At 59.7% G+C, this 115,343-nt stretch carries 95 protein-coding genes and 20 pseudogenes (2 of these 115 cut by a window edge); 50 read left to right on the top strand and 65 right to left on the bottom strand.

Annotated features, from left to right (window positions below; translation table 11 throughout):
• Positions 1-1,423, bottom strand: partial view of a cytochrome ubiquinol oxidase subunit I gene (locus tag B0B13_RS03250; protein ID WP_076794319.1) — the 5' portion only. 14 nt of this gene lie to the left of the window's left edge; only the first 1,423 of its 1,437 coding nucleotides appear in the window; it begins with the start codon at positions 1,421-1,423; the stop codon falls past the left edge of the window.
• A gap of 107 nt (positions 1,424-1,530) precedes the next feature.
• Positions 1,531-1,956: pseudogene (locus B0B13_RS19025) on the bottom strand (pyridoxal-phosphate dependent enzyme); the annotation flags it as partial.
• A gap of 3 nt (positions 1,957-1,959) precedes the next feature.
• Between B0B13_RS19025 and B0B13_RS03245 the strand changes: the two are divergent.
• Positions 1,960-2,100, top strand: a complete 141-nt coding sequence (locus tag B0B13_RS03245; protein ID WP_083703600.1) for an EAL domain-containing protein — start codon at positions 1,960-1,962, stop codon at positions 2,098-2,100.
• Positions 2,101-2,226: 126 nt separating this feature from the next.
• On the opposite strand, the gene B0B13_RS03240 is transcribed toward B0B13_RS03245, so the two are convergent.
• The gene (locus B0B13_RS03240) at positions 2,227-3,537 is read right to left on the bottom strand and encodes a hypothetical protein (RefSeq protein WP_237574089.1); all 1,311 of its coding nucleotides are present in this window, start codon (positions 3,535-3,537) and stop codon (positions 2,227-2,229) included.
• 381 nt (positions 3,538-3,918) lie between these two features.
• On the opposite strand from B0B13_RS03240, the pseudogene B0B13_RS17660 reads away from it, so the two are divergent.
• From B0B13_RS17660 to B0B13_RS19020, 4 genes and pseudogenes are all read left to right on the top strand, one after another.
• Positions 3,919-4,131: pseudogene (locus tag B0B13_RS17660) on the top strand (hypothetical protein); the annotation flags it as partial.
• Between the two features lie 657 nt (positions 4,132-4,788).
• Positions 4,789-5,082, top strand: a complete 294-nt coding sequence (locus tag B0B13_RS03225; RefSeq protein WP_076794316.1) for a toxin-antitoxin system TumE family protein — start codon at positions 4,789-4,791, stop codon at positions 5,080-5,082.
• Positions 5,079-5,423, top strand: a complete 345-nt coding sequence (locus B0B13_RS03220; RefSeq protein ID WP_076788131.1) for an HVO_A0114 family putative DNA-binding protein — start codon at positions 5,079-5,081, stop codon at positions 5,421-5,423. The genes B0B13_RS03225 and B0B13_RS03220 overlap by 4 nt, the downstream gene beginning before the upstream one ends.
• Positions 5,424-5,620: 197 nt before the next feature.
• Positions 5,621-6,247 carry a hypothetical protein gene (locus B0B13_RS19020; RefSeq protein ID WP_286137220.1) on the top strand — a complete coding sequence of 209 codons (627 nt, stop codon included), beginning with the start codon at positions 5,621-5,623 and terminating at the stop codon, positions 6,245-6,247.
• A 46-nt stretch (positions 6,248-6,293) separates the two neighbouring features.
• On the opposite strand, the gene B0B13_RS18660 is transcribed toward B0B13_RS19020, so the two are convergent.
• From B0B13_RS18660 to B0B13_RS03205, 3 genes are all read right to left on the bottom strand, one after another.
• Positions 6,294-6,434, bottom strand: coding sequence for a hypothetical protein (locus B0B13_RS18660; RefSeq protein WP_212667343.1), 141 nt, complete (start codon positions 6,432-6,434; stop codon positions 6,294-6,296).
• 220 nt (positions 6,435-6,654) lie between these two features.
• The gene (locus tag B0B13_RS03210) at positions 6,655-7,005 is read right to left on the bottom strand and encodes a type II toxin-antitoxin system ChpB family toxin (RefSeq protein ID WP_076794314.1); all 351 of its coding nucleotides are present in this window, start codon (positions 7,003-7,005) and stop codon (positions 6,655-6,657) included.
• Positions 6,999-7,250 carry an AbrB/MazE/SpoVT family DNA-binding domain-containing protein gene (locus B0B13_RS03205; RefSeq protein WP_076794587.1) on the bottom strand — a complete coding sequence of 84 codons (252 nt, stop codon included), beginning with the start codon at positions 7,248-7,250 and terminating at the stop codon, positions 6,999-7,001. The genes B0B13_RS03210 and B0B13_RS03205 overlap by 7 nt, the downstream gene beginning before the upstream one ends.
• A gap of 67 nt (positions 7,251-7,317) precedes the next feature.
• Here B0B13_RS03205 and B0B13_RS18655 point away from each other — a divergent pair, with 67 nt between their 5' ends.
• Positions 7,318-7,539 (top strand): hypothetical protein, encoded by a 222-nt coding sequence (locus tag B0B13_RS18655; RefSeq protein ID WP_139337241.1) that lies wholly within the window; start codon positions 7,318-7,320, stop codon positions 7,537-7,539.
• A 171-nt stretch (positions 7,540-7,710) separates the two neighbouring features.
• On the opposite strand, the gene B0B13_RS03200 is transcribed toward B0B13_RS18655, so the two are convergent.
• From B0B13_RS03200 to B0B13_RS03180, 5 genes and pseudogenes are all read right to left on the bottom strand, one after another.
• A complete protein-coding gene (locus B0B13_RS03200) occupies positions 7,711-8,019 on the bottom strand; it encodes a hypothetical protein (protein ID WP_076794313.1) in 309 nt (102 codons plus the stop codon).
• A 462-nt stretch (positions 8,020-8,481) separates the two neighbouring features.
• Entirely contained in the window at positions 8,482-8,784 is a 303-nt protein-coding gene (locus B0B13_RS03195; RefSeq protein WP_170872344.1) for an addiction module antidote protein, read from the bottom strand.
• 2 nt (positions 8,785-8,786) lie between these two features.
• Entirely contained in the window at positions 8,787-9,086 is a 300-nt protein-coding gene (locus B0B13_RS03190; protein ID WP_076794310.1) for a type II toxin-antitoxin system RelE/ParE family toxin, read from the bottom strand.
• 21 nt (positions 9,087-9,107) lie between these two features.
• A complete protein-coding gene (locus B0B13_RS19940; RefSeq protein WP_170872320.1) occupies positions 9,108-9,362 on the bottom strand; it encodes a hypothetical protein in 255 nt (84 codons plus the stop codon).
• Positions 9,363-9,396: 34 nt separating this feature from the next.
• Positions 9,397-9,803: pseudogene (locus tag B0B13_RS03180) on the bottom strand (integrase core domain-containing protein); the annotation flags it as partial.
• Positions 9,804-9,872: 69 nt separating this feature from the next.
• Between B0B13_RS03180 and B0B13_RS17640 the strand changes: the two are divergent.
• Positions 9,873-10,103 (top strand): transposase family protein, encoded by a 231-nt coding sequence (locus tag B0B13_RS17640; protein WP_139337289.1) that lies wholly within the window; start codon positions 9,873-9,875, stop codon positions 10,101-10,103.
• A 54-nt stretch (positions 10,104-10,157) separates the two neighbouring features.
• A complete protein-coding gene (locus B0B13_RS17635; protein ID WP_139337288.1) occupies positions 10,158-10,631 on the top strand; it encodes a transposase in 474 nt (157 codons plus the stop codon).
• 195 nt (positions 10,632-10,826) lie between these two features.
• Here B0B13_RS17635 and B0B13_RS18650 read toward each other — a convergent pair whose 3' ends face one another.
• The 3 genes from B0B13_RS18650 to B0B13_RS03160 form a co-directional block, all read right to left on the bottom strand.
• Positions 10,827-18,317, bottom strand: a complete 7,491-nt coding sequence (locus B0B13_RS18650; RefSeq protein ID WP_212667342.1) for a DUF6603 domain-containing protein — start codon at positions 18,315-18,317, stop codon at positions 10,827-10,829.
• Positions 18,318-18,331: 14 nt separating this feature from the next.
• Positions 18,332-19,723, bottom strand: a complete 1,392-nt coding sequence (locus B0B13_RS03165; RefSeq protein ID WP_237574059.1) for a phospholipase D family protein — start codon at positions 19,721-19,723, stop codon at positions 18,332-18,334.
• 156 nt (positions 19,724-19,879) lie between these two features.
• Positions 19,880-23,848, bottom strand: a complete 3,969-nt coding sequence (locus B0B13_RS03160) for a fibronectin type III domain-containing protein (protein WP_237574060.1) — start codon at positions 23,846-23,848, stop codon at positions 19,880-19,882.
• A 504-nt stretch (positions 23,849-24,352) separates the two neighbouring features.
• Between B0B13_RS03160 and B0B13_RS19010 the strand changes: the two are divergent.
• Together B0B13_RS19010 and B0B13_RS03145 are read left to right on the top strand one after the other, a co-directional pair.
• A pseudogene (locus B0B13_RS19010) lies at positions 24,353-24,626 on the top strand (transposase); the annotation flags it as partial.
• Between the two features lie 202 nt (positions 24,627-24,828).
• Entirely contained in the window at positions 24,829-25,983 is a 1,155-nt protein-coding gene (locus tag B0B13_RS03145; RefSeq protein WP_076794304.1) for an IS110 family RNA-guided transposase, read from the top strand.
• Between the two features lie 338 nt (positions 25,984-26,321).
• Here the strand turns inward: B0B13_RS03145 and B0B13_RS03140 are convergent.
• Positions 26,322-26,933 (bottom strand): annotated as a pseudogene (locus B0B13_RS03140) (transposase); the annotation flags it as partial.
• A 71-nt stretch (positions 26,934-27,004) separates the two neighbouring features.
• Here B0B13_RS03140 and B0B13_RS18645 point away from each other — a divergent pair.
• Positions 27,005-27,148 (top strand): hypothetical protein, encoded by a 144-nt coding sequence (locus B0B13_RS18645; RefSeq protein ID WP_212667341.1) that lies wholly within the window; start codon positions 27,005-27,007, stop codon positions 27,146-27,148.
• Positions 27,149-27,222: 74 nt separating this feature from the next.
• Here the strand turns inward: B0B13_RS18645 and istB are convergent, their stop codons facing one another.
• The 6 genes and pseudogenes from istB to B0B13_RS03095 all read right to left on the bottom strand — a co-directional run.
• Positions 27,223-27,912 (bottom strand): IS21-like element helper ATPase IstB, encoded by a 690-nt coding sequence (gene istB, locus B0B13_RS03130; RefSeq protein WP_373566413.1) that lies wholly within the window; start codon positions 27,910-27,912, stop codon positions 27,223-27,225.
• A 65-nt stretch (positions 27,913-27,977) separates the two neighbouring features.
• A complete protein-coding gene (istA, locus tag B0B13_RS03125) occupies positions 27,978-29,516 on the bottom strand; it encodes an IS21 family transposase (protein WP_076793714.1) in 1,539 nt (512 codons plus the stop codon).
• A 157-nt stretch (positions 29,517-29,673) separates the two neighbouring features.
• Positions 29,674-31,176: an ISL3 family transposase gene (locus B0B13_RS17620; RefSeq protein WP_286137235.1), complete on the bottom strand. Its 1,503-nt coding sequence runs from the start codon at positions 31,174-31,176 to the stop codon at positions 29,674-29,676.
• A 517-nt stretch (positions 31,177-31,693) separates the two neighbouring features.
• A pseudogene (locus B0B13_RS03105) lies at positions 31,694-32,272 on the bottom strand (IS110 family RNA-guided transposase); the annotation flags it as partial.
• 53 nt (positions 32,273-32,325) lie between these two features.
• The gene (locus B0B13_RS03100; RefSeq protein WP_076793855.1) at positions 32,326-33,363 is read right to left on the bottom strand and encodes an IS481 family transposase; all 1,038 of its coding nucleotides are present in this window, start codon (positions 33,361-33,363) and stop codon (positions 32,326-32,328) included.
• A gap of 112 nt (positions 33,364-33,475) precedes the next feature.
• Positions 33,476-33,751, bottom strand: a pseudogene (locus B0B13_RS03095) (IS110 family transposase); the annotation flags it as partial.
• A gap of 135 nt (positions 33,752-33,886) precedes the next feature.
• Between B0B13_RS03095 and B0B13_RS03090 the strand changes: the two are divergent.
• The 5 genes and pseudogenes from B0B13_RS03090 to B0B13_RS19005 all read left to right on the top strand — a co-directional run.
• Positions 33,887-34,180: pseudogene (locus tag B0B13_RS03090) on the top strand (helix-turn-helix domain-containing protein); the annotation flags it as partial.
• A gap of 150 nt (positions 34,181-34,330) precedes the next feature.
• A complete protein-coding gene (locus B0B13_RS03085) occupies positions 34,331-34,561 on the top strand; it encodes a hypothetical protein (RefSeq protein WP_076788124.1) in 231 nt (76 codons plus the stop codon).
• An 89-nt stretch (positions 34,562-34,650) separates the two neighbouring features.
• On the top strand, positions 34,651-36,051 hold the full coding sequence (locus B0B13_RS03080) for an NAD(P)-dependent oxidoreductase (protein WP_076794299.1): 1,401 nt from the start codon (positions 34,651-34,653) through the stop codon (positions 36,049-36,051).
• Between the two features lie 70 nt (positions 36,052-36,121).
• Positions 36,122-37,399 carry an NAD-dependent dihydropyrimidine dehydrogenase subunit PreA gene (gene preA / locus B0B13_RS03075; protein WP_076788121.1) on the top strand — a complete coding sequence of 426 codons (1,278 nt, stop codon included), beginning with the start codon at positions 36,122-36,124 and terminating at the stop codon, positions 37,397-37,399.
• 78 nt (positions 37,400-37,477) lie between these two features.
• A pseudogene (locus B0B13_RS19005) lies at positions 37,478-37,686 on the top strand (hypothetical protein); the annotation flags it as partial.
• Positions 37,687-37,800: 114 nt separating this feature from the next.
• On the opposite strand, the gene B0B13_RS03070 reads toward B0B13_RS19005, so the two are convergent.
• The 3 genes from B0B13_RS03070 to B0B13_RS03060 all read right to left on the bottom strand — a co-directional run bounded on the left by B0B13_RS03070 (position 37,801) and on the right by B0B13_RS03060 (position 39,876).
• On the bottom strand, positions 37,801-38,130 hold the full coding sequence (locus B0B13_RS03070) for a type II toxin-antitoxin system YafQ family toxin (RefSeq protein ID WP_076788119.1): 330 nt from the start codon (positions 38,128-38,130) through the stop codon (positions 37,801-37,803).
• Positions 38,102-38,380, bottom strand: coding sequence for a type II toxin-antitoxin system RelB/DinJ family antitoxin (locus B0B13_RS03065; protein ID WP_013428592.1), 279 nt, complete (start codon positions 38,378-38,380; stop codon positions 38,102-38,104). The genes B0B13_RS03070 and B0B13_RS03065 overlap by 29 nt, the downstream gene beginning before the upstream one ends.
• 500 nt (positions 38,381-38,880) lie before the next feature.
• Complete coding sequence (locus tag B0B13_RS03060) at positions 38,881-39,876, bottom strand: DNA-binding protein (RefSeq protein WP_076794297.1); 996 nt, start codon at positions 39,874-39,876, stop codon at positions 38,881-38,883.
• Between the two features lie 152 nt (positions 39,877-40,028).
• Here B0B13_RS03060 and B0B13_RS03055 point away from each other — a divergent pair, with 152 nt between their 5' ends.
• Positions 40,029-41,255 (top strand): tyrosine-type recombinase/integrase, encoded by a 1,227-nt coding sequence (locus B0B13_RS03055; RefSeq protein WP_076794295.1) that lies wholly within the window; start codon positions 40,029-40,031, stop codon positions 41,253-41,255.
• Between the two features lie 225 nt (positions 41,256-41,480).
• Here B0B13_RS03055 and B0B13_RS03050 read toward each other — a convergent pair.
• Positions 41,481-42,216 (bottom strand): annotated as a pseudogene (locus tag B0B13_RS03050) (IS5 family transposase).
• A gap of 669 nt (positions 42,217-42,885) precedes the next feature.
• Here B0B13_RS03050 and B0B13_RS03045 point away from each other — a divergent pair.
• From B0B13_RS03045 to B0B13_RS03020, 6 genes are all read left to right on the top strand, one after another.
• On the top strand, positions 42,886-43,368 hold the full coding sequence (locus tag B0B13_RS03045) for a glycoside hydrolase family 108 protein (protein ID WP_076794294.1): 483 nt from the start codon (positions 42,886-42,888) through the stop codon (positions 43,366-43,368).
• A gap of 3 nt (positions 43,369-43,371) precedes the next feature.
• The gene (locus tag B0B13_RS03040) at positions 43,372-44,022 is read left to right on the top strand and encodes a hypothetical protein (protein WP_076794292.1); all 651 of its coding nucleotides are present in this window, start codon (positions 43,372-43,374) and stop codon (positions 44,020-44,022) included.
• Positions 44,023-44,364: 342 nt separating this feature from the next.
• Positions 44,365-45,132 (top strand): S8/S53 family peptidase, encoded by a 768-nt coding sequence (locus B0B13_RS03035; protein WP_076794290.1) that lies wholly within the window; start codon positions 44,365-44,367, stop codon positions 45,130-45,132.
• On the top strand, positions 45,098-45,502 hold the full coding sequence (locus tag B0B13_RS03030) for a S8/S53 family peptidase (protein WP_076794289.1): 405 nt from the start codon (positions 45,098-45,100) through the stop codon (positions 45,500-45,502). The genes B0B13_RS03035 and B0B13_RS03030 overlap by 35 nt, the downstream gene beginning before the upstream one ends.
• Positions 45,503-45,577: 75 nt before the next feature.
• Positions 45,578-45,715 carry a hypothetical protein gene (locus tag B0B13_RS18200; protein WP_170872341.1) on the top strand — a complete coding sequence of 46 codons (138 nt, stop codon included), beginning with the start codon at positions 45,578-45,580 and terminating at the stop codon, positions 45,713-45,715.
• A gap of 159 nt (positions 45,716-45,874) precedes the next feature.
• Entirely contained in the window at positions 45,875-47,359 is a 1,485-nt protein-coding gene (locus B0B13_RS03020; protein ID WP_076794287.1) for an IS5 family transposase, read from the top strand.
• A 60-nt stretch (positions 47,360-47,419) separates the two neighbouring features.
• Here B0B13_RS03020 and tnpC read toward each other — a convergent pair.
• The 7 genes and pseudogenes from tnpC to B0B13_RS02990 form a co-directional block, all read right to left on the bottom strand.
• A pseudogene (gene tnpC / locus B0B13_RS03015) lies at positions 47,420-47,986 on the bottom strand (IS66 family transposase); the annotation flags it as partial.
• Positions 47,979-48,155 (bottom strand): hypothetical protein, encoded by a 177-nt coding sequence (locus tag B0B13_RS18195; RefSeq protein ID WP_170872339.1) that lies wholly within the window; start codon positions 48,153-48,155, stop codon positions 47,979-47,981. The pseudogene tnpC and the gene B0B13_RS18195, both read right to left, overlap by 8 nt.
• 63 nt (positions 48,156-48,218) lie before the next feature.
• Positions 48,219-48,554 (bottom strand): IS66 family insertion sequence element accessory protein TnpB, encoded by a 336-nt coding sequence (gene tnpB / locus B0B13_RS03005; RefSeq protein ID WP_076794283.1) that lies wholly within the window; start codon positions 48,552-48,554, stop codon positions 48,219-48,221.
• Complete coding sequence (locus B0B13_RS03000; protein WP_076794282.1) at positions 48,551-48,937, bottom strand: transposase; 387 nt, start codon at positions 48,935-48,937, stop codon at positions 48,551-48,553. The genes tnpB and B0B13_RS03000 overlap by 4 nt, the downstream gene beginning before the upstream one ends.
• Before the next feature lie 210 nt (positions 48,938-49,147).
• Entirely contained in the window at positions 49,148-49,270 is a 123-nt protein-coding gene (locus tag B0B13_RS19715) for a hypothetical protein (RefSeq protein WP_338910013.1), read from the bottom strand.
• Positions 49,271-49,489: 219 nt separating this feature from the next.
• Positions 49,490-49,741 carry a pilus assembly protein HicB gene (locus B0B13_RS02995; protein ID WP_076794280.1) on the bottom strand — a complete coding sequence of 84 codons (252 nt, stop codon included), beginning with the start codon at positions 49,739-49,741 and terminating at the stop codon, positions 49,490-49,492.
• Positions 49,738-50,148, bottom strand: coding sequence for a putative toxin-antitoxin system toxin component, PIN family (locus tag B0B13_RS02990; protein WP_286137213.1), 411 nt, complete (start codon positions 50,146-50,148; stop codon positions 49,738-49,740). Before B0B13_RS02990 ends, B0B13_RS02995 begins: the two co-directional genes overlap by 4 nt.
• 58 nt (positions 50,149-50,206) lie before the next feature.
• Between B0B13_RS02990 and B0B13_RS18995 the strand changes: the two are divergent.
• Both B0B13_RS18995 and B0B13_RS02980 read left to right on the top strand, forming a co-directional pair.
• Positions 50,207-50,452: pseudogene (locus B0B13_RS18995) on the top strand (tyrosine-type recombinase/integrase); the annotation flags it as partial.
• A 445-nt stretch (positions 50,453-50,897) separates the two neighbouring features.
• Positions 50,898-51,149 carry a FitA-like ribbon-helix-helix domain-containing protein gene (locus B0B13_RS02980; protein ID WP_076794585.1) on the top strand — a complete coding sequence of 84 codons (252 nt, stop codon included), beginning with the start codon at positions 50,898-50,900 and terminating at the stop codon, positions 51,147-51,149.
• Positions 51,150-51,164: 15 nt separating this feature from the next.
• Here the strand turns inward: B0B13_RS02980 and B0B13_RS02975 are convergent.
• A pseudogene (locus tag B0B13_RS02975) lies at positions 51,165-51,900 on the bottom strand (IS5 family transposase).
• A gap of 54 nt (positions 51,901-51,954) precedes the next feature.
• On the opposite strand from B0B13_RS02975, the pseudogene B0B13_RS02970 reads away from it, so the two are divergent.
• From B0B13_RS02970 to B0B13_RS17610, 3 pseudogenes are all read left to right on the top strand, one after another.
• A pseudogene (locus B0B13_RS02970) lies at positions 51,955-52,353 on the top strand (type II toxin-antitoxin system VapC family toxin); the annotation flags it as partial.
• A gap of 444 nt (positions 52,354-52,797) precedes the next feature.
• Positions 52,798-53,632 (top strand): annotated as a pseudogene (locus B0B13_RS02960) (integrase core domain-containing protein).
• A 151-nt stretch (positions 53,633-53,783) separates the two neighbouring features.
• Positions 53,784-54,031 (top strand): annotated as a pseudogene (locus tag B0B13_RS17610) (integrase core domain-containing protein); the annotation flags it as partial.
• Between the two features lie 91 nt (positions 54,032-54,122).
• On the opposite strand, the gene B0B13_RS02950 reads toward B0B13_RS17610, so the two are convergent.
• Positions 54,123-55,088, bottom strand: coding sequence for an alpha/beta fold hydrolase (locus tag B0B13_RS02950; protein ID WP_076794273.1), 966 nt, complete (start codon positions 55,086-55,088; stop codon positions 54,123-54,125).
• Between the two features lie 149 nt (positions 55,089-55,237).
• Between B0B13_RS02950 and B0B13_RS02945 the strand changes: the two genes are divergently transcribed.
• The gene (locus B0B13_RS02945) at positions 55,238-55,774 is read left to right on the top strand and encodes a TetR/AcrR family transcriptional regulator (protein WP_212667340.1); all 537 of its coding nucleotides are present in this window, start codon (positions 55,238-55,240) and stop codon (positions 55,772-55,774) included.
• Between the two features lie 487 nt (positions 55,775-56,261).
• A complete protein-coding gene (locus B0B13_RS02940; protein WP_076794269.1) occupies positions 56,262-57,242 on the top strand; it encodes a site-specific integrase in 981 nt (326 codons plus the stop codon).
• Between the two features lie 602 nt (positions 57,243-57,844).
• Here the strand turns inward: B0B13_RS02940 and B0B13_RS02935 are convergent.
• A complete protein-coding gene (locus tag B0B13_RS02935; protein ID WP_076794268.1) occupies positions 57,845-58,309 on the bottom strand; it encodes a gamma-glutamylcyclotransferase family protein in 465 nt (154 codons plus the stop codon).
• 15 nt (positions 58,310-58,324) lie between these two features.
• The gene (locus B0B13_RS02930; protein ID WP_422393116.1) at positions 58,325-58,819 is read right to left on the bottom strand and encodes an RraA family protein; all 495 of its coding nucleotides are present in this window, start codon (positions 58,817-58,819) and stop codon (positions 58,325-58,327) included.
• 300 nt (positions 58,820-59,119) lie between these two features.
• Here B0B13_RS02930 and B0B13_RS02925 point away from each other — a divergent pair, with 300 nt between their 5' ends.
• On the top strand, positions 59,120-59,998 hold the full coding sequence (locus B0B13_RS02925) for an AraC family transcriptional regulator (RefSeq protein ID WP_076794266.1): 879 nt from the start codon (positions 59,120-59,122) through the stop codon (positions 59,996-59,998).
• 236 nt (positions 59,999-60,234) lie between these two features.
• Here B0B13_RS02925 and B0B13_RS18190 read toward each other — a convergent pair whose 3' ends face one another.
• The 4 genes and pseudogenes from B0B13_RS18190 to B0B13_RS02910 all read right to left on the bottom strand — a co-directional run bounded on the left by B0B13_RS18190 (position 60,235) and on the right by B0B13_RS02910 (position 61,705).
• Positions 60,235-60,408 (bottom strand): hypothetical protein, encoded by a 174-nt coding sequence (locus B0B13_RS18190; protein ID WP_170872338.1) that lies wholly within the window; start codon positions 60,406-60,408, stop codon positions 60,235-60,237.
• Positions 60,356-60,484 (bottom strand): annotated as a pseudogene (locus B0B13_RS18990) (ModE family transcriptional regulator); the annotation flags it as partial. The gene B0B13_RS18190 and the pseudogene B0B13_RS18990, both read right to left, overlap by 53 nt.
• 182 nt (positions 60,485-60,666) lie before the next feature.
• A complete protein-coding gene (locus tag B0B13_RS02915; RefSeq protein ID WP_076794263.1) occupies positions 60,667-61,056 on the bottom strand; it encodes a DUF488 domain-containing protein in 390 nt (129 codons plus the stop codon).
• A 25-nt stretch (positions 61,057-61,081) separates the two neighbouring features.
• On the bottom strand, positions 61,082-61,705 hold the full coding sequence (locus B0B13_RS02910; RefSeq protein WP_083703598.1) for a cupin domain-containing protein: 624 nt from the start codon (positions 61,703-61,705) through the stop codon (positions 61,082-61,084).
• Positions 61,706-61,901: 196 nt separating this feature from the next.
• Between B0B13_RS02910 and B0B13_RS18185 the strand changes: the two genes are divergently transcribed.
• Both B0B13_RS18185 and B0B13_RS02905 read left to right on the top strand, forming a co-directional pair.
• A complete protein-coding gene (locus tag B0B13_RS18185) occupies positions 61,902-62,225 on the top strand; it encodes a hypothetical protein (RefSeq protein ID WP_170872337.1) in 324 nt (107 codons plus the stop codon).
• A 139-nt stretch (positions 62,226-62,364) separates the two neighbouring features.
• A pseudogene (locus B0B13_RS02905) lies at positions 62,365-62,750 on the top strand (chloride channel protein); the annotation flags it as partial.
• A 223-nt stretch (positions 62,751-62,973) separates the two neighbouring features.
• Here the strand turns inward: B0B13_RS02905 and B0B13_RS02900 are convergent.
• Entirely contained in the window at positions 62,974-63,594 is a 621-nt protein-coding gene (locus B0B13_RS02900; RefSeq protein ID WP_076794261.1) for a uracil-DNA glycosylase family protein, read from the bottom strand.
• 182 nt (positions 63,595-63,776) lie between these two features.
• Here B0B13_RS02900 and B0B13_RS18180 point away from each other — a divergent pair, with 182 nt between their 5' ends.
• Positions 63,777-63,926, top strand: coding sequence for a hypothetical protein (locus tag B0B13_RS18180; RefSeq protein ID WP_170872336.1), 150 nt, complete (start codon positions 63,777-63,779; stop codon positions 63,924-63,926).
• A gap of 107 nt (positions 63,927-64,033) precedes the next feature.
• On the opposite strand, the gene B0B13_RS02895 is transcribed toward B0B13_RS18180, so the two are convergent.
• The 3 genes from B0B13_RS02895 to mscL all read right to left on the bottom strand — a co-directional run bounded on the left by B0B13_RS02895 (position 64,034) and on the right by mscL (position 65,541).
• Positions 64,034-64,384, bottom strand: a complete 351-nt coding sequence (locus B0B13_RS02895; RefSeq protein WP_076794260.1) for a hypothetical protein — start codon at positions 64,382-64,384, stop codon at positions 64,034-64,036.
• Positions 64,385-64,704: 320 nt separating this feature from the next.
• Positions 64,705-64,842 carry a hypothetical protein gene (locus B0B13_RS17595; protein WP_237574094.1) on the bottom strand — a complete coding sequence of 46 codons (138 nt, stop codon included), beginning with the start codon at positions 64,840-64,842 and terminating at the stop codon, positions 64,705-64,707.
• A gap of 213 nt (positions 64,843-65,055) precedes the next feature.
• Entirely contained in the window at positions 65,056-65,541 is a 486-nt protein-coding gene (gene mscL, locus B0B13_RS02885; protein ID WP_076794258.1) for a large conductance mechanosensitive channel protein MscL, read from the bottom strand.
• Between the two features lie 848 nt (positions 65,542-66,389).
• On the opposite strand from mscL, the gene B0B13_RS02880 reads away from it, so the two are divergent.
• The 3 genes and pseudogenes from B0B13_RS02880 (at position 66,390) to B0B13_RS02870 (ending at position 71,995) form a co-directional block, all read left to right on the top strand.
• Positions 66,390-67,742, top strand: a complete 1,353-nt coding sequence (locus B0B13_RS02880) for a 2-hydroxycarboxylate transporter family protein (RefSeq protein ID WP_076794257.1) — start codon at positions 66,390-66,392, stop codon at positions 67,740-67,742.
• Positions 67,743-68,500: 758 nt separating this feature from the next.
• Positions 68,501-70,960 (top strand): mechanosensitive ion channel family protein, encoded by a 2,460-nt coding sequence (locus B0B13_RS02875; protein WP_235091533.1) that lies wholly within the window; start codon positions 68,501-68,503, stop codon positions 70,958-70,960.
• Between the two features lie 241 nt (positions 70,961-71,201).
• Positions 71,202-71,995 (top strand): annotated as a pseudogene (locus B0B13_RS02870) (AEC family transporter).
• 19 nt (positions 71,996-72,014) lie between these two features.
• On the opposite strand, the gene rpsU reads toward B0B13_RS02870, so the two are convergent.
• Positions 72,015-72,227 (bottom strand): 30S ribosomal protein S21, encoded by a 213-nt coding sequence (rpsU, locus tag B0B13_RS02865; RefSeq protein WP_076794254.1) that lies wholly within the window; start codon positions 72,225-72,227, stop codon positions 72,015-72,017.
• Between the two features lie 108 nt (positions 72,228-72,335).
• The gene (locus B0B13_RS02860; RefSeq protein WP_076794252.1) at positions 72,336-72,623 is read right to left on the bottom strand and encodes a hypothetical protein; all 288 of its coding nucleotides are present in this window, start codon (positions 72,621-72,623) and stop codon (positions 72,336-72,338) included.
• Positions 72,624-73,689: 1,066 nt separating this feature from the next.
• Between B0B13_RS02860 and B0B13_RS02855 the strand changes: the two genes are divergently transcribed.
• Entirely contained in the window at positions 73,690-87,159 is a 13,470-nt protein-coding gene (locus B0B13_RS02855; protein ID WP_076794250.1) for a non-ribosomal peptide synthetase, read from the top strand.
• Positions 87,160-87,340: 181 nt separating this feature from the next.
• Here B0B13_RS02855 and B0B13_RS17590 read toward each other — a convergent pair whose 3' ends face one another.
• The 9 genes from B0B13_RS17590 to B0B13_RS02800 form a co-directional block, all read right to left on the bottom strand.
• On the bottom strand, positions 87,341-87,595 hold the full coding sequence (locus B0B13_RS17590) for an integrase core domain-containing protein (RefSeq protein ID WP_139337316.1): 255 nt from the start codon (positions 87,593-87,595) through the stop codon (positions 87,341-87,343).
• Between the two features lie 372 nt (positions 87,596-87,967).
• A complete protein-coding gene (locus B0B13_RS02835; protein WP_076794246.1) occupies positions 87,968-88,357 on the bottom strand; it encodes a tautomerase family protein in 390 nt (129 codons plus the stop codon).
• A 2-nt stretch (positions 88,358-88,359) separates the two neighbouring features.
• The gene (gene zapE / locus B0B13_RS02830) at positions 88,360-89,430 is read right to left on the bottom strand and encodes a cell division protein ZapE (protein WP_076794244.1); all 1,071 of its coding nucleotides are present in this window, start codon (positions 89,428-89,430) and stop codon (positions 88,360-88,362) included.
• Positions 89,420-90,067: an FMN-binding negative transcriptional regulator gene (locus B0B13_RS02825; protein WP_076794243.1), complete on the bottom strand. Its 648-nt coding sequence runs from the start codon at positions 90,065-90,067 to the stop codon at positions 89,420-89,422. Before B0B13_RS02825 ends, zapE begins: the two co-directional genes overlap by 11 nt.
• The gene (locus B0B13_RS02820; RefSeq protein ID WP_076794241.1) at positions 90,027-91,466 is read right to left on the bottom strand and encodes a SidA/IucD/PvdA family monooxygenase; all 1,440 of its coding nucleotides are present in this window, start codon (positions 91,464-91,466) and stop codon (positions 90,027-90,029) included. The genes B0B13_RS02825 and B0B13_RS02820 overlap by 41 nt, the downstream gene beginning before the upstream one ends.
• Positions 91,463-92,869: a diaminobutyrate--2-oxoglutarate transaminase family protein gene (locus B0B13_RS02815; RefSeq protein WP_235091530.1), complete on the bottom strand. Its 1,407-nt coding sequence runs from the start codon at positions 92,867-92,869 to the stop codon at positions 91,463-91,465. Before B0B13_RS02815 ends, B0B13_RS02820 begins: the two co-directional genes overlap by 4 nt.
• Entirely contained in the window at positions 92,862-93,938 is a 1,077-nt protein-coding gene (locus B0B13_RS02810) for an aromatic ring-hydroxylating dioxygenase subunit alpha (protein ID WP_076794237.1), read from the bottom strand. Before B0B13_RS02810 ends, B0B13_RS02815 begins: the two co-directional genes overlap by 8 nt.
• An 11-nt stretch (positions 93,939-93,949) precedes the next feature.
• Positions 93,950-95,512 (bottom strand): 4-hydroxyphenylacetate 3-hydroxylase family protein, encoded by a 1,563-nt coding sequence (locus B0B13_RS02805; protein ID WP_076788057.1) that lies wholly within the window; start codon positions 95,510-95,512, stop codon positions 93,950-93,952.
• A 77-nt stretch (positions 95,513-95,589) separates the two neighbouring features.
• Positions 95,590-96,345, bottom strand: a complete 756-nt coding sequence (locus B0B13_RS02800) for a sulfite exporter TauE/SafE family protein (RefSeq protein WP_076794235.1) — start codon at positions 96,343-96,345, stop codon at positions 95,590-95,592.
• Between the two features lie 199 nt (positions 96,346-96,544).
• On the opposite strand from B0B13_RS02800, the gene B0B13_RS02795 reads away from it, so the two are divergent.
• Positions 96,545-97,432: a LysR substrate-binding domain-containing protein gene (locus B0B13_RS02795; protein ID WP_076794579.1), complete on the top strand. Its 888-nt coding sequence runs from the start codon at positions 96,545-96,547 to the stop codon at positions 97,430-97,432.
• A gap of 168 nt (positions 97,433-97,600) precedes the next feature.
• On the top strand, positions 97,601-98,215 hold the full coding sequence (locus B0B13_RS02790; protein ID WP_139337182.1) for an OmpW/AlkL family protein: 615 nt from the start codon (positions 97,601-97,603) through the stop codon (positions 98,213-98,215).
• Between the two features lie 79 nt (positions 98,216-98,294).
• Here the strand turns inward: B0B13_RS02790 and B0B13_RS02785 are convergent, their stop codons facing one another.
• Positions 98,295-99,443, bottom strand: a complete 1,149-nt coding sequence (locus tag B0B13_RS02785; protein ID WP_076794234.1) for a glycosyltransferase family 9 protein — start codon at positions 99,441-99,443, stop codon at positions 98,295-98,297.
• A 212-nt stretch (positions 99,444-99,655) separates the two neighbouring features.
• Positions 99,656-100,285, bottom strand: a complete 630-nt coding sequence (gene ribA / locus B0B13_RS02780) for a GTP cyclohydrolase II (protein ID WP_076794576.1) — start codon at positions 100,283-100,285, stop codon at positions 99,656-99,658.
• Positions 100,286-100,325: 40 nt separating this feature from the next.
• Here ribA and B0B13_RS02775 point away from each other — a divergent pair, with 40 nt between their 5' ends.
• Positions 100,326-100,523 (top strand): hypothetical protein, encoded by a 198-nt coding sequence (locus B0B13_RS02775; RefSeq protein ID WP_076788054.1) that lies wholly within the window; start codon positions 100,326-100,328, stop codon positions 100,521-100,523.
• A gap of 65 nt (positions 100,524-100,588) precedes the next feature.
• On the opposite strand, the gene B0B13_RS02770 is transcribed toward B0B13_RS02775, so the two are convergent.
• Complete coding sequence (locus tag B0B13_RS02770) at positions 100,589-101,677, bottom strand: purine-nucleoside phosphorylase (protein ID WP_076794573.1); 1,089 nt, start codon at positions 101,675-101,677, stop codon at positions 100,589-100,591.
• A gap of 468 nt (positions 101,678-102,145) precedes the next feature.
• On the opposite strand from B0B13_RS02770, the gene B0B13_RS02765 reads away from it, so the two are divergent.
• The 3 genes from B0B13_RS02765 (at position 102,146) to B0B13_RS02755 (ending at position 103,622) form a co-directional block, all read left to right on the top strand.
• On the top strand, positions 102,146-102,631 hold the full coding sequence (locus B0B13_RS02765) for a universal stress protein (RefSeq protein ID WP_076788620.1): 486 nt from the start codon (positions 102,146-102,148) through the stop codon (positions 102,629-102,631).
• Positions 102,632-102,772: 141 nt separating this feature from the next.
• On the top strand, positions 102,773-102,916 hold the full coding sequence (gene cydX / locus B0B13_RS02760; protein WP_076788618.1) for a cytochrome bd-I oxidase subunit CydX: 144 nt from the start codon (positions 102,773-102,775) through the stop codon (positions 102,914-102,916).
• Between the two features lie 67 nt (positions 102,917-102,983).
• Positions 102,984-103,622 carry a P-loop nucleotide/nucleoside kinase family protein gene (locus B0B13_RS02755; protein WP_076794232.1) on the top strand — a complete coding sequence of 213 codons (639 nt, stop codon included), beginning with the start codon at positions 102,984-102,986 and terminating at the stop codon, positions 103,620-103,622.
• Between the two features lie 191 nt (positions 103,623-103,813).
• On the opposite strand, the gene B0B13_RS02750 is transcribed toward B0B13_RS02755, so the two are convergent.
• The gene (locus tag B0B13_RS02750; RefSeq protein WP_076788052.1) at positions 103,814-104,179 is read right to left on the bottom strand and encodes a DUF3022 domain-containing protein; all 366 of its coding nucleotides are present in this window, start codon (positions 104,177-104,179) and stop codon (positions 103,814-103,816) included.
• A 185-nt stretch (positions 104,180-104,364) separates the two neighbouring features.
• Between B0B13_RS02750 and B0B13_RS02745 the strand changes: the two genes are divergently transcribed.
• Positions 104,365-105,012 carry a phosphatase PAP2 family protein gene (locus B0B13_RS02745; RefSeq protein ID WP_076788051.1) on the top strand — a complete coding sequence of 216 codons (648 nt, stop codon included), beginning with the start codon at positions 104,365-104,367 and terminating at the stop codon, positions 105,010-105,012.
• Between the two features lie 246 nt (positions 105,013-105,258).
• On the opposite strand, the gene B0B13_RS02740 is transcribed toward B0B13_RS02745, so the two are convergent.
• Positions 105,259-106,134, bottom strand: coding sequence for a LysR substrate-binding domain-containing protein (locus tag B0B13_RS02740; protein WP_076794231.1), 876 nt, complete (start codon positions 106,132-106,134; stop codon positions 105,259-105,261).
• 110 nt (positions 106,135-106,244) lie between these two features.
• Here B0B13_RS02740 and B0B13_RS02735 point away from each other — a divergent pair, with 110 nt between their 5' ends.
• Positions 106,245-107,342, top strand: a complete 1,098-nt coding sequence (locus B0B13_RS02735; protein ID WP_076794229.1) for a YeiH family protein — start codon at positions 106,245-106,247, stop codon at positions 107,340-107,342.
• A 338-nt stretch (positions 107,343-107,680) separates the two neighbouring features.
• Here B0B13_RS02735 and B0B13_RS02730 read toward each other — a convergent pair whose 3' ends face one another.
• Positions 107,681-109,060, bottom strand: coding sequence for a hypothetical protein (locus B0B13_RS02730; protein WP_076794228.1), 1,380 nt, complete (start codon positions 109,058-109,060; stop codon positions 107,681-107,683).
• A 345-nt stretch (positions 109,061-109,405) separates the two neighbouring features.
• On the opposite strand from B0B13_RS02730, the gene B0B13_RS18980 reads away from it, so the two are divergent.
• On the top strand, positions 109,406-110,305 hold the full coding sequence (locus B0B13_RS18980) for a hypothetical protein (protein ID WP_076794227.1): 900 nt from the start codon (positions 109,406-109,408) through the stop codon (positions 110,303-110,305).
• A 724-nt stretch (positions 110,306-111,029) separates the two neighbouring features.
• On the opposite strand, the gene B0B13_RS02710 is transcribed toward B0B13_RS18980, so the two are convergent.
• Positions 111,030-112,067, bottom strand: coding sequence for an IS481 family transposase (locus B0B13_RS02710; RefSeq protein WP_076793855.1), 1,038 nt, complete (start codon positions 112,065-112,067; stop codon positions 111,030-111,032).
• A gap of 195 nt (positions 112,068-112,262) precedes the next feature.
• Between B0B13_RS02710 and B0B13_RS02705 the strand changes: the two genes are divergently transcribed.
• Both B0B13_RS02705 and B0B13_RS02700 read left to right on the top strand, forming a co-directional pair.
• A complete protein-coding gene (locus B0B13_RS02705; protein ID WP_013435358.1) occupies positions 112,263-112,517 on the top strand; it encodes a type II toxin-antitoxin system Phd/YefM family antitoxin in 255 nt (84 codons plus the stop codon).
• A gap of 7 nt (positions 112,518-112,524) precedes the next feature.
• Complete coding sequence (locus B0B13_RS02700) at positions 112,525-112,929, top strand: type II toxin-antitoxin system VapC family toxin (RefSeq protein WP_076794224.1); 405 nt, start codon at positions 112,525-112,527, stop codon at positions 112,927-112,929.
• A 185-nt stretch (positions 112,930-113,114) separates the two neighbouring features.
• On the opposite strand, the gene B0B13_RS18975 is transcribed toward B0B13_RS02700, so the two are convergent.
• The 3 genes and pseudogenes from B0B13_RS18975 to B0B13_RS18965 all read right to left on the bottom strand — a co-directional run bounded on the left by B0B13_RS18975 (position 113,115) and on the right by B0B13_RS18965 (position 113,666).
• A complete protein-coding gene (locus B0B13_RS18975; RefSeq protein WP_255763176.1) occupies positions 113,115-113,213 on the bottom strand; it encodes a PIN domain-containing protein in 99 nt (32 codons plus the stop codon).
• A 79-nt stretch (positions 113,214-113,292) separates the two neighbouring features.
• Positions 113,293-113,457 (bottom strand): annotated as a pseudogene (locus B0B13_RS18970) (PIN domain-containing protein); the annotation flags it as partial.
• A gap of 74 nt (positions 113,458-113,531) precedes the next feature.
• Positions 113,532-113,666 (bottom strand): hypothetical protein, encoded by a 135-nt coding sequence (locus tag B0B13_RS18965; RefSeq protein ID WP_255785513.1) that lies wholly within the window; start codon positions 113,664-113,666, stop codon positions 113,532-113,534.
• Between the two features lie 853 nt (positions 113,667-114,519).
• On the opposite strand from B0B13_RS18965, the gene B0B13_RS02685 reads away from it, so the two are divergent.
• On the top strand, positions 114,520-115,343 hold the beginning of the coding sequence (locus B0B13_RS02685; RefSeq protein WP_076794221.1) for a hydantoinase/oxoprolinase family protein. It continues 1,261 nt past the right edge of the window; the window shows 824 of its 2,085 coding nt (coding positions 1-824); it begins with the start codon at positions 114,520-114,522; its stop codon lies beyond the right edge, outside the window.

The following is a 115,343-nucleotide window of genomic DNA, read 5'->3' as shown; positions in this document are numbered from 1 at the left end:
CGCCCATCGTGGCCGTTCGACGTTCGTTCTCGTGCGCGGCGGACAGCGGTCGCGCCGGGGTGTGCAGCTGTCCCGGGCCGCCCGTGGGCGGCCCAGTATCGGGTTGCAGCTGGGGGCCCTGACGGATCAGCCGCAGGATATAAGCCAATCCAGCCCCGAAGACGAATAAATATGACACGACGAACAACACCACCGACAGCAGTATTTCCGGCGCCGGATGTGGCGTCACCGCATCGGCGGTTCGCAGCAGGCCATACACGACCCAAGGCTGCCGACCGATTTCTGTGGTCAGCCAGCCTGCGAGTACGGCGGCCAGTCCGGCCGGCCCCATCACCAGCGTGCAGCGCAGGAATGCGCGACAGTAGTATAGGCGTGCGCGGCGGCGCAAGAACAGGCTCCATGCGCCCAGCGCAATCATCAACAGTCCGAGGCCGACCATCGTACGAAAGGTCCAGAACACCACAGTCGAATTCGGCCGCTCGTCTGGGGGAAACGCCTTCAAGCCCTGGAATTGCTTGTTCCAGCTATGTGCCAGGATCAGGCTGCCCAAGTGCGGGATCTCGAGCGCATAACGGGTCTGCTCGCGTTGCATGTCGGGCCAGCCGAAGACGATCAGCGGTACGGCTTCGTTTCCGCGGTTCTCCCAGTGGCCTTCGATGGCAGCAAGCTTGGCTGGTTGATGTTCCAGCGTGTTGAGTCCGTGTGCGTCGCCCACCACGGCCTGGATCGGTGCGACGACCAATATCATGCCCATCGCCATCGATAGCATCTTGCGGATCGCGGCATTGTCGTGGCCGCGCAGCAGGTGCCAAGCGGCCGATGCGGCCACGAACAACGCGGTGGCCAGAAACGCGGCCAGGCTCATGTGCACGAGGCGGTACGGGAACGATGGATTGGCGATGACTTGCAGCCAGTGGACGGGCACGACGTGCCCGTCGATGATCTGATATCCCTGCGGAGTTTGCATCCAGCTGTTTGAGGCCAAGATCCATGTCGTTGAAATTAGCGTCCCGACGGCAACCATGATGGTTGACAGGAAATGCAATCCCGGTCCGACCTTGTTCCACCCGAACAGCATGACGCCGAGGAATCCCGCCTCGAGGAAAAACGCGGTCAGTACCTCGTAGGCGAGCAGCGGGCCGGTTACGCCCCCGGCAAAGCGCGAAAAACCCGCCCAGTTGGTGCCAAACTGATAGGCCATGACGATGCCCGACACCACGCCCATGCCGAAGTTGACGGCAAAGATCTTGATCCAGAATTGATACAGGTCGCGGTAGACGATGTTGCGCGTGCGCAGCCAGCATCCCTCGAGCACGGCCAGATAGCTCGCCAGGCCAATCGTGATGGTGGGAAAGAGAATATGGAAAGAGATCGTAAAAGCGAACTGAAAGCGCGCCAAATCCAGCGCGGACAAGCCTAACATGCGAGTTCCTCCATCGCGGCAACGACGTCCGCGGTTGGACGTCGCGCCATGGCGAAGCAGACCCCGTGCCCGCGCCCCCCGGCGCGCGATGGTTGAGTGCGGCCGCACTATTGCGCCAGCAGTGCGGCGTATCGATCCAGGCCCATGTTGCCCCCGCTGAGCAGCACGCCGATACACTTGCTTGTGAAGCGGCCCGCGACGCAGCGGGCCGCTGCAAAGCCCAGGTAACCCGTCGGCTCGACGACGATCTTCATCCTTGATGCAAAAAACCGGAGGCAACGATCAACTCATCGTCCGATGCGATCTCGATATCGGTGATGTCGCGCTGAATGATCGGGAAGGTCAATTGCCCCAGTTGCTGCGTCTGCGAGCCGTCCGCGAGAGTCTTTGGTGTGTCGATGCGCACGCGTGAGCCGCTGCGCAACGATTATTGTCCGTCGTTGCCCGCTTTCCGCTTGACACCGAACAACTCACAATGCAGCGAGCGCCGTCCTGGACAGCAGTCCGCCGCCTAGCGGCACGAACAGTGCATTTTGATGTCGCATCGCTTCGACCCTCAGGTCGTGGCCGAAGGCGTGGAAAGCCTAGAGCAATTCGCCTGGCTGCTCGACGCGGGTTGCGACCTCGTGCAAGGGTGCCCGGTGCGCATGCTGCCGGCGCTCGTCGAGTTTGAGTAATCGTCAAGGAGAATGTCTCGAGATCGGTGTGCAGTCCGCTTCGAGGTTGGCGCTGCGCTGGCACGTCCATCGTACGATGCCGCTTGAGCCCATGATCGACGTCGTTGTGAGATGGGAGGGCCTGGATCAGGAGTACCAAAGCTGGACGGATACCACTGAAGGGACAATTAATCGGGCACACTTTTGAACCATGGTATGCCGTTCTAATCCAGATAGCACCCAATGCCCGCGAAGCTCGTTCAGTACTTTCCATAAAGTGGCTTCGTCCGTACCCTTCAATAGACTCAGTCCTTGCTGCCAGACCCGCTGTGCCAGCGTGTCGTTCATCAAAGGGACACACCTAATTAGCCCTAATGCTGCTGAAACACGCTGCGCCGCGGGTACGCGCGCCAAATGGCGCTCAAGCAACGCAAGCTCTTGCTCTTGTTGCCTGGTGGACAACCCATCGAGTCCTGCGGGTAAATGGCGCAGTGCGACCGCCCACTGATCATCAGGCAGTGATAGAGCCCAATCGCGCACTTGCGCATACCGCACGGGTTGCTCCGCTTCCGGCAAAAACCAAATGTAACTTCCCAACGCGCCGGCCGACGAGCCTTGATGGGACCGGGGCAGGCGTAATGCGTAGTCTTGCAGGAGCGCATGGAGTTGGGGGACGCGCGGGTCTGACTGTCTGAATTTAAGCAATAAGCGGCACATTGTCGGGATGATCTGCTCCTGCTCGGCCACGCTCAGCGACGGCAGCCGTGCCAGCAGCGCGTAATACCGCTGAGCAAAGTGGGGCGTGTCAGAAGTATGGATCGAGAAATTTGACAACCCGAGCGCCAGTTCTGGCCACACATTGTCTTGTCCTGGCTTACGCTGCTCGACCAGCGCGTAGGCAAAGTCAAAGAGTTCAGTCCATACGCGGTCATAGGCGAAATCCCGGTGCATGAGCAACAGCGCTTTTTGTATCTGCACGCCTTCTTGCGGGATACACTGTGCGGCTGCGAATACACGCTTGAACACGTCGGCGCAGTCTCCTTCAGGCAACGCTCGCAGCCGTTGGCGCAGTGCGTCCAGGGGTTCGGCGTGCTGCGCTGGATTGGCGAGCGTGCCGTCCATTTCATTGAGCAACTGGTTGACCGATTCACGACTCACGGCTTGTTGAGCCCGCTGCCAATAGCGGTGCACCAGGCGTCTGGTCTGCATCGCATGATATGTGCGTCGATTGACGGTGGAAAACGGTATCACGTCTTGAACGGGCACGTAGTCACCAATGCGCGCGATGACCTCGGTTGGCAGGTCCTGGTAAGTGGTGGGCTGCTTGAACCGTGGGTTTGCCCACGCGGCGCGGGGCGGTTGCGGCGACGGTGACGGCGCGGTGGGTGATGGGACAGATGCCAATGTGCAAACGTAGGCAGACGAGTCGTTTAAAGCAGTGTTCAGATCAAATTCCATCGGCAAGCTCAGCGATAAGTCAAGAAGACGCCACGCGCAGCGAAGCTGTGCAGCAGGCTAGCGGGTAGCGGCGCGCAGCGATACGTTGCGAGCGTGAGTTTTATGGCGGGTAAGCTCAAGTCGTGACGCGTGGCTGAGCGGCTCGGCACTAGCCGAGACAATTGGACGAATTGGATGCACACATCCATGACTTTTATTTTCATGATATGCCTCGCTCATAAAATCCGGACAGGTTAGTCTGATTAGGAGTGGTGCACCGTGACGTATGCTGTCAAACGACCTGCCCCCTGGGAAGCGGTCTACCAACAGACGCAGCGCTGGGTGCGAGCGGGCTGTTTTGAAGCGATTGCGCATGACGCCGGCATCCGGCGTACGTACTGTAAGGGCTTCGTGCTGTTGCTCAGGCGCTGGACGGCCGAACGCAGTTTCGCATGGGCGGCTCGCTTTCGACGCCTCGCTCGCAACTATGAACGTTGGCCTCAAACACTCGCCGATTTCCATTTCCTCGCCTGTGCCTGCTTGATGCTGCCCAAAATCGTCGACCTTACTCATGCAGGTTCATACAGGTTCACAACACGCTCTAGCGAAGAGTAGGGAGAGGCGCGCAGCGATACGTTGCGAGTTTAAGTTTCTTGACGATATCATAATTTACATAATCTATATTATCGCATCTTAGGGATGTAGTAGCTTTATCGATGGAATGGTCGCCTCCCGCCTCAGGCCAATCTGGGCTTTCGTGGCGTGGATGGCGGCGTCAAGCCGTCGAGCCGATCATCGGGCATGTCAAACAGGATCATGGAATACGGCGCTGCTGGCTCAAAGGCGTAACCGGTGATGCGATGCATGCCGTGGCAGTTTGCCGCGACACCGCACGAATCGGGCGCCGATCGAGCTGTTGTGGATAGACCGCGCACGCCGAGTTCGCTCAACGAAACGGCCGAGATGAACACCCGGTACGTCGCCAGCGAGCTCGATCACGGTTCGCGAGTCAAGCGTTTTTGCGGCCAATGCAACCCAAATGCAGCTGTCAAGGATTACGCCCATGAATCCCGCACACTGTCATCCAAGCCAGTACGGCTGTCAGCCAGCCAAGCATCGGCCTGCAACGGCGTGAGCGCTACGAGTAGCCCCGCGACGAAGTCGATGCTTGGCGTTACTGTGAGGCATATGAGCAGCAGATGCGCTGCGGCGGGCTATGCCCGACAGTATGACGGTTGACGCCATAATTTATGGTATGGCAAAATACGCCATATGAAAAAGAAGGCGACGCTGTTATTTGAAGATCGAATGGCTTATCCGGACGGAGCCATCCTTGAAATGCGGATCTGGCGATTGCCCGAATGTGATGCGGAAAGACCCCATGGTTTGAAATACAGCCTGTTCTATGGTCAGGGCGGCGTAAGAATCATTGGCTACAATAATGAACGTGGCAAGGGCGACCATCGCCACTATCGTGATCGCGAAGTGCCCTACGTTTTTTCGACGGCAGAACAGATGGTGAGGGACTTTTTAGGGGATGTTGAACGCGAAAGGAGCGGAAAATGAGCAAACTGACAGTCCATGTAAGCGGCGCGCGTGATATGGGACAGCGGTTCGTGAATGCCTTTGAGCGCGCGGCCAGAGGTGAGCATTTTAAGGAAAGTCACGTCACGTTTCTCTCGTGGCAGGAAATGGTGGCGGCGCTGACGCCCAAACGGCTGGAGCTGCTACGCTATTTGCACCGAGAAGGCGCCGATAGCGTCAAAGCTTTGGCCTGCGCTTTATCGCGTGACTACAAGCGCGTGCATGCTGATGTGGCAGCGCTAGAAGTTGCCGGTCTGGTCGTGCGGGAAAACGGCCGCTTGACAGCGCCGTGGGACGCACTTGCCGCTGAGGTGGCCTTGTAGTGGCGAACGTAAATAACGCGCTCAATGAACACGCCGCACTTTCCCCTGAAATAGCGACTCGCATCGAGGCCTGGTCTTAATTGGGTAGTCTGGATAGCGTCAAGCAGAATGGCTGGCTGGTTTACCGACAATCATCTTGGCCGGTCGACCGGGATGATTGTCGGCGCCTATTCATCCGTGTGCTGTGCCGCGAGCCTGTGCCGCCGAGGACGAAGCCCGGCCCCCAGCGACGCTACGACGATCAGGTGCGGGCCGCGCTGATCACGCTATGGGAGGCGGCCGATCGGATCTGCGGCAAACGACTGAAGGTGCTCATTGCAACGCTGACCGATGCGATGGCACGGCATGCTCACCTGACGCTATCAAAGCAAGTTCGCCAACGGCTGAGTCAGATCAGCGCCGCCACCATTGATCGGCTGCTGCATGACGTGCGCGAACAGGCTTTCGCGGGTCAACGCCGACGCGCTGGTGGAGTGGATAACGCCATTCGCCGTGCCGTGCCGATCGGGATAGTATTGCGCCAGTTGTCGCACGAGGGCAAGCGTATCTTCGTCGGTGCGAATCGTAGCGGGTCGCGAACGAGGCAGCGCGACGTCACATTGGGTGAGCTTGCCGCCGCGCCAGCGCAGCTTCAGATGTGCCCGATACTGTTCTCGATGAACGGTAATACAGACTTCCTCGAGCGTAAGCGTTACGTCTTCCTTGCAATTACCCACATCTCAAAACGGATCACGGTGAGTATCAGGCAGGTCGCGCACTGCCGCAGCGTGTACCGCTGTCACCGGCAGTGCGCGAAAGCCCGCCTATTCCATGCGCGCTACTAGCTCGATCAGGGCGTCATTTGCTCAAGCATTGTCCTTGTCCTGTTTCCTACCGTTGGTCACTTACCGCCGTGCCCACCGCCTCCTGCAAATACAGCTCTTCGCCGTACTTTCGGCCGGCTAGGTCATCAGGTGTCGCAAATGGCGGCTCGATCGGACCGACAAAGAACTCGTGTTCCCTGTTTTCCATTACCACTGAGCCGCCTGGCGATGCGCCTTTTCACGCTCGCTATCGTACAACCGCTCGCCTGTCTTATGATGCTCGATCCAGACACGCCAGCCGTTCTTATTGATGACGCAAGCGCTTTGCAGACTGGCTCGCTTGCGGATGGTTCGCCTCGCCGATCAACCGCTTCGTGTTGCCCAGCGCGTACATCAGGTTTCAGACCTTGTTGCTTATCGCGTTTTCCTCACTCGATAATCGTCTGAAGCCGAGCCAGTGCGTCCTCAACCACTTCAACCGGCGCGCGTTCGACCTTACGCGCGCCGCGCGCCTCCAAGTCGAGCATATGCGCCATGTTGACGAGCGCAACACCTTGCGTCTCGGTTCCAGAACCAGAAAGCGGTACGGCGAACCCAGCAAAGCGAGCCAATTCGCCGCCCTGGGTGATTGGGGCAACGAGCGCCACGCCCAAGGCGTTGAACGCCGCCGGAGAGAGAACGAGCGCCGGACGAAAATCGCCTTGCTGCTCTCGCCCGACAGTCGGATTCAGGCTCACGCGCACGATATCGCCCCGCTCGAACTTGACCTGCCTCACCACGCCTCACGCCCCACCGGTTTGATCTCGCCCCATGCCGCCATGTCGCCCGAAAGAGGCGCCTTCGGGTCGCACCGGGCAACAAGGTTGTCCAGCGAATACTTACGGCGGGCCGGGGTCAGCATCACGCCATCCGGGCGCACGTCGGCGTTTAGTGAACTGCCGACCGAGGCGTTGATCTGCTCAAGCAGCACACTCGGCAGACGAACTGCCGCGCTATTGCCCCATTTGTGAATCTTGAGTTCCATTGCCATCTCCTAACGTTTATCCATTGTAGATACACGCCACGTGATTGGCAAGCACCGCATATCTACAATGAAGATACCCGATGGGAGCGTCGGCGAGATTGCGCCCGCCGATTGGTTATCGGCCGTGAGCCCGCTGGAATACCCAGTTCTGATGCGCTCCATGCAAAATTGCCATTGCAGAATCAGGCAAAAAACCGCATCCTTGAAACCCTTCAAAATCGCGTTTCGGGGCCATTCCAACTGGCCTGATTATGCCGATCATCCCCGGCTAGATTACGCCGATCCGTGACATGGCGTTCAGGCGATGGCATCCCGTTATCTTGGCCTTCTGCCGCCCAGTGCCCTCCGGAGCGATGATGATTCGAGGCTTGCCCGAGATCGGCGATAGGCTGACCTATGCTTGCTAACCGGCCTGCGGCCACATGAGCCTTTGTATAAAAAGCGAATGTCGGTGACGGCGTCACGGCGTCTTTTTGAGCGCACGCGTGGGCGGGCGCGGCCGCGGCCGCCTAATCGGGCCCGAGGTCTGGCCTGATGCGGACTGGGTGGGTCTGCGCTGCCGTACGCGCCGCGCTTTTTCAGCGTCGGCGTTCGCGCGCTGCAGCGCGGCTAAGCTGCCTTCCAGCATGCCAATGTGCTGGCGTGCGTCCCCCAATTGCGCCTGCAGCGCTTGCCGCTCAGCGCGGCGCTGCACATCACTTTCGTCGGCGCGTCGCACCGCCGCATCCCGTTCCTTGATCAGGCGCGCGCTGGTGCGGCGCTCATGCATGCTGCCTCAGCCGCCGCCAGCGCGGGCTCCAGTTCCGGCAGGCGCGCCTGTGCAGCGAGCAGCGCCGCGTGCGCGGTGGCCGCGGCTCGCTGCTTGGCAAGGCCTGTGCCTCTCCGAGGTCGCCAGCGGCACCATGGGCAACTTCTGTCGGCACCTGTCCCCGGATGGGCAGGACCAGTGGTGACTTGACATTTTGTGTAAAGGGCAACACGCGCAGGTCGTGCCGGCGTCGCCGGAACTGGTCAGGCCGGGTGCCCACGTAGCGAGCCGGACGCGGGCCGTCGTTGATTTTTTGGTCCAGCCGCGGGGCAATTCATGGCGCACGGCACGACGGCGTCTGACAAGAAAAACGCAGATCCAGCTGCGTAGAAAAACCGCAAAGTATTATGCGCGGGTAGCACGAGATGAGCTGATGAGTTAGCTGAACCTCGGGTTGTAAGCCGGAAACCACAAAAATTTCCGTCAATGCAGCGGCTGTGCCACCAGGCGCACGCCCAAGGCAGCACAAACGCGGCTGATCGTCTCAAAGCGCGGCGCGCTGCCAGGCCGAAGCGCTTTGTACAGGGCTTCGCGTGCGATGCCAGAGTCTTTGGCCACCTGCGCCATCCCCCGAGCACGGGCGATGTCACCAAGGGCTGCGGCCAGCAGCGCTGGATCATTCTCTTCAAGAACACTTGTTAGGTACGACGCGACATCCTCTTCGCTGTTCAGGTACTCGGCCGCATCGAACTCGGGAAGTTGGGAAACTTTGATTCGCTGGGTCATGGTCAATCCTCCAAAGAATTCGCTAACGCAATCGCCCGGTGAATGTCAGCCTGCTGAGTCGACTTGTTGCCACCGCCCAGCATCACGATGAGCGTCTCACCGCGCTGGACATAATACATGCGCCAGCCAGGACCGAATGGCTCGCGCATCTCAAATACACCTTCACCCACTGGCTTCACGTCGCCCAAGTTACCAAGCTGCGCCTTCCGTAGTCGCTTGTTCAAGCGCTGTCTGGTCAGTCCGTCCTTCAGGCTCTTGAGCCAACTGGAGAACTCGTCGAGCAATTTCACCGTGTAGGTCATGACTCGATTGTAATCGTTTGATTACATAAGATCAACGCTGCGAAGCATTGGCGGATTAGTCGGCAAACAACGGTTTGGTGACAGGCTTTGTTTCACCTCGTGAACCGCCCGTGCAGCACCTTCAAAATGTGCGCGCAACACCATCGCTATGCGCCTATTTCGGATAGTTATCCGCCTATGCTGGTTGGCTATATGCGCATATCGCAGAGCAAGGATTTGCAGCGCGGCGCGCTGCTCGCCGCTGGCGTCGATGCCCGTCACCTTTTTGAGGATCATGCTTCCGGCGCGAAGAACGGTTGGACACACTTGGCGTGTGAAGTGTCAAAAGGTAACTTCTCGACTCAGAAAGTCTTGCCATCGGTGCAATGCCTCCGATGGCGCTGTGCGCGCGATACCAATTGTAGTGGTGCTGCCAGCTTGTTAAAGCTTCTCGGCAATGCGTGCAGCTTGGGTAGGCCCGGCATCAGCCCACTCGCGCAAAGCTGACCGGAGGAAGCGTTCAGCCTTGCCGTTGGTCTGTGGGCGATAGACCCGTGTCAATCTGTGCTGGATGCCCAGTTCCTAACAGGCCCGAGCGGATTCACGCGAATAAAACGCCGAACCATTATCAGTGAGCAGCCTGCAGATGCGCACACCCAAGCTGGCGTACCATGCTACGGCATCGCGCAGAAACGGCACGGCGCGAGCCTGCTTCACGTCTGGATACATCGCCGTGAAGCAATCCGAATCACTCGGATAATCGGCGTGAATTTTTCTTTCCTTCAACGCCTATTACCCGCTGCCGACATGCGCATTCTCGGAGGGGAGATGATCGGCCATCGGCTCATCGTTGCCCTGAAACATCAAGGGCTCGTTGCGCACTGCGCGGCGTGTGGGGCGACCAGCTCCCGGATACACGGAGGATACCGACGACGCGTTGAGGATCTACCGTGTAGCGGCCATCGCGTCACCCTGGAAATCCAGGTGCGGCGCTTTCATTGCGATAACACAATGTGTCGCCGGCGAACATTCGCCTAATGCCTTGCGCCATTCACTGCGTATCAGCAGCGCCGCACAGCCCGAGCACAGACGGTGCTGTGGCATGTGGGCTTGGCGCTCAGTGGCGCCGCAGGTGCGCGCCTAGCGCAGCAGCTAGGCATTTCGATCAGCGGCGAAACGATGCTTCGTTTGCTCAAGCGCAACGGTCAAAAATACGTCACGACGACATCCACCCCTACCATAGTTGGTGTCGATGACTGGGCAGTCAAACACGCTCATCGCTATGGCACCCTACTGGTCGACATCGAGCAACGGCGCCCATTGGACCGGTTGCCCGATCGCGACATCGGTGGCGAACTGACTAACAGGAAACCGCGCAATCCGCATCGTGTCGCGCGATTGCGCTGGGAAGGCATCACACGTGGCGCGCCGCAAGCATGCAGCGGTTTGCAGCCAAGCATTGGTCACGACTACGATGCCGTACACGCTGCACGACTCACGCCTTACGGCAACGGCATCGTCGAGGGCCATGTTAATCGGCTCAAGTTTCTCAAGCGCCCAATGTAGGGCCGCGCCGACTTCCAACTGCTTCGTACACGCGTGTTGAATCAGTGCTGACTTGTGACGTGAAACGTCACATAAAGTGGGGAAGAGCCACTTCTAAGTACTGTTGACAAAATCTTAACCGACTGCCTTAACGCAACGGAATCCCCTTCACGATAGCAAAGTCGATGGGGGAGGAAACGGTGGTCCGGCAGTCGGTCAGGCGACAGTGATCGCAACCGTCTCAGGACTTGTTTCTCCTTCCTGGCGTAGAACCAGCGAGTCTTGGTTCAACGTCGTGTTGTCACGGCGAAATGTGAATTCTATGCGTATTTCCCCAGTTGGCAGGCTGCCCGCTCCGGTTGGGACGAGCACAAACCCGGTGCCATCCGCGGCGCGCACGATGCGGACGGCAAGCGGTGTGTAGGATGCGCTCGAACGGAACCGCCGCGCGTGCAGAACGGCACCGGCGTGGTCGACAAGCCGCATATCCACGCCCTCTTTCGGGAAGCCGGGCAGGAATTCTGCCGCCGCAAGGCCCTTCCATCGCGCCTCCTCTCCTGCGCGCGAGGCGTAGCCTTCTGGCTCCATAGAGGCTGTGATCCGCACGCGCCGGCCCGAGACCAAAAATGGCTCGGCCTCGAAAGCATACCACCGCTCGAAGGTGGGTACGGCGTGCAGGATCTCCGGCGGTGCGACCTCGATTCCAGCGGTGAACGCAGCGAACGCGCCCACTGTTCCCTTGCCCAGGCCCGCGTCAGCGATGTCGGCAAGCACGGTCCCGTCGACTGACAGCATGAGGCGATGCCCGATCGCCTCGATGGAAACGCGCCGAGCTGGACCACCAGGGGGCATCGAGCCGGACCAGAGCACAGTATCCGTCCCGGCGGTTCGGACCACGAGCCGTCCGGTCGCAGCGGCCGGGTCGAGGGCGAGCAGCACGTGGTCGCGCGGCGAGACATAGCGCCACACCAACCCGCACTCTCCGACGCCGCCGGCCTTCGGCACCAGGGTCGCGTTTATTTGCAAATCGGACCATGCGCCGGCGGCAAGTACCGCGTAGCTCTCGCCCGTCGCTGGCGGTTGCGCGATGTCGCTGGCGAGTACGCCATAAGCGATGCGCCAGATGCCGCGATCGCCGTTGGGAGAAGAATCGTCGATACGCCACTCGCGAAGCGTCCTTAGGATGCGGTTGATACGCACGCCGCTGAAACGAGCTTGCGGGTTCCGCTGCGCGTAGAAACCAACAGACGTGCCGACGTTGGTTGGGTCCATGACGGACGCAACGAGGACGCCATTGACGTGCACGGTCAGACGACTTCCCACCGCCTCCACGACGACCGCGTACGTGGTCACACCCGGTGGGAGGGTCGATGCATGCAGCACCTGGAAAGCGCCGCCTGAAAAGCGCGCGAGGACACGCCGGCGGCGAGTCCGGTCAATAGAAAATCGGTAGTAGTTTTGCTCGTCAGTGTAACGGAACACGACGCCGGCCGCCCCGTTTCCGGGCATGTCAAGATTCATCGTCAGTTGGATGTCTGCCGCCGTGAGCGGGGGGCCAAGCGCGAGCGTGCCGCGTGACGGCTGCTCAAGTGGATAACCAAGTGGCGTTGAATCCGGCGTCGTAAAGGCGCCAGTCTGCGAGAGCACGCCCAACGTGGCGCTCCATTGCGGAACGCCTGCTCCCGGTGGGACGACAAACGAGAGTTCAGATAGGTCAGCGAAGGTTGGCTGCCACTGCAGAGTGGGCGCGCCGTCCCCGATCTCGTCAGCTTCCAGAAAATTGCCATTCCATAGCGCGGTGCCGGCTGGGAGGTCTCCAGCGTCAGGGCTCGGCACGGTCCGCCGTTCAATGGCAAGGCCAGTTAGGTCGCGGTCCTCGAGAAGGAGCACCGTTGCCCATTCCTGCTGCGGATCCGGTGGGATGCCCATCGCAAAGCCGATCTCCGCTAACTTGGCTCCTTTGGCCGGCACAGGCGACGGAACTGGATCGGCTGAACTCGTTGCTAGCGTGGTTCGCTCCCAATCGATCGGCTCTGCCGTGCGAACGAGAAGGGCCGTAGTCTGTCCGCTTGTGACCAGGCGCGTCGCCTCGAACCGACCGATGGCCTGCCGGGCGGCGGGACCGAGCGCGCCATCGGCGACCGCGTCGAAGGCACGTGCCTCCACTTCCCCCGGTGCAGACCCAGCGGCGGGACTGGCAGGGTCAATGGCCAGGGCGCTGGTGATCGCGATCGGCGCTGCATCAGCAGGCACCGTCGTGATCGTGCGGTCGTCGCCGCTCAGCACATGATGCCTGAAATCAGCGAAAGCGGACGTGGTGAACTGGAATCGGTAGACAATAGGCGCCGTCGTCCGCAGGTCGTCCACTCGGACGTCGGCGAAACGCGCGCCGGCATTGGCGGCAGTGTAAAGAGCGACCGTGCCGCTGGCCCATGCCGTGTTGGCGATATCGAAGGCGAGGTCGCCGTCGATGTGTACTCGCAGGTTCGCTCCCGCTGCTTCGATTAAAATCTGCAGATCGGAGTTCATGGGATACCCGCCCGTCGCTTCGGCGAGAACTCGCGCGGATCTCGGACACACCAGCACGAGTTGGCGGAGGTTGCGCTGGCGGTCGAGCTTCACGAGATAGCCGCGGCAGCCTTTCATCCGAACGCCTAGCCCGATGATCCCGTTGCCAGCAGAGCGCACCAACGCCGCAAGCCGGTAGTCGGTCCAAGCCGATGGCTGGTCGGGAGCGCCGGAAGCTTGGCGGAAGGTGTCCGCGAGCGATAGCAGCGTCCCGCCAGGGAACGGGGCGTTGCGCACGCCCGGTCCACTCGAGACTGCAGCGGTCTCCTCAACGTAGCGGCTAGTGGGCGCGCCACTCTCCCCGATCCTCCAAATCGAAGGCGCTTCGTCCGATCCTACGTCGAGCACGTTCCAGGTGAAAGTGCCGCCTGTTAGCGCAGCTCCGCTGCCGGAGGCGGTCGCACCCAGCGCGTAGCCGTCGAAGGTGTCGTGCGCCAGCAACGGCAACAGCCGCGCTTCGTAGGTTGTCACGGGATCGAGCACAAATCCGGTGGCGCCGACTATCTTGTTGCGGGCGACGGTCCCGAGATTGACCGTCCCCGTCGTGCAGTGAGCGTCGTTGAGCACCTCCAGCCAACGCCTCTCGGAGTCGGTCAGGTCGATCTGGTCGGTCCGCGCCCACCGATTCGGCAGTACCGCCAGTCGGCCGTGAGCGTCACGGACTGGCCGGTCGTTCATATCATAGAGAACGAGCGATAGGTCGCGTCCCGCCAGCGCGTACATGAGATCGACGTAGTTTACCCCGAAGATGACGCCCGCGTCGTAACCACGGTAGACCGGCCGGGGCAGAATTGGCGGTTGTCCCGGCGGCGGAACGGTCGGTGGGATCGTCTGGCGAACATAGCGGGACAGGCCTTCGAGCCCGGTCGCTATACGCGGCGGCGCGGTGGCGCCGCCGGTGCCTGCGTTCGGAATAAGAGCGTTGCCCGACGGCGTTAGCGCGGAAAGTCCAGGCGGCCCCTCCGTACGGAAATACGATACTTGTGTGATCGTGCGGGTTCCGGCAAAGGCGTCTGGCACCTTTGAGCCTGATGGCAATCGAACGCCAAGTTCGGTGACAAGTTTGAGACGGAACGTCGTATGCGGCGGCAGGACGTCGTCATCCGCACTCCACCGCGCAAGCTCTTCGAGGGTGTGCTGACTCATCGCTTTCCACTCCGCCTGTTCACCAGCATCGAGGCCGACGAGGGCGCACACTTCGAGGAGGCAGAAGCCGTTGCCGTTAGCTGAAACGACAAGATGATCGACGCCCCGCCCATCAATCACGGCTGCTCCATCTTTCGCTGGGGTGCTCGACAGCAGACGCTTGCCTGCATCGTAGGCATCGACGTGGACCATGCCACCGCCTTCCCGGCAGATGCGGTGCACTAGCGTCGTTGACGGTTCGCGCGCGCGGACCACGACGCGTGTGACGGAGGCATCAGGCGCGGCAAGGATAACTTCGACAATACGGAGGCGCTGTCCAACCGCTTGCTGGGCTACGACACGGCCCAAGGCGTCGAGTCCGATCACCATCACGCTGTCGTTGGCAGATGAGATTGCGACGCGGATCAGGCCCGCGGTAGCGTCAAAGTCGCAATGAAGCTCGGCGCCACACTCTATTCCACTTGCCTGCGAGCTGTCTGCGAGAGCGACCGACCGGATCTGAGATGAGTCCGCGGGATTGCCGCCGGAGGCAAACGTTATGAACCGCACACCGCCTTCGACGAGCGGGTTCGGGCCCTGTTCCGGCTTACGGTCAAAGAAGTCGACACACGCAGCCGTCCCGCGCGCCGTGTCAATGAAGGTTCGTACGGCCATTTGCTTTACGTCCCGCAGCAGGAGAATCTCTGCCTCACTCTCAGGCGCAAAGCACAGTCCGTTCGCCGCGGAGGCGCGTGCCGCGAGCACATGGGCCGCAACGATAGGCGGCGGGGGCACCATCCAGCTCACAACAAACGCATCGTTGCCAGGGCACGTCCACGGTGGCGTCAACCGGTCGCCGGGAACGTATGCAGAAAAATTGCAGCAGACCCAACGGTCCTCCGGGAGGGCGACGCAGGGATAGTTCGGGAACATTGAGACGAACCAGTCCGGCCAGGACTGGCTGATCGTCCGGCGGGAGAAGCTGAACGGTGTTTTGGTCCAGACTCGCAGCTTAGTCTGCCCTGGCCCAGGGCCGCCGCCCGGTGGGGCCATGGTGGGCATCCAGGTCCCATAGAGCGTTGGCGTCGCGGCCGGAAGCGATGAGTCGGGGACCTTGCCGGACCGCGCGACAGCCTGCCAGGCGGTATCGACCCAGCGATCGAGCCTTATCTCCGTCACTGCAGGCCGGATCAACACGGGTCCCTCGTTGCTGGCGGGATTGCCGATCTGCGTCCAACCGGCGGGTCTGCCGGTCGGGTACTGTGGCTGCGGATTGGCGCCCACCAGGGCGTCATCATGGACGGAGCAGCCGAAGGTGATTTCGGGCCGCGCGTCGAGCGGGACAACTGGAAGAGTGTCCGCGTCGGGTGGCGCGGAGTCGGGTGCCGGCAGCGCGGGTGGTTGATCGGCAAAAAATTCGCGCTGCGGCGAGCCCGCATCGATTGCCGGCAATAGCAAACTTCCTGCTGGCAGCGGCCAAGTCGTGCACACGAGCTCGTGACCAAGCGCGACCTCTTTCACTGTGGCCGGCAGCAGTGGCGGCTTGGCGTCCGGTCCCCACTCGAGCGAAAAGTCGACGTGGAAGTCGGGCAGTGGCCACGGCAGGCTCACGGACACACTGAGGTCGGCGTGGATGAAGAACGGGTCGAACACGCCCGCAGCCAGCGTTGCCGCCGCGTCCAGATGGAAGCCGAACCCGAACACCGATACGCCGTATCCGCCATGCAACGACAGCAAGCCCTGGAAGTAGGCGGGCTTGAACGAGAGATCAGCGTGCCCATCAATCCAAGCAGAGATATCCACACTGAGCGGTCCAAAATGCCAGTGCTTGTCGATGCCGGTCCAGGCGCCCGTCCGTAACCGGTGCCCTTCGATCATAAAGTAGGAGTCAGCGCGGAAGATGCGCCGGAAGACATCAGCACTAATGCGGCGCTCACGAGGTTCGTCTATACCAAGATAAAGGTGCCAGGCTCCGGCGTCATGGAAGTTGAAAAACGCCTCAAGCGAACCGTGAAGATCGATCAACTCGCCGCCGTCGGCAATTAAGTAGCGCGCATCGAGGCCTGCAGTGACGGTACCGACGCGGTTGTCGATGACCAGGAGGGTACGGAAAACGGGCTCGTCGCCAAGGTTCGAGCGTGACTTCAAGACATTGGCTCGTCCTTCGATGAGGATGATGGGCCCCGGAAAGACGATGGCAAGGAGCAGCCGGCCGGCGAACGTGAAGCCGTTGTCGGCTACGGTGCCAAGGGTGATACCAGCGCCGAGGCCGAGGCTACCCTTAGCGTCGGTCCACTTCCCGAGCCGTGCTACGCCAACACCCGGGGGGGTCCGATGGTACCAGCTAGCCTCTGGCGGCACTTCGTACCAGGCCTCGGCTGGAGCGCGGCCGGGCTCCATGTTGAACGCAAAAAGGCCGGCGAGTCCGTAGAGACCCAATCCAGTCGACCATAGAGGGATCCCGACAGGCAGCTCGACGCCGACATAAATGGCGAAAAAGGTGAGATCGGCGGGCTGATCGTAGCCGACCACCAACTCGCCGTCGAGGACGAGATCGAGCGAAGTAAGTCTCAACTCGATGTCACCGTCGAAGCGGTACACGCCCGGCTCCGGCTGGCGCATCGCGACAAAGCCCTTGAATGACAGGCTCCCAGGAACCTCAAACTCGATACCAACACCGTTGAGCGACAGCGACGGATTGAGCGCGCCGCCGGGCGACCACCGGACGCGCATGCCTTCGACCGAGGCGCCCGCCGGCAGTCCTTCGACGAGCTTAATGCCACCATTGAAGCCAATCCATCGTTTGCCGTCGCTCTCAGTTCCAAAGCCGATCTTGACGATCGCCAGCTGGAAGCCATAGAAGCTCAGTACATACTGCTCAGGCAGGGCGAGCCATCCACCTTCGATGCAGACATGACCAGCGTCGTCGATCGTAAGCGCCTGGACGCGAAAGGTCGGCCACTCCAGGCCCGCGACCTCCAGCCGAATCGTGCCACTGAGCGAGACGAAGAACGTGTCGCTCTGGCGCCCGAGCGTGATGCTGTCGAGCGTCATCGCGAGAAGCCCAGGCTTGTTGATCGTGACGGGCCCGCTGCCGTCCACGCTGTGCACCCCGAGCATGAGGTTCCCGGCCAGGTCGAATCCTGCTGTGACTGAGAGCGACTCGTCGAAAAAGGGAAGCGTGATGTCGCCGGTAAGTTCGACTCCGATCAGCGCGTTCTGCTTTAGCTCGACCGAGAAAGTGCTCGGCGTGAAAGGGAAACCGGCCAGCGTGCCGCTCGCTGGCGCCCCAGCTAGCCGAATCCGTCCCGAGACGCCGCCCGAGCCGATGAGGAAGTTTTCAAAGACGATGTTCGCGATCGGCACGGCGGTGGTAATTGCCGACGGCAGGTGCACGGTCAGGTTGCGGAAGACGACCCCGCGCCAGCTGTTGGGTAGCCCCAGCGCCTCGGCCTCCGGCAGGCCCGTGGTGTCCGAGAAGTCCAGCGCAACCGAGCCTTCGATGACAAATCCCGAATCCGCTACCATTGCCGGAGCAAGCGTAAACGCATTGGCGCCGTCGAACGTTACGTTCCAGTCCTGGTCGATGACAATCCCGACGGCAATGGCGATCTCGACAAAGGGCCGGCTGGGGTCATCCACCCATCCGCTGCTGCTCAGCATCACGGGCTTGAGCATCTCGCGCGGAAAACGAAGCCGCGCGCCACCGTCCAGTTTCACCTTCAGCCGGGACGGACGAAACTCCGCCTCGAGCGTGACGCTCGCTGCGCCCGCGCCTCCAAGGATTAGCGTGAAGCCGTTCAGTCCGACAAGGCTGATGACGAGCTCCTCTGCGACCGTCAGCCCGACTGAGAAGCTGCCACCGGGTTCCGGCGAGAATACCGTCTCTTGATAGTCGGTGACCAGTATTTTGGAGAAGAGCGCCGTGATGTCACCGCCGGGATCGAGCCGGTCGATCGGGAAAAGCTCCGTCCGGAATGCCTTGGGCAGCGGCAAGCCTTCGAAAGCAGACATGAGGTGGCTCCGGTTCAGGCAAGCGCCGGCGGGCCGGCGTAAGGGTCGATCAAGTCGCGGATCGCGCGTGAGTGGCCCACAGGCGGCGGCGTGGTCCCGGGTCCTACCGGATAAAGAGCTGATTTGTTGAGTGGGTAGGGTTTGAGGTGACCGGCGTTCGCCGCCGTATCTGCCTTGAACAACGCGAAGGATGCCACTGGATCGTCAAGCGTTCCTGGTGCTCGCCCAGTATGCTCCGCCCAGAGCGTCTTGCGAAACTCGCGCGCAAAGCCCCCGACTGCGTCGACGATGCCGACGTGGACCTCGCCATCGTACGTCATGCTTCTCTGCCCGACGTTCGTCGAGCCAATCAAGACAAGCTCATCGTCGACGATCATGAGTTTAGAATGAACGTAGACGTCGTCGGTGCCATTTTGGAGCGACGCCACGACAATGTCGCCGGGCGAACCCGCCGAACGGATGGAGAGCAGGTAATTTACTCCGAGGTCGCGCTGGTACTTCTGGTAGATGTGCGCCGCATCTTCGGCGTTGCTCGGTGTCAACACCACGATATTAACGCCGCGCCGCATCGCCTCGCCTAGTTGATACACGATGTCGACATCGCGGCCGGGGCTGGCTGGACGCGAGAATCGCGGTGGGTAATCCCACGGCAGGAAATACTGGTCCTCGATATAGAGGTAGGCGGAGGCTGTGCGGATCGCGTTAAGATACGAGGCCCAAATGGTGAACTCGCCGCGCGGCGACCAGCTGTAGCCGGAGAAGGCATTCGTGATGCCGAAGTTCCGCAGCACTTGGACGGAGTGCGTCCCTCCAGCCGGCGCTCCCCCGACAGGCGTTGTGATGAGCGGCTGTGGTGGCAGCAGCGGTTTCATGCCAAGGGTGCGGGAGCTGTCGTTCCATCGCTCGCGGAAGCACAGATCAAGATCCGCGACAGCGGGACCGGTGATCGCAACGCCTGTGTCGTGCGTTGGTGCACCGGCAGGGTCTCGGCCGACGACGAAGGTCGCGTGTGTCGAGTCGTCCCAGCGGGTCTTCGAGATGTCAATTGAGCCAAGCACCGCCGTGCTGCCCCCGGGCATTTTAAACACGGCCACTTTCTGATGATTGCTCCCTGCCGGTGGAAAGCGATTGTCAAGGCACGCCGTCCAGATGCCGTGGTGCAGTCGAAGTCGGTCGATTGCGAGTCCATTGGTGACGACAGATCCAGTATGCGAGGAAAGGAGGGGATAGATGGCTGCGCCGGCCGTATGCGCGCTGCTCATATCCTCAAGCGCCGTTGGCGGGGTCGGATAGCCGAGTGGGTTGACGGCCTCGAACCGCCAGCCCGTATGATAGGCTTCCGTCAGCCCGGCTTTGACCATGTTCAAATGCCAGCGCTTCATGTATGACTTACCGTCGATCAGCAATTCGACGGTATTGCCATCGGTCGAGACGGACAGCTGAGGTCCCGATCCTCCAACCGTATGGCGACTCTGTGGGACGCCAAGTACATTACCAGCGAGGGGGAGAAACCATTTTGTCTTGAGTTGGTCAAGCGAAGCCATTGGTTCTCCGTGCTAGAGTCAAACCGGCGTGATGATGGCCGGATGGAAAACGACATTCGTGTGGCCGACCTCGTTAAGGACCTTAAGGCGAAGATCAACCTGCTCGAAAGTGCGATTCGATAGAAATACGTAGTCCGTTGTCCCGGGCGCAAGCCACGGCGACGCGTTCTGGAACGTTGCCTCAGAAGCGGGGCGAAGCTGGACAAGGAGGCGGGTACCCTGACCCGCGTTTTCCCAGCCCAGGTGGATCGCCGGTAGCCGGGTTGCTCCGGCTGGGATCGGCGCCTCGAACGCAAACCTTTCCCCGGAATCGTCAATCCTTATCCATTCAGCCACAGTGATCGCAGGCGGCTCGGGCGGAAACTCGTCGAATGCTCGGACGCGGATCGCCGTCGACGGCTCGGAAAAATTGCCGCCATGCCCGCGCGGGTCCGGATCTGTCCGATCAATTGCCACGACCCGGTACCAAAGGTCGCAAAGCCCTGGTGCGGGATCATCGGTCCATTCGACAGTAACTGGACGATTCGCTGGATCGGGATCGGCCGCAATCGCCGCTCGGAACATCATTGTCCGCAGGTCCCGCGCATCAAGCTCGCTCGACGCCCGGTAGACTCGATATTCGAACAGATCGGGTTCCCGATTCGATGCCCATTGCAGCGCCACACGACGGTCACCGCCGAGCGCACGCGTGATCGCCGGCGCATGAGGCGGCGTGACGTCGGGCAACCGCACCGGGGTTGCGCACACGCCGAGAACACTTCGGTTCTGCGCACCGTCGACGAAGGAGGCGCGATAGAGTAGACGGTTCGTAGCCCGACCGTCAACTTTGTCGACATAGGCACAGCGCGCGGACGATGGAGCATAGCCGGCGGGATCGTCCGGGCCACGCCGGTCGGGCGCATCGGCAGCAGCCAACGGTTTGATGGTGACTTGGACAAAGGCCCGCTCGCATCCTTGTCGATTCGCGAGGACGCGCAGCGCGTCGTCGCTGAAGGCGCGGTAGAGGGCCATCGCACCCGGCTTCGCCGCCGCTTTCTGCGCCGAAGAGGGCCCGATTGGCAGAAGAGCTCCGATGGCATTAATTAGCTCGGCGACTTGCGCTTTTTTCCCTGGCGTCCAAATCGGCTCTGCTGCGACATCCGGAAATGCAGGGTCGGCAGCGGTAAGCGGCGTGCGCGGCTGTGCCGCCCAGTCGGCCTCGAAAACCGCCTCATCGAGCGCGCGCCAGACATGTGCGGACAAGTTCGGCTGCGGCACCCAGCGGAAAGTGTGGTACGAATAGCCGTGCCAGTCTGCAGGCGTCGCGTAGACCCGGTCGCTGTCGACAATCGGCGACGGGGGGACAGACCGCTGCCGCCAAACCCGGAATACGCGCTGCGGAGGCGCGCACTGACTCTCGTTTCCGGGCCGCTCCGCGAATGGACCCGCGCCCGGCCAACGATCCGCTGTGCTGGACGTGGAATCCGCGGCGGTCGCGCTTACATTGGCATAAGCGATCACCTTGGCAACGTTTGGGGCGAGCGGCACACCGCCCGCCATCGGCCCGTCTCCCGCAGCCGGCAAGAAGATTTCGTAGATGCGGGTTCCATCTCCCTCGTATATGACGTTGTTGCCGTAGGAGCAGACGAAGAAACGGTCCTGCCATGCAGCCGGCTCTTGCCAGCCTGCCGGTGGATCGGAGCCCCCCGACCAGTAGAGACGAAACTCCGACACGTTCGGAGCCCGCTGCTGCTGCTCCGGGCTCCAACGCCATCGAAGGCGCAGCCCGATCGTTGCTGCCCCACCAAGACCGAGCCCAGCGCGCCAGGCATCGTAGGCTGCGTCCTTCACAACGATGGGATCGTCGGGATCGAGCACATACGCCTCAACCCCTAGCGGCACGGGGGGGCGCGTTTTGTCGATAATGCGGACAGCTTGCGGATGGATTTCGGCGTCGACGTTGCTGCCGACGTAATACCAGGGCCGTGGAACCGGCTCCGGCGCCCACTGCCACCAGTTGGCGTATGGGCTCTTCGGGCTAAACCGGCCAAAGAGATCAACCGCGACGAGTTGGTACGCGTACCATCCCTCGTCTAGCCGCAAATCCAGGTATCCTGGCTCTTTCGGCGGCCAGGTAGGCAGTGCCGCCGACAGCGGGCCAGGCGCTCCAGCCGGACGGGCCGAGACGAGCGGCCGATTTTTCGTCAGCCAGTTCCGCGCCTCGGCCGGCACCACAGGCGTGTTCTCCGTGCCGCAGTTGGCGCGGTAGACATGGTACATGACAGGCGCGCGTGGATCGAGCCAGCCAAGCACCGATGGTCCGTGGGGCCAATCAAGACCGGCACTCCCGGCCGCGTTTCGAACGACGCCAGCGTCGTCCCGAACCGGCCCGCCGGGGAGAGCATAGACGACGGTGCCAGCGGGCGAGGCAACAGGGGCCTGCGGCTCAACCTGCAATCCAAAGACGATCCAGGCGTCGATCCCATCATCAAAGCCCGACTGAACGATGTGCGCGAGAACTTTGCGAGGATCGCCGCCAGACACGCCCGCATGGTCCGCAACGACCATATAGTCGAATATCTCGCCAGGCTGCGCCGTCTCATCGGCCCAGGAAAGCCCAAGCATCTCGGCGATCGGTCGATGGAGCGATCCGGCCATGACTATGTCGAGCGGGTGTAAGCTCTTGAGCGCCGCCGTTGTCCGGTCCGGAGGCGCTGGTAGCGGGATGGTGCGCGAGGTGGCCGTCATGGGGCCGGCGCCAGGTCCACCTTGGACCAGCCGGATGCAAGCCTCGTACAGATCTTTGAACGCCGCGCCAGCCCAAATTCCGGGGGCGCCGTAGCGAACGCGGCCGACTGCCGCCGCCTCAGAGGCCGCCTGATCGACCGCGCCGGTCCATGCAGGGTAGTCCGGATGACGTGATGGCAACGACAACGGTTGAGGACAGTGCGGCACCGGTTGCCACCCGGCCGTTGCGGTATCGCTTACCTCGCCCCAGCAGATGTCGAGAACGGCGGCGTCGCCACCGCCGACGCGCACGCCAGTCATCCGGTCGGCAAACAGTTCGACAACGGCGATCGTTCCGGGCGAGCCGGTCACCTCATGAGAAGCGACCGTCATCGCATCGGCGAGATCGGTCCCGGGCAGCTGGTCAAGCCCTTCTACGGAGATTCTTTGGTAACCGGCTTCGACCGGTGTAAAGCAGATCTGAAGCAGACGCAGCAGCCCTTGAGCAGGCCGGATGCGCACTTGCACGATTTCTTCGCCGGCAATACGGATAATCTGCGGCTCATCGTCGGCGGCGGCGATGCTTTGCCGCGCTGAATTTTGCCCCGCACTGTCGAAGCCTTCAACGACGATAACAGTGCCCGCTCCGATTAATTGAATATCGACCGTGCCCGCTCCCCTCGGCAGCAGTACCTCAAGTGGCGCGCCGACGACCAGCATGGGCGGTCTGCCAGGATGCTTTGAAGGCGTGACCACCGCGCGGGCGGCGCCCGCACGCGGCCCGCCTCCACTGATTTTGACGCCGTCAATCATTATCGGTAAACTTACGAGCTCCGGTTGCGCGACAAAATCGATGCAGCGACGCGCGCTGCGCGGCTCACCGAACGCGATTCTGAGTCGGAACTGGCGCATCAACCGGTCCGCCGTGCGGTCAAAGCGAACATACGGACGGCCCCGTAAATCGATTCCCTGGATGCCCGGCGACGGCCAATCGCTGGTAAAAACGAGGGGTACAGGGCTCGTCAGGCGGCCGTCGCCGAAAGAGAGCTCGGTTTGCCCGGGGTTCGGCGGCTGACCTTGCGCCGAAATGCAGGCTTGACGCACTTCCCTGTTTCCTCGCCGGCGGAACAAGAAAAAGCCGTGCCACGGAAACGCGCGCGCGCGCGATGTCGTCCAGCGCAGATGTATTCCATCGGCGAGCGGCGGCTGGTCGGCCAAAGGCGGATTGTCCCCGCGAATACCGAGCCCTACCATCACTAGACTTGACAATTGCAGACCCAAACCCCTTCTCCTGAGAGACCGACAATTACTACATACCCTGTTAATTTTTCAGTCGTGCGCTTGCGCACACGTATTCTCTCCAAAGAAATAAAAAATAAAGAAAATACACATCTAAATTAAATTTCTCGAAGATCCTTTTAACTTACTTTATGAAACCCAGGTTATATGTCAAGAAAAAGATGACGAGTGAATCGCCCCGAGTTTTGAAGAGATTTCTTGAGCCGGCGCGCCTCTGGCACCTCCATGCCACTGAACTTTGCGCGCCACGTGTAGAACGACGCGTTGGCTCGGTTGTGGCAATCTGATGTGCCTTTGGAGAGCGTAGCCGAGAACGGCACCGTACAGCGTCGGTTACCAAAACTGAGTTTTCGAGGCAAGATGTCGTGCCGTAAGCAACTTTGCTTTAGTGGACTCTAGATCGGCTATTAGCAGACTGATGCGAGCGCGAAGGACCGGATCCGAGACGCCCTCAAGGAGTTCGTCAGCCGCAGAGGATTTCGGGGCCGCAGTCTCGATGAGAAACGGGAACATGCCTATTACATCGTCTATGCGGCGCGCCGCAAGGCATCAAAGCAGAACACTGGTTAATGTGGTGGGGCGCAGATGGGAAATCGAGATCAGCTTTAAGGCAACCAAGGGCGAACGCGGTTTGGATCAGTACGAGGTGCGCCGATGGCAGGGCTGGTATCAACATATCACCCTCGCGCTGCTAGCCCATGCCGTTCTGGTTACGCTTGGCGCGTGTAGTAAAAAACTCCCGAAGGGATGGTGCTGCTGAGCGTGCAAGAGATTCGCCGATTGCTATGCCGTCTTTTATGGAGGGGATTGAACTCGATTAACGCTGTTCTGCGATGGTCAATCTGGCGCCGCACCCATCAATGGCGAGCGCAGCAAGCTCATTAGATCCTATGTAGTGCGAGACCAACCAAAGCTTAAGTCGTAAGCTTAAGTGAATCAAGGCGAACGCAACGGAGGCTATCATGCGTACAGATCACTTAGCCGGAGCCGATGCTGAGAACGTAATACTGGCAGCGTCACTCGAACTGGCAGGGGCCCAATGGAAAATTGCGCTGCACGACGGACGCAGACAGAGTCCAGCGGTACACACGGTAAGGGGAGCGCAAGCGGCCCTGCGAGTGCAAGCCCTATTGGAGGTGATTGAGCGGTACAAGCAGAAATGGTCGCTGCCCCAAGATGTGCGTGTGGTGGTCAGTTATGAGGCTGGGCAGGATGGATTTTGGATCTATAGAGCGCTGCGCTCGCGTGGCATGGATTGTTATGTGATCGATGCGGCTAGTATTCCGGTGGAGCGGCACAGGCGTCGCGCTAAGACGGATCGGCTTGATGCGATCAAGCTGGTCACGAATCTGCGAGTATGGCTGCATGGCGAACGTGACCGCATGCGCGTAGTGCGAGTGCCCTCGCTGCAAGATGAAGCTTCGCGTCAGTTGATTCGTGATCGAGGGCAATTGCACAAAGAGGTGCTGCAGTACCGCGAGCGTATGCGTAAGTTGTTGATCACGATGGGTTGCTGGGACGGTTTCAATCATAGGACGTTTGTCAAGCGGCTAGCTAGCGGCAAACTGGTTTGTCACGATGGCACACCGCTGCCCAGCGAGTTGCATGAACGACTGTTACGCGAGACGGCCCGCCTGGCACTTGCCGAAGAACAACTCGCGGCACTTGAGCGCGCACTGCAAGAACGCCTACCGGCACCTGTACGCGAACGGATCACTTATCTTAGGCACCTCAAAGGTGTAGGCCAGCTCGGGGCATCGCGCCTGATGCTTGAGTTGTTCTGGCGCGAGTTTGGTAACCGGCGGCAACTGGGCGCCTGCGTAGGCTTGGTCCCGCAGCCCTACGATAGCGGACAGAGCCGGATTGATCAGGGAATCAGCAAGCAGGGAAATAGGCGAGTGCGAACCCAGCTCATCGAGATGGCCTGGTGCTGGCTGCGCTATCAGCCTAGCAGTGCGCTGGCGCAGTGGTTCAACAAGCGCACGCAGGGCACCGGAGCCAATCGCCGCGCGCGACGCATTGCGATTGTCGCGCTTGCCAGGCGGTTAGTGATTGCATTATGGCGCTACCTTAAAGACGGCGTGATTCCACAAAACGCTCAGTTCAAAGGGGCATGAGTGGGCATGGCTTATAGCTGTCGGATCAACGTCTATTGGAGGGGCTGAACCGAGATATGCCCGTAGGGCGGACGGGTTGCTGAATGTAACCGATCATTAGATGGGGCATATCCACCGGACCAGAATGTCCGGCGTAGCGCGCATACAGGATGAGGCCGGCCAAATCCGGCGGATAGAAGTGGGTGAGAGGTGAATCTCTCACGTGCGCACAATCGGCTCGGCCCCACCCTAACGAGCGTTGATATCGCTTGGCTAAAAGTCGAGGTATCTGCTTATGGACTTTTTCCTTGCACAAAACTCTTGACAACTTTCTGCTCATAGAAGCTCGCCCTTCAAAATTAAAAATTTGGATGAGAAGTCCCGTGCGCGGGAAATGAAACAGGACAGGTAGCGGCGCAGCGCCAAAGCGAGCGCAGCCACCCAAGCACAAAAAAGGCGGGCTGGATGCCCAATCGGGTAATGGCGCGCAGCAGCCAGCGCAGGTTATAGCCTGTCGAGCACAGCACGGCATGTACCGCATCACCGGTGACGCCTTTGAGCCAGCAGCGCCGCATTCCACGATCCTGTTTGACATGCCCGATGATCGGCTCGATGGCTTGACGCCGCTTCAAACGACGCTGTTGTGCCGGGGTCAGCCTGTTGAGTTTTCCGCGATGCATCAACTGTACGGGCGCAACCTGAGCGTCCACACCACGAAAGCCCAGATCGGTCAGCACAGTCTTGACACGTGGGGCACCGGCCAAATCCTGTATTAGGATCGAGGTTTGTTCGAGCTGTTCGGCCAAAATGTGGCCGTCGTAGGGGTTGCCAGCAAACGCTCGCGTACCGACAATGAGCCCTTGTTTGTGCGTGATAGCTAGACTTACCTTGACGCCAAACTCGTACGGTTGGCGGGCCTTGCCTTTGCCGATGCATGCAACTTCCGGCGCATGTAGTGCATATAGTTTGTCGGCTCTTCCACACTTTGTGTGAAGTTTCACGTCACAAGTCAGCACCGATTCAACACGCGAGTACGAAGCAGTTGGAAGCCGGCGCGGCCATACATTTGGCGCTTGAGGAACTTGAGCCGATTGACATGGCCTTCGACGATGCCGTTGCTGTAGTGCGTATTTCAGCGATCATGGACGGTCGAATCAGGCTGATGGTGGACGGCGTTTCAGCGTGATCATGGACAGTTTGGGTGAGCGCGAGTGAAGGCGTTCATGGTATCGCACTCGTCTACGATGATGTTGAAGGCGTTCATGGTTGTTCGTTTTCGGGGCCGCGCAACGATGGGCCCTTGAGTGCAATGCGGTGAGAGCCGTGTACGATGCGATCCAAGATGGCGTCGGCAACGGTAGGATCGTCGAGCCAGGCATGCCATTGGTTGACGGCCATCTGGCTGGTAATCAGGGTAGCGCGGGCGCCGACGCGATCGTCCAGCAACTCGAGCAGATCTGTGCGTTCGGCCGGCCCCATGGGCGCGCCAGCAAAGTCATCCAGCACCAGCAAGTCGTAGCGCGCCAATTGCGCCAACCGACGTACGAAGCTACCCTCGCCGTGAGCAACACGCAGTTCCGTCATCAGTCGCGTGGTTCGGGTATAGAACACCGTGAAGCCGCCGCGCGCGGCCTGCTGCGCCAGGGCGCAAGCCAACCAGGTTTTGCCGGTTCCAGTGGCGCCGGTCATGAGGACGGTGCGGGCATGGCGGATCCAGTCACCGCCTACCAGCGTCGTGATCATGTGCCGGTCCAGGTGACGCGAGTCGCGCCAGAGGATGTCTTCGATGCACGCGTTGCTCACCTTGAGCTTGGCGGCCTTCAGGATGCGAGCCAACCGCTTGCTATCGCGCCAGTCGATCTCGCGCTGCACGAGCACAGAGAAGCGATCGTCGAAGCGCAGTTCGGCTGCGGCGCTGCTGGTGGCCTGATCGCCCAACGCAGCGATCATGCCGTCCAGGCGCAGCGTCTTCAATTGATCCAAAGTGTGAGCTGATATCACGTCGTTCCTCGTGGTTAGTGGTAGTACTCTGGTCCCCGCACGTTCTCGTGCAGGGGCACAGACGTTTGTATCGGCTTGCCCGGCAGCGGTTGCCGGTCCATGCCGTTGTCCAGAATGGATTTGACGGTGCGGTAGGTGGGTGAGTTAATGGCCATGGCGCGTGTACAGGCGGCTTCCAGCCGCTGCGCGCCGAAGCGCCGGCCCAAGTGCTGCAAGCCAAGGCATGCGCGGTAACCTTGTTCGGGGTGGGGACGATTCTCCATCTGCCAATGCACCACGGCGGCACACGACGAGCCGATACTTTTGCCCCAGGCCATGAGCTTGGTCGGAGTCCACTCCCGGTGAGCGCGGTGCGAAGCGGGCATGTGATCGGGATCGGTGGTGAACCCGCCCCTGGCGGCGCTCAACAAGTGGATGGCCACGCGCGTGGCGCCGTCAAACACTTCCACCGCCGTGGCGCCGATGCGCAGCTGCACGGTGGAGCGCACCAGCCGATGTGGAACGCTGTAATAGTGGCCGTCGAGCTCAACGTGGTAGTCCACGTTCACGCGCGCCCGCTTGAAACGCACGATGGCCATGCGGTTGGATGCCAGGGGCTGCAGAGCCGGTTGGTCTAAACGCTCGAAGGCCTCACGCCTGTTGCCAGGCAGCTTCTTGAAGGGACGGCAGTTCAGCTCGTGCAGCAGCTCAGCGATCGCCGTGTTCAGTTCGGCCAAGCTAAAGAAGCGGCGATTGCGCAGGCGCGCCAGGATCCAGCGCTCAACCACGAGTACCGCGTTCTCGACCTTCGGTTTGTCCCTCGGGTGAGCAGGCCGAGCTGGTAGTACAGCCACATGGTAATGGTCGCAGAACTCCTCCACCAGCCGCCCCATGCCGGGCTCGTAGCGGTCGGGCTGAGCGATCAGGGCGCGCGGCTGGTCTGGCACGATCAGCCTGGGCGTGCCGCCGAAGAACTCCAGCGCGGCAATGAGCGAACGGATCCAGTCCGCCGCCGTTTGTCGCTCAGTGGCACAAGCATAGGTGTAGTTCGATGCCCCCAATAGCGCAACGAAGACCTGTGCAGCGCGGATCTGGCCAGTGACCGCGTCGATGATGGGCACGCTCCGGCCAGCGTAGTCGGCAAACAGCTTGTCGCCGGCGATGTGGGTCTGACGCATTGAGCGCTTCAGGCACGCCGCCCACTTGCGGTACTTGACGCAGAAACTTGTGTACTTGTACGCCTGCGCGTTGGCCCGGGCGTATTCCTCCCAGAGTAGTTGCAAGGTGACGCCCGGGCGCTTGAGCTCTTGATGGAGGTAGGCGAAGTCAGGCTCCAAGTGCCGCGCCGAGCGGGGCACCGCCGGCTGGTACAGCCTCGCTTCGAGGCTCGCGTCATCCAGCCCCTGTACTTCGGCCCAATCGATGCCGGCAACGCGTGCCAGCACGACGATCTTGCCCACCGTCGATTTGGGCACGCCCAGGGCTCGGCCAATCTGGCCGTAAGTCAAGCCTGCCTCCAAGTGCAGGCGAAGAACGTTTCGTATCTGGCGCATCGTGATCCTGGGTGTCGGCATGAGCTGATCCGCAAAAAAACGATCAGCGTATGCCTTGGTCAGATCACTCGCGCTCCCCCTTGCTCGTCCACGATCAGCGTGAAACGCCGCCTACGATGCTTTGAAACGGCGTCCACGTTGCCCTGAAACACCGTCTACCTTCGTCTGAAATGACCGTCTACGATGGCCTGAAATACGCACTGTAGGGTGTGAGCAGTGCAGCGTGTATGGCATCGTAGTCGTGGCCGATGCCCGCTGCAAACCGCTGCATTTCTGGTACACCGCTGGCCTGCGCTTGACGCAGCCAGCTTGCCAACGCTTGATGTGCGCGGCGCTTGACTATGTCGGTGAACTCGAGCGACAGCCGCCGGATCGCCACAATCTGTGGATTTCGCTCGCCGAGTCGTTGAACAAAGTGCTCGATGTGCCGCTTGTTGTTGTCGGGGAGCGACGCCGTGCCCCGACCCATTAACCAGCAGCCTACGCGACGAGTGGAAGGTACCGCTCGCAATACAGCAGTACGCAGCTGCTGCGTGATTGCACAGCCTTGTCGCCAAGGCTGAAGGGCTTGGCGTACGATGCCACAACCGCCGTTGAACCCTTGGCCCACGATTTCCCGATACAACCTCGCCGCGTTTTGACAACCTTCACGCCAGCGCTGGGCAAGATACGCTCGATAGGGATCCAACTTGCTGGCGGCTGGCAACCGTTGCGCCCGCTCAGGGAACTCACCGGAGTTGATCCAATGCCGTACCGTACGCCGCTCCAATGCCGTGATGCGCGCAATCGCGCGTATTGCCATCCCACTTTGATGGTGGCGCATGACCGATTCATAGCGTGCGAGCCGTGCTTCGCGCCGCTGTGCTTGTTCCTCCTTGGCGCGCGATGTTGTTGCCACGCCGGGCGCATTCGATTCGATCGCTGGCAATGTGGCAGCAGCGTGCTCGTGATCGAGCGAGCGTGCAACTTCGCGGATAGGCCGCTGGCAGCGGCTCAGCGCGCGCTCAATGGCATCGCCAAGATTCTTCAATAGATGCCATCGGTCGGCCACTTGTATGGCTTGCGGCGCACCACGGGTGATGCCTTCGGCGTAAACCCCAGCGCGATCGCGTGACACGATTCGGATTGCGCGGTTTCCTGTTAGCCAGTTCGCCACCGAGGTCGCATCACGATTGGGCAACAGATCCAATGGGCGCCGTTGCTCGAGATCGACCAGTAGGGTGCCATAGCGATGACCGCGCTTGAATGCCCAGTCATCGACGCCAATAATGGTAGGGGGCGATGTCGTCGCGACGTGCTTCTGGCCGTTGCGTTTAAGCAAACGGAGTATCGTTTCGCCGCTGATCAAGATGCCCAGCCGCTGCGCCAGGCGCGCACCCGCGGCGCCACTGAGCGCCAAGCCCACATGCCACAGCACCGTCTGTGCTCGGGCTGTGCGGCGCTGCTGACGTGCGCCGAATTGCGCCGGGCATTGGGCGAATGTTCGCCGGCGGCACGTTGTATTATCGCAACGAAAGCGCCGCACATGGATTTCCAGTGTGACGCGATAGCCACTACACGGTAGGTCCTCAACGCGTCGTCGGTACTCTGCGTGTATCCGGGAACTTGTCGCTCCACACGCCGTGCAGTGCGCAACGTGCCCTTGATGTTTCAGTGCAATGATGAGCCGATTGCCGATCATCTCCCATCCGAGAATGCGCATGTCGGAAGCGGGCAACAGGCGTTGAAGAAAGGAAAAATCCATGCCGATTATCCGAGTGATGCGATACCGGCTTGATCGTCATTGCCACCCGCAGGTTCACACAAAGTGTGGAAGAGCCGATTTCTTCATCCATATGGTAAAGTTGACATAAGTTAAGTTATCGCATTTTAGGGCTGTAGCGGCTAAGTTGTATCTATGGCCAGCCCGAATTTTGCAACCTCTGGTTCTGACGTCTTTGGCTTGCGCAAATCTATCCGGAATCTGAGATTAAACTTCGTTCCACGATGAAAACCGCACCGGTCGATCCTCAAAATGTCGGCAGCTGCTAAGAGCTGTACAACTTGTCAGGTTCTTCGTCCGGTCGCTGTGCCGTTGGATCATCAAAGTTACAGCAGTCGCAAAACCTGGTTGGGGTAATACGAAAAATCAGCCCGCGAGCTTCAGGCGCGATGCATCGTAAGTGGTGTGTTTCGTCAGCACCGCCCAAGCGATTCACCGCTCGGGCGCCTTGCACGAGCAGGTGGCGTAAATGCTTGTCGCCACGCTTGCTTATTCCACACAGGATACTTCGGCCACCTGTGCTGTGCTGCCGTGGCACCAGCCCGATCGAGGCTGCGAAGTTTCTACCGCCCTCAAACTGTGCGACGTTGCCAACCTCCGAAACTAGCAGACTCGCTGTGATGGCGCCGATCGCTGGAATTGACAGCAGCCGAGCTGCGTTCTCGTCTTCGCGAAGCTGTACCGTCAGTTCTCGCTCGACGTCATCAACCTGCTGATCGAGGTAAAGATAGTGAGAATGAAGTCGGTAGATAAGCTGGATTAACCGCGGCGGCAAATCATGCACCGTAAGCGCATCAGGCAGCCTGCGTAGCGTGGTCCTTGATAGAGGAACAACGATGCCAAACTCGAGCAAAATTGCGTGAATTCGGTTAATAGTGGCCGTACGTTCGACCACGAGGCTCTCGCGGACCCGATGTAGGGCGGCTAGAAGCTGCTGCGCTTGTGTTCGAGGCTCGACGAAGCGCATTGAGGGGCGGCAGGCCGCTTCACAGATCGCCTCGGCGTCGATGTAATTGTATTAGCCGGAACTTGATCTGACAGATAGTCGGGCCGATAGAAAAGAAGCGGTCAATGTGGAATGAGTTTCTCCTTGGCAAGTGCTAGTGAATCGAGGAAGGTGCGCATGGGCGTCTTGCCATAACACCATCGCCCCTGATGCTCACGTTCATTGTTGTACTGATCGAGCCATGCATCAAGATCGGTTTGTAAGGCGTCGATCGATTCGTAGATCTTCTTGCGGAACACCACCCGATAGAACTCGTTGAGCATGGTTTTGTGCAACCGTTCGACGATGCCGTTGGTCTGCGGCGACTTGGCCTTGGTGCGGGTATGGTCGATGTCTTCTACAGCCAAATACAGCTCATATTCGTGATGCTCGGGATTGCCACAGTATTCGGTGCCACGATCCGTGAGCACGCGCAGCAGCGGGATGCCGAAACTGTCGAAGAATGGGACAACACGATCATTGAGTAAGTCAGCCGCCGGCAGCGGTGTCTTGCGATCATAGAGCTTAGCCAATGCCACCTTCGAATAGGTGTCGACAAAGGTTTGTTGATAAACACGACCTACGCCTTTGAGGCTACCGACATAGAATGTATCCTGCGCGCCACAGTAGCCTGGACATTCAGACTCGAACTCGCCGTGGGCCTCTTTTTCCTGTTTGGCGCGCTCCAGCGCGACCAACTGGGCTTCGGTCAGCACCAGCCCGTCCTGAGCGGATTTGGCTTCCAGCGCCTTTAGACGCTTGTTCATGGTCTGCAGATCGTGACGCAGCCAGATGCTGCGAACGCCCTGAGGCGAGACCTTTAACGCATGGCGCTTGAGCACTTCATTGGCGATGCGGATCTGACCATAAGCGGGCAGTTCCAGGGCCAGTTCAACTACGGCCGCCTCGATCTGCGGATCCACGCGGTTTTTGGGCAGCGGGCGGCGGTGGGAGATTTCCTGCAGCGCCGCTTCGCCGCCTTTATCGTACAGTTCCTTGAATCGGTAGAAGCTGTCGCGTGAGTAACCCATCACGCGGCAAGCTTGGCTGACGTTGCCCAGTTGCCGGGCCAGTTCGAGCATGCCGACTTTGGCACGGATGACCTTCTGTTCCTGAGTCATGGCGGACCCCTTGCTGTTCGTGGCGCGCGTTGCCGCGCAGGGCGTAGCCCGTAGCGGCAACGCGCGCCAGCATGAAAAACCAACCACTGTCAGTTTTAGTCTAGTTCACTGCAATGTAATCATTCTTATTGCTCTTCACGAAAGGCCGCACGTATTGCGGCGAAACAAGCCTGGCAGTATGGCCCATTTCGTTAAGCTTACGTGCCAACCAATGCGAGCCAGCACACGCCTCCATGACTACGGTAACCGCCTTGAAATTGCTGAAAAACGACAGTAGCTGTGCCCGCGAAAGCTTCTTACGCAATACCTCGTGCCCCTTCGCATCTTGCGCGTGCAAATGAAAAATATGTTTGCCCAAATCGATGCCGATCAGAGTGACCTCGTTCATGGCGCTCTCCTCTACGTTGGCCCGAACCTCTCATGGTAGAACGATCGCTGAGATCGGGCTGGCCATTTCATTATGTCCGCTTTTCGGTTCATCGTAAGCTAACCGGCGGCTGGGAATCCAGTGCCGGAGGGTTTGATGGCAACGACAAAGCGGATAACCATGACGATGCGCGAGCTAGACCGATTCAGGGTCATTCAGGATGTGGTGGAGGGCAAACTCAAGCCGTGGCGCGCGGCCCAACGACTCGAGTTGACGACCCGACAGATTCGTCGTCTGATCGAACGACTACGCGAACACGGACCGCAAGGTCTCGTGTCGCGGCGGCGGTCGAAACCGAGCAACAACCGGCTGGATGCTGGAACAGCCGAGCGCACGCTCTCGATCCTCCGCGAGCGCTATGCCGATTTTGGGCCGACGCTGGCCAGCGAGATCAACGCAGGAGCACGAAAATCACGACGCCGGAAATCTATCGGGAAAACGGACAGCCTTTCCTGCTGGAAATAAAGTGGGTATGCTGTTACCACTACACCGGCACGACGTCGGGAATGCGGTATCAGGGCGAGTATCTGCACAACGACCATGGGATCGTCACTGAACGGCCGATCGAGACGCGCGCATCGGCTATGCGGACGCGCAGCTGTGCGGCGGGCGGCCGATTCACGCGGCGTTCGATCTGCATATCGAGCAGGGGCCGTCCTGGAGAGCGAGAACAAGACGATCGAGGTCGAGGACGCGAAGCCCGAATGGATCGAGGCCGGCGCCAACGTGCTGCTGCATGCGATGCTCGAGCGCGCGTGCGAGCCGCGATAGCCGTTCCCATCATAGGGTGATCGGTTCGGTTTATGCGAGCCGTACATCGCGGCCGGTAGGATTGTGTTTTTTGCTCAAAGGAACCTTTAATGTCCTTGCAACAAACCGGCGACATTGCAGCAGGCCGCCTGCCTGCGGACCAGCTCGCGGCAAACTTCGCCGATGTCGCGCCACCGCTGGGCGCCTCCGCGGCTGTCGTCGAGGCGAACCGCTGTCATTATTGCTACGACGCGCCGTGCGTGAACGCATGCCCGACGAGCATTGACATCCCGGGGTTCATCCGCAAGATCGGCAACGGCAACCTGACGGGCGCCGCGCGTGACATCCTGTCGGCCAACCCGCTCGGCGGCATGTGCGCGCGCGTCTGCCCGACCGAAATCCTCTGCGAAGGCGCTTGTGTGCGTAACAAGCAGGATGGCAAGCCGGTGGCGATCGGCGCACTGCAACGGCATGCGACCGACCACCAGATGGCGCGCGAGGCGGCGTCAGGCAAACCGCTGTTCACGCGGGACGCCGACACTGGAACGCATGTCGCGGTGGTCGGCTCGGGTCCGGCGGGGTTAGCCTGCGCGCATACGTTGGCCCAGGCTGGGCACCGGGTGACGATCTTCGACATGCATGACAAGCCGGGCGGCTTGAACGAATACGGCATTGCCGCATACAAGACGATCGACGACTTTGCGCAGCGTGAAGTGCGATGGCTGCTGTCGATCGGTGGTATCGAACTGCGCGCCGGGCAGCGGCTCGGCCGCGACATGACCGTCGCGCGGTTGCGCGCGCAATTCGATGCCGTTTTCATTGGCATCGGGCTGGGGGGCGTCAATGCGCTGCATGTTGACGGTGAGACAATTGACGGCGTGCTCGACGCGGTGGACTTTATTGCTCGGCTGCGCCAGAGCGTCACGCTCGACGCGGTACCCGTCGGCCGGCGCGTGGTAGTGATCGGCGGCGGTAACACGGCGATCGACGCCGCCGTGCAGAGCCTTAAGCTGGGCGCGCAGCAGGTCACGATTGTCTACCGGCGCGGCGTCGAGCAGATGAGCGCGACGTGGGCTGAGCGCGAATTCGCGCGCAAACAAGGCGTGGTGCTGCGCGAATGGGCGCGGCCGCTGCGCATCGTCGGCGCGCCGCATCCGCAACCAGGGCGCCGCCCGCAGGTCACCGCAGTGCGATTCGAGGCCACGGCCCTGGACGCGGACGGCAAGCTCATCGGTACCGGCGAGACTTTCAGCATCGATGCGGACGTCGTGCTGAAGGCAATCGGCCAGACGCTCATACCGGACGGATTAGAGGCTCAGTTACTGACTATCGAGGGCGGCCGGATCGCCGTTGACGCCGACGGTGCGACGTCAATGCCCGGTGTCTGGGCCGGCGGTGACTGCACACACCACTCGGGACTGGATCTGACGGTACAAGCGGTCCAGGATGGCAAGCGCGCTGCGCATGCGATCCATCGCCAGTTCACACGCAGCGCGGTCAAGGCGGCATGATCTTACAGCACGGCCTGCCGACCGTATGACATGACAACTCACATCGATATCAGAAACCGGAGCGCCGATCATGGCTGACCTTCGCTGCACGATAGCCGGCATCGTATCGCCGAACCCGTTCTGGCTGGCCTCCGCGCCGCCCACCGACAAGGCCTACAATGTCAACCGCGCGTTCGAGGCCGGCTGGGGGGGCGTGGTCTGGAAAACACTGGGCCTGGACCCGCACGTGGTCAATGTCGGCTCGCGCTACGGGGCCACGACGTACAACGGCCAGCGCATCGCCGGGTTGAACAATATTGAGTTGATCACAGACCGCCCGCTGGAGGTGAACTTGCGCGAGATCGCGCAGATCAAGCGCGACTGGCCGGACCGGGCGCTGATCGTATCGCTGATGGTGCCGTGCAATGAGCAGGCATGGAAATCGATCCTGCCGCAGGTCGAAGATACCGGTGCCGACGCCGTCGAGTTGAACTTTGGCTGTCCGCACGGTATGAGCGAGCGCGGCATGGGCGCCGCGGTCGGCCAGGTGCCTGAGTACGTCGAGATGGTTACCCGCTGGGTCAAGCAGGCGAGCCGGCTCCCCTGCCTGGTCAAGCTCACGCCGAACATCACCGACATCCGGCTGGGTTCCCGGGCCGCCCACGCGGGCGGCGCCGATGGCGTATCACTGATCAACACGATCAATTCGATCATCGCGGTTGACCTGGAGCAGATGGCGCCGATGCCCACTGTCGACGGCAAGGGCACGCACGGCGGCTACTGCGGACCGGCGGTCAAGCCGATTGCATTGAACATGGTGGCCGAGATCGCGAGCGATTCCAGTACGTCGGGGCTGCCGATCTCCGGCATCGGCGGCATCTCGAACTGGCGCGATGCGGCCGAGTTTATCGTGCTGGGCGCCGGCAGCGTGCAGGTCTGCACGGCAGCGATGCACTACGGATTCCGTATCGTCACCGACATGATTGATGGTTTATCGAACTGGATGGATGACAAGGGTTTCGCGACACTGGATGAGGTGCGCGGGCGCGCCGTGCCCAATGTGACCGACTGGAAGTACCTGAACCTGCAATACGACATCAAGGCGCGCATCGATCCGTCCAAATGCATCCAATGCGGGTTGTGCTATATCGCGTGCGAAGACACGTCGCATCAGGCGATCACGGCGAGCCGCGGCGGCCAGCGCCATTTCGAAGTGGTCGACGAGCGCTGCGTCGGGTGCAATTTATGTATGCACGTATGCCCGGTCGATCAATGCATCACGATGGAGCGCGTGGACGCCGGCGGGTATGCGAACTGGATCACGCATCCGAACAATCCCGCGCACGTGGCCGAGCCGCAGCCCGCGTAAGCGCGTCGCGCGCTGCGCCGATCGATTTAGATTCGAGGCGGCACGCTGATTGACGCGAACTAGCGTTGGCGTGCCGACGTGCTGTGCGCATCCAGCGCCGAAGGCGGCAAGATCATGCAGATCGGACCCGACTTGCGCGCGCCGGCCGGTGCGACGGTGATCGGTGCCGGCGGACATCACGTCCGGCACTGCGGCCGGACTCGCGGGGGGCGCACGAGCACGGCGTATCCAGCTTCAAGCACTTCATGGCCTACAAGAGCGCGATCATGGCCGACGACGAGATCTTGGGGTGAGGCTACCCCCAAATCGCTTCGTTTTCGTAAGACGCTGTGCAGCTCGGGCGAGCGCAGTAGCGCCGGCCACCGACACGTCGAGCGCGCGGTGAAGGCCCTCTTGTCCTGCTAAGAAAAAAGTTCGGAATGCGTGCCCGCTCGGACGAAGATCACTAAGCCATGCTTGCCGATATCAGCGAGCTTATAAATAAGCAGAAAATCGCCCCCAATGTGACACTCCCGGTGATTGTCCCACTCTCCCGCAAGCGAGTGATCCAACCACTCAGCAGCAAGCGGGCCATCATTGGCAACAAGCAACGTCATGGCCTCTTTCAACCGGTTCATATCGTACCGGCCCGAGTAAGACAGACGTTGCCAGTCCTTGAGAAATGCTTTGGTGTAATCTGATGCGCGCGGTAGAGTGGCCCGCTTACTTGCGGGTGTTCTTTTCAAGGTCATTCATCAAAGCGTCGGAAGTTGCAAAGCGAACGTGGCGGCTCTCGATGATTTCGCGAGCTTCAGCCATGGCGGCACGGCTGGCCGCATTGGGCGCTTGGATCGCAAAGGGCAGCGCTTTGTCTGCCACGATGCGCGTCAGGAAGACTCGAATGGCATCGGAGACAGTCAGCCCCATCGAGGCTAACGTTTGCGCAGCCTGCGCTTTGACGGTCTCGTCAATACGGATATGAACCATTGTCGTTGTAGCCATTGCGACCTCCTATCATGTGAGATACATTGTATCTCACAAAGCGATGGCCAGCAAGAAACACTGTGTTTTTGATTGGGGTGGCTTCTTAATGCGGAAAATCGTATGCCAAGCGGCCTCACTTCTTGGTGCGCGCGGGTGCTGCGAGCAGTGAGCAGCTTTTCAACCCTTTTACCGACACGCATTCGTCAGGGCGAGAGGTCACGGAGTCGTTTAGTCGGATTGATTGGGATGCACTGGCGCATACTCGCTCCGGTAAGGCTAACCAACAGCAATCTACACTGATTCCGCGTCAAAACCGTGGCAGCCACGATGTGGTGCGCGCCATAACAATGGATGAATACAAGCGGCTGGCCCATTATCTGGGTCCCCTGCCGCCCAGTGCCCTCCGGAGCGGTGATGATTCGAGACTTGCCCGAGATCGGCTATGGGCTGACCTATGCTTGCTAACCGGCCTGCGGCCACATGAGCCTTTGTATAAAAAGCGAATGTCGGTGACGGCGTCACGGCGTCTTTTTGAGCGCACGCGTGGGCGGGCGCGGCCGCGGCCGCCTAATCGGGCCAGAGGTCTGGCCTGATGCGGACTGGGTGGGTCTGCGCTGCCGTACGCGCCGCGCTTTTTCAGCGTCGGCGTTCGCGCGCTGCAGCGCGGCTAAGTTGCCTTCCAGCATGCCAATGTGCTGGCGTGCGTCCCCCAATTGCGCCTGCAGCGCTTGCCGCTCAGCGCGGCGCTGCGCGTCACTTTCGTCGGCGCGTCGCACCGCCGCATCCCGTTCCTTGATTAGACGCGCGCTGATGCGGCGCTCATGCTCGGTCTCCAAGAGCGCGCGCTTTTCCGTCGCTTGCAGCCGCGCTTCGGCGCGCGCCGTGTCGGCCCGCAGCTTATCGAGTTCGCGGGCAAAATCGGCGCGCGCTTGGGCGAGTGCGGCGTCTCGCTCCTGGGCGTCGCGTTGCAAACGCTCGACTTCCGTGTGCAGTGTCTGGCGCGCTGCTTCAGCCGCCGCCAGCGCGGGCTCCAGTTCTTGGAGGCGTGCCTGCGCAGCGAGCAGCGCCGCGTGGTGCGTCGCGAGCGTGCGCTCGGCGTGCGCCGCAGCCTCGCGGGCGGCGGCTACTTCGGCGGCGGCCGCGTCGCGCTCGACACGCACCTCGGTACGTATGTCTTCCAGCGCCGCGTGCGCGGTGGCCGCGGCTCGCTCCCACAGCGTCGCGATGAGCGCGCCGGCGGTGTCGCGCAGCTCGGTGGGCAAATCCGGGTGGTCGAGCTTGACACGACTTTTTTCACGCAGCTCGCGCCAGAACTCGGCGAGGACCTCGGTGGGCGTGCCCATGCTGCCCTTGCGCACCAGCTGGTACAGGCGGTTCGCGGTGGGAGTGATGCCAAAGCGAAAGAACAACAGCGCGCACACTTCGCGATACAACTCGCGTGTATTCGGATGCGCGGCTTTCAAGCGCGCGATCTCGGTGGCCAGCGCCGCGTCAAGGGGCAGGGCATCACTCATCGCAGTTTCCAAAAAGTTTGCTTAAATAATACTACGTAATACGGTAAATATCTAACAACTTTGCCACACTACACGACATTACGCCTATAATGTCGTGTCGCCTAAACAAACGTTGTGTTTCGTTTAACCCTCGCCCTGGGAGCGCCCCACCCGTGTCCGTCACCCCGTTCACTGCCGTAACACCGGTCGAGGCGCTCGTGTTGCCCGAGCATCTGGACGGGCGCGACGGCACTAATCGCGGCGCCCCGGAGACGGCGCAGCTCGCCGCGCGTCACGACCTGGACGCCGTGCGCGCCTGGCTGTCCAATTACGCCGACACCCAAACGACGTTCGAGGCCTACCGTAAGGAGGCCGAGCGGCTCATGCTGTGGGCCGTCGTGCAGCTCGGCAAGCCGCTGTCGTCGCTCACGCACGAGGACCTACAACAATTCAACGCGTTCCTGGCCGACCCGCAGCCCGCGAGCCGCTGGGTGTCGGCCACCGGCGGCAAGTACGCCCGCGGCGATGCGCGCTGGCGGCCCTTTAATGGGCCGCTGTCCGCAGCGAGCCAGCGGCAAGCGCGGGTGATCCTCAACGGCCTGTTCACGTGGCTAGTGGACGCTGGCTACCTGCGCGGCAACCCGATGGCGCTACTGCGCCAGCGCGCCAAGCACTCGGCGCCGCGCATCACGCGCTACTTATCCGTTTCGCTATGGGACGAGGTCAAGCGCTTCGTTGAGCAGCTGCCCCAAGAAACAGCCGCGCAGCGCGCGTACTCCGCGCGCTGCCGCTGGCTGACCACGCTCTTCTATCTGCAAGGCCTGCGCCTTTCCGAGGTCGCCCACGGCACCATGGGCGACTTCTCGCGGCGTCTGGGCCCGGATGGACAGGACCAGTGGTGGCTTGACATCGTGGGTAAAGGGCAACGCGCGCGGCGCGTGCCGGCGTCGCCAGAGTTGATCGTCGAGCTGGCCCGCTACCGGCAGGCGTGTGGCCTGCCCTCGCTACCCCGCCGGGCGGAGGACACGCCGCTGATCGTGCCCTTCCGGGGCCCGCACCGTGGTCTGTCGCGCTCCGCCCTGCATGACGCGATCAAGCGGATCTTTCGCGACGCCGCGTCGTGGCTGCGCGCACGCGGCCCAGCCTTTGCCGATCGGGCTGACGAACTGGTGCGCGCGTCGGCGCATTGGCTGCGGCATACGGCCGGCTCCCATCAGGCCGACGCCGGCCTCGATCTGCGCACGGTGCGCGATAACCTCGGGCATGTGTCGCTGACCACGACGAGTTTGTACTTGCATGAGGAAGAGGACACGCGGCACCGCCAGACGGTACGCGGCCATCGGATGAACTGGGACGACACGGACCCGGTCGAGCCGCCTGCTCAGGCGCCACAGCGCTAATGGCCGGCCCGCTCCGCTTGCGGTGCGAATCTAGTGTGCAGCCGTGCCTCAATGTGTTCACGGTCGCCCCCCACTCTTTAAATGGCAGTAGCCTTGGCATCATGCAGCGCGCCTGCCCTGCGGCCCATTGCCCGGCTCAACCGAGTTACGCGATGACGTGGGCCCCTACGACAGCTGGGCCTGCGCTTGGCGCTTCACACCCTGGTGCCGCTTTGCTAGAGCGTGTTATGCACTTTGCAAGATAGGCGCGGCATGAACGCGCATGAGCATGGCAAAGACGACGAAATGCAAGCCGACGAGCGTCTCAGGCAAACGCTCGTCGTCGCGAGCGAGTCTTCGCAAGCGCTTGAGCCATCCGAAACTGCGCTCGACAATCTGTCGGCGCGGCAGCAGGATAAAGCCCTTCGTTGCCTCTGGCCGTTTGATACCCTGCAATTCGATGCCTTCATCTTGCGTGGCTTGTGCAGGCTCTTCTCCTATATAACCTTGGTCGGCAAAGGCAAGCTTCACGCTCTGCCCGCTCACAAGCTGCCCCGCTTGTGCCAACACCGGAACTTGCGCGCGCGCTTGCTCATTGACTGGCGTGACATGAACCGCCAGCCAATGCCCGAGCGTATTGACGACCATATGCACTTTGCTTGCCCGTTTACGCTTGTCGCCGCCATAACCTGCGCGTGGGCCACGCTCGCAGCTCGACTGCAACGTCCGCCCGTTCAGAACCACCGCACTGGTCTGAGCTTGCCGACCCTGCGCAACAAACAGCACCGAATGCAAATCCTGAGCCATCGCTTCGAAGCAGTCCGCTCGCAGCGAGCATTGAATTTGCTGATACACCGCCTCCCATGAAGGAAAGTTCGTCGGCAGCATGCGCCACGCAGCGCCCGCGTGAGCTAGCCAACGCAGCAGCGAAGCGCCATTCCTCGTCCGTCACGTCGCTCGGATAGAGTCTGCGCTTCTCCATCTTGATTCGATTCTGAGCTTCACTGAAAGTGCATAACACGCTCTAAAAACGGGCAACAGGTGTCGAAGGAAGGAAAAATCCACGCCGGTAGTCCAAGTGATGCGATACGCGCTTGACCACTATTGTCACCTGCAGGTTCACACAAAATGTGGAAGAGCCACTTCTAAGTTGCTGCTGACATGGCACGGTGCCAAATTTTTAACTATAGCAAAGCACGGCTACTCGCTTTAGGAAAAGTCATCGTAATCGGTATAATTTTCATAAAACAATGCGCCGTGAAAATTTTTCATTTTTTCAACATCCTAATTTTTTATGTTGTATTCATTTAGCAATCCACACTAGTACTTGACATCAAAGTAGAGTGGTGTAGATTGAAATCAAGGATTTATTTTTTGAGCGGCTCAACCGATACAGCCAAGCTCCATGTCGGTGCAATGCGGTTACATATCGTTGGTCTATCGATGGGTGTTTGGTATTGCTTCAGTAGTTAATGTTTAACATCGTAGCGTTGATTGGGTTGTGCGTTGCGTAGTGTGATATGCGGGAACAAGTAGGCATGTTTGCAAGGACTGCAAATGGGTCTCAAGAATTGACGGGCGTGCTTTTCGTATTGCGTCATGTGAACCGCTTCGTGTGTCAGATGAATGAACGTTCCTTTGGTGGCCCAGCATGAGCACTTTTGATGATGCTTTTGACCAGCTCATTGGCAATGAAGGTGGTTATTCCAATCACCCTCAGGATCCTGGCGGTGAAACCATGTGGGATATCACCCAGCGGGTGGCGCTCGCGTGGGGCTATACCGGTCCCATGCAGGATTTGCCGCGTGAGACAGCCAAGCACATTGCCAAGACGCTTTACTGGGATCCGCTGCACTGCGATAGTTATGATGCGCGTGTTGCGTTTCAGCTCTTAGATGCCAACTACAACGGTGGCCCTGTTGTCGTTTGGATGCAGCAAGCCAGCGGCACGCTCGCTGACGGCAAACTTGGACCTAAGACGATTGCCGCGGTGCAAGCGGTCGACCCGGAGCTATTTATCCTGCGTTTTGTAGCCGCCCGCCTAGCTTATTTAACCGCGCTGCAAACGTGGCCCAGCTTTGGGCGCGGCTGGACGCGGCGAATCGCCACTAATTTGAGAGTAGCCGGAGCTTAGATCATGTTACCGATTGTTCTCGCTCTTGCGCAGTTTGCGCCGCAAATCGCCCAGTGGATTGGGGGTAGCCGGGCCGAACAGGTGGCGCAGAAAGTGGTCACGATTGCTCAAACGCTCACCGGTACCAGCACGCCCGAGCAGGCGTTGGCTGCAATCCAAGCCAATCCCGAACTGGCCTACCGGTTTCAGGAGTCGATCGTTGAGAGCCAAGTCGAGCTGCAGTGCATCGCCGCTAAATTGGAGAAGGCCCCCATCACCGCCAACATCGAAACGGCGAAAGTGAACGCCGCCGACCGCGCTAATGCTCGGCAGATGACCTTGACTGCAGAAGACCACACCCCGCGTAACCTTGCTTATCTATATACAGGTGCCCTATTTTCGGTGATTGGCGCGCACTTCTGTCTGTTGTTTTTTGATATAAAGGTCCCGGAGATTGCCTTTGGCGTACTCGGCAATATTGAGGGCGTGCTGATTGCGATGGTCTTGAGCGCAAAGGAATTCTTCCTCGGTTCGTCTTCAATGGCGAAAAAGCAGGCTGCCGTGATTACCAGCTTCGCGACCGATCCGGACACTTATGTTACGACTCAAGCGCTCAATCCTATGGTAACGCGCACCGAGGCAACATTGCCGTCGTTAGCCGAAGGCAAACCCTAGAATGTTTTATGTTTATGGTCAAAAAATTCATTTGCAGAAAACCTATAACAATATCAGTTAGGATAGAGCATTGATCTGTCTAAAAGACAAATTATAACAATAGTTGCATTCTCATTCTTGAGGGATTTTTTTAGATTTCCTCGATTTATTTTGTAAGTTCTTTATTGAAGGAGAAACTCATGAGTGTCTGGCATATTTTGACTGATTGGCGTGAACGCCCTCCGTGGCCCAGTGCTCGCGTGTCGGGACGCACCAACTCCAATGCTTCAATCGCCAAGGGCGGAAAAGCCGCTTATCGGGGAATCATTGGGCTCCACCTATTAGAGACCGGGAGAAAGTGACATGCACAGCTATCTCAAACAGCAAAGCCATATGCAAAGCTATCTCAGACAGGAAGGTTATATGCGAAGCTATCTTAAGAAGCGGAAGAAGCCGTACTTTGACGATTTAGCAAACATCCCATCAGAGGGGTTGACACCGGCACAGGTTTGCCAAGCGTACCAGTTCGCCAAAGTCCAGCCAGTACGCCCGGTGAAGTTGGGAATTGTTTCGCTTGGTGGGTACTATTCGTCTTCAGACATGAGCAAAGCCTTTACCGGCTATGGGTTACCTACGCCAGTTGTGAGTACGGCAGGACCACAAGTGCTGTGGGACTCGGATTCGACAGTCGAGAACATGCTGGACATCGAATGTGCTGGCGCAGCTTGGGCTTATGCGACCGGGACGGCTGCGACCCTCTTGGAGCAGTTCGAGCCCAATAACGCAACCGGCATTCCCGATGCGATCAACGCACTTGTCGCGGCCGGGTGCGAGGTAATCTCGATTTCCTGGGGTGGGCCCGCTAACAGCCAGCCGACAGAGGCTATTAACGCTCGCATGAAGGCCTGCGAGCAGGCTGCAGTGCAAAATGTCCATGTCTTCTCCGCATCAGGCGACAGTAGTCTTAATGACGGGACCAATTTTCGTACACCTGATGATCCCTGCTGCGATCCCAACGTCTGGGGTGTGGGCGGAACCCGCTTGGTGCTCCAAGCGGATGGCTCGATCGCGCAGGAATCAGCGTGGGGCGATGGCAATGCCGCCGATTCGGGGGGGGGGCGGTGGATTTGATCCGCGTGAACCGCTGCCAGCCTACCAAGTGGGCATTGTCCACAGCGAGCATCGTGGCAGCCCTGACAGTTCAGCCAACGCCGACCCCGCGTCAGGCTATGCGATCGTCGCCAATGGGCAATGGCAGATTGTCGGAGGAACTTCGGCGTCAGCCCCACTGACTGCCGGCTATGTCGCGGCAATCCTCTCAACCTTACCCGGACCGATCAGCCAAGGCGTTCTCCAGCGCAAGCTCTATACGGCGCATGAGACAGCGTTCCGCGATATCGTGCTTGGAAGTAATGGCGCGCCGGCGCAGCCTGGTTGGGATGAGGCGGCTGGCCTTGGCTCCATTAATGGGCCCGGACTGGCAACTGCTCTGCAGAGTTAAACATCAGTTGATTGCCAAACCCGGCGCGGAGGCTTAGAGGCCGTATCAGTCGGTCACACCTGTTGGGTGCTGCAGGTGAGCCGCTCTGGCTATTACGCGCATCGGCGAGCCAAGCCTAGTGTCGCCCGTGTGCAGCAACAGGTCTACGTGAACGTGGCGTTCGTGGCCAGTGGCGGCAGCCATGGCAGCCGCCCAGTGATGTACGAGCTGTGAGACCAAGGGCTGCGTATCGGGCGCCACCGGTTACATAGTCCGCCCTGCAAAAAGTTTGAGATGCTGTTGCAGTCAGGCGCAGAAGTCGATCGAGGGGTTGCGCAACTCCCAGAAAGATAATCCAATAGGGCCAATTTCTGGGAGTTTTAAACACTGCCGATGAGCACGAGCCAGACAAGTTCTTGTGGGACACCGGATTTTTTTCGTAGCCGCCTGGACGCGATGATTGACCTGCGGCACCCGCTTGCGGTGCTGGCCACGCGTATGCCATGGCGCACGATTGAAGCGACGCTCGCCCCGCTGTTTGAGCGGCGCACGCGCGAAGCTCTAAGCAGCACCGTGCCCGATCTGTTCGGGATGGCACCGAAGCTCGCTGGCGCCGGTGTAAGCGTAGCCGGGCGTCCTCGACTGTCAATGCGATTGATGGTGTGGCTGCTCTATTTGAAGCATGCCTACAACGAAAGTGATGAGTCGGTGTGCGAGCGCTGGGCACAGCACGTGTACTTTCAGTTCTTCTGCGGTGAGCAGTACTTTCAGCCACGCCTGCCGTATGATCCGACCAATTTAGTGCGTTTTCGGCAAGCCTTGGGCGAAGCCGGCGTCGAAGAATTGCTGGCCGCGACCCTTACCGCTGCCGCACAAATGAAGGCGCTCAAGCCGGTCGAATTTGAAAGCGTGATCGTGGATACTACCGTCCAAGAGAAAGCGATGGCTTATCCGACTGACAGCCGGCTGCTGGAGGTGGCGCGTAGCAAGCTGGTGCGCTTGGCCCAGCATGCGGGCTTGGCGCTCAAGCAAACCTACGAGCGCGAAGGCAAACGACTACGCCGACGCGCCGGCGGCTACGCGCATGCCAAGCAGTTTAAGCGTCTGCGCCGCGTGCTCAAGCGCCAGCGTACCGTGTTGGGTCGAGTGCTGCGCGAGATCGAACGCAAGCTGGACAAGATCTCGCACGAGCGACAAGCGCCATTGCACAGGTGGCTGCAACGAGCCTGGCGCATTTGCCAACAGCGTGCCAAGGACAAAGACAAACTGTATGCACTACATGCGCCGGAAGTTGCATGCATCGGCAAAGGCAAGGCCCGCCAATCGTACGAGTTTGGCGTCAAGGTAAGTCTAGCTATCACGCACAAACAAGGGCTCATTGTCGGTACGCGAGCGTTTGCTGGCAACCCCTACGACGGCCACATTTTGGCCCAACAGCTCGAACAAACCTCGATCCTAATACAGGATTTGGCCGGTGCCCCACGTGTGAAGACTGTGCTGACCGATCTGGGCTTTCGTGGTGTGGATGCTCAGGTTGCGCCCGTACAGTTGATGCATCGCGGAAAACTCAACAGGTTGACCCCGGCACAACGGCGTCGTTTGAAGCGGCGTCAAGCCATCGAGCCGATCATCGGACATGTCAAACAGGATCATGGAATGCGGCGCTGCTGGCTCAAAGGCGTCACCGGTGATGCGGTACATGCCGTGCTGTGCTCGACAGGCTATAACCTGCGCTGGCTGCTACGCGCCATTACCCGGTTGGGCATCCAGCCCGCCTTTTTTGTGCTTGGGTGGCTGCGCTCGCTTTGGCGCTGCGCCACTACCTGTCCTGTTTCACTTCCCTCGCACCAAACTTCTCATCCCAATTTTGAATTTTGAAGGGCCGACTACGTACGTAAGCATCCGGCGAAGGCATTCCAGGGCGTAAATGGCCGTCAATCAAGCTGCGGTGGGCACCCAGCGATGTGGTAGAAGCGAGGCGATGTCGTCGGCTCGATGGGTGGGCAATCGATTGAGCACGTCTTTGAGATAGACGTACGGGTCATGATCATTGAGCTGCGCGGATCGAATCAGGCTCATGATTGCCGCGGCGCGTTGTCCAGCGCGCAACGAACCGGCAAACAACCCGTTCGAGCGACTGATAGCCCAGGGACGAATCTGATTTTCCAGCCAGTTATTGTCGATGGGCACATGCCCATCGATTAGATAACGCGTGAGCGCCTCCCAGCGCTTGAGACTGTAGTCGAGCGCTTTGGCGATCGCCGATCCTTCACTGACCCGTTTGCGCTGAGTGAACATCCACTCATGTAGCGCATCGGCAATGGGCCCAGCGCGCTGCTGACGCACTTCCCCCCTGCGATCAGGCTCAAGTTGTGCAACGTCGCGCTCGACAGCGTAAAGTGCGCCGAAGTATTCCAGCGCCTGTTCAGCGATCTGACTCTTGTGGTTGGCGTGCAACTCAAAGAACTTGCGTCTTGCATGAGCCATGCATCCGATCTCAGTGATGGCCAAATTGCAAGCGCTTGAGCACGGCAATCTCATAGGTAAGTTGGTCAATGCGCCTCTGGCGGTAGCGCAGCTCCCGCTCCTTCTCGCTCACCTGAACCATCAATTGCGCAGCTAGCGTACGCAGTTCGTCAGGGCTTAAAGCGTTGAGGTTAGCCGATAGGTTCATGCGGCCAGTCTGCCAGAACCCACCGCGCTGCGGCAAGCAAGACAGCTTACGGCTTTGGGGATATTACACGACGCTGATCGCGTGATCGTGTGCGAGCGTGTGCCAGGGCAGCCCGGTTACCAGCGCTCGCAACTGTGCCAGATTCAGCGCAGTGGCCATCGCCTGGTTCCCATTCGTCCAGATGAACCGCCCCTTGTTCAGGCGCCGTGCCGCCAGCCAGATACCGAACCCATCATACACGAGCACCTTCATGCGCGTCGAGTCACGGTTGGCAAACAAATAGGCGTGGTGCGGCCGCGCCGCGCCAAACACCTTCACGACACGCGCCAGAATCGTATCGATGCCCGCGCGCATATCGATCGGCTCGGTTGCTAGCCAGATCTCGTCAATGCGCATCATCGCAGCCACCTTTGCAACCACGCCGCGCAATCGGCTGCAGCACAAAGCGGCCAGCGTACCGTCACGCTCGCCGCCCCTCGGCGCACTTCGATCTGAATCACCGTCGAGGCAGGCACCACGCCCGGCGTCTGCCATTGCAGCGGCACGAACTTCGCCGCGGGCACGCTCATCGACTGGCGCGCTTCGCGCGCCGCGTCCTGCTCCTGCTGCGCGGCCACCCACCGACGCAGCAGGTTCGCATTCAACTGGTAATGCAGCGCCACCGCAGCGATCGACACGTTTGGCTGCATCGCCGCACGGACCACCGTCTCCTTGAACTGCTTGCTGTGGCGCCGCCGCCGTGTCGGCTGCACCGCTTCCGAACCCACTTCATTCTCGTTCATAGCGTGCACGTGTCCATTCAAAGAGGAGAATGCGAAGCCTAAACGACTGATGGCAGCCCTGCCGCTGGACAAAACCCAGGAAGAGCCTGTCAGATTTTTAGTGTGCCGGGGGGCATGATCATGGCTGCGCATGCGGGCCAGCATTCGCCGATCGGACCGACGAGCGGGTGCGTGCCTTAACACATTGGCGCGGCATACGGCCAGCTCGCATCAGACGACGCCGGCCTTGATGTGCGCACGGTGTGCGATAACCTTGGACACGTGTCGCTGACCACGACGAACCTGTACTTGCACGAAGAAGGCACGCGGCACCGCGAGACGGTGCGCGGTCATCGGAAAACTGGGGCGACACGGAGCCGGTCAAGCTCCCTGCTCGGCAGCCACAGAGCTGATTGCCAGCGCCCCCTGTCCTTAGAAAATCGCGGCTCACCAGGAGCGGCAGCCGGCACTAAAAAAGGGTTCAGGGGGCTGGTTCAACCTATTCCGTCATCACCTTGAGGAGCTTCGCAAACCTGTACGGGCGCTTCTTCTGTCATACTGTCCAGAGCATGCTTAAACGGACATTTCGTCGCCAGCAGGTGGCGTCTCGGTACCCGCCTTGTCCAGAAAAGGCAATAAGTCTGCTGGATGAGCGTGGCCGGCCCTGCGCCTGAGAAAAGCAGCGGCTGTTTCAACTGCGCCAATCTTTTCCGCAACCGCGACGGCAATCCACTGATTCAATGACACCCCATCTTCACGCGCGAGTTGCTGCGCAGCCGATTTCACTGAAGCGGGAAGCTTAAGTGGATAAGAGGCTTTACTCATGAATGTATCTCCTTCAGTAATTCGCCAGGGCGTGCAACACGCAGACCAAACCGGCCAGCCGCAGGTAAAAAATCCCGGACGTTATAGGTCACAAGCGCATAGGCTCGACCATTGATCGCGGTTTCCAAGACCATTTCATCGCTTGCGTCGCGAAGCTGCGGGCGCCACTGAAACTGAATCTCGACAGGCTCACAAGCACTGGCCAACGCAGCCAGGAAGCGGTCTATGGCTTCCACATCCAATCCTGTCACCAGGCATTGCTCGGGCCGTTTCAACACATCCTCATATTCGAGAAACAGAGCGGGGGTGACCAAAGGCACCACCTTCTGCTGCGCGACGAGTCGCAATAGGGCATTACCTGCGCCGCAAGCACTGCGCAATGCGGTAGCGATTACTGACGTATCCAAAACGATTCTTGGTTGCATATCTTATAAGATATCATATCTTGACGGCCAAGGACATGCCGCTGGTCGTTCCAAGGCCCGCGCCTCGGCGCACTAGCTGCGGCATACGGCCGGCTCGCATCAGGCCGACGCCGGCCTCGATCTGCGCACGGTGCGCGATAACCTCGGGCATGTGTCGCTGACCACTACAAGCGTGTACTTACATGAGGAAGAGGACACGCGGCACCGCCGGACGGTGCGCGGCCATCGGATGAACTGGAGCGACAAAGATCCGGTCGAGCCCCCTGCTCGGGAGCCACAGCGCTAATGGGCCCAGCCAGCGTTTATCTCGCTAACTGAGCGCAAACCGCCCAGGTGACCCATCGCAGACTGGTCTGCCCAAGTGCTTCGCTCGGTCAAGCGAACACCTCGCTCGGTCGCAGATCACTTGCACACGGCGTATCAGTCCAGCTTTCTGACATTACAGCCATGGTGTTAAGTTTCCCCTTGTATTAGCATAATCCGCGCCGCGTCAGCTTGCAAGCTCGCACATGGTCGACGAACAATTCGACCTGCGCCGCGTGCGCGATCATCTGGACCACGCGTCGCTAACCGCCGCGGATTGCCACCTGCACAGCAACGACAGCTGGCGTCATCGAAAGACCAAGCCAAGCACCGAATCAACGGCTAACGTAGCGCATGAGTACGCATAACGCTGATTGCCAAATATGCAATCAATGATTAAATTGCCATCAATGATGACGGAGGCTAACATGGCAAGCATGACCATTCGCAACCTCGATGAAGGGCTTAAGATGCGTTTGCGGGTACAGGCGGCGCAGCACGGTCACTCAATGGAGGAAGAAGCCAGAGATATTCTACGGGCGGCGCTTTTAACTGAATCGGCCAGCCCTCAGCAAAACTTGGCGCAAGCTATCCGGAGCCGTCTACAATCAATTGGCGGCGTTGAACTGGAGTTACCGGCGCGTGAAGCGATTCGGGAACCGGTGGATTGGAACACATGATTATCCTAGAGCGTGTTATGCACTTTGCAAGATAGGCGCGGCATGAACGCGCATGAGCATGGCAAAGACGACGAAATGCAAGCCGACGAGCGTCTCAGGCAAACGCTCGTCGTCGCGAGCGAGTCTTCGCAAGCGCTTGAGCCATCCGAAACTGCGCTCGACAATCTGTCGGCGCGGCAGCAGGATAAAGCCCTTCGTTGCCTCTGGCCGTTTGATACCCTGCAATTCGATGCCTTCATCTTGCGTGGCTTGTGCAGGCTCTTCTCCTATATAACCTTGGTCGGCAAAGGCAAGCTTCACGCTCTGCCCGCTCACAAGCTGCCCCGCTTGTGCCAACATCGGAACTTGCGCGCGCGCTTGCTCATTGACTGGCGTGACATGAACCGCCAGCCAATGCCCGAGCGTATTGACGACCATATGCACTTTGCTTGCCCGTTTACGCTTGTCGCCGCCATAACCTGCGCGTGGGCCACGCTCGCAGCTCGACTGCAACGTCCGCCCGTTCAGAACCACCGCACTGGTCTGAGCTTGCCGACCCTGCGCAACAAACAGCACCGAATGCAAATCCTGAGCCATCGCTTCGAAGCAGTCCGCTCGCAGCGAGCATTGAATTTGCTGATACACCGCCTCCCATGAAGGAAAGTTCGTCGGCAGCATGCGCCACGCAGCGCCCGCGTGAGCTAGCCAACGCAGCAGCGAAGCGCCATTCCTCGTCCGTCACGTCGCTCGGATAGAGTCTGCGCTTCTCCATCTTGATTCGATTCTGAGCTTCACTGAAAGTGCATAACACGCTCTAGACACCAACGTTTTATCCGAAACGCTGCGACCGGTGCCCAACGCAAAAGTGATGACCTGGCTAGCCGAGCAGCGTCGCGTCTCGCTTTTCACCACGACGGTCACGAAAGCGGAAATTTTTTACGGTGTGCGGCTGCTGGCACACGGTGCTCGCAAAGAGGCATTGGCATCAGCCATTAACGCGATCTTTGACGAAGATTTTGCGGGCAGGCTTTTAAGCTTCGACAGTCGTGCAGCAGACATATACGCACAAATTGCCGCGTCACGCAAAAGCGCTGGCATACCCATCAGCCAGTTTGATGTGATGATTGCGGCCATCACACGGTCACAAGGGGCGACGCTGGCGACGCACAATACTAAGGTTTTTGTTGATTGCGATATCCCCATTATTGACCCGTGGAGGGCATGAGGGAACTGGTAATACCGCACATTCGGGGTAGCGGTTCGATGTTGGCCGGCTTTACCATCAGATTGATGATGCTTTGCGCGACCAGCCAGCTGAACTTGTACCTCGTGCGGGCTGCAATGACACGGAGCCGTTGGTTAATGCCTCGCGCACCCGCTCCGGCTCGTAACGATAGGGCAGGACGCATAGCTGCGGTGCGATGACAAGCTCAAAATCCCGCTGGCGTTCGATCAGCGACGCGAAATATTGCGCATTGTCGATACTCAGATCGACCCATCGTGCGTCCCCCCGACATCCGAGCAAGCGCAGATTTGTGTACAAGCATCACCAACGCCGCGCCGCGCGATCCCTCAAGCATGTGACAGTTGAGGTGTGCGATTCACGGACATCGTTTCAACTAAAACGAGGCGATGGATCGAGATCGCCGCGCGATTACATTGGGCGCACATGTATCACGAGACCGGCAACACCGGCCTCGTATGCGCGCGGTGTAGCATCTCCCAACCGACACTTCGCAAATGGCTACGCCGCTATCAGGAAGCCGGCGAAGCAGGTCTGCCATCCCAAAGCCGCCGTCCACACCAAAGTCCAAGCCAGAAAGTGTTTGAGAGTGATCGAGTAACGATCCTCCGACTGCACGCCGAGCACAAAGGCACGCGGCAGATCCAAAATGAGCTGTGATTGCACGAGCCAAAAGAACGATCCCTCGCGCCCGTTCGCAAGATCTTGTGCGAGGCGCGTGTGAAATCATCGATTCGGCCCAAGCGAGCAGCGCAGCCGAAACGTTATAGCCGTCCGGTTCCGGGGGATTGCGTCCAGATGGACACGACGGGGCAGCGAGTTCTTCGCCGAATCAGTGCAGCGGTGCCTGATGAGCAAGTGCATCAAATTCCGACCCCTCCCACCACGCTCGCCACACTTCAGTGGCAAGGTTGAGCATTCGTAACTCACTGACTTGAACGAATGCTGGTCCCGTCATAGTCTGACCGAAGGCGCGATCAAGGAGCAAATTGAACAGTGGCACCTCGACTATAACTGGCGCCGCCCGCACGGATCACGCGGTGGCAAGACGCCCGTCGATCGCATCGCAGAACTGGGCAAACTGACACCTCTCTCGGAAGAGCTAGCCGGTGCCTACGACGAACTGAAAGAGCGCATTCAACACCGCGAATGGCGGCTTGACAAGACTCTTGCTACACATCGCCGGCGCGTGTTGGAATTCGTGGCTCAGATAGAAGATGCAAGTTCCAACACGCCACGAAAACGGCCCTCTAAAAAGTGAAACGATGTCCGTGAATCGCACAGTATGCGCCCTCCTTCATCGCGGCTTACAATGCACGCTTCGCGAAGCCACCGAAGAGCGATTTCGATGCACACCGGCCGCTCCGTTCTGGCGAGAGTCTTGATTTGGCGCTCACGTGGCGCGAGCGGCGGACAATGGCATGGCAGAAAGCTTCGTGAAGACGATGAAGCGCGACTACGTTGCGTTCATGCCGAAGCCTGACGCGGTGAACGCCATTCGCAATCTGGCCGGTTGTTTGAGCATTACAACGAGAAGCACCCGCGCAATGCACTGAAATACCGTTCGTCGCACGCGTTTCGACGTAGGTGCCTCCATGCCGCCGATGACGCCGGCAAAGCGAACGCCGCCGGCATCGATGTCCAGAGGGTGGAAGCTTGAAAAGAACGGTGGCGTCGCGTTAGACCTGGCACTATCGGCTGCTCAAGGATTGGCAGGATTGTGCTGTCGATTCAGGTTCACGGTGGTCTTCTCAACCATAGTTGGCTGCCGTCACGAATCCCGCAAGTTCTTGTCCGTAGCGCACCGGCTCCTCGTAAAAGGGGCTATGTCCGCTCTCGTAGAAGAGCGACAGGCGGCTGTTCGCGTGAATCGACTTGATCCGTTCCGACATCGCCATGCGGACGAGCCGGTCATGGACGCCGTGCGTCAGCAAAATCGGGCCAGAATAGGCTTTAAAGACGGACTCGAAATTAGGCGTCTCCGTCTTGATAAAGCCCTCGTTCACGGCCCGTGCCGTCATGCCGTTGACGACCAGCATGCGCTGCATATCCACTTTTGTCGGCAGCCGGTGGAAGCAGGCAGCGAGGAAGTCGGCCGTGGCCGCGGTTCGTGTGGCGAGATCGTGAGAGGTGGTGGTGTTGGTGAATGCTGCCGCCTCTTCGGTGAGAAGCTCCGGTGACAGGTTGGTGACGGCGTCAACCAGGTTGATGCCGGCAATTGCACCACCGCCATATTTGCGCAGGTACGCACCGACCACGAAGCCGCCGAGCGACCAGCCCACCAGCACCGGTCGGCGAAGTTTGGCGCCGGCAATAACGGCGGCGACGTCATCCGCCCATCGATCGGCTTCGGAATAGGCTTGGAGCGAAACCGGCTTGTCGGAATCACCATGGCCGCGCAGATCGAAGCCGACCATGCGCAAGTGCGTTAGCGCAGGATCGGCGAACTGCTTCTCCCAACTCAGGCGACTCTGACGCAGGCCGTGAATGAACAGGATCTCAGGCGCTTGGCTGTCGCCCTGCGCCTCGCCCCTCAGCATCACGCCATCGGCGGAGCGGACGACGAACGGCTCGCGCACAGGTCCAGCCCTATCCAAAAAGGCACCCGGTTTGTTGGAGAATGCGCTGGTCCCTTGAGGTGTCGCATAGGCGACTTTGGCGGCCAGGGCGGTGAGGCCGGCCATGCCGGCGAGAAAGATACGTCTTGAATGGTTCATGAGAGTCACTCTATGTTGTTTAGTGATTGTTAATTTACTTGCTTGACTTTTTTTGTCAAGGGTTGTTTAGTGTCGCTATGGAACGAGACTCAAAATCGCGCGGCGGGCGGCCTTGGAGCTTCGACCGGGAAAAGGCGATCGACACTGCGATGCGGCTGTTCTGGCGGCATGGCTATGAGGGGGTATCGATCGGCGATCTTACGAAGGAGATTGGGATAGCGCCTCCCAGCCTGTATGCTGCCTTCGGCAGCAAGGCGGAGCTTTATCGGGAAGCTGTTAGCCGCTATGAGGCGACGCTCGGAGGCCTCGATGTGGCGTCCATCAACTCGGCAACGTCGCTGGCGGAGGCGGTGCGAGTATTACTTGAGGGAGCCGTGAGAGCCGTCACCAACCCTCACCTTGAACGAGGCTGTTTGATCTCAAGCGGCATGATCGCGTGTCACCCGGCGCATGTCTCGCTCGCTCGCGACGCGGCCGCGCGGCGTGATGCCATGCGCGAACGGATTGCGCAAACGCTCCAGCCCTTTGCGGGGACGCACGAGGTTCAGCGTTTGGCGCGCTATCTGGCGGCCGTCATGCAGGGCATTTCGATTCAGGCGCGCGACGGTAACAACCCGACGCAGTTGCAAGAGATCGTTGAAGAGGTGGTAGCGGGTGTCGCAGCACGGCTTTCTGAAGATGGGTGACTGTATTGACGGTGCTCGAGGTGCAGCCAAGCCCGGAATCGGCAGAACCAAGCTGGGTTTTGACGCGCCGCAACGAAAGCACATACTCAGCGCTTTTCGTGCCGGCGTTGGAGTTGAGCGGCGCGCTCAAGTAGATAAGTAGATAAAGGAACTGTAATCGTCACGCCGCTGGCTCAACTTGTCCCCGTCCGCGGCAACTGCAACCCACAGCAAGCCGTAGCCGACTGGCATGACTGGCACGATCGCGGGTACTCGTCCTGATTCCTGGGCTTTGAGTTTGACAGTGATGAACCGTCATCATATCTTTTTTCTTGCAGAACAAGACAGATTGGCCGTTTTAAATGTGGTTTGCGTCTTGGCCTGCTCCACAAACTGTGCGGCATTGAGCTTTACCTCGTGTGCGACGTGCTGATCTGTTGCAAGGTGGGTGTGGTTGCGGCATTCTAATTGCGCAGTTAACAGTCATCTTTATGCCCCCCTACCTACCATGACCAAAACTGATTTGTTTGCCGCCCAACAGCGCACCGACTGGGACCGCGCGCCGATTCAATCGTTTGAAGCATGGCTAGCCAGGCAACCCGGACGGCGTACCGGCTCCTCTTTGCAGCCTTCTACGGCCAAGGTCTATCTGGCTCAATGGCGCGCGTTTGTACGCTACCTTAACGCGCGCCACCTCCCTCTGAGCGCAGCGACATCTGACACAATCAACGCTTTTCTAGCCAGCTTGCATCACGAAAACCGCGACCAACGCTTGCGCTACCGCAAACTGATTGAACGCGTGTTCATCGATATCAACGCGTGCACACGGCAACAGGCCAGTATCAATCCCGCTGTCGGCGCGTTGCGCGACAGCCAAGCTACATGGAAGCGTGTTAAAGGTAACCAGGACACCGATTTTCTTTCACCGCAGGAAAGGCAGCACATCATCGACACGCTCTTATCTCCGGTGGCAGACACGTATTACGCGCGCTGGCACAGTTTACGAGACCGCGCGTTAGTCGCGACGTTTCTGGGCGCTGGGTTAAAGGTTTCACAAGCAATTAAACTGACTGTTAACTGCATTAATATTGGGCCAGACCGGCTCATGCATATCACCACGCCAGGCTCACGCTTTTCGCATCAACCTCGGCCCGAGCCGTTTGCGCAGTCGGCGCTGGCGCACTGGTTAGTCGAACGGCACGCCAGTGGTGTGAACAGTCCATGGGTCTTTCCCGGCGCACGGGATGGACGCCCGATGCACGCGGTCACCGCACTGCGCGCCACCGAGGCGATCGTGCGCGCCTGCCGCCTGTCGGCCACGCGGCAGGCGCGCACCAGTCCCCAGACGCTGCGCAATAGTTACATCGCGGCGCTATTTGAGGCTGGACAGACTACGCTGGCGGTCAGCGAAGTGCTCGGCGTGGAGCTAATCACCGCCGAGCGTCTCAAAAAGGCATGGCAGAAGTGGGCGCGAAAAAAATCAGTTTGAAACTAAATCTATGGTTACCCCATTTTTGCAGGTTTTCGATCAAGAGAAGTGCAGCCTCGCACTGCAGTAAGCACTGCGGCGAGCCGAGCGGGCCGAAACCGAAGGGGACGTTACACAGCAGATCGTCAACGGGCGAAAAAGCCGCTAACTCCCCCGTGGCGCCGCGCGCACCAAGGGGGCGGCGGCTTAGCGCACGCGTATAAAGTCACCCCCATATTGCAGCCACATAAGATAAGAGACATTCGAAAGCATGACACGGCAAATCCGTTCTGGACGTTCAGCAGGGCATGCTCCTCATGCTGCGATAGGGTCACCGTATGAGTAAGGACGTGGATATCTTCGTCCTCCAATCTACAATACCTCGGATACGTCAATCCTCACATCAGCGAGGCCGCATCCCTTGATGCGGAACGCCGCCGCGTTCGCCGGTTACGGTGCATGGCGCTCTCGCGCACCAATTCGTCGTAAGCTACGCGATTGATTTTGAAGCCTGGTGCTCCAGTGTGCAGTCCGTTCGTGCGCCACCCGACGCATCTGCTGTCGCCCGAAACGGATGGATGGTGGCAGGGCGGCCGGTACCGCCCGGCATGCACGACTTGCGGTTACGCCGCGTTTTCGGCCACCTTGGACAGCGCAACGTCAGCCTCGCCCGGTTGAGCACCGTGATCGCGCATCCGGCGGTGGACAACCCAGTCGCCGCATTCGATGGGCGTGCGCCCTACCGTCGAAGCGGCATCGACAGGATAGAACTGGCACGGCAACAGCCTACCGTTGAGCTGAACCTGAATCAGGCTGCGCTGAAACTCGCGCGGATGGTGCGGAAATACCTCCTCGATCTTATCCAACACCGGTAATAGCGCCTCGTCGATCTCGAACACGTCGCCGTAGACCTCACCGGCCGCTGTATCGGGTACCAAGCCCGGATACGCGCCAAGGTCGTACAGCGTGCCCTTCACGCTGCCTCGGCCAAGCCAGCGCGGCTGCGCGGTGCCGCTTCGTTGGGCGGCACGGCCAATATCGTTGGCCTCGTTTTCACGCAGTGTTCCGTAGACAAAGACGTTCAGCATAATGGTCTCTCTCGCTCAAGTTAGCTTCGTGGTGGAGATGAGGACGCCATCCGCCTCCCTGCAGATCTCTCCCCGCCGGATCGTGACACTAGGGAACGCGACGGCAACGTCCCATTCGCTGATGCCCCGATTTTTGGCTGCGCTGTGAGTGCACCGCAAACGCGCGAATGCCGACTTCGCATGCGTCCAACTCGCGTGTGTCCCGCACCGTGCCGTAGACAAGGATGCCACCCCAGCCATGTTTCTCGGCGAGCATGCCGAGGTTGCCGCCGACGAGCGCGCAACGCACGCTGCTGCCGCCGCCGACCACCAGCCCCCGCCCCTCGCCTTTTCCTCCAGCGCCGCGCGTACCAGCGTGTTGTCTTCGAACACCTTCAGCGTTGATGCCGGCCCGGCGAACGTGCTCGCCCGCCCGAAGGCGCGGAAGACCGACGCCAGCACATGCAGCATGCCGGTAGCCAAGCTGTCCTCATGGGCGTCGCACAGATCCGGGGTGGCGAACGTTGTCATCGTATCTCCTGGAACAAGAGCGGCCCGATGCCGCTTGCACGCCATGGGCTTTCACCAGCACGGGTGCACGGCCGGGCCGCTCGCCCCCTAGCATAGTGCGCGTGCCGTGACAGTGAAGGCATCCAGGCGGATGAAGCTAAAAAACGGCCGCTCAACGCATGAATCGGCCGACCAGTACCGATGCGTGTCCGCGTATGCTATACGCGGCACCCAGCCACTATCATGACACCGCTTATCAACGAGCCAAATTGCTGCGAAACTGCGCCATTATTTCACTTTGTTTGTGCCATTATCAGTGCCATGCTCTCTGCCGACACCCCGGCCCTGATGATGGCCGATATCCCGCCACATCACGCGCCGACCCGCGATCATCCGATCCGGATCAGGTCTCGGCCCATGCCGGCTGGCCATGGTTTTGCGGGCCATACGCATCCGTGGGCGCAATTGGCTTACTCGTCGCGCGGCGTGTTGCGCATGACTAGTATGAGCACCACCTGGATCGTGCCGCCGTCGCGCGCCGTATATGTGCCGCCGAACGTACCGCATCAGGTCGCTGTCATCGAAGACGCGTTCCTGCGCACGATCTATATTGACGAGTCTGCGTGTCCGGCAGGGCTTAGCGGATGCCAGGTCGTCGAAGTTTCGCCTTTGATGCGCGAGGTGATTGCGGCGCTCGATGCACGCGAGTTGCCCGGGCGGCGTGAAGCGCTGCTGTGCGAGTTGTTGCAGGACGAGATGATGCGCTCCCGGCCATTGCCGCTTGGCGTGCCGCTGCCGACCGAGAAGCGCCTGCGGGGGCTGTGCGAGGCCGTGCTGGCCGATCCCGCGCACGCTCAAACGCTCGAGATGTCGGCCGCACGGGCGGGCGCCAGCGTGCGTACCATTGCGCGGCTGTTCCGGCAGGAACTGGGTATGAGTTTTTCGCAATGGCGGCAGCAGGCGGTGCTAGCGCGCGCAATCCCGTTGCTCAGTCAAGGGTATCCACTCGCGCGCGTGGCCCATGAGTTCGGCTACCAGAGCCAGAGTGCCTTCTCGGCGATGTTTCGTCGCGCATTCGGCGAGAGCCCCCGTGCGTTCTTCACGCGACAGAACGGTGTGCCCGGTGCGCGCGAAGCGCAGGCCTTCGAGCCTGACGAGGTGGCCGGGCCGATCAGCTCGGACTGGCCGCCGGCACCGTAGCCGACAATTTGAAAGGATGCCTAACCTATAGGCGGTGTGCAGAATCAATCCGGCGGTGACGCCGGACTAGCGCAGTCAGGCAATGCGTTCCATCTTGACCATTCCGAAGTCGGCAAGCGGTCTCCCGGCGTTCTGATAGCGGAGCCGCGCATACAGTCTTGTGGCGGGGTTTTCGGTGAACACGCGCAAGCGCAGTATCCGCAGGCGACGCCGGCAAGCCCACGCGTGCACGGTTTCTAGAAAAAACGTGCGCCGCCCGCGCCGCGGGCTTCGGGTGCCAGTTGCAGGTCGCGGATATGCAGTGCGTCCCCTTCGCTGCTGATGTGCAGCACGCCGATGCGTTGGCGGTCCCGTTCGAATTTGCTCGCCAACCGCCGTGAGCACGCAGCCTCCATCCCATTGTCCGCCATGCTCTGAGGCGGTCGCTGGGGACTTCAGCGACTGATTCAGCTCGTCGGGCAGCAGCCATGCGCGCCGATAGGCCATGGCTGGATCATGCGCGCCAGCCTACACGAGGCCCTTGCCGCGGAGCGAGGCGCGGCTGTTGGCGAAGGCTGGGCCATAGACGTTGCGATGTATCCTGCGCGTGAGGTGTCCCGCTTGTGAAGTGGTCCTTATCCGACGTGCCAAGGGCTTGGCCGCGAGCGGATTCGCTGTCGGCCATCGCTTTACATTAGGATCTGCGCGCCGCGTGCCTTCAACAGCTCGCGCAGGATGCTGCGGTGGCAACGGCTTTCGTCCTCGCAATAGCAGCCGATCGAGAAATTTGTCGACTTGGAAAGCGCGGCGAGCACGTCCAGCACCTTGCTAGCGTCACCACTGTTCATGGCGGCACGAAAGCTACGGGCAAACGCGTTCCATTCGGTTTGACTGCGCGCCGATTTCGCCTGCGCCACGCCATCTGCGTCCGGCGACAGGATCGGCAACCACACATCGTAGTAGTTACATCGGGCAAATTCGGCCTTGGGCACGCCGCGTGGCGGCCTGCGCACCGTGCCGATGCGCAGGCCCTCGTCATCGGCGCGTGGCGATCCCAACTGCACGATCCGTATGCTCATCGCTCACTCCTGTTGCGTCAGTGCGTCATCTCGCGCCCCATAAACGCGTCAATGGGCCGTTGGTCCCTCCCAACGGATCACTATTCGGCACCGCCAGCGAGCGCATGCTCTGCACCGCAGCATCGGACAATGGCCCTCGGCAGATGTCCCACTGCTGCCCGGCCGGATAAGCACCGACCACCACCAGGTCCTCGCTGGCCGACAGGCAGCAGTGGGCTATGCCCGCTGGCAGCACGAGCACGTCGCCGCGCTCCAGCTGCACCTCGCGTGCGCCGGGGCCGCCCAACTCGACGCTGGCCACGCCCTGCGCGATGCCCAGCGCCTCGTGTGCGGTCGAGTGAAAGTGTGGGAAATCGTAGATGCCGTCACGCCATTGCGGTGGCCAGCCATAGCGGGAAAAGGTGGCCTCAAAACGCGTCGCCAGGTCGTACTCGTATGGACTGAGTCCTGCGCGGTATAGCAACACCGGCAGGCGGTCGTTGTTCGGTATCCAGTCGTTCGGTGGCAACATGAACGCTTCGGGCGTGGGCACGGGAGCGTACGACACGCCGGGCGGACGCGCCGAAGTTGCGCGGCTGCGGCGGACATGGCTGTCGCCCTCGGCGCCGAAGCCGCGCGGCGCGCGGCGTAAGTAGAAAAAACGTGGCATAACGGTGCTCCTTCGAGTCTTCGTCCGATCCGGTTTTTCTATTGATCGCGCATTGCCAGCGCAGATGCACGGTTCGTACCAGGTCGCGGCTCCCTAGCCGGCGCGGCCTGCATGAGCGACCTTGCACGTTGGAGTGCAAAATCTTGCGTTCACTGGCGCAATCGTCTGCTGGGCCGATCTGCACCAGCCTCGCACGATGCCCATCGCGCCGCAGCGAACACGCCGCCGCCTACCATGCAACGTCTATGATGCGCTTTTCTGCATTCCATCGCTTGCGGATTATCACCGCGGCACGCCACAGCGCAGCATTCTGGAACATCCTCGGTTCGTCGCCACGGCCGGCGGCTCGCATCGGCGCTGCTCGGTCGAGCCATGTCAACAAAACGGCATGGCGAACGGCTTGAGTTTTAGCCCGCACGCCGGTGCAGTGAACAAGGCCGAACGTTGTAGTTTGGATGGTCGCTTCATTGAGGCGCCCTTTTTATCGAGGTCAGAACGGCAATTCAACGCCCGTGAGTGACCGTGAGTGAGCCAGTACTGAGATCGGCCAGTTGTGCTTAACTCGTGCCGCTTTGCTGCTGCGCTTCAATGATGTACTGACTGGCCGCTCGCTGCCGGCTACCACGGTAAGACGTCACCGCTTCGAACAGTGGCCAAGACGGGAACGGGCCATGCACACGCTGGGCATCGCAATCTTCATCGTGCCAGTGCTCGGCGGTCTCATTATCGGTCTGACTGCACGGTATGGCTCAGAGAAGATCCGCGGGCACGGCATCCCCGAAGCCATCGAGGCGATCCTGTTCGACAAAAGCCGCATGTCGCCCAAGGTCGCGCTGCTTAAGCCGTTGTCATCTGACATCGTGATCGGCAGTGGCGGACCATTCGGCGCGGAGGCGCCCGATTATCATGACTGGCGGTGCGCTGGGCTCGCTAATCACGCAGTATTTCCGCTTATCGGCGGCAGAACGCAAGACGCTGCTGGTTTCCGGTGCAGCCGGCGGGCATGACCGCGGTGTTCGGTACGCCCTTGGCCACTGTACTGCTCCCGCCTCGCCGTGCATGGGCTCGAGCGGCTAGCGGTCGCCGACGATCCGCATTCGCGCCGGCGCCGTGAGGCACGACCTTGTTAATACCGGCGCGATGGCGCGGCGACCGCGGCTCATCTCAGACAGGTGCTATACACCGCATTGCCATCGAGGCGTGCCACGATGGCATGAAGTTGGCTCCAGACGCCGATGACCGAGCGACGCGGCGCCCGTCGCGGCCCGCTAGCGTGATGACGCGCCGAACAACGCCGCGATGCGCTGCTTGAGCATCGGCAGCACCTGATCGGCGAACCACGGGTGGCGCTTAAACCATAATTGATTGCGCGGCGACGGATGCGGCAGCGGCACATACGATGGGGCGTACTCGGCCCACGCGCGGACCGTTTCGGTCAACGACGACTTGCGCCGTGCGCCGAGGAAATGATGCTGCGCATATTGTCCAACTAACAGGGTCAACTCAATCCGTGGCAAATGGGACAACAGCTGTTCAAGCCACAATTGCGCGCATTCCGGTCGCGGTGGATTGTCCCCGCTCGTACCCCGACCCGGGTAGCAAAAGCCCATCGGAATGATCGCGACGCGAGATACATCGTAAAATTCGGCCTCGGTCATGTCGAGCCAGTCCCGCAACCGCTTGCCGCTGGCGTCGCTCCATGGCACCCCGGACATATGGACTTTTGCCCCCGGCGCCTGGCCGACGATCAACAGACGCGCATCGCGGCTGGCCCTGACCACCGGCCGTGCGCCGGCCGGCAACTGTGCATCACAGACACGGCATGCGCGCACGTCGCGCAGCAACATGTCCAAAGACGCATATCGGGAATGGGGCCGCATAAGCTTCATACCGCTTCAACACACATTACACCAAACCAGCGGGCAGCATACACCCGCGGCGAGCCCGGCACCATCGCCGCGCGCCGCAGCAACGGTGTTCAAAAAACACGGCGCCCTGGGGCTCGTGAAACGAGCACCCGGGTACGTATATTGCAGCTTTCGTTGCGACACTCGTCAAAGGAGAACCCGCGATGAAACGACACGTTGTCTACCTGCTATTTGCCATGCTCATGGCCGCGCTGACCACTGGCATTGAAGGATGTAAGCGCGCCGACAATTCCGGGGTCGCGCCCGGCGGCACGGGCAGCGCGGACAGGCCGGCGTCCGGGGCCAGCTATTAACCCACGGTTGCCGCGGTCAGCAGCGCGCACTTCGGGCCACCGCGGCCGGCCCGCCATCATCGGGTCGGCAAGCGCCGCCGCGGCTGTGCAGCCGATGTATGCCAGCATCACCATTTCACGCGCGCGTCCCGTACCCACGGCGCCGCGGACAGATAGGCTGCGATGTCCGTGAGCGCAGCATCTGGTATATCGCGAAAGTCCAGTTCCAGTACGTCCATGGCGAGTTTTCGGTTGCAGCGGATCCGGCTCTGCGTAACGTGGCTGGCATAGGTGCCTAACGCTGCCCACACGGCAATAATCCGCAGCTCGCCTGCCGACGCGCGTACTGTAAGCCGTACCGTGACGGGCTGCGGCGCACGTGCGTGGCTGCCCTGCCAGGCCGCGTCGCGCAGTGTGGCAGCAACTGGCGTGCGGGCATGCTCGACGCCGGTATCTCGTGAATTCAAGCCGTTGTTCATCTCCCTACCTTCGTGGTCCCGGACTGCGGAAAAACTACATCGCCCGGGAAGTGAAATGGCACGGGTGGTGGCGTGGTCCCCCACAATCGATACTTTGCCCGCCACCATGCTATTTCAAGGCGCCAATCCGGACGCCACGGTTCGACGCGACGCGTCAAGCACGGAGGCAGACGCAATATCCGTACCGGCTTGCCGCTCGCAGCGCGCGTCCCACGACGGACACCTTGCGACCGCCCCAGTGCAGGCCCCGTCCCGTCTTGCGACTGCGGCTGCCACCCTGCGATTTGTGGCATGCATCCGGTCTGGGTCGCCACACTCGCTCACCGTGTCGCGGATCCACTTCTTGTCAGTACCAATGTCGTACAGAGGGTGACGCGCTTGCCGATCGGCTTTAGCGTCGAGGAGAACGTCTCACCGGTCTTCGGGTACGTGCGTCGGGACGCGGTCAAGCCGTACACCACCAAAGCAGCCTGCACCAGTTCGCGCCGAGTCTCGTAGTCGATTTAATCAAGCATCGATTGCCTCACTGACTTCTCCCACCTCAAATTACACGACGGCTGCGGATGCTGCCGCATACCCACAGCGGTGGGGGAGCATTTTTGCGCCTATATCGATTGCTGCGTCGTTAACGGGGGTGACGAGCTGCCCATTGCTAGGCCAGGGCAACAGTATCAAGCGCCTTGCGTGCGCTCGATACTGCCGTCGCTACGCTTCAGAGCATCGCGGATCTCGCGCAGCAGTAGGATATCCTCGGGCGGCGCCGCCGGAACGGCAGGCGTCTCTTTAGCCTTATGCGCGTCCAGTCTGCGCAATTCGTTCACCGCTTTGACGAGCAAGAAGACGATCACCGCCAGAATCAAAAAATTCAAGACCACTGTAATGAAGGCCCCGTAGCCAAACACCGCGACGCCTGCCGCCTGCAGGTCTTTGTACGAGTCGGGATTGCCTTTGAACGTGGCCGGAATACGTCCGATACGGATGAACTTGTTTGAAAAGTCTAGCCCGCCCGTGACGGCACCGATGACTGGCATGATTAAGTCCTTGACCACCGAATTGACAATCGTCGAGAATGCGCCGCCGATGATCACACCAACGGCCAGGTCCATCACGTTGCCTTTGATCGCAAACTGCTTGAATTCTTGGATGAGTTGAGCCATTTCGTGCTCCGGCAAAAATATCCTAGGCGCTTAAGCGATCCGCGTGCCCGACTCGGTCGACTCGCGTCAGTGAATCTCCAGATCTGGGTCAACTTGACGGCCAATGTCCCCAATCAAGCATTCCCTCCGCGCCAACCGGCTCCGCGTGCCGAAGCATGAACACACTGTGTTGTGAATTGTGCAAGCGTTGACGACGCAGCGTCTGCTCGGCCCGATGCGTATGTTGTACTCGGCAAGGACAGGGTGGCTAGCGTCCTTTGCCATGCCATGCGTTTACTCCCGCAGCATATGGCGCTGTAGACCTTTACAGCACTTGAATCTCTACCATTAACGGCCAATGGAAAGCTCACTGTGATCAAGTTACCCGCGCCGAAATTCAGCTCGTCGATGGACAAGGCCTGTCGCCAACCAGCCCTCGAAGTCTCGCAGGACCCTACCAACGATACGCTACCGGAAAAGTTGCGGTGTATCTGGAGCGATGCGTTCAGCCACAATACGCCCAACTTTCTTGAACAACAGTTCAATGTGCGACGTCTCGACCCAACTCGCGTAACCGACGTGACGAACGCAAAAGGGGAGGTTAAAAGCTGTATTTTGCATCGATCTTGGACCTATATAGCGGCAAGGTCTTCGTCTATGAAACTTCACAGCACCCGTTGTTCAACCTGGTAGGGAGGATGCTAAACAAGCGATTGATCAACCCGAAGCACACGGCCAAGGCTGCACTCGGACCCGGGCTGGCAGTATCTCGGCCAGGCCAGTTTCTTGCACTCAGGTTGTCAACCACGATCGATTCGCGTCCCTGCAAAACAAGGGGCAGTAAAAAATCCTGCTCAAGGAACCAAGCCATGGCTATGCCGCCTATTGCTGGTCGCTCGACTCGGCAGTTTCTTCGTCAAGCATTTCTTTTCCCTTTTCGCGGGTTCTGTGCCTCTGCGTATTGGCAACGGCTGATGAAACGACATATTGGCATTATCCCATTGCCAGCGTATGGGCTCATCCTCGCATGCTTAAGCGCACTTATTGCGCTTGAGGAGCTACCGAGCGAATTGCCAGTACTCATCGCCGTGCTTGCAGTTGTCGGGTTCACTTGCTTTGAAATTGGCGCCCGGATGCCCGTGCTACGTCACATGGGTGGTCCAGTGATCGTGACACTATTATTACCCTCTTGTTTGACCCATCATCAATGGTTGCCAAAAGATTTGATTGTTTCAATCCGCGAGCTGTGGGTGGCAACAAATATCCTCTATCTATTCTGCATCCTCGTGATCGCGGGCTGCTTACTGGGTATGGATCGACAAGTATTGATTAAAGGCATTGTGCGATTCTGCGTCCCCGTTGTGGCCGGTTCAGTGACTGCGGCATTAGCTGGCACCGCAACGGGTGTTGCATTCGGTTTGAGCGCGCAGGATACATTCTTTTTCATTGTTGTACCTATTATGGCCGGCGGAATCGGCGAAGGTGCGATTCCTCTTACCATCGGCTATGCCGCGCTATTACAGCAACCACAAGGCCAATTGTTTGCGCAAGTAGTGCCGGCGATTGTCTTAGGCAATTTAGGTGCCGTCGCTAGTGCCGCAATACTGCATCGAGTCAGCCGAAGTTGGCCCCAAGACACCCAGGCTTGGCTGACGACGGCGGATAACACTACACTGTTATGCCGTAAGTCTATTCCCATTGAGCACATTGCGGCAGCCGCAACGATTGCCATTAGCTTGTATTTTGCTGGCCTGGTTATTCAACATTTTACAAGCTTGCCCGCACCGATCGGCATGTTAGCGTTCGCCGTTTTGATTAAGCTAATTGGTGCCGTGCCCTCTCATCTCGAACATGGCGCGCACTGGAATTATCGTTTCTTCGCATGCGCGGTGTCTTATCCACTGCTATGTGGTGTTGGCATCACATTGATGCCATGGGATGCAGTCATTGCCGCTCTGAGTCCAGTGCACCTTGTCACAGCACTTGTCACGGTGCTTGTACTAATGACCACCGGCTTTCTCGTCGGACGTTGGACGGGGCTGCCGGCGATTGAAAGCGCGTTGGTCAACGCATGTCATAGTGGCATGGGTAGTGTCGGAGACTTGGCCATTCTCACCGCAGCCAACCGTTTGCCATTGATGCCGTTTGCGCAACTTGCCACTCGGATCGGTGGGGCGCTTACAGTGGTGGTAGCGCTGTTATTGTTGGACCAATGTATTTGATGCAAAAATGCACATGTCCTGTCTACGTCGTCGACATAAAATCGGCAACATTATTAAAATATTATATAATTTACGTAGGGGCCAATTAAGCTATATTCAATAACGATGTGTGAACCGCGATTGCGTAATGCATGTTCAGTCGCATCAAGCGTGATATGGCTTAACAGCTGACTCTTGCAACTGATACGCCGGCTACGATGGTAAGAAACGCCGCAACAACGTTAAATTCATCATCAAGGAAACGCGAACGCATGCTGAGGCAGTATGCATTGAGTCAAACAGCTGTCGGGCAATTACGGTATGTAATGACATCACTTTCTGCATGATACGGGGCAATAACGACTGCTTCTTTGAATGCATCCATGTCCAGAACCGCGTGATTGGCTAGGCATCGCAATGACAATCGCGTCGCGCGCCATCGCGGGCCGTCATTCGGTTCGGGATTTACCAGCCTCAGGGCGAGACGAGCACGCTCCTTTCAGGTAAAATCAAACGAGCTAACGTCATTTTACCCTGTATTCGTCCGCCAACGCAGGCCCCGCTTGAAAACCGGACAACATCACATGAAGATCCGAAGGGCAGAAACGCTTATATGATCGGCGCCGGTTTTCTTGGGATGTCCGACTTATCTATTGCAACGCAGTGTACCGCAGCAATAGGACATCGACATGTTGCTGCATCGACCCGAAGTAGCGCCTAGATGAATTCCTCTGCACGAACGCTGTCGTAGTCGATTTGTGCCTTTTCGAATTACTGCCATGCCCGTTTCTTTCCGTCCGCCACTTTGCCAACCCGCCCGTCAGCTTACCTGGGTTGCAACCGTATTCGCAGTGCTGGTGGTCGCGTTATCTATCGCAGTGCGAGTAAGCGCGGCGCCCACCCCCGCTCCTAGCGCTGCTGTGCCGCCGTCATCTGGCACGCCGGCCGCGCCAGCGAGCAACGCCGTGGTCACGCTCACGCCGGAGCAGGCACGTGCCGCTTTGCAAGTATTGAACGATCCTCGGCGCCGCGCGCAGTTCGAGGACACGCTGCGGGCGATCGCCGCGGCGGGTACGCTGGCAAGCCCAGCCGCGTCGCTCCCTGCCGTCGCCGCGAGTGTGCCCTCGGCCGCCAGCGGTCCGGCTGGGTCGTTGGCCAAGGCGCTCGACGCGGATGGACTGGTGACACAGTTATCGCGGCACATCGCACAATCCGCTTCCACTTTCGGACAGCGCGTGCACCTGTCGAGTTCGGCATTGCTCGACTTTCCGTCGGTCCATCAATGGTGGGCATGGCATTTATCCAGCCCACAAGGCAGGCATGCGTTGCTAGGATTGCTAGAACTGCTACTTGCCGTGCTGGTGCCGTCACTAATGCTCGAATTGCTGGTGCGACGGGCAGTACGGCGCTCACGCAGCGCGCTGGCGTCCCATCACGCCACACCCCACGAGCCGCCTGCCCCATCGCCCCAAAGTGGCACCCAGCCCGGCGACGCAGGCGTGCCGCGAGCGTCTGCGTCGCGCGCGGCACATCATTGGAGCCGCCTGCAAGTACTACCCCGCGCGCTGGTCCACTTGTCGCTTGGTGCGTTGCCGTTGACCGCGTTTGCGCTATGTGCATCCATGCTGCTGTCCGTGTGGGGCGATTCCAACGCGCAAGCGGCAAGCGCAATGGGCGTAGTCGTTGATGCGTACGTAATTGGCCGGGCGGTATTGCTCGCCTGTGCATTCTTTTTTTCGCCTAACGCGCCACACCTGCGTCTACTTCCGTTGCGAGATCGCTGGGCGTCGTTTGCACAAAGCTGGATGACTCGAATGGTGGTCGTCGCAGGGGCCGGCGGAGCATGGGCAGGCGCTGCCGGCCGGCTCGGCATGACGCAGGAAGCGCAGTTGGCACTGGTCAAGCTGGTGGCGCTGGCGGTACACATCATGGCGGCGATCGCAATCCTGCAATGCCGGGTACCGGTGGCGCGTACGATCCGTGGCTATTTCACGAAACGGCCAACGCTCGCGTACCTGGGCCACTGGCTGGCGGATATCTGGGCAGGCTCGACGGTGTTCGTGATCCTCGCGCTGTGGTTAGTCTGGGCGCTCGACGTGCGCAACGGCTACGAGATGGTGCTACACCTGGGCGGGCTGTCACTCGCTGTACTGCTCGCCGCGCGCGTCGTCGCCATTGTCGCGTTCGGCGCGCTCGGACGCGTGTTTGGACAAGGCGTGGACGACAACACTTCCAGCGTCGGACGTCGGCGCGCGTACCGCTATTATCCGCTGCTGCGTCAAGCCTTGTCCGTGGTGATCGGCGTAGCAACTTTGTTGGTGCTGCTGTCGATATGGGGACTGCACGTCGGCACGTTCCTTGTCTACAATCCAATCGGCAACCGGCTTGGCTCGGCGCTGGTGACGATCGCGATTGCAGCGCTGGTCGCAGTGTTGATCTGGGAGATCGCGAACGTAGGCGCCGAGCGGCGGCTCGAGCGGTGGACGGCGGCTGGCGACGTGATCCGGGCGGCGCGGCTGCGCACGCTATTACCGATGCTGCGTACCACGCTATTCATCGCGATCTTGATGATCGTCGGGCTCACCGCGCTGAGCCAAATCGGTGTCAACACGGGCCCCCTGCTGGCCGGCGCAAGCATCTTTGGCGTCGCGCTCGGATTCGGCTCGCAAAAGCTGGTGCAAGACTTCATCACCGGCATTTTCCTATTGATGGAAAACGCGATGCAGGTCGGCGACTGGGTGACGGTCGCGGGCGTATCGGGCTCGGTCGAGTATTTATCGATCCGCACTGTACGTTTGCGCGGCGGCGACGGCTCGCTGTACACGGTGCCATTCAGCTCTGTCACAACGGTCAACAACACCAATCGCGGCATCGGCAACGCCGCAGTGAAGGTCGTGATCGCAGCAGGGGCAGACGTCCAGTACGCGATCCAGACGCTGGTCGACATCGGCGCCGAGTTGCGCAGCGATGACAAGTTCAAGGATGGCATCTTGTCCGACTTCAGCTTCTGGGGCGTCGACCAGATCGATGGCGCGAGCATTACGCTGGTCGGTCAGATCGCGTGCCGCGATACCCGTCGCTGGCCGGTTCAGCGTGAATTCAACCGGCGCATCTTGGATCGTTTCACGGAACGGGGCATCGAGTTGGCCAATCCACAGCAGCGCAACTTCGTGATCGATGCGCGCGCGACGGCCACGCAGCCGAGCGGGCCGGACGCGGGCACGTCCCCGAACCGGTAGAATTGCGCATTGCGCGGCGCCCCTAACGCGCCCAACTGCCGGCTCCGGGGGAGCCGGTTCAGTCGCGCGGCCGCCCGCACGAAATGGGGAGCTGCGCGAGCGCGACCCAATAACGAAGCGGCTTGACGTCGATCACGATGCAAAAAGCAGGGCTGACCATCACATTCTGAATTGGATTGTATCGTTGTAACCGCTTAACCTGTCGCGACCGGCTTTCCAGCCCAACTCAATTTACGGCTTCGTGTGTCGCCGGCGCGCACTGCTTGGCCCGACGGCCGCGTCCGAATTGAACCGCTTTGTTGTACGGCTCGCGCTGCCAGCGCTGCTTTTCGACATCACCGCCCATTCGGACTGGGCGCAGCTGACTAACCCGGCGCTGGTCGCCACGTTCTCTGTCAGCTGCACACCGGCTATCTCGGCTTCCCCCTTGTCCTGCTCGCGTTCGGCCATGCTGGCCTTGCGCCGACCACGATCGCTACGGTCATCGTCACCTGCGTACTGTTTACCTTTGCGATCGTGCTAATAGAAATCAGCGTGCAAAATGAACGCGCGCCGCGCAAGCTCGCGGCGAAGGTGGCGTGGTCACTCGTGAAAAATCCGCTAACCATGGCACCTGTCGTCGGCGCGCTCGTCTCCGGTGCCGCGATCGCGCAGCCGCCCGGCCTGACCGTGTTCACGAAACTGCTAGGCGGCGCGGCCAGTCCATGCGCGCTCGTGAGCCTCGGGTTGTTCCTGGCCGAGCCCCGGCCGGCAACCGGAACTACCCGCGCGGCGCTCGTGTTTACCGGCGTCAAGCTGCTCGTGCAGCCAATGCTTGCATGGTGGCTGGCAGTCCACGTATTCGCTCTCGCCACGCCACTGGCCGACGTCGCCGTGCTGCTCGCCGCGTTGCCCACCGGCACGGGGCCGTACATGCTAGCCGAGTTTTACCGCCGCGAAGCTGCCGTGACGGCGCAGACGATCCTGCTGTCCACGATGGGTTCCCTGGCGTCGCTGTTGCTGCTGCTGTATTGGATGCGCGCACCGGGCGGCTGACTCGCCACACGCGATAGGGTCAATACAACTTCCGGGGTGGCAAGGAGCGGCGAATTTGCTTGCGCAATCTCGCCACGGCGGCTGCCTTTTTCCGCTTGCGCTCTGCGGTGGGCTTTTCATATGCCGTGCGGGCACGCAACTCTTTGATCAAGCCAGTGCTTTCGATCGAACGGCGGAAACGCCGGAGTGCAACCTCGACGGGCTCATTAGGCTTCGGGATAACAGTGGTCAAATCATTCCTTTGAGTTCAATGGGAGAAAAAGGTACCGCACGCCTGTGCGAAACCCAAGGCGTCGCATGCTCACGAAACATCAGCTAAAGCAAGTAATGGCTGGCCCGCTCACATGTCGATCACCGACGCGCCGTCCACCTTGCCGTCGATGATGTCCTGTCCTCGCTGACAGGCAACACGTCGGGCCACGCCGAAATCGGCAAACACATGCTCCTGGTCCATCTTGAACACGCGGCCCGCGCCCACGACGCCGTCTGTTCCCAGACGACAGATGCGCACGGCAACATCATAACCTTCGTCATAGCGCCGGTGACCGTCGAAACGGCTGAATTGGCGCGCGAAAACAAGCGGACGAAGCTCGAACCCCTTGTATAGAAGTCGCAGCGGTGTCGACATAGTCGCTCCTCGACAGGGGACATCGGCCACTATACACGCAAATCACGGAGCGGGTCCCGATATTCTGGCGCTCTGAGAAATGGGTGAGGGCAACCTCAAATCAGGCCGCTCTAAAGTGGAAATCTCCGGCTCTTCGGGGTGAGCTGATAGTGCCGAGGGCCCAAGCTCATCAAGGATCGCTGTACGTTGACGGATGAGATAGCGGTGCCCACGATTATCGATGAGTACGATGTAGAACGCAAATACGATGATGCGATTGTGATGGTTCGCAGCTGAGCGTTACTCAATAACGGATGAGAACATGTTATCACTAATATAAAGCCTATGGCTCGCGTACTGAAGGAGACGTGTTGTGCCAATGATGCGGTGGCTTCACGCTTCACAGCATCTGACGCGTTTTGCTACCCAAGCAGTCTCAGCTAAAAGCGTACTAAGCCTCGCTGATAGGTTGGCACAGTGGCGATCGCAATGACTTGCTTTTCGCTATTTGTTGCAAGTTTCGGCTTTATCGTTTAATGGCTTGTCGTTTAAGCAAAGATAATGCAATTGAATGCATTATGGCGGGCGCTTTGCAGTCTTTCAACCAGGCGCTAAGCGTTGCAGTTACATGAACCTTTGTAGCGGCTCTTGACAGTTGGGCACAGTGTTTGCAAGAGGTGAAGTAGGTAACGTCAAGCTGATTGGTCAAGGAACGGGTGCGTTGCCATAGCCGTATGGCTAAATAAAAGTGATGTCTGGAGGGAAAAATGAAGAAGTACCCCAGTACTAAACTGAATGACGCCGCGCCAGTGCGCAGCCTTCGCGTTATGCTCAGCGTTTTCGCTAAAGCTTGGCACAAGTTGATTGTGGCGTGGTCACCGGCGGGCCAAGTGACACGAACGGCTCCCTGACGTGTGCCGATGGGTGGCTCTGATCGCCGCAGTGAATGGTTAGGGATTGCACGCGGCGTGACATAAAAGCCGAGTGGTTTATGAAGGGCAACGATAAATCCTGATTATAGCTTTAATGTTAATTTGTATGCCTATTAAATGTTAGGCTAATCAGTCACCTGAATCGGAGCTTTGTTATGGATGCTAGCGTCACGTCTGCTACGTATGCATTATCCGCTGCCCAAACGGAGATCTGGCTCGCGCAGCAGCTGCATCCAGACAGCCCTGTCTACAACATTGCACAGTACACGGTGATCGAAGGCGCGATTGATCCTGCCGTTTTTAAAGCGGCATTGTGTCAAGTCATTGATGAGGCCGACACCCTGCGCTTGCAATTTATCGACGGCGATAACGGGCTGCGGCAGAGGATCGGCTCACCCGCATGGTCAGTGCCGGTGCTGGACCTCACAACAGAAGCGGATCCGCAGGCGGCCGCCCAGGGGTGGATGCGCACCGATTATGAGCAGCCAGTCAATCTTTTACGGGATCCGCTTTTTTGCTACGCGTTGTTGCAAGTCGCGCCCACGCAATGGCTCTGGTATCAGCGCTATCACCATATCATCATGGACGGATATGGCCAGTTCCTCATCGCACAGCGTGTCGCACACGTGTACAGTGCGATGCGCGCGAAACGTGAGCCCGCGCCTTGTACGTTTGGCTCGGTGCTGAAGCTGTTAGAAAGCGATGCGCAATACCAGGCCTCCGCCCAGCGAGCACGGGATGAATCCTATTGGCTTAAGCACTGCGCCAATTGGCCTGAGCCTGCGACGCTGGTAAGCCGCCGCGCCTCTGCTTCACAGCAGCGGCTGCGCCAGACAACTTATCTGGCCACCCAGGCGCTGGGCGACACTGCGTCGGATACTCGTCGGCTAACACAGTTTATGACGGCGGCGATGGCCGCGTATCTTTATCGATTCACGGGTGAACAAGACGTCGTATTGGGTCTTCCGGTCAAGGCCCGCTTCGGTGCCGACCGGCATATTCCTGGCATGAAGTCCAATACATTGCCACTGCGGCTCACAATACGACCAGGAATAAACCTGTCGTCGTTCATGCAGCAGGCCGCGCAGGAGATGCAAAGCGGGCTACAGCATCAACGCTACCCGAGCGAAGCGCTGCGGCGTCAACTTGGGCTGCCGCCCGGGCAGCGGCTGTTTGGTACCACGGTCAACGTGATGCCGTTTGACTATGACCTGTTGTTTGGCAGGTATCTGTCGACAAACCATAATCTGCTCCTTGGTCCGGTTGACGATTTAATGCTTGATGTCTATTGGATACCTAATAGTCATCAATTGCGCATTGACTTTGACGCCAATCCTGCTTGCTACAGCGTGCAGGAGCTTGAAGCGCATCAGCGCCGGTTTATCCGATTCATACAAGCGCTGGCTGACAATGCCATGCAACCGATTGGCAGCATCGATCTGCTCGACGCTGACGAACGGCGTCGGCTGTTGGTCGAGTGGAATGCGACAGAACAAGACTATCCATCGCACTTGTGTGTACACCAGCTATTCGAAGCGCAGGTCGAGCGTACACCTGAGGCACCGGCGCTGGTGTATGAAGAGCAGACACTGAGCTATGCGGAGTTGAATACGCAGGCTAACCGCCTGGCGCATCGGCTCATTGAATTAGGCGTCAAGCCGGACGCCCGTGTGGCGGTCTGCGTGCAGCGTAGTCCCGCGCTGGTCGTTGGACTACTGGCAATTTTGAAAGCTGGCGGCGCGTATGTGCCGTTGGACCCCAACTATCCGGGCGAGCGCTTGGTGCACATCCTCGCCGATGCCGCACCGAACATTGTGCTCGCGGATGCGGCTGGGTGCGTCGCACTCGGTGACACGGTGCTGGCCGAACGTATAGTGCTCAGTCCGAACATGCTGCCGGAGCAGGCGGACACCAATCCGTCGGTGCCGGGCCTCACCGCACAGCATCTGGCGTATGTGATCTACACATCTGGCTCGACCGGTATGCCGAAGGGTGTGATGATTGAACATGCTCAAACAGTCAATTTTTTGCATTGGGCACTGCAAACTTTTACGCCATCAGAGACGCGGCACACGCTGTTTGCGACATCAATTAATTTTGATCTTTCGGTCTTCGAGTGTTTTGTGCCGCTCACGCAAGGCTCAACTGTGCACCTGGCTGACAATGCCTTGGCTTTAATGCATCGAGCTCAGCCAGTCAGCTTAATTAATACCGTGCCTTCTGCGCTGCAGTCCTTGTTGATGCGTCGAGCGAGCTTAGCTTCGGCGAGCACAATCAATCTGGCAGGCGAGCCGCTGACAGCGCGCTTAATCAAACAGATTTTTGAACAGACGCCGGTTAAGCGGCTGTGTAATCTTTATGGGCCTTCAGAGTGCACCACCTATTCGACTTGGAACTCGATGTACCGTGGCGACCCATGCATTGAAAGCATCGGTCGCCCGATTGCCAATATACGTATTTATCTGCTAGATACTCACGGTCAGCCGGTGCCGCTGGGCGCGGTCGGCGAGTTGTATATTGGCGGCGCGGGTGTGGCACGTGGTTACTTGAACCGGCCGGAGCTGACCGCCGAGCGCTTTGTGCGCGATCCGTTCTCAGATAAAGCTGATGCACGGCTGTATAAGACCGGGGATTTGGCGCGTTACTTGCCCGACGGCAATCTGGAGTTCTTGGGCCGCAACGATGATCAAGTCAAGATTCGCGGCTTTCGGATTGAGCCCGGTGAGATCGAAGCATGCCTGACGCAATACCCGCAGGTGCGCGAGGCGGTCGTGCTTGCACAAGGCGGCGGCAGCGGCAAGCGTCTGGTGGCGTATGTGGTCGCAGAAGCCGATGAGCACTTGGCCAGTACATTGCACGCGCATGTGGCGGCAAGCTTGCCCGAGTACATGGTGCCCAGTGCGTTCGTGCAGCTGGACATATTACCGCTGACACCAAACGGTAAACTCGATCGGCGTGCACTGCCCGCGCCAGATGCCAACGCGTTCATGCATCAGGCGTACGAGGCGCCGCAGGGCGAGTTCGAGACGACGCTGGCGCAAATTTGGACCGAGCTGCTGGGTGTCGATCAAGTGAGCCGGCATGATAGCTTCTTTGCGCTCGGTGGCCATTCGCTGCTCGCGGTGCAGTTGATTGAGCGTCTGCGGCGCCGGGGAATCGGCTTGTCGGTGCGTGCGCTGTTTGACACGCCGGTGCTTATGGCACTGGCCCAAACGCTGGGCGAGCATCGTGAAGTGGTCGTGCCGCCCAATGCTATCACGCCGGCCACCACCGCGCTGACGCCCGAAATGCTACCGCTTATTGAGCTGACGCAGGCCGAGATCGATCGGATTATTAAACAAGTGCCCGGTGGCGTCGCAAATATCCAGGATATCTATGCACTGTCGCCACTGCAAGACGGCATTCTGTTTCACCATCTGCTCACCCGCGACGGTGATCCGTATCTGCTGATCACCCAATTGGCTTTTGACACGCGAGCGCGGCTCGATCAGTATCTGGATGCGCTCCAGCAGGTCGTGAATCGCCACGACATTTTGCGCACTGCGTTGGTATGGGAAGGTGTGTCCACGCCCGCGCAGGTGGTGTGGCGCCAGGCGCCGCTGTCGGTGATCGAGCTCACGCTGGAGCCGGCCGACGGGCCGATCGCGGAGCAACTGGCGCGACGTTTTGATTCGCGTCACGCTCGGCTGGACCTGACGCAGGCGCCTTTACTACGTTTGGCGGTTGCCCAAGACACCGACGATCGCTGGGTGCTGGTTCAGCTAATGCACCATTTGCTCGGCGATCACTCGACGCTGGAGATGATGCACGTGGAGGTGCAGGCGTTCATCGCAGGTGAGGGTAGGAGGTTACCACCGGCACAGCCATTCCGTAATCTAATCGCACAGGCGCGTTTGGGCGTCAATCAAGCCGAACATGAACGCTTCTTTAGTGACATGCTAGCCGACATTGAGGAGCCGACGTTGCCGTTCGGCTTGGTGCAGGTGCATCGTAACGGCACACAGGTGAGCGAAGCGCATCGGATGCTACCGCAGGCATTGAACGATCGACTGCGCGCGCAGGCTAAGCGGCTGGGTGTAAGCTTAGCCAGTTTGTGTCATCTCGCGTGGGCGCAGGTGCTTGCGCGTGCCAGTGGCCAACAACAAGTGGTATTTGGCACAGTATTGTTTGGACGGATGCAAGCCGGCGGCGGCGCGGATTGTGCAATGGGGCTTTTTATCAATACGCTGCCCCTACGCGTAAACTTAGACGGCAGTGTGAAAACGAGTGTATGTGCCACGCATGCGCGCCTGGCGGCGCTGCTCGAGCATGAGCATGCGTCGTTGGCGCTCGCGCAGCGTTGTAGTAGCGTGCCGGCGGGCACGCCGCTGTTTAGCGCGCTGCTCAATTACCGGCACAATGTGGTGACTTTAGACGAGCACGGCATGCCGCCGGGCATCGAGCGGCTGAGCATCGAAGAGCGCACCAATTACCCGCTGGCGCTGTCGGTTGAAGATTTCGGAAAAGCGCTGGGGTTGACGATGCAGACGGTGGAGCCGCTGGAGCCCGCCAGGATGTGTGGGTATATGCAGCAAGCGCTGCAGAGTCTGTCCGATGCGCTTGAGGCGGCGCCGGACACCCCAGTGCAGCAGTTGCAGGTTCTGCCCGAGGCGGAGCGCCAATTGTTGCTTGACACGTGGAATGCAACGCAGCAGGCATATCCAGAACATGGGTGCGTACACCAGCTATTCGAAGCGCAGGCCGAGCATACCCCCAAGGCGCCGGCGCTCGTGTTTAAAGAGCAGACACTGAGCTATGCAGAGCTGAATGCACAGGCCAATCGCCTCGCGCATCAGTTGATCGAGCGGGGCGTCAAGCCCGAGATGCGCGTGGCGCTCTGTGTCGAGCGCTCGCCGGCGCTGGTGGTGGGACTGCTGGCGATCCTCAAAGCGGGGGGCGCGTATGTGCCGCTGGATCCGGTGTATCCGAGTGAGCGCTTGGCGTACATTCTGAGTGATGCGGCACCGGCGCTGGTGCTGGCCGATGTGGCGGGCCGTGCCGCGTTGGGGGAAGCGGCGCTGGCCTCCCGCACTGTGCTGGATCCGAATGCGCTGCCGCTGTGCTCGGACGTCAATCCGTCGGTCCCAGACCTCACCGCTCGCAATCTTGCGTATGTCATCTACACGTCTGGCTCCACCGGCACACCCAAGGGCGTGATGGTCGAGCATCGGAGTGTAGTGAATTATGCGCAGGCGCAACTCACTTGCTATCGAATAAACGCATGCAGCCGGGTCGTGCAGTTTGCCTCGTTCAGCTTCGATACAAGTGTCTCGGAAATCATGGTTTTGGTTTGTGGTGCAAGCTTGTATTTACTGCCCAATGAGACCCGCTATGACCGACAAAGGCTGTGGGATTATCTGGAAAAACACACAATCACGCACGCGACCTTCCCGCCTGCATTGCTCCAGAATAGTGAGAATTTGCCCAATCTGGGCGCACCTCTGACATTAATTCTGGCAGGCGAAGCGGCCAGTGCGTCATTATTTCGGAACTTGGCCAGTCAATGCGTCGTCTTCAATGCATACGGTCCGACGGAAACGACCGTTTGCGCAACAGTATGGCTTGGCTCACGTGATCTGAGCAGCACAGTAGTTCCGATTGGTCGTCCCCTTAACAATATTCGTGTTTATTTGCTTGATGCACATGGACAGCCAGTGCCGCTGGGTGCGGTCGGTGAACTGTACATTGGTGGCGCCGGCGTCGCGCGCGGCTATCTAAACCGCCCGCAGCTCACCGCCGAGCGTTTTGTGCCCGATCCGTTTTGCGAGGTGCCGGACGCGCGGATGTACAAGACGGGCGATCTGGCCCGCTATTTGCCTGATGGCAACCTGGAATACCTTGGGCGCAATGACCATCAGGTCAAGCTCCGCGGCTTTCGGATTGAACCGGGCGAGATCGAAGCATGCTTGAGGGCGCACCCGCAAGTGCATGATGCGGTGGTGCTCGCGACAGGCGAAGGCAGCCACAAGCGGCTCGTGGCATATGTGGTCGCTGAGGCCGACGAGTCGTTGGCGAGCACGCTGCGCGCGCAGGTGGCCGCAGCGCTGCCCGAGTATATGGTGCCGGCCGCGTTTGTGCGGCTGGACGCGTGGCCTTTGACGCCGAACGGCAAGCTTGATCGGCGTGCATTGCCCGAGCCAGACGCGCAGGCACTGGCGCATCACGCGTATGAAGCGCCGCAAGGCGAGCTCGAGACGACGCTCGCTGAGATCTGGGCGGAGCTACTGGGTGTGGAGCGCGTGGGCCGGCATGATAGCTTCTTTGCACTCGGCGGCCATTCGCTGCTTGCGGTGCGCTTGATGAATCGGGTGGCCGCACTCGGTGTGCCATTGCCGCTCGCAGCGTTGTTCGCCGCGCCTACGCTGGCTGCGTTGGCCGCTGCGCTCAATGCGCAACGCGCGTCAGACAGTAGCGCACCACCGACAATCACGCCGGTGTCGCGTGCAGGGGCGCTGCCGCTGTCGTTTGCACAGCAACGGCTGTGGTTCCTCGCGCAGCTCGATAGGGTCAGTAGCACTTACCACATTCCGTTGGCACTGCACTTGCATGGCCCCTTAAATCAACTCGCTTGGCAGCAAGCACTCGACGCACTCTTCGCACGCCATGAAGCGCTACGCTCGGTGTTTGTGGCCGTTGACGGTCAGCCGCAGTTACACTTGTTGCCCCGCGAGACGGGCGTGCCGATACGCTGGTATGACCTGCGTGGCGTACCGGACGCGCATGCACAGCTGGCGAGGCTGAGCGTCGAAGAAGCGCACGCGCCGTTCGATCTGGCGCACGGGCCGCTGCTGCGCGCACGCGGCATCCAGTTAGCTGACGAAGAGCACGTGATGCTGCTCACGCAGCACCATATCGTCTCGGATGGCTGGTCAATCGGGGTGATGGTGCGCGAGCTCAGTACACTCTATGCGGCAAGCGCTGCCGGCCAGACCGATCCTTTGCCGCCGCTGGCGATCCAGTATCCGGATTATGCGGCCTGGCAACGTCAATGGCTATCGGGCGAGCGGCTCCAAGGGCAAAGCGACTATTGGCGCGCGACGCTGGCCGACGCGCCGGTGCTGTTAGAGTTGCCCACTGACCGGCCGCGCCCGGCGCAGCCATCGTTTGCTGGTGCGCAGGTACCGATTCGTATTGATGCCCAAACCACGGGGGCGTTGAAGCGCGTGAGCCAAGCACACGGCGCCACACTGTTCATGACGGTGCTCGCAGCGTGGAGTGCGGTCCTGTCCCGCCTGTCGGGCCAAGACGATCTGGTGATCGGCACACCCAGCGCCAATCGCAACCATTATCAAATCGAGCCGTTAATTGGTTTTTTTGTCAATACGCTCGCATTGCGTATGGATTTGTCCGGTAAGCCCAATGTGACACAGTTGCTCGAGCGCGTGCGGCGCACGACGCTAGACGCGCAAGCGCATCAGGATTTGCCATTCGAGCAAGTCGTAGAGATCGTGCAGCCGCCGCGCCGGCTCGAGCATACGCCGCTGTTTCAGGTGATGTTTGCGTGGCAGAACAGCGAGACCGCGGCTTGGAACTTGCCCGGCTTGGCTGTGCAGTCGATGGAGCTGGACTATGACGTCGTTAAGTTTGATCTGGAGTTAGGTTTGTACGAGGCGGGCGAGGAAATCGTCGGCAGCCTAAGCTATGCAACGGCGTTATTTGATCGCGCAACGATTGAGCGGCATGTCGGCTATCTGCAAGCGATGTTGCAAGCGATAGTCGCTGGCGGACAACAGCCTGTCGCCCATGTTGAGCTGCTCGCGCCAGCTGAGCGGACTTTACTGCTTGAAACGTGGAACGCAACGCAGCAGGACTATCCGGCGCATCAGTACATCCACCAATTGTTCGAAGCACAGGTGGTGCGCACACCGGAGGCGACGGCACTGGTCTACGAAGACCAAATGCTCAGCTATACAGAGCTCAATGCGCAGGCCAACCGTTTGGCACACCATCTGATTGAATTGGGCGTTGCACCCGATGCGCGGGTGGCGATCTGTGTCGAACGCAGCCCCGCGCTGATGGTAGGGCTGCTGGCGATTCTGAAGGCCGGCGGTGCGTATGTGCCGCTGGACCCCGCGTATCCGCCAGAACGCCTGGCTTATATGGTGATGGATAGTGCGCCTGCCGTATTGCTCAGCGTGGGTACACCACCTGCCGCGGTAACGCAAAGCTTAGGAGCCGGTGTGACGGTACTGGATCTGCACGCTGATGCAGCGCAGTGGGCACATCGAAGCGCGCATAATCCTGACGCGTACGAATTATCGTTGAATGCACAGCATTTGGCCTATGTGATTTATACGTCAGGTTCCACAGGTCAGCCCAAAGGAGTGATGGTTCCACACCACAGCTTGGTTAACCTGGTGACAGCGATGGTGCGTCGTCTTGACTTAACTGCACAAGACCGGATGCTGCAATGTTCGTCTTTGTCCTTTGACGCGTCGCTCGGGGAAATGTTTGTCACGCTCACTCAGGGCGCGACATTAGTGTTACGCACCGACGCTTGGTTAGCCGGGGCGCAGTCATTCTGGGCGCTTTGCCAGGCCAACCGTGTCAGTGTAACGGATTTACCGACCCAATTCTGGACACAACTGATCCAGGAAAAAACTCCACTCCCCAACAGTGTACGTGTGGTCATGATCAGTGGAGATGCGTTGAGCGCGACAGCGCGTGATGCCTGGTTTGCCAGAGACGGTCATCGACCGCGTTTGTTGAACGTTTACGGTCCGACCGAGACGACGGTGACAGCTACCGTGCATGAGGTGACGGATCACGAAAGTAGCTGGCGCACGATCGGTCGGCCCATTGACAATACCCGGCTCTATATCCTGGATACGCACAGCCAGCCGATGCCGCTGGGTGCGGTGGGCGAGTTGTATATCGGCGGAGCGGGTGTCGCACGTGGCTACCTGAACCGGCCGGAGCTCACGGCCGAGCGCTTCGTGCGCGATCCGTTCTCGAGCGAAGCCGATGCCCGAATGTACAAGACAGGGGACCTGGTGCGCTACTTGCCTGATGGCAACCTGGAGTTCCTGGGCCGCAATGACCATCAAGTCAAAATCCGGGGCTTTCGCATTGAGTTGGGCGAGATCGAAGCGTGCTTGGCCCAGCACGCGCAGGTGCACGAGGCGGTGGTGCTGGCCACTGGCGAAGGCCAGAATAAACGCCTGGTGGCGTATGTGGTGGCGCAGGCCGATGAGCAACTGGCCAATACGTTACGCACCCATGTGGCCTCAGCGTTGCCCGAGTATATGGTGCCGGCCGCGTTCGTGCGGCTCGATGCATTGCCGCTGACACCGAACGGCAAGCTGGATCGTCGGGCACTGCCCGAGCCCGACGCCGACGCGTTTGCGCATCAAGCGTATGAGGCACCGCAAGGCGAACTCGAAACCACATTGGCTGCGGTCTGGTCCGAGTTGCTGGGTGTGGAGAAGATCAGCCGTCACGACAGCTTCTTTGCTTTGGGCGGTCATTCGCTACTGGCCGTGCAATTGATCGAGCGGCTACGCCGACGCGGCTTAGGGATCTCTGTGCGATCGCTGTTCGATATGCCGGTGCTCAGCACGCTGGCTCAGTCGCTGGGTCAGCATCAGGAAGTGGTGGTGCCAGCGAATCGCATCACGCTTGAGACGAGTCAGTTGACCCCGGACCTGTTGCCGTTGATCGAGCTGACCCAAGCCGAGATCGATCGCATTGTCGAGCAGGTGCCGGGTGGGGTCGCCAATATCCAGGACATCTATGCGCTATCACCGTTGCAGGATGGCATCTTGTTCCATCATCTGCTGGTGACGGACGGGGATCCGTATCTGCTAGTCGCACAATGGGCTTTTGACACGCGCGAACGGCTCGATCAGTATTTGGATGCGGTTCAACAGGTCGTCAATCGTCACGATATTTTGCGCACTGCCGTTGTTTGGGAGGGCTTGTCCACGCCCGCGCAGGTGGTTTGGCGACATGCGCCCCTATCGGTCACTGAGCTTGTGCTGGATGCTGCCGACGGGCCGATCGCCGAGCAATTGGCGCAGCGCTTTGATCCCCGTCACTATCGATTGGATTTAACTCAGGCGCCACTTTTGCACTTTGCCATTGCGCAGGACACCGACGGTCGTTGGCTGCTCGTCGAGCTACTGCATCATCTGATTGGCGATCACGCCACTGACGAGATGATGCATACCGAGGTGCAGACATTTCTCATGGGCCAGGGCAAGACGCTGCCTGCTGCGCAACCGTTCCGCAACTTCGTTGCGCACGTAAGATTGAGCGCCAATCAAGCCTCCCACGAACGTTTCTTTACTGACATGCTCGCGGACGTGTCGGAGCCGACGTTGCCGTTTGGGCTCGCCGACGTGTATGGTAACGGTGACCAAATCATTGAAGCACATTGGAAGTTGCCGCAAGCACTAAATGATCGGCTGCGTGCACAAGCTAAGCGATTAGGCGTGAGCTTAGCCAGTCTGTGTCATCTGGCCTGGGCACAAGTGCTCGCGCGCGCGAGTGGTCAACAACGCGTCGTGTTCGGTACGGTGCTGCTAGGGCGGATGCAAACGGGCAACGGCGCGGACCGGGCGCTGGGGCTATTCTTAAATGTGTTGCCGCTGCGCGTGGATCTGGAGGGCAGCGTAGAGTCGAGTGTACACGCCACGCATACTCGACTGGCGTCGCTGCTCGAACATGAGCATACGCCACTGGTGCGCGCGCTGCGCTGTAGCGGTATGCCCGCCGGCTCGCCACTCTTTAGCGCGTTGTTGAATTACCGGCACAATACGCTCTCGGCAGAGGACAGTGAAGCACTGGCTGGCATCCAATTTCTGGGCGGGCAAGAGCGAAGCAACTATCCACTGGCCTTGTCTGTGGAGGATTATGGTATTGCGCTCGGATTAACTGTGCAGATCGCACAACCCGGTAATCCTAATCGCGTGTGCGCTTACATGCAGCAGGTGCTCGAAAGTTTGGTCAATGCACTGGACTGCACGCCCGACCAACCTGTTCAGCAATTGAAGTGGCTGCCTGACACCGAACGCGAACAATTGCTTCAGACATGGAATGCGACACAGCAGACGTATCCAGCCCACCTGTGTATTCACCAATTGTTCGAAGCGCAGGCAGTACGCACGCCCGATGCGACGGCGTTGGTACAGGGTACCCACCTACTGAGCTACGCACAGCTGAATGCGCAGGCGAATCGCCTTGCCCATCGATTGATCGAGCTGGGCGTACGGCCTGACGCGAAAGTGGCAATGTGTGTTGAGCGCTCGCCTGCCATGATGGTGGGTTTGCTGGCGATCCTAAAAGCAGGCGGAGCCTATGTGCCGCTGGACCCAGCGTATCCGGGCGAGCGGCTCGCGCATATTTTACAAGATGCAGCGCCCGAGATTGTGTTGGCGGATGCGGTGGGTTGTGCCGCGCTCGGTGACGCGGCACTCGCGTCTCGCACGGTGCTCAACCCGAACACAGTGCCGGAGCAGAGGGACATGAATCCATCGGTGCCGCAGCTCACGGCTCGTCATCTTGCCTATGTGATTTATACGTCCGGCTCCACCGGCACGCCGAAGGGCGTCATGGTGGAACATCGCGGCGTGATGAATCTTGTGCACGCGCAGATTGCCCGCTTTGAGGTGTGCGCGACCAGCCGCGTATTGCAGTTTGCCTCACTCAGTTTCGATGCGAGTATCTCTGAAATTCTGATGGCGTTTGGCAGCGGTGCGACATTGTATTTGCCGCCCGAGACCACCCGTTGGGATCAACGGGAGCTTTGGACTTATTTGGCAAGTCACGCGATTACGCACGTGACGCTGCCACCCGCGCTGCTTCAACAGGGCGAAGCGCTGCCTACCCTCAGTACGCCCTTAATGCTGATTCTTGCGGGGGAAGCCCCTGATCCGGCATTCGTGCAGTATTTAAGCCAACACTACACCGTTTTCAATGCGTATGGCCCGACGGAAGCCACGGTGTGCGCCACCATATGGCGAGGCAGGCGGGATATGAACAGCAAGGTTGTGCCGATTGGTCGACCGATTGCGAACACGCGGATTTATTTGCTCGATGCCCATCGCCAGCTTGTACCGTTGGGTGCGGTCGGTGAGTTGTATATTGGCGGAGCGGGGGTGGCACGCGGTTACCTGAACCGGCCCGAACTCACGGCCGAGTGCTTCGTGCGTGATCCGTTCTCGGGCGAAGCCGACGCACGGATGTACCGAACAGGTGACCTAGCGCGTTATTTACCCGACGGTCATTTGGAATACCTGGGTCGCAATGACCATCAGGTCAAGATCCGCGGTTTCCGGATTGAGTTGGGCGAAATCGAGGCGTGTTTGGCTAAACATGCCCAGGTACGCGAGGCGGTGGTGTTGGCCACGGGCGAAGGGAGCGCCAAGCGCCTGGTGGCGTATGTGGTGGCGCAGGCCGATGAGCAACTGGCCAATACGTTGCGCACACATGTGGCCTCAGCGTTGCCCGAGTATATGGTGCCCAGCGCGTTCGTGCGGCTGGACGCGCTCCCCTTAACACCGAACGGCAAGCTCGATCGTCGGGCACTACCCGTACCGGACGTCAACGCATTCGTGCACCAAGCGTATGAAGCGCCGCAAGGCGAGCTCGAGACGACACTGGCCCAAATTTGGTCCGAACTGTTGGGGGTGGAGCAGGTGGGCCGTCACGACAGCTTTTTCGCGCTCGGCGGCCATTCGTTGCAGGCAATGCAAATGATCAGTCGCAGCCGTACCGCATTGGGTGTGTCCATTCCGATGCGCACGCTATTTGAGGCCCCTACCCTTGCCGCGCTGGCGCAGCGTGTCTCCATGCAAGGCAGCGTGCAAGATGATTCCTTTGCGGTACTGCTGCCGATTCAACCGCACGGCTTTCGGCCCCCGCTTTTCTGCATCCATCCCATTACTGGGTTGAGTTGGCACTATCGAAGCTTGGCAAGCTGTTTGGGAACCGATCATCCTGTCTATGGTTTGCAAGCCCGCGGACTGAATGGCGCTTCGCCACTCGCGCCTACGATCGAGGCCATGGCGGCGGACTATATCCAGCAGATGCGTCGTATTCAGCCTCGTGGTCCATACTATTTGTTGGGCTGGTCGTTGGGTGGCAACGTTGCCCACAACATGGCGACGCAACTCGAGCAGCAGGGCGAGCGAGTCGCGTTGCTGGCAGTGCTGGATGCTACGCCTAATCACACGCAACAGGATGATGGGCTGGAAATAATCGAAGAAGAGTTTTATATGAATATGTTTGCGCGTTACAAAGCGGAAAGCTTATCGGAGGTCGGTCAATATCTGTGGAAAAAAATTCGTGCAGTTATACAGAATAATGAACGTATTATTCAAAGCTTTTCTCCGTGTATTTATGGTGGTGAAATGTTGTTTTTTCGAGCGACGGTGCCACAGGATACGTCTATTGAGACCATCTCCCCGGACGTCTGGCAGCCTTACGTGTTAGGCAATGTTGAGGTTCATGACATTGTCTGCAAGCATTGGGATATGGATCTGCCGGAACCGACTGCGCATATTGGGCGCATGCTGCGTCAGAAGCTAAATGAGTTACAGGAATGTCGGCCAAACGGTGATGAAGAGGAAGAATTTTCATCATAGAAGATCGGAAATTTTAATAAGAGCTTGCTTTAAATATTTTTGTATTAATATTTTTGATATGAACTCTGCCTGCTACAAGCTTTCCACATCGATTGTCATCGATGAAAAAATTGTGGCGGCAGTGGGGGAAGAACGATTCACGCGGATTAAGCATACGAAAGAAGCTGAGGCTGCCCCCGAATCAGGGCCGTTCTAGTAGAAATTTCCGGCTCTTTGGGGTGGCCAAATTGGCCTGGGGGCTGTATTGGCGGGCAAACTCGGCAGGCGTCATCCACTGCAGTGCACAGTGGGGACGCATCTCATTATAGTACTGGCGCCAAGTCTCGATTTTGCGCTTGGCGTTCTCGAGTGACAAGGTAATCCTCCCGAGGATCCAGCGGGAACAGAAGTAGCATTTTTTCGTTGACGGGGTTCTACAGAATAAAGAAGTCGAGATTCACGGACAGCCAGCTCAGGGACACGCTCAAGCGCGAGGAGGCAAAGCTGACGGTACCGGACCTATGCCGAAAGCGATTCGGTGTGACACATAGTCATAGATCGCGTGACCTCACCAACTACGCATCAGACGCATGCTCGTCACTGCCGTCAGGACCGGGGGCTGCCGCCGCGCAAGCGGCACGTTGATGCGATCGCCGCGCTGCCTCCAGCATACGCCATAACGTCGGGGACGCGAGCTGTCGTCGATCGACAGCGGACACGACAAGTCCGGTGCCTTGACACCAGAACGCAATACCGGCCGACGGAAAAGCGTCTTCCGGCACGTGTGTCGATCCGGCGTCGGAATCCGCCGGGCCAGGTTCGTCGTCTTTCATATCGCAATCGCGTAATCGAACTTCAGGTCCGTTGCGGCATGGCCACCGTGTAACCCCCAGTTGTCGAGCGGCTCTTCACGCAACAGAACTAGGATGCGGGATGGATCAACCTGACGCGCCTGCGCCACCTCCGCGACAACGCGTTCGTAAAGTCGGCGCTTGACATCGAGCGAGCGTCCGGCGAACAGCGTGATCTCGATCACCAGATACTCGCCAGTACCCGCCGGCGGATAAAAATCCTCCGGTTCGAACGTCTGGTATCTCGCTTGCAACTCGTTCGGAGTAACCCCCAGTGTTTGTCGAAGTACGCTGAATAGCAAGTCGACGAGTCGCGCCTTCTCGTCTGCGGTGCGCGTCCGCGGCTCTTCGATTTTGACGATTGGCATATTCAAGTCTCCTGAATCATGGTAAGTGGATTTTTGGTAAAACCAGCGTAGGCACGAGACTGCATCTCGGCAAGGCGGCTAACTGTCCTCGATAGATCATGCGCACCTTCGAGGCCCTCGAGTGCATCGCTGATCGCAATGTCCGATGCGATACAGACACCGCACTTGCGGTCATACAAGATGTCGATCAACCACACCAGACGCTGCAATGTATCGGGATTTTCCAGTGCCGTTGCGTAGACGTTGTCAATGATGACCCATTGCCAGCGATCAACCATCGCCAAATAATCGACATGCGAACGCTGCGCCATGCAAAGCACGTCGAAATCCACCCATACCGTTGTCTCGCCCGCAGCGCTCACCGGCAACGGCCGACCCGCCAACTCCATAACGCCAGGTTGCAGCGCAGCTTCGCCTTCCCGAGTGACGAAAATGGTGCGTAACGGCTCGCGAGCAAGCGCAAGCGGCGAAAAGAACCGAGGCTGTGCGGTATCCGCATCACTGAACCGGTAATCGCGCGGTCCATCGAAGTGCGCGATCGTGAAATGACGCTTAATCATGTCGATCGTCGGTGCGAAACGCGCATGATATTCCTGGTTCGGCAGCAGATCGTCCGGCGCATAGTTCGACGTGAGCACGATACGCACGCCCTCAGCGATGGCCGTTGTCAGAAATCGCCCAATAAGAAACGCATCAGCGATGTCATGCACGTGAAATTCATCAAAACACAGCAGATTGACGCCGTGCAGCCAAGTCTTCGCGACGTCCGCGAGCCGATCGCTACTGCGCGGTGCCTTCACAAGCCTGCAATTGATATCCCGCAGAAACTCATGAAAATGAATCCGCCGCTTCGATCCTGGCGCGAGCTGAAAAAACGCATCGACGACCATGCTCTTGCCTCGTCCGGGTAGACCATGGCAATACACGCCATGCAACCGGTGCAGCGCGCCCAGCCAGCGCCGACCCGGTGCCATGAGCAGCATACATAACGCTGCGATTGCCCGGCGCTGGCTTTCGTCCGGCTCGATTCCGCTGCTGTGAAGCGAGGCTACGACTTGCGCGTCATCGAGCATGCGCGGCCCCCTCCCGTGGCGGCAGGAATGTCTCCAGCAGCGGCCGCAGACTACGCGCGCGCGTGGACAACAGGCAGTCGAGCGCCGCATACTGGTCCTCTAAGCCCTTATCCTGCGAAAGCTTGATGCGCGCCTCCTCATGCTCGACGTGTACGCGCAACGCGAGCACGCCCGGCGCGAACCGTGCCACCCGTTCATCATTCGCGTCGAACTGCCATCGTGCATCGTCGGGCTGCAAGCGGGCCGCTGTCTCGCGCAGCACGTCGATCTTCTGCGCCAGGTCGGTCACGACATGCACAGAGCCCACCAGATGGACGGCCACGTAGTTCCACGTCGGAAGTTGTCGCGTCACGTACGCTTCGGGCGGAATATAGCTGTCGGGTCCAGTGAACACAATACGCGCACGCACCGTTTTAACATCACAGAACTGAGGGTTTGCCGCATCGACATGACCGAATAGACTGCGCGACTGGCGTTCGCGAAAAAGCGGGATATGGCTCGCATGAGATAGCCCCGCGTCCGTGCTGACGATCAACGCGAGCGGAAAGCTGTCGATGATCGCGTCGATCCGCTCCGGATCAGTAAAGCGGAACGCATCATAATGAAACGAAACGGGTTGGTTCGCTAGAGGTTCCATTTTTGTCCGTATCATGGATGGCCGCAGTGGCCGTGGCAGAAGGCACGACTGCATTCGAACTGGCGCGTGCCGCGGGGCGCGACAGCTGCGCGTAGAGCGACCGAGCAATGGCCTCGGAGCGCAACGCCAGCAGACTGAACGAGCCGGAGTCCCCCATGCCGTGGGATGACTCGCATAACCCGTTTAAATACAGCGGTGCGTCCGGCGCCACTGCACACGAGAAATGCACGCGGTAGTCGAACGACACATCCAGGTGCCCGCGGCTCAAGTCGAGCAGCGGCGCCAGCTGCCGCAGCAGCGGTGGATAGGGCTCGTACCTCGGACCGTCGCCAATATCAAGAAAGCCCGTTGCCAGGACAACCAGGTCGAAGCAGTCGAGCACATGCTCACCGCTCACCGAGTTGACGAGCGCCAGGCGAATCCCCTCTTCTGTGACCGTCACAGCATCGACGTACGTATTGGTCCGTATCGCCAGACCATCACGTCCCAATATTCGGTTCACGTAGCGCTTGACGTACAGCGCCTCCAGTACGTCCTTGTCCGCCGAAGCATAATTGGTCGGCATCAGTTCCGCGCGCAACCGATTGCGCGTTGCCTGGTCCGCAAAAAAGAATGTTTGAATAAATTCAGGAAAATAAACCTCGTCGGAAAACGGGCTCGTGTCCTTCTGCCGGAACGCAAAGTTACGCGTGATGCCGACAACCGACGCGCACGAGCCGGTACCATACGCGTGCAGCAAAATCTCGACTGCGCTCTGGCTACCACCAATGACCGCGATGCGCGGCTTGCGGCCGCCGTCACACGCCCGTCGCAGCGCGAAGAGATAGTCGTTTAAGTGGACAATGCGCGGATCGTCAAAGCCGGCGAACTGCATCGGCACGTTCGGCGTACGCCCCGGCGCGACAACGACCGAGCGGGCCCGCCATGTGCGACCAGTGCAATCGCTCACCACATAGCCATCCAACAGTCCAGAACGCGCGTCGATGACCGGCTCAATGCTCGTCACGTCCACGCCATAATTGACTTGATGCGCGAAGAAGCCGGCCACCCACTGCACGTACTGCGCATACTCGATCCGCAATGGAAACGATAGCCCGAGGTTCAAATGCTCGAATAATCGCCCGTTCTCGAACAGGAAATTGGTAAATGAATAGCGACTGCGTGGATTGCGTGGCGTGACCAGATCGCGCAGTGGATGGTTCTGGATGTCCGACTCCTCCAGCAGCATGCCCTGCTGCCAGCACGCCGCATCGCGCTTTTCGAGAAACAAAACGTCGAGGCCGTCGGTCAGCTCCTCAAGCGCTACGGCAAGCGCAATGTTGGCGGGACCAAAGCCGATTCCAATCACATCGTAAACGCAAGGTTCAAGCGCCGTGGCGGCGTCGTGTCCTGCTTTCATAAGGTCTCCGATACAGAAATGTGAGCGTTGCGGCCGATACCGTCAGGGGTAAGCAAGGGCGCATCCACCGCGCTGGTCACCGTCGATAACGCTCGTTCGAGACGAGCTAGGATTTCGTCCGTTTCAGCCTCTGTAATGATCAGCGGCGGCAGCAGCCGCAACACCGCACCGTGACGTCCTCCCGTCTCAATGATCAAACCTTCGTCCAGGCAAGCATGCTTGATGCGCCGCGCTAGTTCGCCCTCCGCTGGCGGCAATCCGCGCGCATCCAGCGGACCGTGTGGATCAACGATCTCGACGCCGAGCATCAGGCCACGACCACGCACGTCGCCGATACACGCGTAGCGCCGTTGCAACGATTCAAGACCGGCGCGCAGCCTGGCGCCGCGCTCAGCTGCCTGCTGCGCAATACCGTGCGAGCGTAGAAATTCAAGCGTAGCGGCACCCGCCACCAATGCGATCTGGTTGCCTCGAAACGTCCCCGCATGGGCACCGGGTCGCCAACCGTCGTAGCAGCGCCGATAGGCGAGCACGGATAGTGGAAAACCGCCGCCCACTGCCTTAGACAGGATGACCGCGTCGGGTATGATGCCAGCCACCTCATGCGCGAACATCGTGCCAGTACGACCGAAGCCGGTCTGCACCTCATCGATAACAAGCGGAATCTGATGACGCAGCGCCAGCTCGGACAATCCGGTCAACCAATCGGCACTGGCCGGAATGCAGCCGCCCTCGCCCTGCACCGCTTCCAGCAGAATCAGCGCGGGCTTCGTGATGCCGCTCTCCGGATCCTCAAGAAGATGGCGGATATACGCCAACGACAACGTATCGCTTTGTGCACCGCCAACACCGAACGGGCATCGATAGGCATTCGGATAAGGCAAAAAATGCACTTCTGCCATCGCCCCGGCCACGCTTTCCTTCGGTCCCCGGTTGCCCATCAGACTCAACGCGCCCATCGTCATGCCGTGATACGCGCCGTGAAATGCCAGTACCGACCGCCGGCCCGTGACTGTCTTGAATAGCTTGATCGCCGCCTCGACCGCATCGGAGCCGGTCGGCCCACAAAACTGAAGCTTGGCATCGTTGGCAAACTGCGGCGGCAATACGCGATATAACGCTTCGACAAATTCGATCTTCGCCGGCGTCGCAATGTCCAGTGCCTGCAGAATGTGGCCCGATGCGAGAAACTGGCTGACCCGCTCCATGACGTACGGATGATTGTGTCCCAACGGCAGCGCGCCAGCGCACGCGAGGCAGTCCAAATATTGACGGCCTTCACTATCGTAGACGGTCGCAAGCTCTGCCCGCGTGAGGACGCGAGTGATCGAGCGTGCATACGTACGAGCATTGGACTCACGATGCTCGAGCATGGACAATGCATCCAGCGTTTGCTTATGCATGATACGACTCCTTTGAATGCTCACTGCGAGCATGCTGTTGCACGCCAGCGGTTTGGTGGGCGCTGCAGCCCGCTGTTGCAGCCTCACCCAGCACACGCAACCAGCGTCGATACTCCACCGCGAGGCGGTCGCTGCGCACATGCATCTCTTCGCGCAAGTCCAGTGGCAGCCGATAGGGACGCTGCGATTCGACGATGTGGCGATCCTGCTCAAACACCCGGTCCTGGCGCTGGAGGATTTGTGCGTCGCTCAAGTCTTCACCGAAGTTGATCGCCACAATGAGCTGTATCACGCACTCGTCCTCGTCAACAGGCGTCGCGTTCAGAAACGTGCAAAAGCGTTCGATAACGCCGGTCTTCTTCGAGAAGTAGGCGGTCGTAGGCCGAAAAGCGTGATAGGTATAGCGAGCGGTAACCGGGATCCCACGATGATCGCCATACGGCTGAAATACCTCGATTTCCGAAGTTTTGAGACCGTTTTCCGTCATTTTTACTTCGTAATCCTCAATTTTATCGGGACAACTTGGATCGCCGTTTAGATTTGCGTGCACGAAGGGAAAATGCGAAGCATCGAGGAAATTCTCCACTGAGCGCAATGCGTTTGCCCGATAGCGGTAAGGTCCCGCATACACCTTGCGGAAGCTCGCGTCATCCCATTCGGGGAACGGCGGCACGTCAGCTGCCGGTTGTCCGACACAGACCCAAACTAACCCGTAGCGTTCGGTTACACGGTACACGCGAACAAGCCGCTGCGCGGGCGGCGTTTGGTCCGGATGCGCAGGCACTTTCGTGCATTGTCCCGACGACGCATAACGCCATCCATGATAAGGGCACTCAATTTCCCCGTCGCGCACACAGCCCAGCGAAAGCCGCGCGCCACGATGACCGCAATAATCGAGCCACGCGTTGATGCCGGCATGGTTCCGCCACAGCACCAAGTCCTCGCCCAGCAAGCGCACGGCAAGCGGCATATCGCGTGCCACATCGTCCGAGCGGGCGACCACATGCCACTGATCGCGCAGCGCCCGGTAGTCGAGCGCATCCCGGTCCCACTTTCCAGAATAGATCATTGTTCACCTCATCACGCAAACGGGTAGGCTTCACGCTGGCCGTCAAACTGCCATGACGGGTTGCGCCAGCCATCAACGTCGTAATCGGCAAGACACTGCTCGACGAGCGACCTGCATTGGTCGATCGCACCACATGCGGTGGAATGGTTCAGCATGTCCAACCGTACCTGCTCATGGTTACCCGCATAGTTGTACTCGTACAGCTCGTGCCGGCCGCCAAACTCGCTGCCGATCGCGTCCCACAGCAATTTCACAAGCTTGAGCCGCTCCTGTGCGCTCGAATCAGTGCCTTGGTAGTACGTATCGATGAGCCCACGCAGTTCTGGATTGTGCATGTCCGCGAAACTGGCCACCTGCATGATCAGCGAACCACCGAGGATCGTGTCGAAAATCGGCTTGATGTGGGTCATCACCTGTGCGCCGAAGTGCCGCACTGTCGCCGCCACTTCGAGCCGCGGTACGACAGAGCCGTCGCTGCGCTTTTGCGGCGCAATGCACATCGCTTCAGTCATCGCCCACATCGCGTTGCGCCAGCCGACTACATCGGCCACCTTCGTGCGCACGCCTCTGAATTCGTAGCTGCCGTTTGATTCGAGCAGCTTAATCAACGCGCCACAGAGGAAATCCAATTTGACTGCGAGCCGCGTGCCGGATTGCAACGGATAACGATTCAGGAATCCCGAGGCCGAATAGAAACTGCGCGCCTTCGGTATATCCCGGTAAATCAACACGTTTTCCCATGGCACAAACACGCCATCGAAAATCAGCACCGAATCATTCTCGTCAAAACGGCTGGACAATGGATTGTCAAACGGACTCAACGACGACGCTTCGTATGAGCGCCGACAAACAATTTTTAAGTTTGGCGTACTCATCGGCAAGATGAAGCACAGTGCAAAATCCTCTTCCCGACCCTGCTGGTACTGCGTTGCACTGTTTTGTGCCACGAACGTGGCATTCGATATCGCCGCGCTGGTCGCCACCATCTTAGCGCCACGCACGACGATACCGTCGTCACGCTCTTTCTCCACATGCAGATAGACGTCACGCATGCTGTCAATCGACTTGGCCCGGCCCACTGGTGGATTCACCAGAACATGATTCATGAACAGCACTTTGCGTGCCGTCTCGTGGTACCAGCGGATCGCATTGTCGCGGAACGGATCATAGAAGTCAGGATCGGACAGCAACGTTGCGGTAAAACCCGCCTTGTAGTCGGGCGTACGCCCCATGAAGCCGTACGACAGCCGCGACCAGTGTGCGATTGCGGCGCGGGCCCGCAGCAAGTCGTCGGCCGAACGCGCTGGGGTGAAATAGCAATGCGTGCGATAACCGGACGGATCCAGTGTCGTCATCGTGTCTCGGGACGCCGGTGCATGCAGCGCATCGTACAACCGAGCGATGGATCTCGCACTGTTGCGAAATGCCACGTGCTGCGTGACAGATCGAATTTTTTCACCATAGATGAACACTTCACGGCCGTCGTCGAGACTGGCGAGATACTCGTCAGCCGTCAACATTTCGTCCTTCTCAGCGGCTTCCAGCTTCAATGCCGCGGATGTGCTTTGAATCATGGATACTCCTGGTAACGTTAAATCTAACCGCGACTGCCTACAGCGCCATGGAACCGCCCGGTCCTACCGGGTATAACCTATGAAATTGACGAAAAATACCGCACCAACAAAAACACACCGGATACGAGGATGACGCTATTCACCAGCTTGACGAATTGCTCACGCGAGAGCCTCAGCGTAATGCGGCGTCCTATCCACACGCCGGCCAGCATGCCTGGCGCGAGCAGCACCGCGAGCAGCAGCAGACTGCAGTTGGCGTAGACGCCGGCCGCCAAGAACATCACCAGCCTGGTAAGCGTCGACAATCCAATCAGCGTGGTTTGCGTGATGCGGATATGCTCCTTGTTTTCAAGCCGTCCCTGCAGATAAATCGCATAAATAAAACCGCCACTGCCAAATAACGCGCTGAAGATGCCACCAACGAGTCCGAAAGGCACCGACGACCATGAACTTAATTGTGTCATTGGCCGATAGCCACTTAACGAGTATGCTGCGTAACCAATCACAAAAATCCCAAGCAGCAGCAGCAACAGATCCGGTTTCGTCACCAACAAGATCACCGCACCGATTCCGCTGCCGGCCACCATCAAAGGAACCAGTCGCTTCAATTCGCCGCGCTCGGCTTTTCTGCCGTCTCGCACCACATTCGTGGTGGCCGCACAAAAATCCAGCAATGCGAGCAGCGGGACAATGTGCGATACCGGTATGAACTGGGCCAACAGTGGACTAGCCACCAGTGCAGTGCCAAACCCAGTCATGCCGAACACGACATACGCTAATGCGATCCCTAACCATACGATGAACAAATGCGTTACAGTCAGATCGAAGATCAATTGCGGTCCTTGATTTATTGCTATTTCGGTGTTCTACATCGATCACTCGGAATAGGAAAACAATGACAGAATACGTTACGACCCTTATTTATCAGCCCAATTATTTAACCTAACCGCCAAATCCGCAGGCAATATATCGCGCTAATTTTTGGCCAACCAATATCATTTTGGCAAAGTGCTATCTCAATAAGGCATGGAGATGATGTCGCTACGGCAACTGCGTTACTTTGTGGAAATCGTCGAGGCGGGCAGCTACAGTCTTGCCGCCGAGCGGCTTTTCATCGCGCAATCCGCCTTGAGCAGGCAGATCAAGGAGCTAGAGGCAACGGCACAAGTGCAGCTACTCGTGCGCGGTGCGCGCCGGATCGAGCTGACCCGGGCTGGGAAGGCGCTGTATGATGGTGCAAAGCGTCTACTGTTCAACCTCAATGAAACGCTTGTACAGACGCGTCATGCGAATCGTGGCGAGCAAGGCATCATCCGCCTGGTCCATTCAAGCTCGGTGCCATTCGCTGGACCCTTGCTGGAACGCGTTCGACGCTATCTTGACGCCAACGAGCACGTTTCAGCGCAGGTGTCCCAAATGCCGTCAGAAGAACAGATGGCGAGTATCGAGCAAGGCGTGAACGATGTCGGCTTTGTACGACTGCCTGTTCACCTGGAATTTCCCGGTGTGCGTGCTGACGAGCTTTATTCGGAGCCACTGATGCTGGCCGTTAGCGCCACGCATCCGCTTGCGGTACGCGAGGCAGTTTCGATTGCCGAGCTACGCGAGGAGCCGTTCGTGTCACTGCCGCATCACGAACGAGGAGGGCTGAGTTTTCGTGTCGCGGAATTGTGCATGAAAAACGGCTACTTTCCGCGTTCGGCTCGCGTGACATCACGCAAGACGACGCAACTGAGCCTGATCGAAGCAGGTTTCGGCGTATCACTGGTCGCAGAAAGCATGCGCTTAATCGCGCCAGCAGGCGTGCGCTTCATTCGGCTGGCCGGCGCCGGCAATACCACTGCCATTGCGATGCTGTATCGGAGCAATGCATCCGCACTCGTCCAAACATTCGTGGCGGCAATCACAGAAAAAAACTGAGCACGGTCATCGCGCCGGCGTGGGCGTGGCATGCAATTGTACGACGAGCGCGTCGCTCGACTCTTACCCGGCGCGAGCATGGGTATTGACTCACGTCAATACAGAGCGTGAACGTCCGTTCGACAATATACATGACCCACCCACAACATTGCACAAGAAGACGACACCATGAACGCACTTTTCCGTATCGCAGCCGGCATGCTGCTTGCAGCGCCCGTCGTGTTTGCGGCGCCCGTCCAGGCTGAGCAAGGTGATATCCTGGCCCGCTTGCGCGCGATTAGCATTCAGCCCGACGTGTCGGCCGGCGGCACGCTCGGCCAACTCGGCACCGGCGTCAACAATGCGATCGTTCCGGAACTCGATTTCACGTACATGGCGACACGCAACATCGGCATCGAGTTGATCCTTGGGACATCGCGGCACCAGATCACGTCCAACATCGGCGCATTGGGTGGTGTCAACGTGCTGCCGCCCACGTTGTTGTTGCAATATCACTTCAATCCGGCCGGCAAGATCCGCCCGTATGTGGGCGCCGGGTTGAACTACACTTATTTCTATAACGATGGGCTGCATGCGGGCGGCACGCCGGTGTCAATCAAGCACTCCAGTTTCGGTCCGGCGCTGCAGGCTGGTGTGGACGTGCAAGTGACCCAGAGCATTTTCGTCAACGCCGACATCAAGAAGATCTGGATGCGCACCAGCGCATCGATCGGTGACACGCAGCTTGGCTCGTTGAAAATCGACCCGCTAGTGGTGGGCATCGGCGTCGGAATGCGCTTCTGAGGCGCTATTGCACGATCGCGACGGGTCGGCTGAGCGAACCGGCGCAGGTTACGCTCAGCGTAGGCGGACTCAGCACCGGTTAGCCCAGCCCGATTGGCGTCAATTCCGGCAGGGCCAGTTCCGATTGGCCCGATTCCAGTTGGCCCTGCTCCGGTTGACTCAACAGCAGCTGCCCCGGCGCGCGATCACAGGTTGCTAACCAGTTGCCGCGGGCCGCATACCATTCGTGGTACGCGCGCTCGACCCGACGCAAGTCGGCGGCCCGCTCGCTCACTTGCATTCCATCCAATTCCGGCACGTCCAACGCGAGCGCCTTGCAGTGTAGATAGTCGCGCACGCGCAGCGCCGGTGCGATCGTCGTGAAATACGCGGTACTTGGCACGCTAAAGCCTGCCGCCACGTGTACCGCGGCCGTGTCGGAGGTCACCACGTGGCGGGCATGAGCAACCCAGCTCAGAAAGCTCGCCGTATCGGGCGACAGTGCGGCAATATCCGTATAGTGATCGTGCTCCAGCGCACCGAAGCCCAGCACTGGCAAGCCGAAGGTGCGCCACATCTCATCGACGATCGACACGCGCACAGCGGCCGGGATACTGCGCACCGGCGTGCTCGCCTCCGGACAAAGCAACGTATAGCCACGTGCACACCACCCCCTGCCGGGAGCCGGTAATGTCAGCGTGGTGAGCCAATCGTTCGCCTTGTACCGCGCGGGCACGGTGTGGGGCGCCATGCCGAGCGCGAACAGGAAAAAATCAATCATCGGCAGGGTCGCAAAGCCGGGCCAGAAAAGATGGTTACCAACGTCGATGGCAAGTTCGGTTGCTGGAATCGAGTCGAGCGGCACCGGCAAGTCGATCACGTTGCCGAAGCGGGGTGCTGCCAATGCATACAGTTGCTTCACGTAATCTGGCGCATGGGCGGGCCGATAAATCGTCACCGACAACGACGGATGCAGGCGTCGGATTGCGTCAAGCGCGCTCAATCCAATAATCGAGTCACCGAGTGTGACACCCATGCCGTTAACCACATGCAAATGCGTTTGCTGGCGATAGTCGATCGTGAAGGGCACCGCATTCGCATTGCGGATCCAGCTCACCACCGACAACGGCTGGTAGCCATGTGCCGGCTTGCCGGTCACCTTCAGGTCATATGAGGCTGCCACGTGGGCGTGCGGCGACAGCAGTGAGCCGGGATTCGACAGTACGCAAACCTCATCAAGCATAGTCATGGCGTGCCGGTCCAGACAACGATCCTCCTACTTTGTTTCCTTGCTTACGAGCGCGGCAGCTTCTTGTTATCTGCGCCTGCGCGCAACAACAGCTCCAGCGTCGCCTCCAAACAAATCACGCGCTCGGCCTGCGGTTTCCAACGCCGGCAAGAACTTCGTCCGAGGTGCCGGCCAACGTTGACAGATAGGTGCTCGCAGATCCGGCACGTATCCTATTCGTTTTCGCTGAAATAGTGACCAAAGCGCTTGCGCTTAGCCCAGATATAGCGTTCGTTTTCCTCGCGCATCGGGATGGCGAGGTCGACGCGGTCATGCACGGGAATGCCATGGCGCCGTAGCGTGTCAAACTTATCCGGATTGTTGCTCATCAATCGTACCGACGACACCCCGAGCCAGCGCAGGATGCTGGCAGCTGAATCGTATTCGCGCGCATCGTCGGGTAGCCCGAGGTCTCGGTTTGCATCGACCGTGTCGCGGCCCTGCTCCTGCAATGCATACGCGAGAATCTTGTTCGACAATCCGATGCCGCGTCCTTCTTGCCCGCGCAGATACAGCAGCACACCTGCCGCCTCGGCCGCGATGTGGCGCAGCGCTGCGTCTAACTGCTCGCCGCAATCGCAGCGGAACGAGCCGAGCACGTCGCCGGTCAGGCATTCCGAATGCAGCCGTGTGAGCACCGCCTCGCGCGCGCGCACCTCCCCCATGACCAGTGCCAGGTGCTCCGTGCCGTCGCCCCTGACGCGAAACACGTGGGACGCAAAAGTCCCATAGCGGGTCGGCAGCGTCACGCTAGCAATGTGCGCCGCGCATTCGCTGGCCTCGTCAAAATGTTGTTGCTGCATCGTAACCTCGATCATTCGCACCGCTATAGGGGCTTCGGGGATGCAAGTCTACCGCGTCGCGGCCAATATCGTCCCACGGCTGCGTATGCCGCATAAGCGGCGCGCCCATGCTCCGGTGCAATACCTGGTGCCGACGCGCGACCGCTACGTCCATCCGTCGCTATCGATCGGACTCGAACGCTGGCGGGGTCCGTACGAGCGCATGGAGATCGATGCGCCGCATTGGGTGAGATACTAAGTAATGCGGCGGGGATTGCCGCTTGGCACACGCGTTTCATCGAGCGACACGAGTGCGCGAGAAGCTCAGTGCTTCGGCACGCCATCGCGCCAAGCCTTCCAGTGCGTCACGATCTCCTGCACCAATGGGTTGCCGGCCAGGTACAGGTTCTGCAGCGCAACCTGAAAGCCTCCTTGCGCCGCATAATTGAACAGGTTATCCGCGCTGCTCTGGCCCGCAGCCGGTCGATCGAAATCCGAGCCGGTGCGCAGCACCGCCACGCGCGACAGGTCCACCCGGTGCGCCGCGGCCCCCCGCTTGAGCGCCTCGTACGTCGCGTTGTCCTCCTGCTGCGTGGTGCAATAGACACCCTTGTCGTGCGTCACCAGCTTCGTCCAGTCACGCGCACGTTGACCAAGCTGCGTGCCGGACCACCACGTGTCGCTCGCCAGCGTATCGCACTGGATCACAGACGGCGGCAGGTTGGCCGGCGCGTAGCCGAACCGCGCGCGGGCCACCTGCGCTGGCGCGCTATCCGATAATTGCACGCCGCGCGACAATGCGAACGCGCGCTGCACCAGCGCGTCGTTTAGCTCGAATACCTCAGTGCGATAATCCAGCGGCGGCTTCTCGACCGGACTCTTCGTGTTGACGCCGAGGTAACCGGACTGCCACCCGGCGGGGATCTCACGCGCATCTAGTTCCCACTGCAGACCGAAATCGACGAGGTAATGCGCCCAAGCAGCAGAGCCGATCGTGCCCTGCGCCGGATCGATGCCCGCGATCCCGGCGACGATGAAATAGGTCCGTCGCAGGTCGAACTGCCGGGACAGGACCAGCGCCATCGTCGATGCCGCCGCGTTTGCATGGCCCATGCCGGTCGTCAGCACACAAACGTCACTGCGATTGCAGTGCACAGACGGATAGTCGGACGACAAGCCCGGAACACGGATCGCCTGCCATGGCCCTAGCTGATCCAGCCATACCTGGCCCTCCGGCCCGAACATCGAAACGATCATCACCTTGACGGCGCGGCCGGACCCGCCGGCCCAATCCGAATGCAGCGCCGGCTCCGCCTGCACCACGTCTGCCGCTTGTTCCGCATGACCACTGCCGAGGCCGGCGCACGCCAGACCAGCCGCCAGTACGGTACCGCCAATCAGCTTTTTGAACATCGTTCGCTCCTTGTTCGAACACGAGTCGGCCCACGCCACCGGCGAGACTATAGGGTGTTGCAGGTCAAAACAAGGGACAAAGCGAATCAAAGATTCTATTAACGATGTCTGATAAAACATCGATACGACGCGGTGTGTCTTCGTGCGACGGTTGAGGAGCGTACTTGCGCATCACGCCGCCCGTATCCGACGCTTCAAGGAGCGCAGATTCCAATGCAGACAGCCTCCCCCTGCGTCCCGCAATCGCACGCCATTGATGGTCGACGACCTGCCGGTGGGTACCGCGCTACTGTTCGGGTGACGCGCCACCCATGCCGCGCACTGCAACAACAGGCAGCGCACGACGAGGCGGGCAGGCTCGTGGACGGGAGCGGCAAACGCTGCGCGCTCTCCTTTGCGGCGATAATGCATAGGTGCGTGCGCACGCTCGGGCGCACGAAGGGTCCATCACACTAGGAGAACGCCAGCATGTACCATCGCATCCTCGTGGCCGTCGACGGCAGCCGCACCTCGCGTCATGCATTCAACGCCGCGCTCGATCTTGCGGCGTCCGAGAGCGCGCAGCTCCAGCCAATCTTCGTCGTCGACGACGTCCCACTCTACTATTCGGTGCCCGGCTACGATCCGTCAATCGTCATGCGCGCGCAGACAGAGGAAGGCCAACGCGTGATCGACGAGGCGGCTGACGCGATGCGTACTCGAGGCATCGCCGGCACGCCGCAGATATTGACGACATCGTCCCTCGAAGGGATTGCCGAGTGTATCGTGCAGGCGGCACAGGCGTTCAACGCGGACCTGCTCGTGCTCGGTACCCATGGACGGCGCGGCGTGCGCCGATTGGTGCTGGGCAGCGTGGCGGAACAAACGCTGCGGCTCGCGCAGCTACCGGTGTTGCTGATTCCGTCGGCAAGCCACGTGCCGCAAGCGGCGCCGTCGACCACCGCGAACGGTTAACGCCGCCTACTGTCCCACGCATCGTGCATCGTGATGCTTGCGTGCGCACGCGTGCGCGGTCATCATTACTCCATCGGGCATGGTTATGTCCCGCTGCGGCCGGCCGGCGCGGCAGCATCCAACCCAATGGAGAAAACTGCAATGTGGTACTTCTGCTGGATACTGGGTATCGGCGTGGCGCTGGGCTTCGGTGTGATCAACGCGATGTGGCTGGAAAACGAAAGGAACCTGGCGCGGATGCGGTCCGACTCGCGGGACGGTCGTGCCTGTCGTTGGCACGACTGATCCGCATGAGCCGCCCCACGCATGCCTCGGTTACGCTGCACCAGGCGGGCTGCGGGCGGCCGCTACGATGACTCGATTGCTTTTCTTTTGCGGGCACGCCGGCGCGGGCAAGACCACGCTGGCTAAGCAACTGGTCCCGGCGTTGCTCGACGCCACGCGCGAGCCGCTGTGCCTGCTCGACAAAGACACGCTGTACGGCCGCTACAGCGCAGTCGCGATGCAAGCGCTCACGCACGACCCGAACGACCGCGACAGCCCGGTCTATCTACAGACATTGCGTGACCCCGAATACCAGGGGCTGCTCGACACTGCGCGCGAAAACGTATCGCTGGGCATCAGTGCGGTTGTCGTCGGCCCCTTGTCGCGGGAGGTACGCGACCGGCGAATCTTCGATCGCGATTGGCTACGCGTGCCGGCGCACGTCGACGTGCGTTGGGTCTGGGTTAGCGTGTCGGAACATATCGCGCGCGAGCGCATCGTGCGGCGGGCGAACGCCAATGACGCATACAAGCTCGCACATTGGGAAACCTATCGCCAGCGACGTTTCGAACCCGATCCGGCCGACTACCCCCAACTGCTGATTTTCGACAACGATGCGCCATGTGACGCGAACCGACGCGCGCTGCAGGATCGGCTCCTCGCGCCAGCGCATTCCGCTGAGCCCTTCCCCCTCGCTGCCGGCAGGCCGCCGTTCACGCCCGAATGAGTTTCCGCTCCGGCTGTCTCATAGATAGCGGCCAAAGCGATTGTCCAGAAAGGCATCAAGCGCGGCCTGCTTCCCGAATAAAGTTGCTTTGCGGCAACCTGCTTTCACGAAACACATCCACGAGCGCACCGGCGCTCGTCAATTCGATCGCGCCGATCCGGCGTGGCGTGCGCCTGGCCGCAACGCACACGTCATGCGAACTCGCGCCCGAGTTCGACCTCGGACACCGGCTCGATCTCCTTGCCCAGCGCATACTGCTCTTCCATCGAACCGATCACCGCCTCTAAGTAGGCGCGCAGCACGGCTTCGGCCCGCGCGCGCTCGTTGGGCGGCGCGACCGCATAGCGCGCCAGGCTCGAATCGACGAACACCACATCAAGCGTGACCTTCGAGTGCCGCCGCGAAAAGGGCGAGACTGTCCAGTCGATGCGCAGCGCCGGATGGCCGGCCTCGGTCTGCGTATCGGTAAAGTGGGCGGTTTCCGGCAACAGGTCGCTGATGACACGGGCAAGGTGCTCGCGCAGCGGATCGTTAAAGAGAAAAGGCGGACGGGGCATGGATGTAGGGCTCGGAAAGAGTGCCGAGGCTATCACAGTCAGCCGCGCATGCCAGTCGGGATGGCTTCAGCCCTGTGAAGCCCGCCGCCGCGCCAAGCGTGCCGTGGCCGCAACCCTAGCACACTTTAAGGTGGTTGCGATATCCTCGGGCGCTCATCATTTCTAAAATCGTGCTGCACCAATCGATGGAATCCTTAAATCAAACGCTGTTCCTGTTGCTCAACGCGAGTGCGCCGTCGCCGACGCTGCACGCATTAATGTCATTTTGCGCGAATGCGCTGATCTGGGCCATGCCGGCGACGCTCATCGCCGGCTGGTTACGCGTGCCGAGCCGCGCGCGCCCGACGCATGCGGTGGCCTTCACCGGTGCGGCCGCCCGCCCGCAAGCATGCCGTGGCCATTTCGTCGAAGCCGCATTGGCCGCCATGCTCGGCCTGGGGATCGCCCAAATCATCGGTGCAATGTGGCCCCACCCACGGCCGTTCGCGATCGGTTTGGGACACGCATGGATTGCCCACGCCGACGACGCATCGCTGCCCAGCGACCATACCACGCTCGCTTTCTCAGTCGCCTGCAGCTTACTGCTGCACGCCGGCACCCGGGTGACCGGAGTGGCCCTGGCGTTGGCCGGGCTGATGGTCGGCTGGGCTCGCATCTATGCCGGCATCCACTTCCCGCTGGATGTCGGCTGCGGCATGCTGCTCGGCATGACGTGCGCCGTGCTCGCTTACCGTCTCGCGCCATGGGTCGTGCCGCCACTGTTGCGCTGCGGTGAGCCGCCCTATCGGTTCCTGTGCGCGGCGCTGATTCGGCGCGGCTGGGCGGTCGCGTAGTACGGCCGTCAGCGCCGCTGTGTTGACGCGCGCACCCTCAGCTCACCGTCGGCGCCCCGCGTGGCACAGACATGCCGACATCTCGCGCAGTAAGAGGCAATGGAGTCCATTTTTAAAGCCAATTCTGGAATGGGTTCCGATTTTATATACCGGTTCCGATTTCTCATCGAAAAGGCATGAGGTCCGCGCCTGATGGATGCTGGAATGATCCGTACGGGTTTGCACATCGTGCCACGCAGACTAACCCTAATCGATGCCGCAAATGGCCAGGAACTTGAGCGCCGCGCGCGACGCCGCCGAACCGTGCATGACCAGGATCGAGAAACGCCGCGTCAGCGGTTGCGGCGCCAGCGACACGCTGGTCAGGCGCGCATCCTCATGCCGCATCGCCATCGCCGACACAAAGCCCACGCCCATGCCGGCGCGCACCGCCTCCTTCACGCCCTCGACGCCGGCCAGCTCCAACGCGACCCGCGCGCGCGCGCCGGCCCGCGCAAACGCGCGCTCGACCTCGTGCCGCACGCCAGAGCCGGACTCACGCCAGATTAGCGGAAACTGGCTGATCCACGACAACGGTACGGCTCTATCGGTGGCCAACGGATGACCGGCTGGCACGATCGCGACAATCTCGTCGTCGTGCCATGGATGCACGCGCGTGTCAGCCGGCAGCTCGGCGGGCACACCGCCTTCAATCAGCGCGATGTCCAACCCCTGCAGCACATGGCAGACATCGCTCGTATTGCCATAGGTGGTGCGGATTTCGATATTGGGATGGGCGCGGTGAAAGTCCGCGACCAGATAGGGCAGCAGATAGCTGGCTGGCGTCGTGCTGGCACCGATGCGCAATGTGCCATACTCCAGACCCCGCAACGCGTCGCGCAGCGCATGCGCCTGCCGCCATGTGTCGCGCAACCGCGCGGCATGGACAGCCAGTTGCCGGCCAGCGTCCGTGAGCCGCACGCCGCGGCCGTCACGCACGTACAACGGCTCACCGAATTCCTCTTGCAGCAACCGCAGCTGTCCAGACACCGCTGGTTGCGATAAGTGTACCGCTTCGGCCGCCCGGCTGATGTTCTGATGTTCTGCGACGGCTGCAAAAGTCAAAAGTTGATCGGGGGTCATGCGCTTAATCTATCAGATTAGCCGATAGTTTACATCCCAAATGACGATTTTTCATATCGTTATATCCATTTTACGATGAGGCTGTCGAGGTCATCTCTCAGGTGAATGCCATGTCCCTCTTAATTTCCGAGTCCTCCTCGCCGTCGCGGGGCACGCCAGCGGGCGCTGTCGCAGCGTCACGTCGCGGGCTGCTCAACGGCGTGCTATTCGTTGCGCTGTTCGCCTTCGCGGTCACCCAATTGGCCGCGTGGCCGCCCATCGCCGGGCTCGGCATGAGCCCGCTGATCGTGGGCATCGCGTGCGGCGCGGTGTACGGCAACGCATTGCGCATCGCCATGCCAGACAGTTGGGCTGCCGGTGTGAACTTCTCCGCGCGCAAGCTGCTGCGCATCGCGGTCGCCTTCTTTGGGCTACGTGTCAGTTTGCAGGAAATCGCGCAAGTCGGGTTGGCCGGGCTGGCGATGTCCGTCGTGGTCGTCGCTGCGACACTGGCTATCGGCTGGTGGGTTGGAACCCGATGGCTGAAGCTGGACCGGGATACCGCACTGCTCACAGCCGCGGGCAGCGCGATCTGCGGCGCGGCGGCAGTCGTCGCGTTCGAATCCACGTTGCAATCCAAGCCGCACAAGAGCGCGATGGCGGTCGGCACGGTGGTGCTGTTCGGCACGCTGTCGATGTTTGTCTATCCGCTGATGGCCAATGCCGGATGGCTTCACCTGGACGCGACCGGGCTCGGCCTATACTTTGGCGGCACCATTCACGAGGTGGCGCAAGTGGTCGGCGCCGCCAGCGCGATCAACGCGCAAACGGTACACGTGGCGACGATCGTCAAGATGACCCGTGTGATGCTGCTAGTGCCGGCGATTTTTGTGGTCGCCGGCTTTATCGCCCGTGCCGCGCGCGATGCACAGCCGGCCGGCAGTAGCACGCGGCGCGGCAAGTTGCCCGTGCCGTGGTTCGCGCTCGGCTTCCTCATGCTGGTGCTGGTGAACTCGCTGCACGTGATCCCGTCGCACGTGTCACACGTCCTCAATAGCCTGGACACCTTCGCACTGACGATGGCGATGACCGCGCTCGGGATCGAAACTCGGGTCGCGCAGATTCGCGAGGCTGGGCCACGTGCGCTGATCGCCGGCGCGCTGCTACAGCTCTGGCTGATTGCTGGAGGTTACGCGCTAACGCTCGGTGTCGAGCGCTGGCTCGGCTAGAGCGTGTTATGCACTTTGCAAGATAGGTACGGCATGAACGAGCATGAGCATGGCGAAGACGACGAAATGCAAGCCGACGAGTAACGCCTTCGACAACTGCTGCCATGTCCTTGATTTGTGCGATTCACGGACATCGTTTCAACTAAAATAAAATGATGGGCCGAGAGATCGCACAGTTAAGGATGCCCGGCTCACTTGCCAGTGGGTTCGTCTGCCAGACGTCAGACCTTGTTGGATCTTGCAGGTGAGCATCTCGCGGCGATCTCAGGTTGCATGACAACAACGACGAACCCTTGCCAGCGTGCCGATGGCACAACAGTATCTGTTCCGGCGTTGGATCAACGAAGCATACTGGATTCAGTCTCACTAAATATTAGTGGTTCACTTCTGAGCCAATCTACGTTGGTCCGGAATCGCGCCCGCGCCGGCTCGGAGAACTGGCTGGCCTCCATAAAGCGCGTAATCTCCTCCACTGCCATTTCCCATCTGAAATTGCTGGACTCAGATAACACCCAAGCGGCCCGAAGTTGGCGAAGCAAATCCCATAAAGCGGCTTCGCCCGCACCATTCAGTAGGTTCAAACCTTGCCGCCAGGCCCGCTTCATTTGTACATCGTCTAAAAACAATTGGCATTTGAGTAGTCCAAACGCTGCCGAAACACGCTGTGACATAGGCACGCGCGCTAAATGATCCTCAAGTAACGTCAGCTCCTGCGCACGTTGTTCATACGACAGCTCTTCAAGCCCTTCAGGCAAATATTGCAAAGCAATCCCCCACTGCTCGTCAGGCAGCGACAGCGCCCAATCACGCATCTGCGTGTATTGGGCAAATTGCTCTGCTTTTGGCAAAATCCGTACGCAACTCGCTAATATGCCGACCGATGCGCCTTGATGAGAGGGCGGCAGTTGTAACGCGTGTCCGCGTAAGAGCGCATAGCGTTCAGGGACGCGTGGGTCTGTTTTATTAAAGTAAAGGAGCAAATTGGATAATACCGGGATGAGCTTCGCTTGTTCGGATACCCTTAACGACGCAAGCCGATCTAAAAGCGCCTGATAACGCTGCTCGATAAAAGGCGAATGGAACGAAAAAAACCGCAAACTATCAGCCAGCTCCGCCCAGATATTGTCTTGCCCGGGCGCGCGTCGTTCCGCCATCGCATAAGCGAAGTCGAATAGCTCATCACGCCGGCTCGGAGGAAAAATAAAAAAAGCGCGTAATAGCGCTCTTTGTATTCGCACGCCGTCCCGCGGGATACGTTCCGCAGCCGCAAACACGCGCTTGAATGCCTCGACTCGCTCGGCTTTTGGCAACGCTCGCAGACGCTGACTTAGCGCATCAATGGGTTCGACATACTGCGCTGGATTGCTCAACGCACCGCCTATTTCGTCCAGCAGCTGGTTGACTGACGCCAAGCTGACGGCTTGGTTTGCCCGCTGCCAATAGCGGTGGACGAGGCGCCGGGTCTGCATCGTATGATACGTGCGGCGATTGACCATGGCGAACGGCATCACGTCTTGAATGGGTACATAGTCACCGATCCGGGCAATCAGTTCGGACGACAGGTCATCATACGTCGTCGGTCGGGTGGGCAAAGGGCGAGTCAACGCGTCGTTGGAAGACGGTCGTGGCGGCGCTGACGCGGCAGGCTGTTGGCCCGCCTGCCCTGCGCACACGTAGCTAGAGTGAGGGTTTAAAGCGACATTCAAGTCAAAGTCCATTAGCAAGCTCAGTAATCAGTAAAAAGACACCACGCGTAGCGAAGCTGTGCAGCAGGCTAACGAAAAGTAGGAGAAGACGTGCAGCGATACGTCGTAAGTGTGAGATTTTTGGCGAGTAGCATAAGCCGGCCGGTGGACAGACTGCGCGACATCGCACGGGGCGACGCAAGCGTGCTGACAAAAAGGCGTATCAACCGGCCAATGCCTCAACTTTAAGGCTTTTTGTAGGAAACTGTGGAGTGATTTTTGCCGATTACGTAACCTGAGGGCTGAATTTAAAGACGTCGGCGGACGAATCGCTCGATCGCAAGACGCCTGTGGGAACGAGCCGCGGCCACCGCCGAGGTGGCCGCCGCCCGCGAGGCTGCGGCGCACGCCGAACGCACGCGCTTGCAGGAACTGGAGCCCGCGCTCGCGGTGGCCGAGGCGGCGCGCCAGACGCTGCACACTGAAGTCGAGCGCCTGCAACGCGACGCACAGGCGCTCGCCCAGGCGGGTGCCGATTTTGCCCGCGAACTCGATAAGCTGCGGGCCGACACTGCTCGCGCCGAAGCGCGGCTGCAAGCGGCGGAAAAACGCGCTCTTTTGGAGACCGAGCATGAGCGCCACACCAGCGCGCGCCTAATCAAGGAACGGGATGCGGCGGTGCGACGTGACGACGAGAGGGACGCGCAGCGCCGCGCTGAGCAGCAAGCGCTGCAGGCGCAACTGGGGGACGCACGTCAGCAAATTGGCATGCTGGAAGGCAGCTTGGCCGCGCTGCAGCGTGTGAATGCCGACGCTGAAAAACGCGGCGTGTGCGGCAGCGCACACCCACCCAGTCCGCATCGGGCCGCACCACCGGTCCGATTAGGCGGCAACGCCCGCTCACGCGTGCGCTCGAAAAGACTCCGTGACGCGGTCACCGACATTCGCTTTTTATACAAAGGCTCATGTGGCCGCAGGCCATTTAGCAAGCATAGTTCAGCCTATAGCCGATCTCGACAGGCCGCGAATCATCACCTCCGCAGGGCGCTGAGCTTACAGATGCAAAAAACACGTTGGAACTACCAGGGCAGCGGGAAAGCGGCGGTGCCCGCGTCATTTACTGCAGAATGGTTAAATTTGGTTATTTATGGTCTATGCCAAGAACCAACAAAGAACTTATTGAACGCGACAACACGCGCCATATCGGAACTGAATTGCTCTGTCAAGCCAAGTTCGACCAGTGAGGTCCGGCGCATGGTCAGATTGTTTCAAGCTTAGTTTGCTACTGCACCCGTGGCGCGCCGCAAGCCATACAAGTGGCCGACCGATGGTATCTGTTGAAGAGCCTTGGTGATGCCATTGAGCGCGCGCTGAGCCGCTGCCAGCTGCCTATCCGCGAGTTGCACGCTCGCTCAATCACGAGGACGCTTCTGCCGCATTGCCAGCGATCGAATCGAATGCGCCCGGCGTGGCAACAACATCGAAGCTACTGGTGAATGGATCGGGGTACGACCGCGCTCACCAGCGGCGATAAGCGGCACGTCCAGCGCTTGGTTCAACGACTCGCCGAGCAGAATTCCCAGATAACAACAATCCGACAACTGCCGCTCGAGTTTACTGACATGGCCAAGCACCGCACACATCAAGCGTTGGCAAGCTGGCTGCGTCAAGCGCAGACCAGCAGTGTACCAGAAATGCAGCGGTTTGCAGCCAAGCATTGGTCACGACTACGATGCCATACACGCTGCACAGCTCACACCCTACAGTAACGGCATCGTCGAAGGCCATGCCAATCGGCTCAAGTTTCTCAAGCGCCCAATGTATGGCCGCGCCGGCTTCCAACTGCTTCGTACTCGCGTGTTGAATCGGTGCTGACTTGTGACGTGAACCTTCACACAAAGTGGGGAAGAGCCAGTAATTGTCGCCAGACATGCGGTTGTGAATCAGCTGTATTAGCCGGAACTTGATCTGACAGATAGTCGGGCCGATAGAAAAGAAGCGGTCAATGTGGAATGAGTTTCTCCTTGGCAAGTGCTAGTGAATCGAGGAAGGTGCGCATGGGCGTCTTGCCATAACACCATCGCCCCTGATGCTCACGTTCATTGTTGTACTGATCGAGCCATGCATCAAGATCGGTTTGTAAGGCGTCGATCGATTCGTAGATCTTCTTGCGGAACACCACCCGATAGAACTCGTTGAGCATGGTTTTGTGCAACCGTTCGACGATGCCGTTGGTCTGCGGCGACTTGGCCTTGGTGCGGGTATGGTCGATGTCTTCTACAGCCAAATACAGCTCATATTCGTGATGCTCGGGATTGCCACAGTATTCGGTGCCACGATCCGTGAGCACGCGCAGCAGCGGGATGCCGAAACTGTCGAAGAATGGGACAACACGATCATTGAGTAAGTCAGCCGCCGGCAGCGGTGTCTTGCGATCATAGAGCTTAGCCAATGCCACCTTCGAATAGGTGTCGACAAAGGTTTGTTGATAAACACGACCTACGCCTTTGAGGCTACCGACATAGAATGTATCCTGCGCGCCACAGTAGCCTGGACATTCAGACTCGAACTCGCCGTGGGCCTCTTTTTCCTGTTTGGCGCGCTCCAGCGCGACCAACTGGGCTTCGGTCAGCACCAGCCCGTCCTGAGCGGATTTGGCTTCCAGCGCCTTTAGACGCTTGTTCATGGTCTGCAGATCGTGACGCAGCCAGATGCTGCGAACGCCCTGAGGCGAGACCTTTAACGCATGGCGCTTGAGCACTTCATTGGCGATGCGGATCTGACCATAAGCGGGCAGTTCCAGGGCCAGTTCAACTACGGCCGCCTCGATCTGCGGATCCACGCGGTTTTTGGGCAGCGGGCGGCGGTGGGAGATTTCCTGCAGCGCCGCTTCGCCGCCTTTATCGTACAGTTCCTTGAATCGGTAGAAGCTGTCGCGTGAGTAACCCATCACGCGGCAAGCTTGGCTGACGTTGCCCAGTTGCCGGGCCAGTTCGAGCATGCCGACTTTGGCACGGATGACCTTCTGTTCCTGAGTCATGGCGGACCCCTTGCTGTTCGTGGCGCGCGTTGCCGCGCAGGGCGTAGCCCGTAGCGGCAACGCGCGCCAGCATGAAAAACCAACCACTGTCAGTTTTAGTCTAGTTCACTGCAAATCAGCGCCAATTAATGAACCCTTGTATTGCGGTGATGTCACGTATAAACTAGTTATATGTCTAGTCATTATGGATCCGCCATGCATGCTTGGCCTGTACAAGACGCGAAAGCCCGTTTCAGCGAGCTACTTGACGCCTGTGTCAGTGAGGGGCCACAGCTGGTGACCCGTCGCGGCGCAGAAACAGCTGTGCTGGTACCTATCACGGAGTGGAAACGGCTCAACGCCGCCGCACGCCCTTCGCTGAAAGCCTTGCTGTTGTCCGATTTCAGTCGTGGTGACCTTGACTTGCCACAACGTGGACGGGCGCAGCGTCGCACAACGCTTGCTCTATAAAACCACCGTGTTCCTTCTGGATACGAATATTGTTTCTGAACTTCGCAAGCTGCGCCCGCATGGGGCAGTCGTGTCATGGCTCGAAAGCGTTGCCGATCACGAGCTTTATCTGTCCGCCGTGACACTCGGTGAAATTCAAGCAGGCATCGAAATCACGCGCGAGCAAGACGCCGACAAGGCATCGGCGATAGAAGCGTGGGCCGATCAAGTCAGCGCGACCTACAATGTCTTGCCCATGGACGCTGCAACCTTCCGGCTCTGGGCGAAGCTGATGCATCGTCAGTCGAACACAGTCTATGAAAACGCCATGATCGCGGCCAGCGCGCTGACGCACAAGCTTATCGTCGCCACAAGAAACGTTCGCGACTTTGAACGCTTTGACGTACCGGTGTTCAACCCATTCGGGAAATAAGTTTACCTACATCTTGACGGTCAACGCGCCGGCGGGCTCGCCTAACGACTAGGAAAGCAAAAATGCGAACGGGGTTGGGGTTCACCGAACGGCTGGTGCTAAGTGCGCTTCAGATTGAGCGGCTGGTGATCCGATATCATAAGTCGAGCGCACCTCCCTTTGGCTGTTCTCACACTACGTAGGACCTAATTCAAATAGAATTGGATTCGATCTGTCGTCCAAGTCGCCACCCCCGTCCCGAAGAAATCCGCATCCTCCGTCCAAATCAGGCATCCGATTGCCATAGCACATGCCAGGACAGGACCAATCGTCGGCATCCCTTGCCCCGATGCGCTGGAGCGCAGCGGCCTGCGTATCTCCATAGATTTCAGCGTCAACAATTGGGATCAAGGGAACCAAGCTATCCAGCACGGCTATCGCTGACTCCGGCGCAACGCCTCTCTTCTCCAGTAATGCTGGCAGGTACTTTTTAGCGTCCGTGTACGCCACGTCGGGAGCGAAACACTGAACTGCGTGAGCATGCACCATGACCAACTCGCGCACGCGCGTGCCAAGAACTGCCCGGATCAAGATGTTCGCATCGGGTACGATTGCCTTATTGCTCATGCGGATTTGGCACCGGTCTTGCCCTTGCCAGTCGATGCCCGGCGAACTGCCTTAAACTCGGACACTACCCCTTCGACATCCACGCCACGGCCAGTCAGCAGATCATCCAAGATTTCACTCGCCTTTTTCATAGTGGCAAGATGCGCTTCGGCTTGACCATGTGCCGGAATGAAGTACCCTACCGTCTGGCCATGCCGCGTCACCGCAACGGGCATATTCGATAAGTGTATGAGAGGGTAGCTTCAGGATTCACACATCGTGCCGGATTTTTCTACTTTTGAATGGCCGGATTTTTGAGTCAGCCTCATTCTGCCCTGCACCCCGATTCACGTTCTTATGGAGTGCCTCGATCTTCCAGCGCATGGCATACCAGTTTAATTTTTTGAGTGCCTCGGCGCGCGAGTTGACTGGCATACTGGTAGACAGTTCCCCCCAATACGAGCTAGTCCATAAAGCGTAGCGGCCATCGGACGGCACCGATCCATATAATTGAGCGGCCGCTTTTTAACCCTATCCGCCTGTATACCCCCACAACTGTGGCACGCATCCTATGCTTATGAGCAGGCGGCCCAGCCGCGTGCCCCCAGGGGACGCCGGGTCACCTGGACCCGTTCCGGCGCCACATGACGCAGGTCCGTCTCAATGGCGAGTCGCTGTATTGCAATGCTATCCGGTCGATGCCAGTTCGATAGTGGGACATGTAGCAATTGAATGCGGCGGTTGGGTCACGCATCGCAAAATGCGCGATCACGGTGAGGCCGCCTGCCGTGTCGCGGCGGTGGTCGAGGCAACCGCATTTGACATGACCGAGAATACGCTGTAGAGGCAGCATTTGGCACCGGGCGAGACATTGACCGCCTGGCCGGGCCGATCTAGATGCGGAAGTGATCTGGATCGGTGCGCTAAACATATACGGCAGCAAAAAGCCGGCGCGCGTCACATCAAAGGACAGGGCGACGGCCTTCAGTGGCAAGGAGACACGCGATGAGCAAACTAAACAAGACGATTCGCGTGGCTACTGACGTCGGTGGCACTTTTACCGACCTGGTGTACTTCGAAGTCGATCCGCGCACAGGCCGGCAATCAGTACGGACTGCCAAGTCGGATACGACGCCGCCTGACTACGAGCAGGGCATCCTCAACGTACTAAAAAAGGCCGATGTGGATTTGAGCGCTGTTACCTTCCTCGCGCACGGCACCACCGTAGTGATCAATGCGCTGACCGAACGCCGTGGCGTTAAGACGGGACTGATCACGACGCAAGGCTTTGGCGATACGCTAGAAATTGCGCGTGCCAACCGGCCTGACTTTTTCAATTTGAGCTGGGTCAAGCCCGCGCCATTTGTGCCACGCTACCTGCGTCGTGAAATACCGGGACGCCTGCATGTAGACGGCAGCGAGCGCGAGCCGCTGGACCTATCCGGCCTGCCCGCCATCGTCGACACATTCCGCGCCGAAGGGGTGGAAGCCGTCGCGATCTGCCTGCTGCACGCCTATACCAATCCGGTGCACGAACAAGCGGTGCTGGCCGGTGTGCGTCGGCTCTGGCCACAGGCATCGGCGGTGGCATCGCACCAAATCACGCGCGAGTGGCGGGAATACGAGCGCTCCAGTACCGCGGTACTGTCCGCCTATGTGCAGCCAATCGCCGCACGCTACCTGCAGCGGCTTGAAGACGGATTGCGATCGAACGGCTATCGGGCGCCGCTCTATGTGATGCAGTCGAACTGCGGTGTCGACACCGTGGCTCACGCCCGAGAAATCCCGATTACGATGGTGGAGTCGGGGCCGGCCAGCGGCTTCTGGGG

This window comes from Burkholderia sp. b14, from assembly GCF_900156195.1.
In the GTDB taxonomy this organism is placed as follows: Bacteria; Pseudomonadota; Gammaproteobacteria; order Burkholderiales; family Burkholderiaceae; genus Mycetohabitans.
Note: the sequence above shows the minus strand (reverse complement) of the source record. Positions and strands in the feature narration are given on the sequence as shown.

Coding starts and splice junctions, on each gene's coding strand:
- B0B13_RS02785 (WP_076794234.1), bottom strand. CDS start 99,443: ATGACTATGCTTGATGAGGTTTGCGTACTGTCGAATCCCGGCTCACTG.
- B0B13_RS02980 (WP_076794585.1), top strand. CDS start 50,898: ATGGCAAGCATGACCATTCGCAACCTCGATGAAGGGCTTAAGATGCGT.
- istA (WP_076793714.1), bottom strand. CDS start 29,516: ATGCCGACACCCAGGATCACGATGCGCCAGATACGAAACGTTCTTCGC.
- mscL (WP_076794258.1), bottom strand. CDS start 65,541: ATGGCTCAACTCATCCAAGAATTCAAGCAGTTTGCGATCAAAGGCAAC.
- B0B13_RS03080 (WP_076794299.1), top strand. CDS start 34,651: ATGTCCTTGCAACAAACCGGCGACATTGCAGCAGGCCGCCTGCCTGCG.
- B0B13_RS03070 (WP_076788119.1), bottom strand. CDS start 38,130: ATGACCTTGAAAAGAACACCCGCAAGTAAGCGGGCCACTCTACCGCGC.
- B0B13_RS02915 (WP_076794263.1), bottom strand. CDS start 61,056: ATGAGCATACGGATCGTGCAGTTGGGATCGCCACGCGCCGATGACGAG.
- B0B13_RS02750 (WP_076788052.1), bottom strand. CDS start 104,179: ATGCCCCGTCCGCCTTTTCTCTTTAACGATCCGCTGCGCGAGCACCTT.
- B0B13_RS03060 (WP_076794297.1), bottom strand. CDS start 39,876: ATGAGTGATGCCCTGCCCCTTGACGCGGCGCTGGCCACCGAGATCGCG.
- B0B13_RS02810 (WP_076794237.1), bottom strand. CDS start 93,938: ATGATCTATTCTGGAAAGTGGGACCGGGATGCGCTCGACTACCGGGCG.
- B0B13_RS02710 (WP_076793855.1), bottom strand. CDS start 112,067: ATGACTCAGGAACAGAAGGTCATCCGTGCCAAAGTCGGCATGCTCGAA.
- B0B13_RS18195 (WP_170872339.1), bottom strand. CDS start 48,155: ATGAACCTATCGGCTAACCTCAACGCTTTAAGCCCTGACGAACTGCGT.
- B0B13_RS03145 (WP_076794304.1), top strand. CDS start 24,829: ATGCGTACAGATCACTTAGCCGGAGCCGATGCTGAGAACGTAATACTG.
- B0B13_RS02930 (WP_422393116.1), bottom strand. CDS start 58,819: ATGACAACGTTCGCCACCCCGGATCTGTGCGACGCCCATGAGGACAGC.
- B0B13_RS03245 (WP_083703600.1), top strand. CDS start 1,960: ATGTCGCATCGCTTCGACCCTCAGGTCGTGGCCGAAGGCGTGGAAAGC.
- B0B13_RS02835 (WP_076794246.1), bottom strand. CDS start 88,357: ATGCCAATCGTCAAAATCGAAGAGCCGCGGACGCGCACCGCAGACGAG.
- B0B13_RS02935 (WP_076794268.1), bottom strand. CDS start 58,309: ATGCTGAACGTCTTTGTCTACGGAACACTGCGTGAAAACGAGGCCAAC.
- B0B13_RS02910 (WP_083703598.1), bottom strand. CDS start 61,705: ATGCCACGTTTTTTCTACTTACGCCGCGCGCCGCGCGGCTTCGGCGCC.
- B0B13_RS02745 (WP_076788051.1), top strand. CDS start 104,365: ATGGAATCCTTAAATCAAACGCTGTTCCTGTTGCTCAACGCGAGTGCG.
- B0B13_RS02740 (WP_076794231.1), bottom strand. CDS start 106,134: ATGACCCCCGATCAACTTTTGACTTTTGCAGCCGTCGCAGAACATCAG.
- B0B13_RS19715 (WP_338910013.1), bottom strand. CDS start 49,270: ATGACCGCGCACCGTCTCGCGGTGCCGCGTGCCTTCTTCGTGCAAGTA.
- B0B13_RS02805 (WP_076788057.1), bottom strand. CDS start 95,512: ATGATTCAAAGCACATCCGCGGCATTGAAGCTGGAAGCCGCTGAGAAG.
- B0B13_RS18185 (WP_170872337.1), top strand. CDS start 61,902: ATGCCCATCGCGCCGCAGCGAACACGCCGCCGCCTACCATGCAACGTC.
- B0B13_RS18965 (WP_255785513.1), bottom strand. CDS start 113,666: ATGAAAAAGGCGAGTGAAATCTTGGATGATCTGCTGACTGGCCGTGGC.
- B0B13_RS03040 (WP_076794292.1), top strand. CDS start 43,372: ATGTTACCGATTGTTCTCGCTCTTGCGCAGTTTGCGCCGCAAATCGCC.
- B0B13_RS18180 (WP_170872336.1), top strand. CDS start 63,777: ATGAAACGACACGTTGTCTACCTGCTATTTGCCATGCTCATGGCCGCG.
- B0B13_RS02825 (WP_076794243.1), bottom strand. CDS start 90,067: ATGGAACCTCTAGCGAACCAACCCGTTTCGTTTCATTATGATGCGTTC.
- B0B13_RS03000 (WP_076794282.1), bottom strand. CDS start 48,937: ATGAACGAGAATGAAGTGGGTTCGGAAGCGGTGCAGCCGACACGGCGG.
- B0B13_RS18655 (WP_139337241.1), top strand. CDS start 7,318: ATGAAGATACCCGATGGGAGCGTCGGCGAGATTGCGCCCGCCGATTGG.
- B0B13_RS03205 (WP_076794587.1), bottom strand. CDS start 7,250: ATGGAACTCAAGATTCACAAATGGGGCAATAGCGCGGCAGTTCGTCTG.
- B0B13_RS03100 (WP_076793855.1), bottom strand. CDS start 33,363: ATGACTCAGGAACAGAAGGTCATCCGTGCCAAAGTCGGCATGCTCGAA.
- B0B13_RS02705 (WP_013435358.1), top strand. CDS start 112,263: ATGCATGCTTGGCCTGTACAAGACGCGAAAGCCCGTTTCAGCGAGCTA.
- B0B13_RS18660 (WP_212667343.1), bottom strand. CDS start 6,434: ATGGAAAACAGGGAACACGAGTTCTTTGTCGGTCCGATCGAGCCGCCA.
- B0B13_RS03220 (WP_076788131.1), top strand. CDS start 5,079: ATGAGCAAACTGACAGTCCATGTAAGCGGCGCGCGTGATATGGGACAG.
- B0B13_RS02945 (WP_212667340.1), top strand. CDS start 55,238: ATGCGGCTGTTCTGGCGGCATGGCTATGAGGGGGTATCGATCGGCGAT.
- B0B13_RS03195 (WP_170872344.1), bottom strand. CDS start 8,784: ATGACCCAGCGAATCAAAGTTTCCCAACTTCCCGAGTTCGATGCGGCC.
- B0B13_RS03035 (WP_076794290.1), top strand. CDS start 44,365: ATGCACAGCTATCTCAAACAGCAAAGCCATATGCAAAGCTATCTCAGA.
- B0B13_RS02925 (WP_076794266.1), top strand. CDS start 59,120: ATGCTCTCTGCCGACACCCCGGCCCTGATGATGGCCGATATCCCGCCA.
- B0B13_RS02820 (WP_076794241.1), bottom strand. CDS start 91,466: ATGAAAGCAGGACACGACGCCGCCACGGCGCTTGAACCTTGCGTTTAC.
- B0B13_RS03030 (WP_076794289.1), top strand. CDS start 45,098: ATGCCGCCGATTCGGGGGGGGGGCGGTGGATTTGATCCGCGTGAACCG.
- B0B13_RS02875 (WP_235091533.1), top strand. CDS start 68,501: ATGCCCGTTTCTTTCCGTCCGCCACTTTGCCAACCCGCCCGTCAGCTT.
- tnpB (WP_076794283.1), bottom strand. CDS start 48,554: ATGATGCGCATTGACGAGATCTGGCTAGCAACCGAGCCGATCGATATG.
- B0B13_RS03020 (WP_076794287.1), top strand. CDS start 45,875: ATGAGCACGAGCCAGACAAGTTCTTGTGGGACACCGGATTTTTTTCGT.
- B0B13_RS02880 (WP_076794257.1), top strand. CDS start 66,390: ATGGCTATGCCGCCTATTGCTGGTCGCTCGACTCGGCAGTTTCTTCGT.
- B0B13_RS02775 (WP_076788054.1), top strand. CDS start 100,326: ATGCAAGTCTACCGCGTCGCGGCCAATATCGTCCCACGGCTGCGTATG.
- B0B13_RS03240 (WP_237574089.1), bottom strand. CDS start 3,537: ATGGAATTTGATCTGAACACTGCTTTAAACGACTCGTCTGCCTACGTT.
- B0B13_RS02765 (WP_076788620.1), top strand. CDS start 102,146: ATGTACCATCGCATCCTCGTGGCCGTCGACGGCAGCCGCACCTCGCGT.
- B0B13_RS02770 (WP_076794573.1), bottom strand. CDS start 101,677: ATGTTCAAAAAGCTGATTGGCGGTACCGTACTGGCGGCTGGTCTGGCG.
- B0B13_RS02860 (WP_076794252.1), bottom strand. CDS start 72,623: ATGTCGACACCGCTGCGACTTCTATACAAGGGGTTCGAGCTTCGTCCG.
- B0B13_RS02995 (WP_076794280.1), bottom strand. CDS start 49,741: ATGAGTAAAGCCTCTTATCCACTTAAGCTTCCCGCTTCAGTGAAATCG.
- cydX (WP_076788618.1), top strand. CDS start 102,773: ATGTGGTACTTCTGCTGGATACTGGGTATCGGCGTGGCGCTGGGCTTC.
- B0B13_RS02895 (WP_076794260.1), bottom strand. CDS start 64,384: ATGAACAACGGCTTGAATTCACGAGATACCGGCGTCGAGCATGCCCGC.
- B0B13_RS02900 (WP_076794261.1), bottom strand. CDS start 63,594: ATGAAGCTTATGCGGCCCCATTCCCGATATGCGTCTTTGGACATGTTG.
- B0B13_RS03190 (WP_076794310.1), bottom strand. CDS start 9,086: ATGACCTACACGGTGAAATTGCTCGACGAGTTCTCCAGTTGGCTCAAG.
- B0B13_RS17640 (WP_139337289.1), top strand. CDS start 9,873: ATGCGCATTCTCGGAGGGGAGATGATCGGCCATCGGCTCATCGTTGCC.
- B0B13_RS02795 (WP_076794579.1), top strand. CDS start 96,545: ATGATGTCGCTACGGCAACTGCGTTACTTTGTGGAAATCGTCGAGGCG.
- B0B13_RS03225 (WP_076794316.1), top strand. CDS start 4,789: ATGAAAAAGAAGGCGACGCTGTTATTTGAAGATCGAATGGCTTATCCG.
- B0B13_RS03065 (WP_013428592.1), bottom strand. CDS start 38,380: ATGGCTACAACGACAATGGTTCATATCCGTATTGACGAGACCGTCAAA.
- B0B13_RS03045 (WP_076794294.1), top strand. CDS start 42,886: ATGAGCACTTTTGATGATGCTTTTGACCAGCTCATTGGCAATGAAGGT.
- B0B13_RS02735 (WP_076794229.1), top strand. CDS start 106,245: ATGTCCCTCTTAATTTCCGAGTCCTCCTCGCCGTCGCGGGGCACGCCA.
- B0B13_RS02950 (WP_076794273.1), bottom strand. CDS start 55,088: ATGAACCATTCAAGACGTATCTTTCTCGCCGGCATGGCCGGCCTCACC.
- istB (WP_373566413.1), bottom strand. CDS start 27,912: ATGATCGCTGCGTTGGGCGATCAGGCCACCAGCAGCGCCGCAGCCGAA.
- B0B13_RS02940 (WP_076794269.1), top strand. CDS start 56,262: ATGACCAAAACTGATTTGTTTGCCGCCCAACAGCGCACCGACTGGGAC.
- ribA (WP_076794576.1), bottom strand. CDS start 100,285: ATGCAGCAACAACATTTTGACGAGGCCAGCGAATGCGCGGCGCACATT.
- B0B13_RS18650 (WP_212667342.1), bottom strand. CDS start 18,317: ATGTCTGCTTTCGAAGGCTTGCCGCTGCCCAAGGCATTCCGGACGGAG.
- preA (WP_076788121.1), top strand. CDS start 36,122: ATGGCTGACCTTCGCTGCACGATAGCCGGCATCGTATCGCCGAACCCG.
- B0B13_RS03200 (WP_076794313.1), bottom strand. CDS start 8,019: ATGCATGAGCGCCGCACCAGCGCGCGCCTGATCAAGGAACGGGATGCG.
- B0B13_RS17620 (WP_286137235.1), bottom strand. CDS start 31,176: ATGATCGGCAATCGGCTCATCATTGCACTGAAACATCAAGGGCACGTT.
- B0B13_RS19940 (WP_170872320.1), bottom strand. CDS start 9,362: ATGATCCTCAAAAAGGTGACGGGCATCGACGCCAGCGGCGAGCAGCGC.
- B0B13_RS18190 (WP_170872338.1), bottom strand. CDS start 60,408: ATGGCGGACAATGGGATGGAGGCTGCGTGCTCACGGCGGTTGGCGAGC.
- B0B13_RS02790 (WP_139337182.1), top strand. CDS start 97,601: ATGAACGCACTTTTCCGTATCGCAGCCGGCATGCTGCTTGCAGCGCCC.
- B0B13_RS18975 (WP_255763176.1), bottom strand. CDS start 113,213: ATGGCAATCGGATGCCTGATTTGGACGGAGGATGCGGATTTCTTCGGG.
- B0B13_RS02815 (WP_235091530.1), bottom strand. CDS start 92,869: ATGCATAAGCAAACGCTGGATGCATTGTCCATGCTCGAGCATCGTGAG.
- B0B13_RS02730 (WP_076794228.1), bottom strand. CDS start 109,060: ATGGACTTTGACTTGAATGTCGCTTTAAACCCTCACTCTAGCTACGTG.
- B0B13_RS03085 (WP_076788124.1), top strand. CDS start 34,331: ATGGGATCGTCACTGAACGGCCGATCGAGACGCGCGCATCGGCTATGC.
- zapE (WP_076794244.1), bottom strand. CDS start 89,430: ATGCTCGATGACGCGCAAGTCGTAGCCTCGCTTCACAGCAGCGGAATC.
- B0B13_RS02755 (WP_076794232.1), top strand. CDS start 102,984: ATGACTCGATTGCTTTTCTTTTGCGGGCACGCCGGCGCGGGCAAGACC.
- B0B13_RS02855 (WP_076794250.1), top strand. CDS start 73,690: ATGGATGCTAGCGTCACGTCTGCTACGTATGCATTATCCGCTGCCCAA.